General features: G+C 65.0%; 111 protein-coding genes, 1 tRNA gene and 1 pseudogene (1 of these 113 only partly in view). 72 read left to right on the forward strand and 41 right to left on the reverse strand.

Annotated elements, in window-relative coordinates; all coding sequences use genetic code 11:
• Window positions 1-58 precede the first annotated feature (58 nt).
• Both VHN57_RS03075 and VHN57_RS03080 read right to left on the reverse strand, forming a co-directional pair.
• A complete protein-coding gene (locus VHN57_RS03075; protein WP_004211201.1) occupies window positions 59-220 on the reverse strand; it encodes a Flp family type IVb pilin in 162 nt (53 codons plus the stop codon).
• 133 nt (window positions 221-353) lie between these two features.
• Entirely contained in the window at window positions 354-539 is a 186-nt protein-coding gene (locus VHN57_RS03080; protein ID WP_004211202.1) for a Flp family type IVb pilin, read from the reverse strand.
• Between the two features lie 80 nt (window positions 540-619).
• Between VHN57_RS03080 and VHN57_RS03085 the strand changes: the two genes are divergently transcribed.
• A complete protein-coding gene (locus VHN57_RS03085) occupies window positions 620-1,027 on the forward strand; it encodes a (deoxy)nucleoside triphosphate pyrophosphohydrolase (protein WP_069336784.1) in 408 nt (135 codons plus the stop codon).
• A 130-nt stretch (window positions 1,028-1,157) separates the two neighbouring features.
• On the opposite strand, the gene bfr is transcribed toward VHN57_RS03085, so the two are convergent.
• The 3 genes from bfr to VHN57_RS03100 form a co-directional block, all read right to left on the reverse strand.
• Window positions 1,158-1,637, reverse strand: coding sequence for a bacterioferritin (gene bfr, locus VHN57_RS03090; protein WP_004211204.1), 480 nt, complete (start codon window positions 1,635-1,637; stop codon window positions 1,158-1,160).
• 160 nt (window positions 1,638-1,797) lie between these two features.
• Complete coding sequence (locus VHN57_RS03095; RefSeq protein WP_004211205.1) at window positions 1,798-1,968, reverse strand: (2Fe-2S)-binding protein; 171 nt, start codon at window positions 1,966-1,968, stop codon at window positions 1,798-1,800.
• A gap of 54 nt (window positions 1,969-2,022) precedes the next feature.
• Window positions 2,023-3,267 carry a DUF418 domain-containing protein gene (locus VHN57_RS03100; protein WP_278986484.1) on the reverse strand — a complete coding sequence of 415 codons (1,245 nt, stop codon included), beginning with the start codon at window positions 3,265-3,267 and terminating at the stop codon, window positions 2,023-2,025.
• A 57-nt stretch (window positions 3,268-3,324) separates the two neighbouring features.
• Here VHN57_RS03100 and VHN57_RS03105 point away from each other — a divergent pair, with 57 nt between their 5' ends.
• On the forward strand, window positions 3,325-4,098 hold the full coding sequence (locus tag VHN57_RS03105) for a methyltransferase domain-containing protein (RefSeq protein WP_278986486.1): 774 nt from the start codon (window positions 3,325-3,327) through the stop codon (window positions 4,096-4,098).
• Here VHN57_RS03105 and VHN57_RS03110 read toward each other — a convergent pair.
• From VHN57_RS03110 to VHN57_RS03130, 5 genes are all read right to left on the reverse strand, one after another.
• The gene (locus tag VHN57_RS03110) at window positions 4,056-5,726 is read right to left on the reverse strand and encodes a glycoside hydrolase family 43 protein (protein ID WP_423282743.1); all 1,671 of its coding nucleotides are present in this window, start codon (window positions 5,724-5,726) and stop codon (window positions 4,056-4,058) included. The genes VHN57_RS03105 and VHN57_RS03110 overlap by 43 nt on opposite strands.
• 111 nt (window positions 5,727-5,837) lie before the next feature.
• Window positions 5,838-6,311 carry a hypothetical protein gene (locus VHN57_RS03115; protein ID WP_278986489.1) on the reverse strand — a complete coding sequence of 158 codons (474 nt, stop codon included), beginning with the start codon at window positions 6,309-6,311 and terminating at the stop codon, window positions 5,838-5,840.
• A gap of 90 nt (window positions 6,312-6,401) precedes the next feature.
• On the reverse strand, window positions 6,402-8,579 hold the full coding sequence (purL, locus tag VHN57_RS03120) for a phosphoribosylformylglycinamidine synthase subunit PurL (protein ID WP_278986492.1): 2,178 nt from the start codon (window positions 8,577-8,579) through the stop codon (window positions 6,402-6,404).
• Window positions 8,580-8,658: 79 nt separating this feature from the next.
• A complete protein-coding gene (locus VHN57_RS03125) occupies window positions 8,659-8,994 on the reverse strand; it encodes a glycine zipper 2TM domain-containing protein (protein WP_004211212.1) in 336 nt (111 codons plus the stop codon).
• Window positions 8,995-9,172: 178 nt separating this feature from the next.
• Window positions 9,173-9,556 (reverse strand): hypothetical protein, encoded by a 384-nt coding sequence (locus VHN57_RS03130; protein WP_004211213.1) that lies wholly within the window; start codon window positions 9,554-9,556, stop codon window positions 9,173-9,175.
• Window positions 9,557-9,746: 190 nt separating this feature from the next.
• Between VHN57_RS03130 and VHN57_RS03135 the strand changes: the two genes are divergently transcribed.
• The 7 genes from VHN57_RS03135 (at window position 9,747) to VHN57_RS03165 (ending at window position 16,104) form a co-directional block, all read left to right on the forward strand.
• The gene (locus VHN57_RS03135; RefSeq protein ID WP_004211214.1) at window positions 9,747-10,004 is read left to right on the forward strand and encodes an exodeoxyribonuclease VII small subunit; all 258 of its coding nucleotides are present in this window, start codon (window positions 9,747-9,749) and stop codon (window positions 10,002-10,004) included.
• An 8-nt stretch (window positions 10,005-10,012) separates the two neighbouring features.
• The gene (locus VHN57_RS03140; RefSeq protein WP_278986494.1) at window positions 10,013-10,918 is read left to right on the forward strand and encodes a polyprenyl synthetase family protein; all 906 of its coding nucleotides are present in this window, start codon (window positions 10,013-10,015) and stop codon (window positions 10,916-10,918) included.
• A gap of 3 nt (window positions 10,919-10,921) precedes the next feature.
• The gene (gene coaD / locus VHN57_RS03145; RefSeq protein ID WP_010337450.1) at window positions 10,922-11,434 is read left to right on the forward strand and encodes a pantetheine-phosphate adenylyltransferase; all 513 of its coding nucleotides are present in this window, start codon (window positions 10,922-10,924) and stop codon (window positions 11,432-11,434) included.
• A 120-nt stretch (window positions 11,435-11,554) separates the two neighbouring features.
• A complete protein-coding gene (locus tag VHN57_RS03150; RefSeq protein WP_004211219.1) occupies window positions 11,555-12,328 on the forward strand; it encodes a peptidylprolyl isomerase in 774 nt (257 codons plus the stop codon).
• Between the two features lie 25 nt (window positions 12,329-12,353).
• The gene (gene queA / locus VHN57_RS03155) at window positions 12,354-13,388 is read left to right on the forward strand and encodes a tRNA preQ1(34) S-adenosylmethionine ribosyltransferase-isomerase QueA (protein WP_423282752.1); all 1,035 of its coding nucleotides are present in this window, start codon (window positions 12,354-12,356) and stop codon (window positions 13,386-13,388) included.
• Window positions 13,389-13,686: 298 nt separating this feature from the next.
• Window positions 13,687-14,517 carry a 23S rRNA (adenine(2030)-N(6))-methyltransferase RlmJ gene (locus tag VHN57_RS03160; RefSeq protein WP_423282755.1) on the forward strand — a complete coding sequence of 277 codons (831 nt, stop codon included), beginning with the start codon at window positions 13,687-13,689 and terminating at the stop codon, window positions 14,515-14,517.
• Between the two features lie 741 nt (window positions 14,518-15,258).
• A complete protein-coding gene (locus VHN57_RS03165) occupies window positions 15,259-16,104 on the forward strand; it encodes a bestrophin-like domain (protein WP_278988413.1) in 846 nt (281 codons plus the stop codon).
• A 254-nt stretch (window positions 16,105-16,358) separates the two neighbouring features.
• Here VHN57_RS03165 and VHN57_RS03170 read toward each other — a convergent pair whose 3' ends face one another.
• Window positions 16,359-17,396: an IS110 family RNA-guided transposase gene (locus VHN57_RS03170; protein ID WP_161730774.1), complete on the reverse strand. Its 1,038-nt coding sequence runs from the start codon at window positions 17,394-17,396 to the stop codon at window positions 16,359-16,361.
• Between the two features lie 253 nt (window positions 17,397-17,649).
• Window positions 17,650-18,522 carry a LysR family transcriptional regulator gene (locus VHN57_RS03175; RefSeq protein ID WP_278988691.1) on the reverse strand — a complete coding sequence of 291 codons (873 nt, stop codon included), beginning with the start codon at window positions 18,520-18,522 and terminating at the stop codon, window positions 17,650-17,652.
• Between the two features lie 85 nt (window positions 18,523-18,607).
• Here VHN57_RS03175 and VHN57_RS03180 point away from each other — a divergent pair, with 85 nt between their 5' ends.
• Entirely contained in the window at window positions 18,608-19,753 is a 1,146-nt protein-coding gene (locus VHN57_RS03180; protein WP_423282760.1) for an isovaleryl-CoA dehydrogenase, read from the forward strand.
• A 1-nt stretch (window position 19,754) separates the two neighbouring features.
• On the opposite strand, the gene VHN57_RS03185 is transcribed toward VHN57_RS03180, so the two are convergent.
• Complete coding sequence (locus tag VHN57_RS03185) at window positions 19,755-20,093, reverse strand: DMT family protein (RefSeq protein ID WP_004211232.1); 339 nt, start codon at window positions 20,091-20,093, stop codon at window positions 19,755-19,757.
• 39 nt (window positions 20,094-20,132) lie between these two features.
• On the opposite strand from VHN57_RS03185, the gene VHN57_RS03190 reads away from it, so the two are divergent.
• The 4 genes from VHN57_RS03190 to VHN57_RS03205 all read left to right on the forward strand — a co-directional run bounded on the left by VHN57_RS03190 (window position 20,133) and on the right by VHN57_RS03205 (window position 25,001).
• Window positions 20,133-21,734, forward strand: a complete 1,602-nt coding sequence (locus VHN57_RS03190; protein WP_278986995.1) for a carboxyl transferase domain-containing protein — start codon at window positions 20,133-20,135, stop codon at window positions 21,732-21,734.
• 80 nt (window positions 21,735-21,814) lie between these two features.
• On the forward strand, window positions 21,815-23,656 hold the full coding sequence (locus tag VHN57_RS03195) for an acetyl/propionyl/methylcrotonyl-CoA carboxylase subunit alpha (protein WP_278986993.1): 1,842 nt from the start codon (window positions 21,815-21,817) through the stop codon (window positions 23,654-23,656).
• Between the two features lie 62 nt (window positions 23,657-23,718).
• A complete protein-coding gene (locus VHN57_RS03200) occupies window positions 23,719-24,171 on the forward strand; it encodes a MaoC family dehydratase (protein ID WP_278986992.1) in 453 nt (150 codons plus the stop codon).
• On the forward strand, window positions 24,168-25,001 hold the full coding sequence (locus VHN57_RS03205) for an HpcH/HpaI aldolase/citrate lyase family protein (RefSeq protein WP_278986991.1): 834 nt from the start codon (window positions 24,168-24,170) through the stop codon (window positions 24,999-25,001). Before VHN57_RS03200 ends, VHN57_RS03205 begins: the two co-directional genes overlap by 4 nt.
• Before the next feature lie 46 nt (window positions 25,002-25,047).
• On the opposite strand, the gene VHN57_RS03210 is transcribed toward VHN57_RS03205, so the two are convergent.
• On the reverse strand, window positions 25,048-25,971 hold the full coding sequence (locus VHN57_RS03210) for a DUF2171 domain-containing protein (protein ID WP_278986988.1): 924 nt from the start codon (window positions 25,969-25,971) through the stop codon (window positions 25,048-25,050).
• A 257-nt stretch (window positions 25,972-26,228) separates the two neighbouring features.
• Here VHN57_RS03210 and VHN57_RS03215 point away from each other — a divergent pair.
• Window positions 26,229-26,304, forward strand: a tRNA-Ala gene (locus tag VHN57_RS03215).
• A 121-nt stretch (window positions 26,305-26,425) separates the two neighbouring features.
• On the opposite strand, the gene VHN57_RS03220 is transcribed toward VHN57_RS03215, so the two are convergent.
• From VHN57_RS03220 to VHN57_RS03245, 6 genes and pseudogenes are all read right to left on the reverse strand, one after another.
• Window positions 26,426-27,322 (reverse strand): aldo/keto reductase, encoded by an 897-nt coding sequence (locus tag VHN57_RS03220; protein ID WP_278986984.1) that lies wholly within the window; start codon window positions 27,320-27,322, stop codon window positions 26,426-26,428.
• Between the two features lie 93 nt (window positions 27,323-27,415).
• Complete coding sequence (locus tag VHN57_RS03225; RefSeq protein ID WP_037491139.1) at window positions 27,416-27,976, reverse strand: YkgJ family cysteine cluster protein; 561 nt, start codon at window positions 27,974-27,976, stop codon at window positions 27,416-27,418.
• Window positions 27,977-28,054: 78 nt separating this feature from the next.
• On the reverse strand, window positions 28,055-28,807 hold the full coding sequence (gene yaaA, locus VHN57_RS03230; RefSeq protein ID WP_278986997.1) for a peroxide stress protein YaaA: 753 nt from the start codon (window positions 28,805-28,807) through the stop codon (window positions 28,055-28,057).
• A 79-nt stretch (window positions 28,808-28,886) separates the two neighbouring features.
• A pseudogene (locus VHN57_RS03235) lies at window positions 28,887-30,475 on the reverse strand (alpha/beta hydrolase).
• Entirely contained in the window at window positions 30,475-30,960 is a 486-nt protein-coding gene (locus VHN57_RS03240; protein WP_278985438.1) for a hypothetical protein, read from the reverse strand. The pseudogene VHN57_RS03235 and the gene VHN57_RS03240 overlap by 1 nt, the downstream one beginning before the upstream one ends.
• A gap of 36 nt (window positions 30,961-30,996) precedes the next feature.
• The gene (locus VHN57_RS03245; RefSeq protein ID WP_278985437.1) at window positions 30,997-31,842 is read right to left on the reverse strand and encodes an oxidoreductase; all 846 of its coding nucleotides are present in this window, start codon (window positions 31,840-31,842) and stop codon (window positions 30,997-30,999) included.
• A 50-nt stretch (window positions 31,843-31,892) separates the two neighbouring features.
• On the opposite strand from VHN57_RS03245, the gene VHN57_RS03250 reads away from it, so the two are divergent.
• Window positions 31,893-32,486 carry a TetR/AcrR family transcriptional regulator gene (locus VHN57_RS03250; protein ID WP_099230899.1) on the forward strand — a complete coding sequence of 198 codons (594 nt, stop codon included), beginning with the start codon at window positions 31,893-31,895 and terminating at the stop codon, window positions 32,484-32,486.
• 33 nt (window positions 32,487-32,519) lie between these two features.
• Here VHN57_RS03250 and VHN57_RS03255 read toward each other — a convergent pair whose 3' ends face one another.
• The gene (locus VHN57_RS03255; RefSeq protein WP_278985434.1) at window positions 32,520-33,401 is read right to left on the reverse strand and encodes a helix-turn-helix domain-containing protein; all 882 of its coding nucleotides are present in this window, start codon (window positions 33,399-33,401) and stop codon (window positions 32,520-32,522) included.
• 151 nt (window positions 33,402-33,552) lie between these two features.
• Here VHN57_RS03255 and pobA point away from each other — a divergent pair, with 151 nt between their 5' ends.
• Genes pobA through VHN57_RS03270 form a run of 3 tightly spaced genes read left to right on the forward strand, consistent with a single transcriptional unit; the run spans window position 33,553 to window position 36,293 of the window.
• Entirely contained in the window at window positions 33,553-34,734 is a 1,182-nt protein-coding gene (gene pobA / locus VHN57_RS03260) for a 4-hydroxybenzoate 3-monooxygenase (RefSeq protein WP_278985432.1), read from the forward strand.
• A gap of 56 nt (window positions 34,735-34,790) precedes the next feature.
• Window positions 34,791-35,561, forward strand: coding sequence for an NUDIX domain-containing protein (locus VHN57_RS03265; RefSeq protein WP_423282769.1), 771 nt, complete (start codon window positions 34,791-34,793; stop codon window positions 35,559-35,561).
• 3 nt (window positions 35,562-35,564) lie between these two features.
• Entirely contained in the window at window positions 35,565-36,293 is a 729-nt protein-coding gene (locus tag VHN57_RS03270) for an extensin-like domain-containing protein (RefSeq protein WP_278985428.1), read from the forward strand.
• Between the two features lie 112 nt (window positions 36,294-36,405).
• Here the strand turns inward: VHN57_RS03270 and trpE are convergent, their stop codons facing one another.
• Entirely contained in the window at window positions 36,406-37,929 is a 1,524-nt protein-coding gene (trpE, locus tag VHN57_RS03275) for an anthranilate synthase component I (protein ID WP_080727118.1), read from the reverse strand.
• 1 nt (window position 37,930) lies between these two features.
• A complete protein-coding gene (locus tag VHN57_RS03280; RefSeq protein ID WP_037517726.1) occupies window positions 37,931-39,880 on the reverse strand; it encodes a peptidylprolyl isomerase in 1,950 nt (649 codons plus the stop codon).
• 211 nt (window positions 39,881-40,091) lie between these two features.
• On the opposite strand from VHN57_RS03280, the gene tpiA reads away from it, so the two are divergent.
• From tpiA to VHN57_RS03295, 3 genes are all read left to right on the forward strand, one after another.
• Complete coding sequence (gene tpiA, locus VHN57_RS03285; RefSeq protein ID WP_161731247.1) at window positions 40,092-40,835, forward strand: triose-phosphate isomerase; 744 nt, start codon at window positions 40,092-40,094, stop codon at window positions 40,833-40,835.
• Between the two features lie 376 nt (window positions 40,836-41,211).
• Window positions 41,212-41,589, forward strand: a complete 378-nt coding sequence (gene secG, locus VHN57_RS03290; RefSeq protein ID WP_004211256.1) for a preprotein translocase subunit SecG — start codon at window positions 41,212-41,214, stop codon at window positions 41,587-41,589.
• A gap of 90 nt (window positions 41,590-41,679) precedes the next feature.
• Window positions 41,680-43,311: a CTP synthase gene (locus tag VHN57_RS03295; protein WP_010337427.1), complete on the forward strand. Its 1,632-nt coding sequence runs from the start codon at window positions 41,680-41,682 to the stop codon at window positions 43,309-43,311.
• Between the two features lie 88 nt (window positions 43,312-43,399).
• Here the strand turns inward: VHN57_RS03295 and VHN57_RS03300 are convergent, their stop codons facing one another.
• Window positions 43,400-44,512, reverse strand: a complete 1,113-nt coding sequence (locus VHN57_RS03300) for an NADH:flavin oxidoreductase/NADH oxidase (protein WP_278985423.1) — start codon at window positions 44,510-44,512, stop codon at window positions 43,400-43,402.
• Window positions 44,513-44,714: 202 nt separating this feature from the next.
• On the opposite strand from VHN57_RS03300, the gene VHN57_RS03305 reads away from it, so the two are divergent.
• Complete coding sequence (locus VHN57_RS03305; RefSeq protein ID WP_278985421.1) at window positions 44,715-47,255, forward strand: TonB-dependent receptor; 2,541 nt, start codon at window positions 44,715-44,717, stop codon at window positions 47,253-47,255.
• Window positions 47,249-48,073 carry a hypothetical protein gene (locus VHN57_RS03310; RefSeq protein WP_278985419.1) on the forward strand — a complete coding sequence of 275 codons (825 nt, stop codon included), beginning with the start codon at window positions 47,249-47,251 and terminating at the stop codon, window positions 48,071-48,073. The genes VHN57_RS03305 and VHN57_RS03310 overlap by 7 nt, the downstream gene beginning before the upstream one ends.
• 6 nt (window positions 48,074-48,079) lie before the next feature.
• On the opposite strand, the gene VHN57_RS03315 is transcribed toward VHN57_RS03310, so the two are convergent.
• The gene (locus VHN57_RS03315) at window positions 48,080-48,766 is read right to left on the reverse strand and encodes a pentapeptide repeat-containing protein (protein ID WP_278985417.1); all 687 of its coding nucleotides are present in this window, start codon (window positions 48,764-48,766) and stop codon (window positions 48,080-48,082) included.
• 8 nt (window positions 48,767-48,774) lie between these two features.
• Window positions 48,775-49,923, reverse strand: a complete 1,149-nt coding sequence (locus VHN57_RS03320; protein ID WP_278985415.1) for a PQQ-dependent sugar dehydrogenase — start codon at window positions 49,921-49,923, stop codon at window positions 48,775-48,777.
• A gap of 161 nt (window positions 49,924-50,084) precedes the next feature.
• On the opposite strand from VHN57_RS03320, the gene VHN57_RS03325 reads away from it, so the two are divergent.
• The 10 genes from VHN57_RS03325 to rbfA all read left to right on the forward strand — a co-directional run bounded on the left by VHN57_RS03325 (window position 50,085) and on the right by rbfA (window position 59,061).
• Window positions 50,085-51,200 carry a GNAT family N-acetyltransferase gene (locus tag VHN57_RS03325; RefSeq protein ID WP_278985414.1) on the forward strand — a complete coding sequence of 372 codons (1,116 nt, stop codon included), beginning with the start codon at window positions 50,085-50,087 and terminating at the stop codon, window positions 51,198-51,200.
• On the forward strand, window positions 51,188-52,042 hold the full coding sequence (locus tag VHN57_RS03330; protein WP_423282775.1) for a proline dehydrogenase family protein: 855 nt from the start codon (window positions 51,188-51,190) through the stop codon (window positions 52,040-52,042). Before VHN57_RS03325 ends, VHN57_RS03330 begins: the two co-directional genes overlap by 13 nt.
• 145 nt (window positions 52,043-52,187) lie before the next feature.
• Window positions 52,188-52,712: a ribosome maturation protein RimP gene (gene rimP / locus VHN57_RS03335; RefSeq protein ID WP_017499896.1), complete on the forward strand. Its 525-nt coding sequence runs from the start codon at window positions 52,188-52,190 to the stop codon at window positions 52,710-52,712.
• Window positions 52,713-52,725: 13 nt separating this feature from the next.
• Complete coding sequence (gene nusA, locus VHN57_RS03340; RefSeq protein ID WP_004211271.1) at window positions 52,726-54,300, forward strand: transcription termination factor NusA; 1,575 nt, start codon at window positions 52,726-52,728, stop codon at window positions 54,298-54,300.
• A 6-nt stretch (window positions 54,301-54,306) separates the two neighbouring features.
• A complete protein-coding gene (locus tag VHN57_RS03345; protein ID WP_017499897.1) occupies window positions 54,307-54,540 on the forward strand; it encodes a tautomerase family protein in 234 nt (77 codons plus the stop codon).
• 63 nt (window positions 54,541-54,603) lie between these two features.
• Window positions 54,604-55,317: a DUF448 domain-containing protein gene (locus VHN57_RS03350; protein ID WP_010337417.1), complete on the forward strand. Its 714-nt coding sequence runs from the start codon at window positions 54,604-54,606 to the stop codon at window positions 55,315-55,317.
• A gap of 9 nt (window positions 55,318-55,326) precedes the next feature.
• The gene (infB, locus tag VHN57_RS03355) at window positions 55,327-57,954 is read left to right on the forward strand and encodes a translation initiation factor IF-2 (RefSeq protein WP_333701489.1); all 2,628 of its coding nucleotides are present in this window, start codon (window positions 55,327-55,329) and stop codon (window positions 57,952-57,954) included.
• Between the two features lie 106 nt (window positions 57,955-58,060).
• The gene (locus tag VHN57_RS03360; protein WP_423282779.1) at window positions 58,061-58,285 is read left to right on the forward strand and encodes a type II toxin-antitoxin system RelE family toxin; all 225 of its coding nucleotides are present in this window, start codon (window positions 58,061-58,063) and stop codon (window positions 58,283-58,285) included.
• The gene (locus tag VHN57_RS03365; protein WP_017499900.1) at window positions 58,282-58,656 is read left to right on the forward strand and encodes a helix-turn-helix domain-containing protein; all 375 of its coding nucleotides are present in this window, start codon (window positions 58,282-58,284) and stop codon (window positions 58,654-58,656) included. The genes VHN57_RS03360 and VHN57_RS03365 overlap by 4 nt, the downstream gene beginning before the upstream one ends.
• 3 nt (window positions 58,657-58,659) lie before the next feature.
• Complete coding sequence (gene rbfA, locus VHN57_RS03370) at window positions 58,660-59,061, forward strand: 30S ribosome-binding factor RbfA (protein WP_026108905.1); 402 nt, start codon at window positions 58,660-58,662, stop codon at window positions 59,059-59,061.
• 36 nt (window positions 59,062-59,097) lie between these two features.
• Here the strand turns inward: rbfA and VHN57_RS03375 are convergent, their stop codons facing one another.
• Complete coding sequence (locus tag VHN57_RS03375; protein ID WP_038292451.1) at window positions 59,098-59,385, reverse strand: hypothetical protein; 288 nt, start codon at window positions 59,383-59,385, stop codon at window positions 59,098-59,100.
• Between the two features lie 135 nt (window positions 59,386-59,520).
• Between VHN57_RS03375 and VHN57_RS03380 the strand changes: the two genes are divergently transcribed.
• The 3 genes from VHN57_RS03380 to VHN57_RS03390 are packed head-to-tail and all read left to right on the forward strand — an operon-like array spanning window position 59,521 to window position 61,553.
• Window positions 59,521-60,417, forward strand: coding sequence for an alpha/beta hydrolase family protein (locus VHN57_RS03380; protein ID WP_278987015.1), 897 nt, complete (start codon window positions 59,521-59,523; stop codon window positions 60,415-60,417).
• Window positions 60,418-60,426: 9 nt separating this feature from the next.
• Window positions 60,427-61,005: a thymidine kinase gene (locus tag VHN57_RS03385; protein WP_136187807.1), complete on the forward strand. Its 579-nt coding sequence runs from the start codon at window positions 60,427-60,429 to the stop codon at window positions 61,003-61,005.
• A complete protein-coding gene (locus VHN57_RS03390) occupies window positions 61,002-61,553 on the forward strand; it encodes a GNAT family N-acetyltransferase (protein WP_341462723.1) in 552 nt (183 codons plus the stop codon). The genes VHN57_RS03385 and VHN57_RS03390 overlap by 4 nt, the downstream gene beginning before the upstream one ends.
• Window positions 61,554-61,556: 3 nt before the next feature.
• Here VHN57_RS03390 and VHN57_RS03395 read toward each other — a convergent pair whose 3' ends face one another.
• Window positions 61,557-62,252: an HAD family hydrolase gene (locus VHN57_RS03395; protein WP_278987013.1), complete on the reverse strand. Its 696-nt coding sequence runs from the start codon at window positions 62,250-62,252 to the stop codon at window positions 61,557-61,559.
• Window positions 62,253-62,415: 163 nt separating this feature from the next.
• Between VHN57_RS03395 and truB the strand changes: the two genes are divergently transcribed.
• The 10 genes from truB to VHN57_RS03445 all read left to right on the forward strand — a co-directional run bounded on the left by truB (window position 62,416) and on the right by VHN57_RS03445 (window position 74,053).
• The gene (gene truB / locus VHN57_RS03400) at window positions 62,416-63,324 is read left to right on the forward strand and encodes a tRNA pseudouridine(55) synthase TruB (protein ID WP_278987011.1); all 909 of its coding nucleotides are present in this window, start codon (window positions 62,416-62,418) and stop codon (window positions 63,322-63,324) included.
• 17 nt (window positions 63,325-63,341) lie between these two features.
• A complete protein-coding gene (gene rpsO / locus VHN57_RS03405) occupies window positions 63,342-63,611 on the forward strand; it encodes a 30S ribosomal protein S15 (RefSeq protein WP_010337408.1) in 270 nt (89 codons plus the stop codon).
• Between the two features lie 202 nt (window positions 63,612-63,813).
• The gene (pnp, locus tag VHN57_RS03410) at window positions 63,814-66,129 is read left to right on the forward strand and encodes a polyribonucleotide nucleotidyltransferase (protein ID WP_097382524.1); all 2,316 of its coding nucleotides are present in this window, start codon (window positions 63,814-63,816) and stop codon (window positions 66,127-66,129) included.
• 147 nt (window positions 66,130-66,276) lie between these two features.
• The gene (locus VHN57_RS03415; RefSeq protein WP_278988266.1) at window positions 66,277-67,296 is read left to right on the forward strand and encodes a sensor histidine kinase; all 1,020 of its coding nucleotides are present in this window, start codon (window positions 66,277-66,279) and stop codon (window positions 67,294-67,296) included.
• Window positions 67,297-67,363: 67 nt separating this feature from the next.
• The gene (locus VHN57_RS03420; protein ID WP_037492082.1) at window positions 67,364-68,152 is read left to right on the forward strand and encodes an outer membrane protein assembly factor BamD; all 789 of its coding nucleotides are present in this window, start codon (window positions 67,364-67,366) and stop codon (window positions 68,150-68,152) included.
• Window positions 68,153-68,204: 52 nt separating this feature from the next.
• Window positions 68,205-69,866 (forward strand): DNA repair protein RecN, encoded by a 1,662-nt coding sequence (gene recN, locus VHN57_RS03425; RefSeq protein WP_278988265.1) that lies wholly within the window; start codon window positions 68,205-68,207, stop codon window positions 69,864-69,866.
• Between the two features lie 141 nt (window positions 69,867-70,007).
• Window positions 70,008-70,382, forward strand: a complete 375-nt coding sequence (locus VHN57_RS03430) for a putative quinol monooxygenase (protein ID WP_037511323.1) — start codon at window positions 70,008-70,010, stop codon at window positions 70,380-70,382.
• A gap of 21 nt (window positions 70,383-70,403) precedes the next feature.
• Complete coding sequence (gene ligA / locus VHN57_RS03435) at window positions 70,404-72,515, forward strand: NAD-dependent DNA ligase LigA (RefSeq protein ID WP_423282785.1); 2,112 nt, start codon at window positions 70,404-70,406, stop codon at window positions 72,513-72,515.
• Between the two features lie 114 nt (window positions 72,516-72,629).
• Window positions 72,630-72,947, forward strand: coding sequence for a hypothetical protein (locus VHN57_RS03440; RefSeq protein WP_423282787.1), 318 nt, complete (start codon window positions 72,630-72,632; stop codon window positions 72,945-72,947).
• Between the two features lie 77 nt (window positions 72,948-73,024).
• Complete coding sequence (locus VHN57_RS03445) at window positions 73,025-74,053, forward strand: acyltransferase family protein (protein WP_423282789.1); 1,029 nt, start codon at window positions 73,025-73,027, stop codon at window positions 74,051-74,053.
• Here the strand turns inward: VHN57_RS03445 and VHN57_RS03450 are convergent.
• Window positions 74,050-74,442: a winged helix-turn-helix transcriptional regulator gene (locus tag VHN57_RS03450; protein WP_278984478.1), complete on the reverse strand. Its 393-nt coding sequence runs from the start codon at window positions 74,440-74,442 to the stop codon at window positions 74,050-74,052. The two genes, VHN57_RS03445 and VHN57_RS03450, sit on opposite strands and share 4 nt — an antisense overlap.
• 110 nt (window positions 74,443-74,552) lie before the next feature.
• Between VHN57_RS03450 and VHN57_RS03455 the strand changes: the two genes are divergently transcribed.
• A complete protein-coding gene (locus VHN57_RS03455) occupies window positions 74,553-75,164 on the forward strand; it encodes an NAD(P)-dependent oxidoreductase (protein ID WP_278984477.1) in 612 nt (203 codons plus the stop codon).
• Between the two features lie 97 nt (window positions 75,165-75,261).
• Here the strand turns inward: VHN57_RS03455 and yghU are convergent, their stop codons facing one another.
• From yghU to VHN57_RS03475, 4 genes are all read right to left on the reverse strand, one after another.
• Window positions 75,262-76,131, reverse strand: a complete 870-nt coding sequence (yghU, locus tag VHN57_RS03460) for a glutathione-dependent disulfide-bond oxidoreductase (RefSeq protein WP_278984475.1) — start codon at window positions 76,129-76,131, stop codon at window positions 75,262-75,264.
• 97 nt (window positions 76,132-76,228) lie between these two features.
• On the reverse strand, window positions 76,229-76,666 hold the full coding sequence (locus tag VHN57_RS03465) for a universal stress protein (protein ID WP_278984473.1): 438 nt from the start codon (window positions 76,664-76,666) through the stop codon (window positions 76,229-76,231).
• Between the two features lie 279 nt (window positions 76,667-76,945).
• The gene (locus tag VHN57_RS03470) at window positions 76,946-77,173 is read right to left on the reverse strand and encodes a hypothetical protein (protein ID WP_278984472.1); all 228 of its coding nucleotides are present in this window, start codon (window positions 77,171-77,173) and stop codon (window positions 76,946-76,948) included.
• 42 nt (window positions 77,174-77,215) lie between these two features.
• Window positions 77,216-77,725 (reverse strand): hypothetical protein, encoded by a 510-nt coding sequence (locus tag VHN57_RS03475; protein WP_278984470.1) that lies wholly within the window; start codon window positions 77,723-77,725, stop codon window positions 77,216-77,218.
• A 932-nt stretch (window positions 77,726-78,657) separates the two neighbouring features.
• Between VHN57_RS03475 and groES the strand changes: the two genes are divergently transcribed.
• The 3 genes from groES (at window position 78,658) to VHN57_RS03490 (ending at window position 82,878) form a co-directional block, all read left to right on the forward strand.
• A complete protein-coding gene (groES, locus tag VHN57_RS03480) occupies window positions 78,658-78,945 on the forward strand; it encodes a co-chaperone GroES (RefSeq protein WP_004211301.1) in 288 nt (95 codons plus the stop codon).
• Between the two features lie 56 nt (window positions 78,946-79,001).
• The gene (gene groL, locus VHN57_RS03485) at window positions 79,002-80,645 is read left to right on the forward strand and encodes a chaperonin GroEL (RefSeq protein WP_004211302.1); all 1,644 of its coding nucleotides are present in this window, start codon (window positions 79,002-79,004) and stop codon (window positions 80,643-80,645) included.
• Between the two features lie 241 nt (window positions 80,646-80,886).
• Window positions 80,887-82,878, forward strand: a complete 1,992-nt coding sequence (locus VHN57_RS03490; RefSeq protein ID WP_278984468.1) for a putative bifunctional diguanylate cyclase/phosphodiesterase — start codon at window positions 80,887-80,889, stop codon at window positions 82,876-82,878.
• A 3-nt stretch (window positions 82,879-82,881) separates the two neighbouring features.
• On the opposite strand, the gene VHN57_RS03495 is transcribed toward VHN57_RS03490, so the two are convergent.
• Window positions 82,882-83,817 carry a crotonase/enoyl-CoA hydratase family protein gene (locus VHN57_RS03495; RefSeq protein ID WP_004211306.1) on the reverse strand — a complete coding sequence of 312 codons (936 nt, stop codon included), beginning with the start codon at window positions 83,815-83,817 and terminating at the stop codon, window positions 82,882-82,884.
• 235 nt (window positions 83,818-84,052) lie between these two features.
• Between VHN57_RS03495 and VHN57_RS03500 the strand changes: the two genes are divergently transcribed.
• Window positions 84,053-84,235 (forward strand): hypothetical protein, encoded by a 183-nt coding sequence (locus tag VHN57_RS03500; RefSeq protein ID WP_004211308.1) that lies wholly within the window; start codon window positions 84,053-84,055, stop codon window positions 84,233-84,235.
• Between the two features lie 59 nt (window positions 84,236-84,294).
• On the forward strand, window positions 84,295-85,425 hold the full coding sequence (tgt, locus tag VHN57_RS03505) for a tRNA guanosine(34) transglycosylase Tgt (protein WP_278984465.1): 1,131 nt from the start codon (window positions 84,295-84,297) through the stop codon (window positions 85,423-85,425).
• A gap of 7 nt (window positions 85,426-85,432) precedes the next feature.
• On the opposite strand, the gene VHN57_RS03510 is transcribed toward tgt, so the two are convergent.
• Window positions 85,433-86,986 (reverse strand): sensor histidine kinase, encoded by a 1,554-nt coding sequence (locus tag VHN57_RS03510; RefSeq protein ID WP_278984463.1) that lies wholly within the window; start codon window positions 86,984-86,986, stop codon window positions 85,433-85,435.
• Window positions 86,987-87,045: 59 nt separating this feature from the next.
• A complete protein-coding gene (locus VHN57_RS03515) occupies window positions 87,046-87,240 on the reverse strand; it encodes a NepR family anti-sigma factor (protein ID WP_278984461.1) in 195 nt (64 codons plus the stop codon).
• 332 nt (window positions 87,241-87,572) lie between these two features.
• On the opposite strand from VHN57_RS03515, the gene VHN57_RS03520 reads away from it, so the two are divergent.
• The 8 genes from VHN57_RS03520 (at window position 87,573) to VHN57_RS03555 (ending at window position 96,833) form a co-directional block, all read left to right on the forward strand.
• Window positions 87,573-88,367, forward strand: coding sequence for a response regulator (locus tag VHN57_RS03520; RefSeq protein ID WP_004211315.1), 795 nt, complete (start codon window positions 87,573-87,575; stop codon window positions 88,365-88,367).
• 92 nt (window positions 88,368-88,459) lie between these two features.
• On the forward strand, window positions 88,460-88,591 hold the full coding sequence (locus VHN57_RS03525) for a hypothetical protein (RefSeq protein WP_004211316.1): 132 nt from the start codon (window positions 88,460-88,462) through the stop codon (window positions 88,589-88,591).
• A gap of 83 nt (window positions 88,592-88,674) precedes the next feature.
• The gene (locus tag VHN57_RS03530; protein ID WP_004211318.1) at window positions 88,675-89,424 is read left to right on the forward strand and encodes a sigma-70 family RNA polymerase sigma factor; all 750 of its coding nucleotides are present in this window, start codon (window positions 88,675-88,677) and stop codon (window positions 89,422-89,424) included.
• Between the two features lie 82 nt (window positions 89,425-89,506).
• Window positions 89,507-89,764: a hypothetical protein gene (locus tag VHN57_RS03535; RefSeq protein ID WP_278984458.1), complete on the forward strand. Its 258-nt coding sequence runs from the start codon at window positions 89,507-89,509 to the stop codon at window positions 89,762-89,764.
• A 205-nt stretch (window positions 89,765-89,969) separates the two neighbouring features.
• Window positions 89,970-91,358 (forward strand): TIGR03013 family XrtA/PEP-CTERM system glycosyltransferase, encoded by a 1,389-nt coding sequence (locus VHN57_RS03540; protein ID WP_004211321.1) that lies wholly within the window; start codon window positions 89,970-89,972, stop codon window positions 91,356-91,358.
• A 10-nt stretch (window positions 91,359-91,368) separates the two neighbouring features.
• The gene (gene prsK, locus VHN57_RS03545; protein WP_278984456.1) at window positions 91,369-93,450 is read left to right on the forward strand and encodes an XrtA/PEP-CTERM system histidine kinase PrsK; all 2,082 of its coding nucleotides are present in this window, start codon (window positions 91,369-91,371) and stop codon (window positions 93,448-93,450) included.
• Entirely contained in the window at window positions 93,450-94,814 is a 1,365-nt protein-coding gene (prsR, locus tag VHN57_RS03550) for a PEP-CTERM-box response regulator transcription factor (protein WP_277788118.1), read from the forward strand. Before prsK ends, prsR begins: the two co-directional genes overlap by 1 nt.
• A gap of 3 nt (window positions 94,815-94,817) precedes the next feature.
• The gene (locus VHN57_RS03555; RefSeq protein WP_423282797.1) at window positions 94,818-96,833 is read left to right on the forward strand and encodes a tetratricopeptide repeat protein; all 2,016 of its coding nucleotides are present in this window, start codon (window positions 94,818-94,820) and stop codon (window positions 96,831-96,833) included.
• A 29-nt stretch (window positions 96,834-96,862) separates the two neighbouring features.
• Here the strand turns inward: VHN57_RS03555 and VHN57_RS03560 are convergent, their stop codons facing one another.
• Together VHN57_RS03560 and VHN57_RS03565 are read right to left on the reverse strand one after the other, a co-directional pair.
• Window positions 96,863-97,207, reverse strand: a complete 345-nt coding sequence (locus VHN57_RS03560; RefSeq protein WP_004211328.1) for a GntR family transcriptional regulator — start codon at window positions 97,205-97,207, stop codon at window positions 96,863-96,865.
• A 73-nt stretch (window positions 97,208-97,280) separates the two neighbouring features.
• Window positions 97,281-97,859, reverse strand: a complete 579-nt coding sequence (locus VHN57_RS03565) for a nitroreductase family protein (protein WP_278984450.1) — start codon at window positions 97,857-97,859, stop codon at window positions 97,281-97,283.
• A 164-nt stretch (window positions 97,860-98,023) separates the two neighbouring features.
• On the opposite strand from VHN57_RS03565, the gene VHN57_RS03570 reads away from it, so the two are divergent.
• The 4 genes from VHN57_RS03570 to VHN57_RS03585 all read left to right on the forward strand — a co-directional run bounded on the left by VHN57_RS03570 (window position 98,024) and on the right by VHN57_RS03585 (window position 102,590).
• Window positions 98,024-99,553, forward strand: coding sequence for a peptide MFS transporter (locus VHN57_RS03570; protein ID WP_278984449.1), 1,530 nt, complete (start codon window positions 98,024-98,026; stop codon window positions 99,551-99,553).
• On the forward strand, window positions 99,550-100,953 hold the full coding sequence (locus VHN57_RS03575) for an amidohydrolase (RefSeq protein WP_278984448.1): 1,404 nt from the start codon (window positions 99,550-99,552) through the stop codon (window positions 100,951-100,953). Before VHN57_RS03570 ends, VHN57_RS03575 begins: the two co-directional genes overlap by 4 nt.
• Window positions 100,950-102,263 carry an amidohydrolase family protein gene (locus tag VHN57_RS03580; protein WP_037511268.1) on the forward strand — a complete coding sequence of 438 codons (1,314 nt, stop codon included), beginning with the start codon at window positions 100,950-100,952 and terminating at the stop codon, window positions 102,261-102,263. The genes VHN57_RS03575 and VHN57_RS03580 overlap by 4 nt, the downstream gene beginning before the upstream one ends.
• 129 nt (window positions 102,264-102,392) lie before the next feature.
• A complete protein-coding gene (locus VHN57_RS03585) occupies window positions 102,393-102,590 on the forward strand; it encodes a hypothetical protein (protein WP_004211334.1) in 198 nt (65 codons plus the stop codon).
• Between the two features lie 250 nt (window positions 102,591-102,840).
• Here the strand turns inward: VHN57_RS03585 and VHN57_RS03590 are convergent, their stop codons facing one another.
• Entirely contained in the window at window positions 102,841-103,377 is a 537-nt protein-coding gene (locus tag VHN57_RS03590; RefSeq protein ID WP_214865510.1) for a CAP domain-containing protein, read from the reverse strand.
• Window positions 103,378-103,417: 40 nt separating this feature from the next.
• On the reverse strand, window positions 103,418-104,422 hold the full coding sequence (locus VHN57_RS03595; protein WP_278984446.1) for a hypothetical protein: 1,005 nt from the start codon (window positions 104,420-104,422) through the stop codon (window positions 103,418-103,420).
• 97 nt (window positions 104,423-104,519) lie between these two features.
• On the opposite strand from VHN57_RS03595, the gene VHN57_RS03600 reads away from it, so the two are divergent.
• The gene (locus VHN57_RS03600) at window positions 104,520-104,858 is read left to right on the forward strand and encodes a hypothetical protein (protein WP_278984444.1); all 339 of its coding nucleotides are present in this window, start codon (window positions 104,520-104,522) and stop codon (window positions 104,856-104,858) included.
• A 32-nt stretch (window positions 104,859-104,890) separates the two neighbouring features.
• On the opposite strand, the gene VHN57_RS03605 is transcribed toward VHN57_RS03600, so the two are convergent.
• The gene (locus VHN57_RS03605) at window positions 104,891-105,388 is read right to left on the reverse strand and encodes an SH3 domain-containing protein (protein WP_278984443.1); all 498 of its coding nucleotides are present in this window, start codon (window positions 105,386-105,388) and stop codon (window positions 104,891-104,893) included.
• 102 nt (window positions 105,389-105,490) lie between these two features.
• On the opposite strand from VHN57_RS03605, the gene VHN57_RS03610 reads away from it, so the two are divergent.
• The 6 genes from VHN57_RS03610 to acnA all read left to right on the forward strand — a co-directional run.
• Window positions 105,491-106,489: a 2-hydroxyacid dehydrogenase gene (locus tag VHN57_RS03610; protein ID WP_278984442.1), complete on the forward strand. Its 999-nt coding sequence runs from the start codon at window positions 105,491-105,493 to the stop codon at window positions 106,487-106,489.
• A 71-nt stretch (window positions 106,490-106,560) separates the two neighbouring features.
• On the forward strand, window positions 106,561-106,746 hold the full coding sequence (locus VHN57_RS03615; RefSeq protein WP_017502243.1) for a DUF1328 domain-containing protein: 186 nt from the start codon (window positions 106,561-106,563) through the stop codon (window positions 106,744-106,746).
• Window positions 106,747-106,972: 226 nt separating this feature from the next.
• Window positions 106,973-108,235 carry a hypothetical protein gene (locus tag VHN57_RS03620; protein WP_278984441.1) on the forward strand — a complete coding sequence of 421 codons (1,263 nt, stop codon included), beginning with the start codon at window positions 106,973-106,975 and terminating at the stop codon, window positions 108,233-108,235.
• 96 nt (window positions 108,236-108,331) lie between these two features.
• The gene (locus tag VHN57_RS03625; RefSeq protein ID WP_004211342.1) at window positions 108,332-108,535 is read left to right on the forward strand and encodes a DUF5818 domain-containing protein; all 204 of its coding nucleotides are present in this window, start codon (window positions 108,332-108,334) and stop codon (window positions 108,533-108,535) included.
• 66 nt (window positions 108,536-108,601) lie between these two features.
• Window positions 108,602-110,356, forward strand: coding sequence for a DUF885 domain-containing protein (locus VHN57_RS03630; RefSeq protein ID WP_278984439.1), 1,755 nt, complete (start codon window positions 108,602-108,604; stop codon window positions 110,354-110,356).
• A 317-nt stretch (window positions 110,357-110,673) separates the two neighbouring features.
• Window positions 110,674-111,694, forward strand: the beginning of a protein-coding gene (gene acnA / locus VHN57_RS03635) for an aconitate hydratase AcnA (RefSeq protein ID WP_004211346.1). 1,649 nt of this gene lie beyond the right edge of the window; the window shows 1,021 of its 2,670 coding nt (coding positions 1-1,021); it begins with the start codon at window positions 110,674-110,676; the stop codon falls past the right edge of the window.

Genomic DNA, 111,694 nt, shown 5'->3' on the forward strand with positions numbered 1-111,694 from the left:
CAAAGAAAAAGGGCGGCGGAATTGCTTCCGCCGCCCTTTTCTAACATCGGTTTCGAGCTTACTTCAGGTTGCCCGAAACGTTGTTGAAGGTGCTGCCCAGCTTCGAGCCCAGGCTGGTCATGGCGCCGATGGCGGCCACGGCGATCAGAGCGGCGATCAGGCCGTATTCGATGGCGGTCGCGCCCTTTTCGTTCTTCAGCATCTTGCGAATGAACTGCATGTGATGTCTCCTTGACAAACGTTACGTTAAACTACCCGGCCGCCCCGCTATGAATTAGGTCAGCGAAGACCTCTCTAGATTGGCTCGGTTGAGAAAAGTTTAATGCGAAACCGGGGGTGTCAGAATTTCGTGGTTAATATTTGGTCACTTCACCGGCGACATTGTTCCACATGCCGGTCGTGCGCGTCGCGACGTTGTTCAGCGCCGCGATCATGGCCAGCACGACCATCGCGATGATCAGGCCATATTCGACCGCGGTTGCCCCCCGCTCACATCGCGAAAGCGCGGATTTCGTGACGAATTCGATGATCGCGCGCATATGACCCCGCTTGGCTACAGACACTCCACGATCTGGGTGTAAAGCAGCCACGGTTAACAAAGCCCTTGCAAGGGAGCGTTATGCAGAGTTTTACCCCGTTTCTGGTCGTCGCCGTCGCCCTGATCGATGCCGATGGGCGCGTTTTGGTGCAGCAACGGCCGCCTGGAAAGCCGATGGCGGACCTGTGGGAGTTTCCCGGTGGCAAGGTGGAGCCGGGTGAAACGCCCGAGGCGGCACTGGTGCGCGAACTGGAGGAGGAACTGGGGATCCGCACCCATGAAAGCTGCCTCGCGCCCGCGACCTTCGCCAGTGCACCGCTGGAGAGCAAGCATCTGCTGCTGCTGCTTTATGTCTGCCGCAAATGGGAAGGGATGCCCGAAGCGCGCCATGCCACCGCGCTGCAATGGGTGCGGCCCGCGCAAATGTATGCGCTCGACATGCCACCAGCCGACCTGCCGCTGATCGGCATTCTCGACGCGCTGATCTGACGGGAAATCCGGCTCTGCACCGATGGCGCAAGGTTAGGCCATAAAGGGCAGGGGAAGGGCGATGCGCACCTTCCCCCACAGCCTGTAAAGACGGGGCCGACCGCCGGACAGCCGGTCCCGCGCGTTCGTGTCAGTCTTCCTTGGCCTTGCTCTGCAGCTGGACATAATTCTGGATGCCCATGCGCTCGATCATCTCGAACTGGGTTTCCAGCGTGTCGACATGCTCTTCCTCGCTTTCGAGGATATACTGGAACAGGTCGCGGCTGACGAAGTCCTTGATCGACTCGCAATAGGCGATCGCGTCGCGCAGTACCGGCAGCGCCTCATATTCCAGCTCCAGATCCGCCTTCAGGATTTCCTCGACGGTCTCGCCGATCTTCAGGCGGCCGAGCAGCTGGAAATTGGGCAGGCCGTCGAGGAACAAGATGCGCTCCGCCACCTTGTCGGCGTGCTTCATCTCGTCGATCGATTCCTCATATTCGAACTTGGCGAGCTTCTCGATGCCCCAGTGATTGAGGATGCGATAATGCAGGAAATATTGATTGATCGCGGTCAGCTCGTTCTTGAGGACCTCGTTCAGATAATCGATAACCTTCTGGTCGCCCTTCATGGCGCTATGCTCCGGCTGTTATTGGGAATGCCGGACATATAAAGGTTTCGCATCCGGTTGTTAAGCCGGAAAGGCGCAGAAAACCGCCATTTTTCAGACAGCTATTGCGTGATGTTCGCGATTGTCAGGGGCCTTTTACTGCGCCTGCTTCGCAATCTATTCAGGCCGTCGCGCGCTCTGCTGCGATGATCGTGCGGGCATAGCCGACACATTGGCCGCACTTGGGCCGACGGCCGAAACGGGCATAGGCGCTACAGGGGGTATCGGCACCATCGCGCGCCGCTTCCCGCAGATCCTTTTCGCGAATGGCATTGCAAACACAGACGACCATTGGATTCTCCTGACCCGTGAAATAGGTCAGATGCTAATGGATCGCAATAGAAGATCATGCGCTCCTGCGAATCTTTTGCACTTTTCCCCGTTGCAGACTGCGCCAGACCCATTCGGCCGGCCCCATCGCGAATCGGTCGAGCCAGGCTTGGGACCAGAGCAGCATCACCGCCCAGGCGCCCAGGATGAACAGCGGGAAGAGTGCCGGGCGAACCTGTCCGAACAGCCCCAGGCCCCAGCCATAGAAGATCGCCGTCATGACGAGGCTTGTGCCCAGATAATTGCTCAGCGCCATGCGCCCGGTCGCGGCGAGGCGGCCGACCAGCCAGTGATCGCGATGCCGCGCCAGCAGCCACAGGATCAGTGCCGCCCAGCCGACCGCCAGCGGGATGCGGAAGGGGAAGGACCAGAGCAGCGCGGTCGAAAAGGCGGTCAGCGGCGCAAAGCCGCTCGCCACCACCCAGATGGTCAGGCCGATCATCGGCACCAGTCCGATCAGAAAACAGTGGCGCGCGGTCTGCCTATATTGCTCCGCGGGCCAGCGGCCGATCAGGAAGCCGCCCTTCAGCATCGCCATGCCCAGCAGCATGAAGCCCAGTGTGTCGAGCCCGGTGAAGAGGAAGGTCCACAGCCAGTCGCCGACAAAGCCGGTCAGATGATGGCGCACGATCCCGCCGAAGCTGCCGGTGTAGATGGCGACATCCTGCTGGATGATCGGGCTGTTGGGGGCGGACAGGCCGGCGAGGAAGCTGTCGAGCCCCTCGCGCGTCGCGGCGGCGGCACCGGGCGCGGCGGCGGCATGAGCCCAGCCATAGAGGCTGGCGATGAAGGCGCCACAGATCAGGAAGTGGATCAGGAAGGCGAGAAACGCCCATTTGACCAGCGCCAGCGGCTCCTTCTGGGCAAAGAGCAGGACGATGGTGCCGACCACTGCATAGGTCACCAATATGTCGCCCCACCACAGCAATATGTGATGCAGCAGGCCGATCGCCAGCAGCCAGCCGCCGCGCACCAGTTGCGTCCGCGTGCCGTCGCGCCCGGCCATTTCCTCCCGGTCGATCAGTAGCAGCATCGACGCCCCGAACAGCAGCGAGAACAGCCCCCGCATCTTGCCGTCGACCAGGATCAGGCTGCTCGCCCAGAAGGCGATGTCGCCGCCCGACATCGGCCCGGCCGCGACCGGATTGAAATAGGCGTTCTGCGGCAGCGCGAAGGCGGTGATGTTCATCCACAATATGCCCATCACCGCGCAGCCGCGCAGCACGTCCATGGCGGGGATACGGGGCGATGCGGCGGTCATGCGGGCAATCCTTGAAGATGCTGGCCATCGGGGCATTGGTCTGCCATGCGCCTACCCATGAATCAGGTCCGCAAGCAACGGATAAGCGACTCCTTCGGCGCGGCGGCCGACCGGTATGACGAACATGCCGGGCCGCAGCGGACGGCCGCCGGGCTGGTCGCCGACATCGCCCAGCGGCAGAGCCCGGACGGCGTCGCGCGCATCCTGGAAATCGGTTGCGGCACCGGCCTGCTCACGCGCGACATCCAGACCCGCTGGCCCGGCGCGGAACTGGTCGCCACGGACATTTCGCCAAAGATGCTGGACCGGGCTGCATCGGCCGGGCTGGTCGCCGGCACCTTCCTCGCGATGGATGGGGAGGCGCCCTCGTTCGAAGGCGAATGGTTCGACCTCATCCTCTCCAGCCTTGCCTTCCAATGGTTTGACGACCTGCCCGCCGCGATCGCGCGGCTGGTGGCGCTGCTCCGCCCCGGCGGCAGCCTCATCTTCTCGACCATGGGGCAGGGCAGCTTTGCCAATTGGCGCGCTGCTCATGCGACCTGCGATCTGACGCCCGGCGTCCCCGCCTATCCCTCGCTCGACGCGCTGCGCGCGATGCTGGCGGCCTATGGCGACGCCTTCGCCTTTGACGAGACCGTACTGCTGGAAGGACAGGGCGCCCGCGCGCTGATCGGCCATCTCAAGGGCATCGGCGCGGTGGTGCCGGACGAGGGGCGCCGGCCGCTCTCCCCCGCCGCGCTGCGCCGGGTCATGGCCGCCTATGACGAGGCGGGCGGCCGTGACGTCTATCAGTTGCTGATCGGCCGGGTGACGCGCGCGGACCAGGCATAGGGGCCGACCACCGTGCCGACGAAGCCGCCGGCCTCATGGGTGCTGAGGAAGCGGATATCGACATCGCGCACCAGCACTGTCTCCCGCCCGTCGACGCCATAGGCGAAGCGCGCCGTGCCGCCATTAAGGGCGATGGTCAGGCGGACGGGCTTGGTTGGGTCGATCGGCGCGGCCGCGACCAGCCTGTCACGATCGCTGTCCTCGCGCACCATCAGGGCGATCTGCGGCTTATCGTCCTTCTGCGTCACGCCGAAGAACAGGAAGGAGCGGTCGGACTGTACGGCTTCCAGCCCCGCAAGATCCCCCTCCGTCTCCGGCCGATAGGTCAGGTCCGTGCTGATGGTCGCTACATGATGCTGTTGGCGCCGCCCGACAAAGGCCGGGGCGCCGCTCAGGTCGCCCAGCGCCGTCGCGCCGTCCAGCACCAGTCCGCCTGCTTCCAGCCGGTAAAGCGGCGCCTTGGGTGTCCGCAGCCCGATCCAGTCCAAGCCCAGCTCCGGCCCGTCGAACCGGTCGCGATAGGCGAAATCGCCGCTGGTCGGCGGCGCATCGGCATCGCGCACCGGCAGGGCCGGGCGTTTCGCCGCATAGGGAATGGCCTTGCCGGCCTCCAATATATGCGGCCAGCCATCGCGCCATGCGACCGGCAGCAGGAAGGTTTCGCGCCCGATATTGTAGAGGTCCGGCCCATAGGGGCGGGTGGCGAGGAAAGTCGCCCACCAGTCCCCGGCCTGCGTCTGCACCAGCTTGGCATGGCCGGCCGATGTCACCGGATGGGGACGGGCCGGGTCCAGGCTGCGCTGGCTCAGGATCGGATTGCCGGCATAGGGGGTGAAGGGGCCGCGCAGCTCGCGGGCGCGGAACACCACTTCGCTATGCTGGTCGCCGGTGCCACCCTCGGCCGCGATCAGATAATAATATCCCTCGCGCTTCAGCAGATGCGGTCCCTCGATCCAGGACGGCTTCTGGCGGATGTCGACGCCGCCATTGACGATCTGCGTCGCCGTGCCGGTCATCTTGAGCGCGTGCCAGTCAAATTCCTGCACCCAGATCGCCCGATGCCCGTCGTAACGGGGCGGTTCGGCCGGCGCGCGATTATTGACGATGAAGGCGCGCTCGCCTTCCCAGTAGATCGACGGATCGATCCCCTCGAACGGCAGCCAGTGGGGCTTGGACCATGGCCCGGCCGCGTCCTTTGCGGTCATCACGAAATTGCCGCCGCAATCGACGCAGGTGCCGACCAGGTAGAAAAGCCCGTCATGGAAGGAGATGTCGGGCGCGAACATGCCGCGCGAACTGCGCAGGCTGCTGAAATCAAACTGGTCGGGCCGGTCGATCGCATTGCCGATCTGGCGCCAGTGGACCATGTCGGTCGACCGGAAGACCGGCAGCCCCGGATAATGGGCGAAGGAGGAGTTGACGAGATAATAGGTCTCGCCGACCCGCGTGATCGATGGATCGGGATAATAGCCCGACAGGATCGGGTTGCGATAGTCGTCCGGGCCGGGCGTCACCTGCTCCTGGGCGCGGCCGTCATAGCGGAAATCGCTGAAGCGGGCGGGGCCTGCCAGGGCCGGGCCGGCAATGGCGGCCAGCAACAGCAAGGCGGCACGACGGGTCTTGCGCATATCCTCTCCTCCCATTTTTGCCGAACATAGGAGAGAGTTTATGATAGCGCTATCAAAAATCCGGCCCTGCGCGCGCAAACGGCCTGGATATGTCAACTTCGCTGTCACTATCTATCGTCGGCGCCCGGCCGCGATGAAGGCGATCGGCAGGCCGACCAGAATGCAGTGGGAGAAGAGCTGGTTGCCGATATTCCAGGCGATCCGCCCGATCGGCAGCGCGGCATAGGCGGCGGGCAACCACATGGCAGGCCAGCGCCACGGCCGCACGATCCAGTACATGATCGCCCAGAGCAGCAGGCCATAGAGCAGGCCGGCGACGACCGGATGGCGGCGCAGGGCAGGGCGCCGCTGCGCGATCAGCATATAGGCGCCCGCCATGCAGGCCATGATCGCGAAATGGACGGCCAGGCCGATGATTGCCCAGAGCCAGACGGGATCGCCCCGCGCGCGATCGCCCAGCGGGCCGCTCGCGACAAATTGCAGCACCGCATGCGGCGGCGTGCCTGCCATGCCGGCAAAGACGAAGGCGGAAAATATGTCGAGTGTGCCGGCAACCAAGGTGGCCCGGATGATCCTCTCGCGCATGGTGCGCTCCCCATTTTCTCGGGGTGGATCATGACAGATTGCGATGAACTTGTCCCGCCGGATGCGCTGCACCCGGCGGGACGGAAAGATTTAGAGTTCGCTGTCCATCAGCGCGGGGAAGAAGCCTTCATGCGCGGTGCGCAGCGCGTCGATCGACACGTCCGCCACGCTGTCGCCGCCAACGGTGCCGATCTTGACCGCGCCGGCAATCTCGACGCCGGCTGGGGCCGTGACGACATAGCGGCTCTGGTCTTCGCCGAACGCCGAAGCGGTGGTCAGCGCCACGTCCAGCGTCGCGCCGATCTTGCCGGCCAGCGCCATTTCCGCGATCGTGACGATCAGGCCGCCGTCGGAAATGTCATGCACGGCATTGACCGTGCCCGCCACCACCAGCGCGCGGACGGCGTCGCCATTGGCGCGCTCAACCGCCAGGTCGACCTTGGGCGCATCCCCCGCTTCGCGGCCGGCAATCTCGCGCAGCCAGATCGACTGGCCCAGATGCGTGCCTTCGCCGCCGACCAGCCAGATCGCGTCGCCTTCATTCTTGAACGCCACGGTCGCCATCGCATCGATATCGGTCAGCAGGCCGATGCCGCCGATCGCCGGGGTCGGCAGGATCGCCGAGCCACCGCCGGTTGCCTTGGATTCATTGTAGAGGCTGACATTGCCCGACACGATCGGGAAGTCGAACGCGCGGCAGGCGTCGCCCATGCCCTCCAGGCAGCCGGTCAGTTGCGCCATGATCTCGGGGCGCTGCGGATTGGCGAAGTTGAGGCAGTTGGTGACCGCCAGCGGGGTCGATCCGACCGCGCTCAGGTTGCGATAGCATTCCGCGATTGCCTGCTTGCCACCTTCATAGGGGTCGGCATAGCAATAGCGCGGGGTGCAGTCGGTGCTGATGGCAATGCCCTTGCTGCTGCCATGGACACGCACCACGGCCGCGTCGCCGCCGGGGCGCTGCACCGTGTCGGCGCCGACCATATGGTCATATTGTTCCCAGATCCAGCGACGGCTGGCGATGTCGGGGCTGCCCATCAGCGTGACGAGGTCCGCGCCGATGTCGGCGCTCTCGGCGATCTCGCCCAGCGGCTCGACCTTCGACCAGATCTTATATTCGTCCTTCGGCATCGAGGGACGGTCGTAGAGCGGCGCATCGTCGGCCAGGGGGGCAAGCGGAATGTCGCAGACGATCTCGCCCTTATGCTCCAGCACCATGCGGCCGGTGTCGGTGACATGGCCGATGACGGCGAAGTCGAGTTCCCACTTCTTGAAGATCGCCTCGGCAAAGGCTTCACGGCCGGGCTTGAGCACCATGAGCATGCGCTCCTGGCTTTCCGACAGCATCATCTCATAGGTGGTCATGCCGGTTTCGCGCTGCGGCACGTCATCCATCTTGAGGTGCAGGCCGACGCCGCCCTTCGACGCCATTTCGACGCTGGAGGAGGTGAGGCCGGCGGCACCCATGTCCTGAATGGCGACGATCGCGTCCGACGCCATCAGTTCCAGGCACGCCTCGATCAGCAGCTTTTCGGTGAAGGGGTCGCCGACCTGGACGGTGGGGCGCTTCTCTTCGCTGTCCTCACCGAAATCGGCCGACGCCATGGTCGCGCCATGGATGCCGTCGCGGCCGGTCTTGGACCCGACATAGACGATCGGGTTGCCGACGCCGCTGGCGGCCGAATAGAAGATCTTGTCGGTGTCGGCGATGCCGACGGTCATCGCATTGACCAGGATATTGCCGTCATAGGCCGGGTGGAAGTTCACCTCGCCGCCCACGGTCGGCACGCCGACGCAATTGCCATAGCCGCCAATGCCATGGACCACGCCGCTGATGAGGTGCTTCATCTTGGGGTGGTCGGGGCGGCCGAAGCGCAGCGCGTTCATGTTGGCCACCGGGCGGGCACCCATGGTGAACACGTCGCGCAGGATGCCGCCGACGCCGGTCGCGGCGCCCTGATAGGGTTCGATGTAGCTGGGGTGGTTGTGGCTCTCCATCTTGAAGATGGCGGCCTGGCCATCGCCGATGTCGACCACGCCGGCATTTTCGCCGGGGCCACAGATCACCTGCGGACCCTTGGTGGGCAGCTTCATCAGGTGGATCTTGGAGGATTTATACGAGCAGTGCTCCGACCACATGACCGAAAAGATCCCGAGTTCCGTCAGGTTCGGCTCGCGGCCGATCGCCTTCAGGACGCGATCATATTCTTCGGGGGACAGACCGTGCTCGGCAACGATCTGCGGGGTGATCTGGGGGGCGCTGCTGGACATGAGCGCGCCTTTAGACGCGTGGCGCGGGATTCACAATGGGGAGGCGGCGGCCAAGTCATGGCCGCCGCCCTTAAGTCGCTTAGCAGCTGCTGTTGCGGTCGATCGCGCGGCCAGCCAGGGCACCGGCGCCAGCGCCGACGACGGTGCCGGTGGTGCGATCGCCGCGGGTGTCGACCGCGCGGCCCAGCAGGGCACCGGCAACGCCGCCCAGCAGCAGGCCGGTGGTGCCGCCCGACTTGCGGCAGCGATAATCACCGCGATAGCCGCGACGGTCGGAATAGCGACCATGGTCATAATGGCGGTCGCCACGGTGCCAGCCACGATCATGGCCGCGGGCGAAGGAGGTCGCCGGAACAGCGGTGGCGACGGTTGCGGTCGCCAGGGCCATGGCGATCAGGCTCTTCTTGAAGTTCATGGGTCATCTCCTCGACCTGTTTATCTCTGGTACGAGGCTGTTCTGCCACCGGCTGGCTGGCAACATCCTGAACCGGCACGTTATCTGTTGTTCAGGAAAGGCACTGGGCATGAAAAAAGGGCCGGTTCCTAGGGAAGAACCGGCCCCTGTCAGAAAAAAGACTCAGGCAATGCTGCGATCAGACGTGGCAGGCCTGCGCCGACTTGCCGGGGACGGTGATCGTCACGTCGTTGCCCGAACCCTTGACCTCATAACCACCTTCGGCGGTGAAGGGCTGGCCAGCTTCGGCAGCCTTCAGCATGGTGGGCGCGCCATTCTTTTCGGTGCGCAGGATCGCGCTCTTGTCGTCGCTCATATAGTCGACGAAGAACAGGCTGTTGTCCTTGCAGCGGAACTGCTTGTTGGCCTTGACCGACGGCGGCAGCTCGACCGGCGCGGCGTTGGCAAGCTGGGCAGCCATCGGATCGGCGGGGCCGCCGACGACTTCGGGTTCGTCACTCTTGTTGCAGGCCGACAGCATGGTCAGGCCGGCAACGGCGATGAGGGGGAGATAATATTTCATAGCGATCCTTTTATGTGCGCTTGCAACATTGTGCGTCAACGCAAAACTGCCCGAATTCCGCCACGCCTGTGCAGCGACGTCATGACGTTTGCGTGACAGCGGCGCTATTGACCCACTATTGGGCGGCCTTGGGTCTGCTGCCATGTCATCCGCGCTTGACCCCGTGGACAGGGGCGGTCAATGCAGGCGCATGGCTGAGGAAAATACCCCGCAAAAGGATCTGTCCCAATTGTCGTTCGAGGATGCGCTGCGCGCACTCGAATCGATCGTCCGCCGGCTGGAAAGCGGCGATGTCCCGCTCGATGAGTCGATCTCGCTCTATGCCCAGGGTGAAGAACTGCGCAAGCGCTGCACCGAGCGGCTGCAGGCGGCCGAGGCGCGCATCAGCAAGCTGACCGTCGATGCCGGCGGCGCCATCACCGGCGCCCAGCCGTTCGGCGCGGATTGACCCACTGCATGGAACGGAGCGCGGCAGGAGCGCTGGTCGCCGCCCGTGCGGCAACGGTCGCGGCCGATATCGACCGGGCGTTCGACGCGCTGCTGGCGATCCCGGACGATCCGCGCCATCGCCTCTATGAAGCGATGCGCCATGCCGCGATCGGGGGGGGCAAGCGGCTGCGGCCGCTGCTGGTGCAGGCGACCTGCGACCTGTTCAACATTTCCCGCGAATCCGCGCTGCGCGTCGGCCTCGCGATCGAATGCATCCATGTCTATTCGCTGGTTCATGACGATCTGCCGGCGATGGACGATGACGATATGCGGCGCGGCAAGCCGACCGTCCACAAGGCGTTCGACGAAGCGACCGCGATCCTGGCCGGCGATTGCCTCCATGATCTCGCCTTCGAAATCCTGGCCGACGAACAGACCCATCCCGATGCCTTCGTTCGCATCGACCTCGTAAAGGCGCTCGCCGTCGCCAGCGGCCCGGCCGGCATGGCGGGCGGGCAGATGATGGACCTGGAGGCGGAAAAGACCCGCTTCGATCTCGCCACCGTCACCCGGCTGCAAAATCTCAAGACCGGTGCGCTGATCGGCTTCTGCGTCGATGCCGCCGCCATCATGGCGCGCATTCCGGTCGAGGCGCGCACGGGCCTGCATGGCTATGCCCGCGACATCGGCCTCGCTTTCCAGATCGCCGACGACCTGCTCGATGTGGAGGGCGACGCGGCCCTCGCCGGCAAGGCGCTGGGCAAGGATGCCGCCGCCGGTAAGGAAACCTTCGTCTCGCTCCTGGGGGTAGACCGGGCGCGGGAACAGGGGCGCCTGCTCGTTGAACAGGCCAAGGCGCACCTGCACGGCTATGGCGCGGAGGCGGATCTGCTGCGCGCCATTGCCGACTATATTGTGGAGAGGGACCGCTAGATCATGAGCAAGTCGCGTATCGGTGTCTATCCCGGCACCTTCGATCCCATCACCCTTGGCCATATGGACATCATTCGGCGTGGCGCGAAGCTGGTCGACAAGCTGGTGATCGGCGTCACCACCAACATCAGCAAGTCGCCGATGTTTTCCGACGAGGAACGGCTGGACATGGTTCGCCGCGAATGTGCGGACATCGACACCGAAATCGTCGTCACCGGCTTCAACTCGCTGTTGATGGACTTTGCCGAATCGCAGGGGGCCAGCGTCATCATCCGGGGCCTGCGCGCCGTCGCCGACTTCGAATATGAATATCAGATGGCGGGCATGAACCAGCAGATCAACAGCCGGGTCGAAACCGTTTTCCTGATGGCCGACGTATCGTTGCAGCCGATCGCGTCGCGTCTGGTCAAGGAAATCGCCCTCTATGGCGGGCCGATCCACAAGTTCGTCAGCCCCGCCGTGCGCGAGGAGGTGGAGGCGCGGGTTGCCGCGCTCGGCCTCAAGGGGCAGGGCTAGGAACGGGTTGTCGCCAATGTTGCCGTCTCGTTTCAGCCCGCGTTCAGTTGCCAATCCCGATCAGGGCGCTATCAGGACGGCTTGACCTTCCCGGGCAAGATCTAAGGAAAGCTTATTCGCATGCGTTTCACTTCCGCGCTCAAGACCGTGGCGATCGGTTTCGCCCTCACCGCGTCCAGCGTGGCCTTCGCCCAGGGTGGCGGCGGTGGCGGCGGCGGTGCCGAGGAAATGAAGAAGGCGGAGACCGCTGCGAAGGCGGAGCAGAATGCCAAGTCGCTGGGCGCACAGCTGACGCCGCAGCTGCCGCCGGCGACCATTCCGGCCGACCCACAGAATATCTGGGATCTTGACCTGTCGAGCGGCGGCCGCGTGCGCATTCAGCTGCGCCCGGACATCGCCCCCAACCATGTCGAGCGGATCAAGGAACTGACCCGCCAGGGCTTCTACAATGGCCTGAAGTTCCACCGCGTCATCCCCGGCTTCATGGCCCAGGGCGGCGATCCCAAGGGGGACGGCACCGGCGGTTCGACGCTGCCCGACCTCAAGGCCGAGTTCAACCCGATGCCGCATCTGCGCGGCACCCTGTCGATGGCCCGCGCCCAGAGCGAGGACAGCGCCAACAGCCAGTTCTTCATCGTGCTGCTGCCGCGCATGCAGCTCGACAAGAAATATACCGTTTTCGGCCGCGTGATCGAAGGCATGCAATATGTCGACGCGATCCATGAGGGCGAGCCGCCGGCCGACCCGACCGTGATCCTGCAGGCCTCGATCGAGAGCGACGGCAAGCCGCCGGTGCTGGCGCCGCCGCCCCCGCCGCCGGCGCCCGAACCTGCGGCCCTGCCGTCGAAGAAGCCGGCTGCCCCGGCCAAGAAGCCGGCCCCCAAGAAGAAGTGAGTTTGCGCCCGAAAGGGCCATCGTCATGCGTGTAGACCTGTTCGATTTCGATCTGCCGGCGGAGAATATCGCGCTCCGTCCGGCCAGTCCGCGCGATTCGGCGCGCCTTCTGCTCGTGCCCGGCGACAGCGCGATGGAGGATCGCATCGTGCGCGACCTGCCATCGCTGCTGCGCGCGGGCGATGTGCTGGTCTTCAACGACACCCGCGTCATTCCCGCCCAACTCGAAGGGATGCGGGGCGAGGCGCGGATCGGCGCGACCCTGCACAAGCGGCTGGGCCTGCGCCAGTGGCAGGCCTTCCTGCGCAATGCCAAGCGGGTGCGGGATGGCGACCGGATCGATTTCGGCGCCGGCGTGACCGCGATCGCCGGCCCGCGCGACGACGATGGTGGGGTTACCCTCGATTTCGAGGGCGAGGAGCCGGTCGAGCTCCTGCTGGAGCGGGCCGGCCGCATGCCGCTGCCGCCCTATATCGCCAGCAAGCGCGCCACCGACGAGCGTGACCGCAGCGATTACCAGACCATGTTCGCGCGCGAGGATGGCGCGGTCGCCGCCCCCACCGCCGCGCTGCACTTCACGCCCGCCCTCACCGCCGCACTGGCGCAGGCCGGCGTGCTGACCGAAACGCTGACCCTGCATGTCGGTGCGGGCACCTTCCTGCCGGTCAAGGCGGACGATACCGACGACCATCGCATGCATGCCGAATGGGGGCGGATCGATCAGGACACGGCCGATCGCCTGAATGCCGCGCGCGCGGCCGGCGGCCGGATCATCGCGGTCGGCACCACCTCGCTGCGCCTGCTCGAAAGCGCGACCGGCGAGGATGGCGTGATCCGTCCCTTCGCTGACGAAACCCGCATCTTCATCACGCCCGGCTACCGCTTCCGCGCGATCGACGGGCTGATGACCAATTTCCACCTGCCTAAATCGACCCTGTTCATGCTGGTAAGCGCCTTGATGGGCACGGAAAAAATGCAATCCGTGTACAGCCACGCAATCGAGGAAGGCTATCGCTTCTACAGCTATGGGGACTCCAGCCTGCTGCTGCCGGAGCGATAAGGCGGTAGGGCCTTTGAAGGATGATGCCCGGCAATCCGGCCTTATTTACCCGTCTGGCTTCTAAATTGCCTTCGATCAAAAAAACGGCTCGTTCGACGTCTGGCTGAAACCTGTTGAGATCGTTTTTCCATCGGCTTATTCGCCTGAAGCGGGAACTACTCAATCTAAGTGCATATGCGAGCACCGGATCGGTTGCTTCGTTTGGCGCGCGCCTTTCGCGCCCGGCGCTGCCATAGCATCGCTTTGCAGATGGTCCAGCAGATCGTGTAAAGGCCGATCGTCAGGATTTTGAACCACAATGAATTATCGCCATTCCTTCCATGCCGGCAACAGCGCCGATGTCGTGAAGCACAGTCTACTGATCGCCTTGGTGCGGGCCTTGCAGCAAAAACCAGGCGCGCTCACCCTGATCGACACCCATTCCGGCTGCGGCCTGTACGACCTTGGCGGCAACGATGCCCAGCGCACCGGCGAGGCCACGGGGGGCGTGCTGCGGGCCTTTGCCGACCCGACCCCCTTGCTGGACGACTACCGCGCCGCCGTACAGGCGGTGAATGTGGGGGACGAACCGCAGCTTTACCCTGGATCGCCGCAGTTTCTGGCGCAGCTTTTGCGTCCGCAGGATTGTCTGATCCTCAATGAAAAGCACCCGGAAGACGCTTACACCCTGCGCGGCGTGATGCGCGGGACAAGCGCGGCCGTACATGAACGCGATGCCTACGAGCTTTGGCTCGCTATGGTGCCGCCTCGCACCGCGCGCGGCGTGGTGGTAGTCGACCCGCCCTATGAGCAGACCGACGAACGCGCGCGCATCGCCGCCACCCTCGCTGCCGCTCATCGCAAATGGGCGCATGGCGTGACAGTGATTTGGTTTCCGCTGAAAGATCACGCCACGCATTGGAAGTGGAAGGAGCGCTTGCGTAAGCTCGGCATCCCGAAATTTCTGTGTGTGGAGCATTGGCTATACGATAGCGAGCAACCCGGCATCTATAATGGGGCGGGCCTTTTCATCGTCAATCCACCCTACGCCTTCACGCAGGCACTGCCGCCATTGCTGGAAGCCTTGCGCGCGGCGTTAGCGCCCGAAGGGCATAGGGGCGAGATTATATCCGGTTGGTTGGGCGATTAGGATGGTTCTGGAACATGAGGGCGATTATCCTTCTCGCAGGGCTGATCCTAGCGGTTGGAAGGCCTCCGCGATCCCGGCATAGATGGCCTGATCGTCCTTTCAGGCCGGAAGGTCGAGGTGCAGCAGTAGGCCATTGCTGCCGCAGGGGCGACGGCGCAGGCTTATGCCGCCCAAGTTCACAAAGGGCGTCGAGCCCCGGCGCTCGCTGGCATGCTGCCGGCATTAGACGGCGATCGCCCAACTGGCCTTGTCGCGATAGTGGCCGGTGACATAGCCGCGCGGGAAAGTCCGTACCAACGCCTGCGGATCGATGTTCAACTGATTTTGCTATCGGCGCCGTGATGTTCGGATGGTAGGTGCAGGATCGCGATCAAGGCTGCTCGTTACAGGTGGACCGCGCGCATTCGCTACCCACCCCGCCTCGCCGGGCGCAGGATCATCGGGACAAACACTGAAGCATGGCCGGCGATCCTGCGCGGCTTCATGTTAAAGCCGTCGAATTACGCCGTGACGTTCGGGGGAATGCGAGCGGACGGATGCAGGGTAAGGCATGCGCAAGCGACTGAAATGGCAATGCCCCCACATGTCGATCGCTTTGCGCTCTCTCCTGACTATCGTCATGGAAACCCGGCGTCGACCCGTCACCACTAGGGATAATCCCTGAGCCATGCCGGTGTTTCGCCCGATGGTTCCCGGCCCCTGAAACGGCACATGCTGCCCCCGATAGACTGAGGGGGTCATATGGCCAATCTGGCGGAATTTCTGGACAAGCTGCCCATCCTGCTGGTCGGGTTTCTGATGCTGGCGACCATGACGCTGACGGCGACGGCCGGCTATGTCCTGCGGCAGCGGGTGCGTCGGCTGCTGACGCACAAGGGCGCCACGGAAGAAAATGGGGCGGAAGGCTATATCGTCTCCGCCGTGATCGGTCTGGTTGCGCTGCTGCTGGGCTTCACCTTCGCGCTGGCGGTCGGCCGGTTCGAAACGCGCCGGGCGCTGGTGCTGCAGGAAGCCAATGCCATCGGCACCAGCTATCTGCGCGTTCAGGGCCTGCCCGAACCGCATCGCACGCGGATGTCGCAGATATTGGTCAACTACACCAATAATCGTGTCGAACTGGGCATGGCCAGACCCGACAAGATGGCGCCCTTGATCGTCGCCAGCGATCGGCTGTTGGTCGAGCTATGGGCCGGCACGCTGGCGGCGACCGATGCGATCGGCAATTCGGCGCTGGCCTCCTCGCTCCATTCGACCGTCAACGAAGTGATCGACATGGACAGCGCGCGCAAGGCGGCGCGCAAGGTGCGGGTGCCGGGCGAGGTGTTCCTGGCGCTGTGGGTCTATATCGCGGTGACTGCGGGGATGCTGGGCTATGCCCGGTCGGAAACGCAGGGGCGGATGCTGGCGGGCATATTATTCCTGCTCTTCACCATGTCCTACATGCTGATCATCGATATCGACCGGCCGGCGGGCGGCAATATCGTCGAAAGCCAGGGGCCGATGATCGAACTGCGCGAGACGCTGAAGCAGCAGCCGCCCGGCACCTTCGACATCTGGCGCAAGCCGGTCGTGGAGCCAGCGCCTTAGAGTCTTCTCTGATTGGGGCCTTTTGGGTCAAGCTGCTTCCTCGATTACGTGATCGTTCCCATGGATCACTCGCTTCTCTCCGCGGTCGGCGCAAGGCCGCCGCATAATGGGGTCATGGAGAGCAAGGCGTCTCAATCTGTTTCGCGACCTTCAGCTGGGCTGAGGTTCCGGACTCTAAGCGAGATCGTCTTGCCCTTCGTCCCCATGGGAACGACGCTACCCGTCTTCTCAGACGGGATCTTGTTCGGGCCTCCTCATGCGATCTGGCCTGCTGGAACCTTCCCCCAGCGAAACTCAGTCTGATCGCTCCACATGCGATGCAAAATCACCGCGAGCTTGCGGGCGACAGCGACGCGGGCCTTTGCCATCCCCCGCCGCTTGGCAATGCCCATGCCCCAGGCTTTGAGCGCCGACCATTTCTTGCATCGGGTCAGTAACGTATGGGCCGCCTCGTAAAGCAATGTGCGCGCGAGTTCGTCTCCGCACCGGCTGACGCGTCCCTGCACATCTGTTTCACCCGATTGATATCGCCTTGGAGTCAGGCCCAGATGGGCGCCGACATCGCGAGATCGTCGGAAGCGTTCAGGTCGATCCACGGTCGCGCGAAAGGCGAGCGCCGTCAGCGGCCCCACGCCAGGCACAGACATCAACTGCCGGCAGATGGGTTCAACTCGAACGGTCTCAAGAACACGGCGTGTCAGCCGTTCAAGTTGGCAGTGCATGGCGGCGACGATGGCCAGCAAGGGTTCTGTAATATCCGCCAGCGAAGGGTCGGTTTCAGCGAGTTCGCGCACCCGCGTGGCGAACAGCTTGCGGCCTGGAGCTCCAACTTTGAGCCCACTTTCGCGTAGTACGGCGCGCACCGCATTCTCCATGTCCCGCACTTTACAGAGCACCGTCCGGCGCGCCACAAGTAATGAGCGCGACATCCGTGACGGGGCACTCTTGACGTGAACCTGCCGATACCAGCCCGTTCGGATGATTTGCGCTAATCCCCGCGCGTCATTGCGGTCAGTCTTGTTCGGCATTGCTCCCATGGCCGCTTTTGCCTGTCGTGTTTCAATGCACAACACCGGCAAGCCGGACCGAGCCATACCCTGGTGAAGCCACGCCGATTGCGAACAGGCCTCCAGTCCGATCCGCACCATCGGCAAAGCAACCCCGTTGAACGCCGATATCAAGCTTTCAGGATCGCTGGGCGCGCGTAGCTCGCGTACGATCGCGCCCGTCTCATCGACAATACAGATGGCCGTCTCTTCCAACGAAACATCCAATCCGGCATAGTAGTTCACGGTTGCTTCTCCTCATGGTTGTGGCCGCTCGATACGGACCACGTTCTACCATTTGCGAGGAGCAGCCACCTCTCCGACTCGGTGGCGAGCCCCAATCACCCCATCTGTTTGAGAATGCGCCATCCGGCGCATTCCGGCACCAGCCCGCTCCCCCACCCGGCCACCCATAGAATACTGCCGTTGGGTGGCCGGGAGGGGGAGCGGGCTGGCACCGTATCGGAAATCGCGCTTTCGCGATGTCTCAACCACTCTCTTAGATGTTGCCAAACGCCATTGCCAACGCGCGCAGCATCGGCGGTGGCGTCTCGCGCAGGTGAATGGCGCGCGGGCCATGGAGCAGGCCGATCGTCCGGCGCTCGCCAAAGTCGCGCAGCGCCGCGCGCGCCATGCCGGGCCATTGATAGCCCAGCGGCATCACCGTGACGCCCAAACCGGCTGCCACCATCTGCATCACCCGCTCGTCATTCGTCGACCGATAGGCGAAATGCGGGCGGATGCCGCGATCGACAAAATAGCGGCTGGTCGCCGACAGCGCCTCGCAATGACGGCGCACGATCATCGTCTCGCCCGCCAGTTCCTCCGCCGCGATCGTCTCGCGCCCGGCGAGGCGATGGCCGGCGGGCAGGGCCAGGCCATAGCCTTCCTCGGCCAATATCTGCGCCGCATAGCGCTCCTCCGCACCAGGTCGCACCAGGGTCAGCGCCACGTCGATCCGTTCGGCATCCAGCCGTCCCAGCAATTCGCGCTCCGACCCCGGAATAAACTCCACCCGGCCGCGCGCCTCGGCCGGGCAGGCGGCGACCGCTGCCGCCACCGGCGCGCCGGCGATGCTGGTCAGCAGGCCGATGCGCAGCGTCTGGATTTCGGCCGTCTGCGCGCCGGCCTGTTCGGCCAGGTTGAACTCGCGCTCGATCCGCCGGGCGTGGCTGAGCAGACGACTGCCGGCCTCGGTCAGTTCCACACGCTGGTTGCTGCGCAGGAACAAGGGCGCGCTGACCGCCTGTTCCAGCTTGGCGATGCCGACCGACAGGGTCGGTTGCGACACCAGGCAATGCGCCGCCGCACGGGAGAAATTGCCCTGGTCCACGACCGCCAGGAAATAGCGAAGCAGATAGCGTTCGATCATAGATGGAAACTATACACTCCTGCCCGTGGTTTCAATTTTTCCCTTGCCGCGTTCAGGACTAGGGTGCGGCGCAGGAGAGATGCCAATGACCGATTTCGATTTCGCTCTGGGCGAGCATGCGGACATGATCCGCGAAAGCACCGCCCGTTTCGCCGCCGATCATATCGCCCCGCTGGCGGCGCAGATCGACGCCAAGGACTGGTTCCCGCGTGATCTGTGGCCCGCCATGGGCGCGCTTGGCCTGCACGGCATCACCGTGGACGAGGCGGATGGCGGCCTGGGCCTGGGCTATCTGGAGCATGTGGTGGCGCAGGAGGAAGTGGCGCGGGCCTCCGCCTCCATAGGTCTCAGCTATGGCGCGCACTCCAATCTCTGCGTCAACCAGATCCGCCGCTGGGGCAATGACGCGCAGAAGGCGCGCTATCTGCCCAAGCTGATTTCCGGCGAGCATGTGGGCAGCCTTGCCATGTCGGAGGCCGGCGCCGGGTCCGATGTCGTGTCGATGAAGCTGAAGGCCGAAAAGAAGGGCGATCGCTACGTCCTCAATGGCACGAAATTCTGGATCACCAATGCGACCGAGGCGGACACGCTGGTCGTCTATGCCAAGACCGGCGAGGGCTCCAAGGGCATCACGACCTTCCTGATCGAGAAGGGCTTTGCCGGCTTCTCGATCGGCCAGAAGATCGACAAGGTCGGCATGCGCGGCAGCCCGACCGCCGAACTGGTGTTCGAGGATTGCGAAGTGCCGGAAGAAAATATCATGGGGCCGCTGAACGGCGGCGCCGGCGTGCTGATGTCGGGTCTCGACTATGAGCGCACCGTGCTTGCCGGCATCCAGCTCGGCATCATGCAGGCCTGTCTCGACACGGTGCTGCCCTATGTTCGCGAGCGCAAGCAGTTCGGCAAGCCCATCGGCGCGTTCCAGCTGATGCAGGCCAAGGTCGCCGACATGTATGTCGCGCTCAACAGCGCGCGCGCCTATGTCTATGCCGTGGCGAAAGCCTGCGACGCGGGAAAGACCACCCGCTTCGACGCGGCCGGCGCCATCCTGCTCGCCAGCGAGAATGCGATGAAGGTCGCGCTGGAAGCGGTGCAGGCGCTGGGGGGCGCGGGCTATACCAGGGACTGGCCGGTCGAACGCTATATGCGCGACGCCAAGCTGCTCGATATCGGCGCCGGCACCAACGAGATCCGCCGGATGCTGATTGGCCGGGAATTAATTGGGGCGTGATTCAGCTCCGCCCCACGAACAGGAAGCCGACCGCCGCCATGATGCAGGCAAAGGCCGCCGCGTGGCGCCAGTGGAGCGGTTCGCCCAGCACCGTCACCATGAAGATGCCGAAGATCACGAGGGCGATGGCTTCCTGCGCGATCTTGAGTTGTCCGGCGGACCAGCCATGGGCAAAGCCGATGCGGTTGGCGGGCACCGCCAGGCAATATTCGACGAAGGCGATCGCCCAGCTGATCAGGATGACCAGCATCAGCGGTTTGTTCATGCCGCCCTTGAGGTGCCAGTACCAGGCGGTGGTCATGAACAGGTTGGAGAGGATGAGGAGGATGATGGTGGGCATATCTGCTCTGTGGCACGCGGACGCCGGGAAGGCGAGGGCATGAGCGCACCGGTTCTGGACAGCAAGCTGTCACCCGATGGCGAGGGCTTCCGCGCCAATGCTGTGCATAATCGCGCGCTGGCGGAAGAATTGCGCACCAGGGTTGCCGACGCGGCGCTGGGCGGATCGCCGGCCGCGCGCGACAAGCATACCGGTCGTGGCAAGCTGCTTCCGCGTGATCGCGTCGAGCGGCTGCTCGATCCCGGTTCGCCTTTCCTGGAGATTGGCCAACTCGCCGCCAATGGCCAATATGGCGACGAGGTGCCGGGCGCCGGCATGATCGCCGGCATCGGCCGGGTGTCGGGGCGCCAGGTGATGATCGCCTGCAACGACGCCACGGTGAAGGGCGGCACTTACTATCCCGTCACGGTGAAGAAGCATCTGCGCGCGCAGGAAATCGCGCTCGAAAACCGGCTGCCCTGCGTCTATCTGGTCGACAGCGGCGGCGCGAACCTGCCCAACCAGGCGGAGGTCTTTCCCGACCGCGACCATTTCGGCCGCATCTTCTACAATCAGGCGAACCTGTCGGCGCGCGGCATCCCGCAGATCGCCTGCGTCATGGGCAGTTGCACTGCCGGCGGCGCCTATGTCCCGGCGATGTCGGACGAGACGGTGATCGTCCGCAACCAGGGCACCATCTTCCTCGCCGGCCCGCCGCTGGTGCAGGCGGCGACGGGCGAGGTCATCAGCGCCGAGGATCTGGGCGGCGGCGACCTGCATGGCCGCAAGTCCGGCGTGGTCGATCATGTCGCGGACAATGACGAGCATGCGCTGTCGATCGTGCGCGACATCGTCTCGACCCTGCAGCCCGACCGCCAGAGCGACCTCAACCTGCGCGACCCGCGTCCGCCCAAGTTCGATCCGGCCGATCTCTATGGCATCATCCCCCAGGATGTGCGCGCGCCCTATGATGTGCGCGAAGTGATTGCGCGGATCGTCGATGGTAGCGAATTTCACGAGTTCAAGCCGCTCTACGGCACCACGCTCGTCTGCGGCTTCGCCCATATCTGGGGCATGCCGGTGGCGATCCTGGCGAACAACGGCGTGCTGTTCAGCGAAAGCGCGCAGAAGGGCGCCCATTTCATCGAACTGGCCTGCCAGCGGCGCGTACCCTTGCTCTTCCTCCAGAATATTTCCGGCTTCATGGTCGGTGGCAAATATGAGGCGGAAGGGATCGCAAAGCATGGCGCCAAGCTGGTGACGGCGGTGGCCACGGCGCAGGTGCCCAAGGTCACCGTGCTGATCGGCGGCAGCTTCGGAGCGGGCAATTATGGCATGTGTGGCCGCGCCTATCAGCCGCGCTTCCTCTTCACCTGGCCCAATGCCCGCATCAGCGTGATGGGTGGCGAGCAGGCGGCGAGCGTGCTGGCGACCGTCCACCGCGACGCCGCCAAATGGACGCCGGAAGAGGCCGAAGCCTTCAAGGCGCCGGTGCGCCAGAAATATGAGGATGAAGGTAATCCCTATTTCGCGACCTCGCGCCTGTGGGACGATGGCGTGATCGACCCGGCCCAGACACGGGATGTGCTGGGGCTGGCCTTCGCCGCAGCCTTGAACGCGCCGGTGGAGGAACGCGCGCAATTTGGCGTGTTCCGGATGTGATCGGGCTTGCTGCTCAGAATTTGGGCGCCGGGCTGTGATATCCGGTCTGTGGCGCCAGCATGACGAATTGGGAGACTGTGGTGCTTGAATCCCTCCTCATCGCCAATCGGGGCGAGATTGCCTGTCGCATCATCCGCACCGCGCGGCGGCTGGGTATCCGCACGATCGCGGTCTATTCCGATGCCGACGCCGACGCGCTGCATGTGCGCGAGGCGGACGAGGCGGTGCATATCGGCCCGTCGCCGGTGCGCGAATCCTATCTGGTCGGCGATCGCATTATCGCGACAGCGAAAGCGACAGGGGCACAGGCGATCCACCCCGGTTATGGCTTCCTGTCGGAAAATGCCGAGTTCGCCCAGGCGGTGATCGACGCCGGCCTGATCTGGGTCGGTCCCAACCCGTCCTCCATCACCGCCATGGGCCTGAAGGACGCGGCCAAGACACTGATGCAGGATGCGGGCGTCCCCACCACGCCGGGCTATCTGGGTGAAGACCAGTCGCCTGAACGGCTGGCGGCGGAGGCCGACGCGATCGGCTATCCTGTCCTCATCAAGGCGGTCGCCGGCGGCGGCGGCAAGGGCATGCGCATGGTCGATGCCGCGGCCGACTTCGCCGACGCCTTGCTGTCCTGCCGGCGCGAGGCGGCGTCCAGCTTCGGCAACGATCAGGTGCTGCTGGAAAAATGGATCACCAATCCGCGCCATATCGAGGTGCAGGTGTTTGGCGACAAGCATGGCCATGTCGTCCATCTGTTCGAGCGCGACTGTTCGCTCCAGCGCCGCCACCAGAAGGTGATCGAGGAAGCACCCGCGCCGGGCATGGATGAAGCGACCCGCGCGGCCGTGTGCCAGGCGGCGGTCAATGCGGCCAAGGCGGTCGACTATGTCGGTGCTGGCACGATCGAGTTCATTGCCGACGGATCGGATGGGCTGCGCGCCGACCGCATCTGGTTCATGGAAATGAACACCCGGCTTCAGGTCGAACATCCCGTGACCGAGGAGATTACCGGCCAGGATCTGGTCGAATGGCAGCTGCGGGTCGCGTCGGGCGAACCGCTGCCCCGGACGCAGGAGCAGCTGTCGATCAATGGCTGGGCGATGGAAGCGCGCCTCTATGCCGAGGATCCGGTCAAGGGCTTCCTGCCCTCGATCGGCACGCTCGACACGTTCGAACTGGGCGGCGGTGCGCGCATCGATACCGGCGTCGAGGAAGGGGCGGCCATTTCGCCTTATTATGATCCGATGATCGCCAAGGTCATCGCCCATGGCGACACGCGCGACGCGGCGCGGCTGCGGCTGGCGGCGGCGCTTGATGATACGGTGATCTGGCCGCTGCGCACCAATGCGGGCTTTCTGGTCAAGGCGCTGGAGAATGCGGATTTCGCGGCGGCCCGGCTCGACACCGGCCTGATCGCGCGGGAGGGCGATGCGCTGCTGCCGCCGGCCGATCCGTCCGACGCGGCACTGGCCGATGCGGCCGCGGCGCTGACGCCGGGCGGAGCGCTGGCCGGCTTCCGCCTCAATGCGCCGGTCCGGGCGGAGGCGAATTTCCTGCTGAACGGCCATGCCCATGCCGTGCGCTATGATCCGCGTCTGGGTGACGCCCGGCCGCTGGAGGATGTGTTGATTGCCGAGGGCGGGCAGGTCTGGGAAATGACGCCCTGGCGCGTTGCCGGTGGCGCGGGCGGTGCCGCATCCGACGGCGCGATCCTGTCGCCCATGCCTGGCCGCATCATTGCGGTGGCGGTGACGGCCGGGCAGGCGGTGACCAAGGGGCAGAAGCTGCTGACGCTCGAAGCGATGAAGATGGAGCATAGCCTGGTCGCGCCGTTCGACGGCGTGGTCGCGGAGTTGAACGCGGCCGAGGGCGGGCAGGTGAGCGAGGGCGTATTGCTGGCCCGGATCGATCATAGCGAAGGTTGAGCCGATCCGGCTTCATGAGATGATAATTGCACTATTGTGCATATTTATATAAAGGGCGAACGATGGCGGGCAGGCATTTCGACGAATGGCAGGTGGGGGACCGGATCGCGCATGAACTGCGCCGCACGGTGACCGAGACCGACAATCTGCTGTTCACCACCATGACCCATAATCCCCAGCCGCTGCATCTGGATGCCGAGGCGGCCAAGGCGTCGGAATTCGGCCAGATCCTGGTCAACGGCACTTTCAGCTTCGCGCTGATGATCGGCCTGTCGGTGGGGGATACCACCATGGGCACGCTGGTCGCGAACCTGGGCTATGACAAACTCGTCATGCCCAAGCCGGTGTTCATCGGCGACACGCTGCGCTGCGAGACCGAGGTCACAGAGCTCAAGGAAAGCCGCTCGCGCCCCGAAGCCGGCATCGTCACCTTCACCCATCGCCTGCTCAACCAGCGGGACGAGATTGTTTGCCAGTGCCTGCGCATGGCGTTGCTCAAGAAGAGGTCTGCATGAAACTCCGCTCGCTGCTCTTTGTGCCGGGCGATCGCCCCGAACGGTTCGACAAGGCGGCGGCGAGCGGCGCGGATGCAATCATCCTCGACCTGGAGGATTCGGTCGCGCCCGAGCGCAAGGGCTATGCCCGTGATGCGATCGCCGGCTGGCTGGGGGGCGCGCGCGATTGCACCGCCTTCGTCCGGGTCAATCCGCTGGAGGGCGGGCAGACGGCCGATGATCTGGCCATCATCCTGCCGGCGGCGCCCGACGGCATCATGCTGCCCAAGGCGGAAGGGGCGGCCAGCATCCTGGCGCTGGAGGAACTGGCCGGGGCAGGGCGGCTGCCGCCGATCCTGCCGATCGCCACGGAAACGCCCGCGGCCCTGTTCGAGCTTGGCAGCTATCGCAGCGTTCGTGATCGGCTGGCCGGCCTCACCTGGGGCGCGGAGGATCTGCCCGCCTCGATCGGCGCTACCTGCGCGCGGGAGGCCGATGGCCGTTATACCGCGCCGATCGAGATGGCGCGCAGCCTGACCCTGTTCGCGGCCCATGCCGCCGGTGTCGCGGCGATCGACACGGTCTTCCCGCGGATCGACGCGATGGATGATCTGGCCGCCTATGTCGGCCGGGCGCGGCGCGACGGCTTTACCGGCATGATGGCGATCCATCCGGTTCAGGTCGCGGCGATCAATGCCGGCTTTACTCCGACCCCGGCGGAGGTCGATCATGCCCGCGCGGTGGTCGATGCCTTTGCCGCCAATCCGGGTGCCGGGGTGCTGAAGCTGGACGGCAAGATGATCGATCGCCCGCATCTGGTGCAGGCCCAGCGCGTGCTGGCCGCCATATGAAAAAGGCCCGGCATCGCGGCCGGGCCTCTCATTTCACCGTCCCGATTTAGCGGTAACGGCTCTTTTCATAATTGGTCGACGATCCGGCGCCATAGGTGCCGCGGGTGTCGTCGCGATCGCCGAACAGCGCCTGCTGTTCGCGCTCGATGCGCCAGGCGTGCTGCGCTTCGTCCGCGCTCTTTTCCAGCGTCACCTTGGTCGCATCGACCGACTTGATCCAGGAGGAGGGGATGGAGTGGTGGACACCGCCGGCATCGCTGTCGCTCTTGGTCAGGATGATGCGGTCGCCGCGCAGCTTGTCGACGGTGCCGACATGTTCGCCATCGCTGCCGACCACTTCCATATGCTCGCGCACCTGCGTCACCGCCTGGCGCTGCTCGCCGCGACGGGTGCGCCATGTGCCGAATTCGCTGTTGAAGCGATCGCGATGTTCGCGCTGATACTCGGCATAGTCGCGGTCCAATTCGTCGATCCGCTGCTGGCGCCAGCTATAATAATTGCTGTCATGATGGGCGCCATAGTCCTGCTGCGGGCCGAAGGCGCGGTTGCGATAGCCATGGTCCTCGCTGCCATAGCCGCTGCGCTCCCCGGTATAGGGCGCAAAGCCACGGCCGGGCAGATAGTCGCTGCGCGCAGCCGAGGCATAGCCAAGCCGGCTCGACTGGTCGCGCGGGTCGCCATAGGGGCGATTATAATATTCGTCATATTCGCGGCGGCGTTCCGCCTCGTCATCGCCGAACCAGCTGCGAATCTCGTCGCCCGCCCGGTCGAAGAAGCCGCGCTCGTCGGGATCATAGCCCTGGGGATAGGGGCGGGCACCCGGCCCGCTGAACTGGCCGCGCATGCCGTATCGATAGGCGCGCTCGTCGCGCGTTGCCCTGTACCGATCATTGTAACGGTCGTTGCCGCGATCCCAGTCGGTCGAGTAGCGATCATCGCCGCCATAGCGGCGTCCGCCTTGATAACCCATGGTCCGTCTCCTTGTGCTTGTCGGAGGATCGCGCCCTCCGGTGGTGCGTGCGTGTTGCACCGACAGGCCATCAATGGGTGGGGCGAGGCATCGTTCCGGGCGTTACGGGCGGGAAACGTCGCGCCTTTCAACCGCCCTGTCGAAGGCGGAAAGGGCCGATTTCCGGGGCGCTTGATCGAGATCAGGAAAGGCGGCGATTTTTTGCGCAAAAGACCGTTGCAAGGCGAAAATCCCTCGCCTATAGGCAGCCCACCTTTGGGGCCTTAGCTCAGCTGGGAGAGCGCGTCGTTCGCAATGACGAGGTCAGGGGTTCGATCCCCCTAGGCTCCACCATTTTCCTTCGAAATGAACGAACTGTTCCGTGTGGCATTGGCTGCGCGGACCGGACGCCACCGATCGGCGCACCCCATGATCATCGGACAGCATGGCAAGATCGCGATCTCGCACGGGCGGATCAGGGTAGCCTTTCTCCCATCGACGCTTCGAGCACCGCATACCATTCGCCGCGGGTCCATTCGACCTTGAAGGCATCGATGCTGCGGGCAATGCGGGCAGCGGACTGGCTGCCGACAATGGGAATCGGGCGCGCGGGATGCGCAATGATCCAGGACAGGGCGGCGGCGGTGATATCGACGCCATAGCGCTCGCCCTGATCTGCAAGCGTCACAGCGGCCGGGTGCAGCGCCTTGGCGAGGCGACCACCACCCAGCGGCGACCAGGCCAGAACCGCCATGTCGCGCGCCATCGCCTGATCGAGCGTGCCGTCATGGAGCGGCGCCGTGCGCAGCGCGGAAAATTCAGGCTGGGTGCTGACGATCGGCAGGTCGAGAAAGGTCTGGAGCGCGTCGAGTTCATGAATCGCATAGTTGGACACGCCGATCGCGCGCACCTTGCCGGCTTCGACCATGCGGGTCAGGCTGGCGGCGACTTCCTGCGGATGGGTCAGGAAATCGCGGCGATGGATCTGGTAGAGATCGACCCGGTCGATGCCCATTCGCGTCAAGGACGCATCGATGGCCTCGGCCAGATAGTCTGCGCCGCTATTATAGGGGATGCTCGGTCGGATGCCGCCCTTGGTGGCGATGATCATGCGGTGCCGCAGTTCAGGGGCATCCGCCAATATCTGGCCGAACAGCGTTTCGGCCGATCCGAAACCGGCGGGTGTGTCGCAGCCATAGATGTCCGCCGTGTCGAGCAGGGTGATGCCGGCGTCCAGCGCCGCCTCCACCCTGGCGCGGGCCTCGGCGATATCCTCGCCGGCCAGGCGCCACATGCCCCAGGCGATCGGAAAGACGGAAATGCCGCTCTTGCCGAGCGGACGTGGTTCGGCGGAGAGGCGCAGCGTCGTCATGGATCGATCAATGGCACAAGCAATGTGCCGGCGGTAGGGGCCATCCGCGTCCCACATGACCGGCCGGGCGACCGGCGCTTGCCGGGGCCGGTGTCACGCCCTGGATGAAAAGCTCATGTAACGCGCGCGCCAGGCGGCGACTTCGGCGCGCAGGTGGGCGGGGGCGGCATCCCCCGACAGGACGAGGGCGGCGACCTCATTGTCGGGGTGCATCAACATCTTCCGCGATCCGTCGCTGAACCAGACGGGCACCAGCTGATCGCAAAGACTGTCGAGGATCGCGCCGGCCATGCCATTCTCGATCGCCGCGCTGCCGGGCAGCATGCGAACCATGATCGATACGCCTTCGAAGCAGTTGCGCGGTTCGCGGACGAAATCGATCGACGCCAGGATGCCGGACCGGTCCGGACGGGCTTCATCGGGCATGGCCTGGACCCGGCGCCATGCGCAAAACCATGTCCGGCAGATATGCGGGCGCACCGCATGGATGCTGCATCCCTGCTCGCCCAGATGCGCGCAGGGCGCGCCCGCCGCTTTCTTGAAATCGGGTGTGTCGACGGTCAGAATGGTGCAGCACATGGTGCAATCGCCGCAGGACCGGTCAGGGATGACAGGGCCCAGCAGAGCGGTTTCCAGATCTGTATCCATGTGCATTCGGGCGGGGTGCCTTGGCCTTGTCGGGAATGCAAGCGGCATCATGCGCGCCGCCTCGCGGCAGACGCCCTGCGTCGGTCAGGCGCGCATGAAGCGCCAATGGTCAGCGTCGCTCTCGGCCGGATCGAAGCGATATCCGTCACTGTCGAAGCCCTGCATGGCCTCGACATCGGCGACATGATGTTCGCACATCCAGCGCGCCATCATGCCGCGTGCCCGCTTCGCGTTGAAGCTCACGAAGCGCGGGCCGTTCGGCCCCGGCTCGCGAAAATCGACATGGATCACGCGCAGGCCATCGAGCCTGTTCTCGACCGCCGCGAAATATTCCTGGCTAGCCAGGTTGAGGACGACGCCCGACCCCTCTTCCGCGGCCTGTGCGCGCAGCAGCGCGGCGATGCGATCGCCCCACCAGTCGGTCAGCTTCTTGTGTCGCGGCGCCCAGCGCGTGCCCATTTCCAGCCGATAGGGACGGATCGCATCCAGCGGACGCAGCAGCCCGTAAAGGCCCGACAGCATCCGCACATGATCCTGCGCAAAGGCCACCGCCGCCTCGTCCAGCGTGTCCACTTCGAAACCGGAATAGACGTCGCCGGCAAAGGCATAGAGCGCCTGCCGTTCGGGCAGGTCGGCAAAGTCCCGGAACCGGTCGGCATTGAGCTTGGCCAGGCGCGGCGAGATATGCATCAGTTCCGCCAGCCGTTTCTGCGAAAGATTGGCGGCCGACTTGGCGAGCCCGCGCGCTTCCTCGGCGAAATGCGGCGTGGTGACGGCAAGGGGCGGCAGCGCGCGCTCGAAGTCGAGCGTCTTGGCGGGAGAGAGCAGAACGATCATGCCCCGCGCGGTAGCCGCGCCTCGTCCGGGCGTCAAACCGGACCGCGCCTCCCCCTCCCGCCCGCCAGCGGATTTCGCTTCAGCGCCCGCCTGTGCCCGCTGATGGCCGCGCCACCGCATACATGGCCTGCGCCATTTCCCGGTAATAGGCGTTGCGATCGCCGTCCCGTGCATAGACTTCGTTGATGCTGTGCGACGCGCCGGGGACATAGATGAATTCCGCACGCCCCCCACCTTGCGGAACGCGGCCTCCAGATCATGGACGGCACCGTCGAGATAGTAGGAATCGGCAGTCCCGACCACGACATGGACCTTGCCGTCCAGGTCATGGCGCAGGCGCGGCCATTGAGTCTCGATCCGGTGGCCGATATCATAATTGTCCCGCCAATAGGCCGCGACCTGCGCATCGACTGCGCCCGTCACCCGGTCGAAGAGCGGCGCCGGCGTCCCGTCCGCACGGCGCGGCGAGAAGGCCCAGTCGAAGGATCGCAACTGGCCGCCGTCCCGGCCCAGCACCGTCTCGATCCCCGCCGCCTGCGCGATCGTCGTCTTCACCTCGCCATGGGCGCGCTCCAGCGGACGGGCCGCGCCATTGGTATCGCGATACATGTTCGCCCCCGGCTGATAGAGGTCGACGCCGATGAAGTGCCGGAAATCCACCGGATCGGGTGACGAGGCCCAGCTTCCGCCGAAGACAGCGGGATAGCGCACCATCGCCCAGAGCGCGAACCAGCCGCCCGAACTATGGCCGGTCAGGAACCGGCCCGAGGGCCTGGCGTCCATCCGATAGCGGCTTTCGAGCGCCGGGATGATCTCGCGCGTCAGCGCTTCGCCCCAGGGACCATTATTGACGCTGTCGGCAAATTCGGTCGTGCCCGTGGGCGAGGCGAAGTCCAGCGTCACCCAGATCATCGGCGGAATGGCCTTTGTCTCCATCAGGTGCCAGATGCGCGACAATTGCTGCCCGTCCACCCGGTGATTGGTGCCGAACGCACCGGCCGTATAGACCGTGGGATAGGTGACGCGGCCGTTGGGATCATAGCCCGGCGGGGTCAGCACCCAGGCGGCGACACTCTGCGGCGTGCCGCGAAAGCGGGTCAGCACTTTCGATACGACCTGTTCGTCGTGCAGATGCGGGCGCGACGCGGTGATCTGCTCGGCGGCGCGCGGCGGCAGGCCGGTGACGTCGAACTGCGCGGGCGCCGGCGGCAATTTGTGATCCAGCGCAATCGATGGCCTGGCGCCTAGCGGCAGGCGCAACGTCACCACCTTCGAGACCAGGTCGCCCGGCCCCCGCCCGCCATAATTATAGTCGCCATCGCGATCGAGCACGACCTGCACCCGATAGTCTCCGGGCGCCAGTCCCGCCAATCCCTTGGGAAACGCGCCTTCCTCGGCATCGATGCTCACGGTGCGATCAGGCCCGAAACTGGCGACATCGCGGCCCGCCACGAAGATGCGGGCGTCGTCGGGGCCATAGATGTCGATATCCTCGCTCTTGCCATTGTCGGTGCTCAGCGGTGCCGCAAAGAGCAGCAACCGTCCCGATGCGTCGTCGCCCAGCGCAGCCGGCAGGCTGATATCGAAGCGCGTTTCGGGTGCCGCAGCGCCGATCAGCGCCAGCCCAGACAGGGGAAGTGCAAGCAAGCGGGCCATTGCAGTCATCATCAGGAGATCCTGCCATTTTGCCGGCGCAGGGCAATCAACTGGGCGGCAAGGCCCAGGATCAGCATTGCCAGAAGCGCCGCCTGCGATCCCAGTAGCAAGGGTGACTTGAGGTCGGTGACGAACGGGTGACCGTCCGGCACGCGGCGCAGGATTTCAGTCACGGTCGGCACCATCAGCAGGAACGCCGTGAGGCTGAGGAAGACGGTTTCCAGATAGCGCCGCGCCCGCCCGAGAAAGCGGATATTGTTCACGCCATAGCCGGCGATCAGCAGCAGGATCGTCACCGTGCCGATGCCGTAGCTGACGGGCTGATGCGCCACCAGGAACACGGTGCCGGCACCGATCAGCATGAAGATGAGATAGGCGATGCCCGGTGCCGATCGCGGCATGATCCGGCCATGGCGCGCGAACATATAGGCGGCCAGCGGAATGGCGGGCAGGCTGCCGAGCGTATGGAGCCAGCCCAGAGGCGTTATTCCAAACATGGTCTATGTCTTTCTGTTGGCGCGGGATCGCCGCGCTTATGCGGCAAAGCTGGTGGAGCGGGACAATGCGCGCCATTGCGCGATCTCTGCTTCCATGGCGGCCATCTTGCCTTCGACGAGGCCCAGCGCATCGTCGCCCAGGAACAGGCGGGTCGGCGGTGCCGGCGCATCGACCAAAACCAGCAAGGCCTGCGCCGCGCGCGCGGGATCACCCGGCTGTTGCCCGCTCTTGGCCTGACGCGCCGCCCTGATCGGGTCCATGACTGCGTCATAATCAGCGATGCTGCGCGGCGTGCGGTCCATCGACCGCCCGGCCCAATCGGTGCGGAACTGGCCGGGCGCCAGCGCCGTCACATGAATGCCGAACGGCGCCACTTCCTTGCCCAGCGCTTCGGAAATCCCTTCCAACGCGAACTTGCTGCCACAATAGAAGCTGATGCCGGGCATGGTGATGAACCCGCCCATGGAGGTGATGTTGACGATATGACCGCGCCGCCTTTCGCGCATGCCGGGCAGCACTGCCTTCATCATCGCCACCGGGCCGAACACATTGGCGGCGAACTGGCGCTGCAGATCGTCGATAGACGATTCCTCCAGCACGCCCTCATGACCATAGCCCGCATTGTTCACTAGCACGTCGATCGACCCGGCGCGCCGCTCGGCGTCCGCCACGGCCGCCGGAATCGCGTCCAGATGCGTCACGTCCAGCAGCAGCGGATGCGCGCGTCCGGGCGCCAGCGCCGCAAAGGCTTCGGCATCCTTGGGGTTACGCACGGTCCCGACGACGGCATGGCCGGCGTCCAGCGCGCCCTCGGCAAAGGCCCGGCCCAGGCCGGAACTGACGCCGGTAATCAGGAAAGTCTTGGGGATCAGCGCCGACATGGCCTACTCCATGATTTGAACATCAACTATATCATGATATAGATAGCAATATGACGTCCATCAAGCCCCCCTCGACCGGTTCGCGTGGTGAACCTGTGCGCAATCGTGTGATCGACGCGGCCGAACGCCTGCTGCGCGACGGCAAGGCGGAATTTTCGATGCGCGATCTGGCGACCGAAGCGGGCGTCAGTTTCGCCACGCCGTTCAACCAGTTCGGCAGCAAGGCCGCGATCATGCACGCCCTGTCGGCGCGGCGGATCGCCACCGCGACCCAACGCTTCGCGGACAAGCCGCGGCGCGATGATGCCGGCCAGCGCGTGCTGTTGGCGGTCGCCACGGTGGTCGAGCTGATGCTGGAAGAACCGCGCGTGAACCGGGCGGTGATGGGGTGGCTCGGCACGCCGGGGCCGACCCATGGCGAAGTGCTGGCGCAGTCCACCGCGCTGTGGACCCTGGCGATCGGTGCTGGCGAAGGCCTGGTTGAAGGACACCCGGCGCTGCCCGCCCTGGCACGGCATCTGGCCTTCGGCTTTCGCGGTGTGCTGTCCTTCTGGACGGCCGGTGAATTGCCTGATGACGAACTTGCTGCCAATGCCCGCGACGTGGCGAACGCCTTGCTGGGCGGCGCAGCCAGCCAGTCCTGATCGTCATGCCTAGGGCGGACGGCTTCGTGCGTCTTAACCGGTCGCGCCCTGCTGTGCCTCGCGATAGGCGCGGGCGGACAGGCCCATGTTGCGCTGGAAGAAGCGGCTGAAATAGGCCGGGTCGGCAAAGCCGATCGAAAAGCCGATCTCGGCAATCGACAGGTTGGAATAGAGCAGGGCCCGCTGCGCTTCGAGCAGGGCGCGCTGGTCGAGCATCTGGGCCGGTGATCGGCCGGCCATCCGGGCGCAGGCGACGCGCAGCGCGGTCTGGCTGACGCCCAGCGCGGCGGCATGGACCGACACCGGTTCGCGCAGGCGGAAGCGCTGCTCGATCCGTTCGCGCAGCCGCGCCACGATCGACGCATGTGGTCCGGCGCGCGGGGCGGCGTGGACGGCGGCGCTGCGATGGCGCAGTGCCGTCACCAGCAGCGACAGCATCGCCGCATCGACCGCCGCCCGGTGGCCCGGCGCTGACCAACTGAGTTCGCGCATCAGATCGGCGACCAGCCGTTCGACCGGGGGCAATTGCGCCGCGCTCATCTCGATCGCGTCGGGCCGCTCGAACAGGCCGGTCAGTTCCGGGCCATGGCGGCCAAGATCCTGCAGATAGGCGTCCGCCATGGTGATGACGAAGCCAGCGGTTTCCTCCAGCCATTTGAAGCCATGCACGGCGGTGGCCGGCACCAGCAGGAAGCTGGGCGCGACGAAGCGCAGTTCCGCGCCATCCGCCTCCATCGCGCCGCCGCCCGAAGTAATGAGGAAGATATGGCTCAGCTCGCTATGGGCATGCGGTTTGATCGTCCATTCGCTGGGACGTGAGCGATCGTCCAGGGTTTCGACATGGACGAAGCCCTCCGCCACCAGCCTGTGGGGCTCCCCATAGAGATAGAAGGTCGGGAAGGACTGTTTTGACATCGGGCATGGTCCCGTCGGGATGCGCTGGGGCTGATGAATTGTCCAATTAATAGGCTGGTGCGCCCATGTCCATCGCCGGCCGTGCGGATACGATGGGCGCATCGGACAAACAGGGGCGCCGTCAGCGCACCCGGATCATGAGAGGATGCGAATGCGCACCAGCATAGCCATTATCGGCGCCGGCCCGGCCGGCATGTTCCTGGCCCATCTGCTCGCGGCGGAGGGCATTGCCGCGGTCGTGCTGGAACGGCGCGACCGGGCCTATGTCGAGGGGCGGGTGCGTGCCGGCGTGCTGGAACAGGTGACGACGGACCTGATGCATCGGCTGGGCCTCGGCAGCCGGCTCGATCGCGAGGGGCTGGTGCATGGCGGCACCCAGATTTCGCTCGACGGTTCGCTGTTCCGCATCGACATGGCGGCGCTGACCGGTGGCAGCGCGGTCACCGTCTATGGCCAGCAGGAGGTGATGCACGACCTGTTCGAGGCGGCGCCGGAGCGCGGCGTCGAGATTGTCTGGAATGCGCAGGATGTGACGCTGGAGGGGCTGGACGGCGATCATCCCGTGGTCCGCTGGCGCCAGGATGGCGTCGCGCAGGAATTGCAGTGCGACTATGTCGTCGGCTGCGACGGCTATCATGGCGTCAGCCGCAACAGCATCCCCGCCCATGTGCTGCGCACGTTCGAGCGCGTCTATCCGTTCGGCTGGCTCGGCATATTGGCCGATGTGCCGCCCGCCGACCATGAACTCATCTACGCCAATCATGAGCGCGGCTTCGCGCTCGCCTCGATGCGTTCGCCCACGCGCAGCCGCTATTATATCCAGTGCGGCCTCGACGAGCAGGTCGATGACTGGTCCGACGACCGTTTCTGGGACGAGCTTTGCCTGCGCCTTGGCCCCGACGCCGCATCGCGCGTCACCCGCGGGCCGAGTTTCGAGAAGTCGATCGCGCCGCTGCGTTCCTTCGTATCGGAACCGATGCGCTGGGGCCGGCTGTTCCTGGCCGGCGACGCTGCCCATATCGTGCCGCCGACCGGCGCCAAGGGGCTCAACCTCGCCGCGTCGGACGTCATCATGCTGAGCGAGGCGCTGGTCGACCATTATCGCGGTGGATCGGATGCCGGGCTGGACGGCTATTCCGCCCGCGCTCTGGCGCGCGTGTGGAAGGCGGAGCGCTTTTCCTGGTGGTTCACCTCGATCACCCACCGCTTCCCCGACATGGACGGTTTCGCGCGCCGCATCCAGGCGGCCGAGATCGACTATATTCGCGGGTCGCAGGCGGCACAGCGCACGCTGGCGGAAAATTATGTCGGCCTTCCGCTGATGGCTGCCTGACGCCTCTGGCCGGGGCGGGGCTTTACCGCCCTGCCGGATGCGGCCTAGACCGGGGCATGAGCGAAGAGAATGACGCGGGGCGCCCCGCAGCGACGATCGTGATCGTGCGCGACCGGCCGGGCGGAGCGCCCGACCTGCTGATGATGGAACGGGCCGCGACCATGGCCTTTGCCGCGGGTGCGCTGGTCTTTCCGGGCGGTGGCGTGGACGATAGCGACCGGGCGCTGGCCGCCAGTATGTCCAGCGATCTGGCCAGTGACGAGGTCGCTGCACGGATCGCCGCCATTCGCGAGACGATCGAGGAAAGCGGCATGGGCGTCGGTCTGGCGGGGTCTGTCGATACCGCCACCGTGTCGGCGATTCGCGCGGGCCTGCTCGACGGGGCGCCGCTCGGCGATCTTCTGGTGCCGCGCGGCATCGCCCTGGCGCTGGATGCGCTGGTGCCGTTCGCCCGCTGGCACCCGTCTGCACGGGAAAAGGCGATCCGCGTCTATGACACCCGCTTCTATCTCGCCCGTGCGCCACTGGGGCAGGAGGCAAGCGTCGACGCGACCGAGAATGTCCGTTTGTTCTGGAGCAGCGCCGCCGCGACCATCGCCCGTGCCGATGGCGGCCACGGGCATGTCATCTTCCCCACCCGCCGCAATCTGGAACGGTTGGCGCAATATGACAGTTTCGACGCGCTCGCCGCCCATGCGCGCAGCATCCCGGTGGAAAAGGTGCGCCCCTGGTTCGAGGAGCGCGACGGCGAGCCGCATCTCTGCATCCCGACGCATCTGGGCTATCCAGTGACGTCGGAACCAATGCGGCAGGTCCGGCGTGGTTAGGGGATGCGCCGCCTTCATCTGACCCTTCGTGCCCTTGTCATCATCGCTGTCATCCTTGGCCTGCTCTGGGTCGGATACGCGCTGCTGCGCCAGCGGCCGCAGGATCTGCCGTGGACCAGGCTGGACCTGTCGCAGCCGGTCGGCCTGTTCACCGGTCGCAAGCTCGCCACCCTGACCGGCGATCGGGCGCAATGCCTGGCGCTGCTCGACCGGGCCGGCATTGCCTATACGCCGATGAAGCCAGGCGGGGGCGAGGGGCAGTGCGGCTATGCCGACGCGGTCCGGCTGAAGGCGGAAAAGGGCATGATCGCCTTGTCACCCGCCGGGGTGGCGCCGTCCTGCCCGGTGGTTGCCGCCCTGCGCGTCTGGGAATGGCAGGTGGTGCAGCCCGCCGCCCAGCGCCTGTTCGGCCAGCCGGTGCGCTCCATCACTCATTTCGGTTCCTATAGCTGCCGGCGCATGTACGGTCGCAGCCAGAGCGACTTCAGCGAACATGCCACGGCCGATGCGATCGATGTCGCGGGCTTCGTGCTGGCCGATGGCCACCGGATCAGCGTGGTCGGCGACTGGAAGGGGCAGGGCAAGGACGCCGCCTTCCTGCGTGACGTGCGCGATGGCGCCTGCGACCTTTTCTCGACCGTACTCTCGCCGGACTATAATGCCGCCCATCGCGACCATTTCCACCTCGACCAGGCGGAACGCGGCGCGACGGGCTGGCGGGCCTGTCGTTAGGGATTAAGGCGTTCGGGCTGAGCGAAGTCGAAGCCTTCTCCTGAGCGCAGCGAAGGGCTTCGGCTTCGCCTCAGCAGGGCCCTTCGACTTCGCTCAGGGCGAACGGTTGTAATTACTGTCCGTAGCCGGCCTGCTTGGCCAGGCTGACGGCTTCGCGCGCGGCGGCGAGCAGGGCGCCGCTCTTGGCCTCGCATTCGCGCTGCTCATATTCGGCGGTCGAATCGGCGACGATGCCGGCGCCAGCCTGGACGTGCATCACGCCATCCTTCAGCACGGCGGTGCGCAGCACGATGCAACTGTCCATATTGCCGTCCGGCCCGAAATAACCGACGCCGCCGGCATAGGCACCGCGCGTTTCCGGCTCCAGTTCGGCGATGATCTCGCAGGCGCGGACCTTGGGCGCGCCCGACACGGTGCCGGCCGGGAAGCCCGCGAACAGCGCGTCGATAGCATCTTTTTCGGGCGCCAGACGGCCGACCACGTTCGACACGATGTGCATCACATGGCTGTAGAATTCGACCGTATAGCTTTCCGTCACGGTAACGCTGCCGGCGCTGGCGACGCGGCCGACATCGTTGCGGCCCAGGTCCAGCAGCATCAGATGCTCGGCCCGTTCCTTGGGATCGTCGAGCAGGCTGGCGCGGTTGGCGGCGTCCTCCACCGCATTCTTGCCGCGCGGGCGGGTGCCGGCGATCGGCCGGATCGTCACTTCGCCATCGCGGGCGCGGACCAGGATTTCCGGGCTGGACCCGATCAGCGCAAAGCCGGGCAGGTCGAGATAATAGAGGAAGGGCGACGGGTTGATCCGGCGCAGCGCGCGATAGAGCGCGATCGGCGGCAAGGTGAAGGGGCTGGTGAAGCGCTGCGCCAGCACCACCTGGAAGATGTCGCCTGCGACGATATAGTCCTTGGCGCGGTCGACCATCTGGGCGTAGCGGCCCGGTTCCAGCACCGGCGTCACGTCGATCTCGGCAATGTCGGCCGGGGCGGGCACGGCCGGCAGCGGCGCAGCCAGGCGCGCGGCGGTCGCGTCGATCCGCTCCAGCGCCTGCGCGATCGCCTTTTCGGCGTCGGCGGCCTGATCCTTCCATACCGGGGCGACCAGGAACAGGGCGTCGGCCAGCCGATCGAACACCAGGATGACGGTCGGCCGCACGAACAGCATGTCGGGCAGGGCGATGTCGTTGGCGGCGGGGCGGGGCAGCTTTTCGACTAGGCCTACCGTCTCATAGCCGAAATAGCCGACTAGACAGGCGAGCGCGGCCGGCAGGGCGGGGTCCAGATCGGCGCGGCATTCGGCGACCAGTGCGCGCAGCGCCTGCAACGCATCCTGTTCGGCGGGGACGAAGGCGTCGCGATCGGTCGCCCATTGGCGGTTGATCTCGCCCTTTGCGCCCTCGGCGCGATAGACGAGGTCGGGGGCGAGGCCGATCAGGCTGTAGCGGCCGCGCACCGCGCCACCCTCGACCGATTCCAGCAGGAAGTCGCCGCGGTCCGGCTCGAACAGCTTGAGCGCAGCGGAGATCGGCGTGTCGGTGTCGGCAATCTGCCGCCGCCACACCAGACCCGAACGGCCCTGTGCCAGTGCCGCGCGCGCGACGGCCGTGCCGTCCACCATTCCCCCCTGCGCCGCCATCTTACTGCTCGCCGCTGTTGGTGGCGGACAGCGCCTTCTGGGCTTCGGCCACGGCGTTCGCCTTGCGGGTCACACCCATGTCCTTTTCGATCGCGCGCTCGAACTGGGCGCCATATTCCTCGCCCACGACGTCGCCCAGCTGGGTGCGGACCTGGTTCAGCAATTCGGGCTGACCGGCGGCGTCACCACGCTTGATGGCGTTCAATTGCACTACGAAGGTGCCGCGATCCTGGCCGATCGGCAGGGTCTTCACACTGTTGGCCGCCATCGAGAAGAGGATGGCGATTTCCGCCGGCGGGCGCTGCTGGCCGCGCATCAGGTCGGCGCGACGGCCACCCACGACCTGCGGGGCGGGCAGCTTGACGCCGGCCTGGGCCAGCGCATCGGCCAGCTTGGTGCCCTTGGCGACCTTGGCGCGGATGTCCTCGGCAACCTTCTGCGCCTTCTCATAGCCCTGGCTCAGCTTGTACTGGGCCACGACCAGCGGCTTGATCTTGGCGAGCGGCGGCGGGGCGGGGGCGACGATGTCGCCCGGCGCGGCCAGCGCATAGCGCTTGTCGGCGGTGATCGGCACCAGCTGGGCATCATCGTCGGCGCTCATCGCGAAGACGGGGGCCAGCAGCGGCTGCAGGTCGCTGTTGGGCTGATAGGTTTCGTCCTCGACCTGCTTGCCGCTCGACACCAGCAGCGGCGAGGTTTCCAGCTTCAGGCCATTATCCTTCGCGACTTCCTCGAAGGTGCCGCCATTGGCGATCTGATCCTCGATCTTGCCGGTGAAGTCGGTCAGCAGCTGCTTTTCCTTCTGGGTGCGCAGCGTCGCAATGATTTCATCGCGCACCGAAGCCAGCGCACGGGCCGGGACATTGTTGAGCGCGGTGACGCGCAGCACGATCCAGCCGAGCGAACCACGGACCGGGCCGACCAGTTCGCCCTGCTTGGCGGCAAAGGCGGCGTCGGCGACCGGCTTGGACGCGGTGGCGGCCAGCGCCTCGCGGCTCTGGTCGGTCAGGGTCGACACGGCAAGGCCTGCGCCCTGCGCCGCGGCGGCCAGTGTCTTGCCGGCCTTCACCTGGTCGGCGATTGCCTTGGCGCCCGCCTGGGTCGGCAGCACCAGTTGCTCGACGCTGCGATTTTCCTTGGCGGCATAGGCCGCCTTGTTCTGGTTGTAGGCGGCGGTGATTTCCGCCTCGGTCGGCTGGGCCGCCTGGGCGAAACGCTCGCTGTCGATCACGGCATAGCGGATGCGGCGCTGTTCCGGGATGGTGTAGCGCGCGGCATTCTTCTTGTAGAAATCGGCGACCTGCGCGTCGGTCGGCTCCTTGGCGTCCAGGAAGGCGGCCGCCGGGATCGCGGCGATCGTGCCCTGGCGTTCCTCCAGCAGCAGCGACGCATAGGGCAGCGCCACGCTGTCGGGCAGCTTCACGCCCAGGCCGACCGGGGCCAGCAGCTGGCGCTGCAGGATTTCACGGCTGATATCGTCGCGCAGCGACTGTTCGCTGATCCGCTCGCGCTGCAGCAGGGCGCGGAAATTATCCTGGCTGAAATTGCCCGCCGCGTCCTGGAAGGCGGGGATCTGCGCGATCTGGGCATCGACCAGTCGCTTGCTGATATGGACGCCCTGATCGCTGGCGAACTGCTTGAGCGTCAGCGCCGCGACCAGCTGGTCGAACACCTGCTTGCCACCACCCTGGGCAAAGAAATCGCCGATCTGCATGCCGGGATTTTCGCGGCGCGCATTTTCGAACACGCGCTGGATGCGGTCCTGCAACTCGCTCATGCGCAGCTTGGAACCGCCGGCCTTTGCGACGGTGTCGCCGCCGCCCAGGCCGGTCCCGAACTTGCCGCTGGAAATGTCGCCCAGGATGAACGCCGCCGCGATCAACCCCAGAAAGAGGATCGCGAAAAAGGCGCCGAATTTGGAACGGATGAAACTGCGGAAGACAGAGAGCATGAGAATGTCCGGTTTTTATGCGGCGATATGGCGGCCCGCTTTAGGGGCGGATCGACCCGGCGGCAAGTGCGGCCGTGGCGGACGGTCTGGACAAATGCTGCATCGCCGTCCATCGGCTTGATTGCCTGAAAGCGGAACCAGGAGACGCGGTGCATGCCGTGGGGACCCGCTGCGGGCACGTGCAGCAATAATCACAAGGGGACTTGGACCGATGAGCAGGCGCAAGCTGGTGGTCGGCAACTGGAAGATGAACGGGATGCGCGCGCATCTCGACGAGGTGGAGGCGATCGGCAAGCTCGCCGCGCAGCATCCGGCGGTGGAAGTCGGGCTTTGCCTGCCGGCCACGCTGATCATGGCCGGGTCGCAGCTGAGGGGCGCGGCCTTCATCGGCGCCCAGAACTGCCATATGGAATTGAGCGGCGCCTATACCGGCTCGCTGTCGGCCGAGATGCTGATCGAGGCGGGGGCGACCTGGGTCATCACCGGCCATAGCGAACGGCGCGAGACGCGCGGCGAGACCAACGCCGATGTCGCCGCCAAGTCGGTCGCTGCCCATGCCGCGGGCATGAAGGTGATCCTGTGCGTGGGCGAAACGCTCGCCGTGCGCGATGCGGGTGATGCCGACGAAGTGGTCACCGCCCAGTTGCTCGCCTCGCTGCCCGAAGGCGCCAGCGCCGACTGGCTGGCCGTCGCCTATGAACCCATCTGGGCGATCGGCACCGGCCGCATCCCGACGCTGGAGGCGATCCAGTCGATGCACGCCACCTTGCGGGCTGCGCTTGCCAGTCGGATCGGCCAGGACCAGGCCGACGCCATGCGCATCCTCTATGGTGGATCGATGAACGGCGACAATGCCGCCGAGATCATCGCCCTGCCGGACGTCGACGGCGGTCTGGTCGGCGGCGCCAGCCTGTCGGCCGCCAAGTTCGAACCGGTGATCGCCGCCGCGGATTGATGCCGAACGCCCTCTCTTCGTGCGGAAGAGGGGGCATTCTGGCCTGATGCGAGTCGGGCTCGTTGCTGGCTGTGCGTTGAAGGGGCTGGCTATCTTCACTCCGTTCGCCCTGAGCGAAGTCGAAGGGCGCTGCTGAGCGAAGGCGAAGCTATTGCCTCGCTCCGCTCGGCCGAGGGCTTCGACTTCGCTCAGCCCGAACGGTTCTTTCACTGTCCAGGCTTGATTATATGGGCCATTGCAAGCCATCCGCAGAACCCTCTGCACGCGCCCTCGTCCATGCCTTCGTTCATATCGACAGGCTCGCCGGTTGCCCCGGCGGCCCATCATCGCTATGTGCGCGCCAACGCATTCCTTCATTGGACAGAAAAGAACCCGCATGTTCACCTTCCTTCTCGTCGTGCAGGCGATCGTCGCTGCCCTGCTGGTCACCGTCATTCTGATGCAGAAGTCGGAAGGTGGCGGTCTGGGCGTCGGTGGCAGCCCGGCCGGGCTGATGTCGGCGCGCGGCGCGGCGGATTTCCTGACGCGTTCGACCACGATCCTGGCGACCATCTTCGTCCTGCTGTCGATCACCCTGGCGGTCATCGCCTCGGTCCGTCATGCCGGCGGCGACATCGACACCTCGCTGGTCAAGTCGGCCCCCGCCACGCAGGCCCCGGCGCCCGCGACCGGCAACGCCGACCCGCTGGCCGGTGCGGCCAGTGCCGCCGGCAATGGTTCGGCAGCGAACGGCGCAGTTCCGCTCGCTAACTGACCTTTTCGTCGTTCATCGCCATATTTTTTGCGAGCGTGCGGATTCGCGCGCTTGCTCAACTCGTTTGTATAAGGCTAAGCCTCTTCTCCCATGACGCGGTATATTTTCATCACCGGCGGCGTGGTCTCCTCGCTTGGTAAGGGCCTCATGGCCGCATCCTTGGCAGCGCTGTTGCAGGCGCGGGGCTATCGCGTGCGAATCCGGAAATTCGACCCCTATCTCAACGTCGATCCGGGCACGATGTCGCCCTATCAGCATGGCGAAGTCTATGTGACCGACGACGGGGCGGAAACCGACCTCGATCTTGGCCATTATGAACGCTTTACCGGCGTGTCGGCGCGCCAGTCGGACAATGTCACGCAGGGCCGGGTCTATCAGACCATCATCCAGCGCGAACGGCGCGGCGACTATCTGGGCGCGACCGTCCAGGTCATCCCGCACGTCACCGACGAGATCAAGGCGTTCGCCACGGCAGAGACCGACGATCTGGACTTCGTGCTGTGCGAAATCGGCGGCACCGTCGGCGACATCGAATCGCTGCCCTTCATGGAAGCGATTCGCCAGCTCCATAATGATCTGGATCGCGGCCAGTCGATCTTCGTCCACGTGACCCTGGTGCCCTATCTCGCGGCGGCGGGCGAACTGAAGACCAAGCCGACCCAGCACAGCGTGCGCGAACTGACCTCGCTCGGCATCCAGCCCGACATCCTGCTGTGCCGCGCCGAGCATCCGCTGCCCGAAAGCGAGCGCAAGAAGATCGCCCTCTTCTGCAATGTCCGTCCCGAGGCGGTCATTCCGGCGCTCGACGCCAAGAGCATCTATGCCGTGCCCGAGCAATATCATGCCGAGGGTCTCGACAATGAAGTGCTGCGCGCCTTTGGCATCACCGATGCGCCCGCGCCGTCGATGGACCGCTGGACCGACATCATGGATCGCCAGCTGAACCCCGAAGGCGAAGTGACGATCGGCGTGGTCGGCAAATATGTCGGCCTGCTCGACGCCTACAAGTCGCTGCACGAAGCGCTGCACCATGGCGGCCTTGCCAACCGGGTGAAGGTCAACATCAAGTGGATCGACGCCGAACTGTTCGAGAAGGGCGACGATCTCGCCGCCAGCCTCGAACCGATGCACGGCATCCTCGTCCCCGGCGGCTTCGGCGTGCGCGGGTCGGAAGGCAAGATCGCATCGGTCAAGTTCGCGCGCGAACGCGACGTGCCCTTCTTTGGTATCTGTCTTGGCATGCAGATGGCCTGCATCGAAGGCGCGCGGAACACGGCGGGGATCGAGAATGCCTCGACCACCGAGTTCGGCGAAACCAGCGAGCCGGTCGTCGGCCTCATCACCGAATGGATGAGCAAGGAAGGCCTGCAGAAGCGCACCGCCGAGACCGATCTGGGCGGCACCATGCGTCTGGGCGCCTATCCGGCCAAGCTTGCGGGCAACAGCGTCGTCGCCGGCATCTATGGCAGCAACGACATCAGCGAGCGTCACCGCCACCGCTATGAAGTCAATGCCGGCTATCGCGAACCGCTGGAAAAGGGCGGCCTGATCTTCTCGGGCATGTCGCCGGACGGCACGCTGCCCGAAATCGTCGAGCGGCCCGACCATCCCTGGTTCGTGGGCGTGCAGTTCCACCCGGAACTCAAGTCCAAGCCGTTCGACCCGCACCCGCTGTTCGCCAGCTTCATCGAAGCGGCGGTCAAGCAGAGCCGGTTGGTATAAAGCGTTTTCGAAGCAGGCGGGATCGCCTGCTGACTCGGAAAACGCGCAAAATAAGGAAAAACGGGGCCGAAAGGCCCCGTTCTTCGTTTCAGCCTTTGGGGGTGTCGAACAGGTGTCGATATTGCCGCGGCTGGCAGCGCAAATATTGCGGCGCCGCCTTCACGCTCGCGCCCAGATGCGCCGCGGCATGCCAGGGCCAGCGCGGATCATAGAGGATGGTGCGCGCGATCGCGATCAGGTCGGCGTCGCCGGTGCCGATGATCGCTTCGGCCTGCTCGAAATCGGTGATCAGGCCGACGGCGATCACCGGCATGTCGACCGCCTGCTTGACCGCGCGGGCCAGCGGCACCTGATAGCTCGGCCCCACCGGAATATCCTGGCGCGGGTCCAGGCCGCCGCTCGACACATGGATGGCGCTGCACCCGCGCGCCTCCAGCGCCTTGGCGAAGGCGATCGTCTGTTCGATATCCCAGCCACCCTCGACCCAGTCGGTGCCCGACACCCGCATCGTCACCGGCTTGTGCGCGGGCAGGGCGGTGCGCACCGCGTCGAAAATCTCCAGCGGCAGGCGCATCCGCTTTTCCAGGCTGCCGCCATAATCATCATCGCGCTGGTTGGAGAGGGGGGAGAGGAACTGATGCAGCAGATAGCCATGCGCGCCATGCAGTTGCACGGCGTCGATGCCGATAGCGTCGGCCCGCTTCGCCGCCGCGACGAAGGCGTCGCGCAGCCGGTCGATCCCGGCCTTGTCCAGCGCCATCGGCGCGTTGGTGCCCGGCGTGAAGGGCAGGGCGGAGGGGGCGACCGTCTGCCAGCCATTGACCGCGTCGGGCGCGATCTGCGCGCCGCCTTTCCATGGCACTTCGGTAGATGCCTTGCGCCCGGCATGGCCAAGCTGGATCGCGATGGGCATGTCGCTATGGCGCCGCACGCCGTCCAGTACGCGCTGCATCGCCGCCTGCGTGGCGTCATCCCACAGGCCGACATCGGCATGGCTGATCCGCCCCTCGGGCAGCACGGCGGTCGCCTCGATCGTCAGCAACGCCGCGCCCGACAGGGCAAGCTGGCCGAGATGGATGAGGTGCCAGTCGTTCATCTCGCCGTCGACGGCGGAATATTGGCACATCGGCGCGATCACGATGCGGTTGTCGAGGGCAAGGCCGCCGACATCGAAGGGCTGGAACAGCTTGGGAGCGCTCATGCAGGTCTCCAGATGAGGGAGAGGGAGGAGAAGGCCCGCAAGATAGGAAGCCGGACGGGCGGCCGAAAGGGGGCGTCTCTCGCGGTCGCAAGATGGCCAAGTCTTCAAAACGTCATCAATCGGTCATCGTGGTGCAGTGCTTCGGAAACGCCGCTGTCGCGCAGCTTTCCTAATCGCGACCCCGACCAGAGGGGACTCGATCATGACCAGGATTTTTGCGGCATCCATCAGCCTGTTCGCACTCGCGATCGCCGGCACTGCCCATGCGCAGCAGCCGCTGCCCGAGGAGGAAGGCGGCATCGTCGTCACCGGCCAGCGCGCGCAGTTGCAGCGTTCCATCGACCAGAAGCGGGCCGCGCTGGGCATCGTCGATGTGACCGCGTCCGACGAGATGGGCCAGCTGCCCGACAAGAATGTGGCCGAGGCGGTCGAGCGCCTGCCCGGCGTCGGCGTCCAATATGACCAGGGCGAGGGACGCTATGTCGCGGTGCGCGGCGTGCCCTCCAGCCTCAACGGCTATACCATCAACGGCTTCGAGATCGGCAATCCCGACGGGCTCGACCGGCGCCTGCCGCTCGACATCCTGTCGGGTCAGCTCTTGAAGCAGGTGGAGGTCGCCAAGGTGAAAACCGCCGACCTGACCGGCCAGGGCATCGGCGCGACCATCAACCTCGTCACCCAGACCGCCTTCGACTTCGACGATCGCTTCATCTTCCAGGCGAACGGACAGGTCGGCTATCAGGAACTGCGCAAGGGCGACCAGCCGATCAAGGGCGATGTTACCATCGGCACCCGCTTCGGCGCGGACGAACAGTTCGGCATCCTGCTGGGCGCCAGCTATTCCGACCGCACCTATACCAGCTATGGCATCTATCCCGATGACTGGACGCCCGACGCCGATGCCGCGCGCGGGGCCGTGCCGGTCAACATCAAATATAACGACTATCGCCTCAAGCGCGAGCGGATCGGCGCGGCCGGCTCGTTCGACTGGCGCGGCGAGAGCGTCCAGCTCTATGTCCGCGGCATCTATTCCAAATTCTCCGAGGATGAATATCGCCAGCGCTTCCGGCTCGATTTCTCCGATATCGACTGGGACGCCAATGGCCTGACCGGCATTGCCTCCACCAGCGAGCAGCGTTCCGACCTGCGGCTGGAATATAAGGAAAAGTCGGTCCTGTCCTTCATGGCCGGCGGCACGGCGGACCTGACCGACAACTGGTCGCTCGATTTCGGAGCGGCACGCACCCGCAACGAAGTGATCGAACCCAATCAGCTCTGGCAGTTCCGGGGCAATCCCGGCGCGGTCGCGGTCGATTTTTCGGACAAGCTGTTCAGCGCCGTGCCGGTCGACGGCTATCTCGATCCGTCGGACCTGGGCTTCCGCCAATATTCGGCGCAGGATGAATATGGCTTGGAAAAGACCTGGCAGGGCCGGCTCGACCTGACCGGCAAGCTGCCGACGATCGGCCAGAACAGCTTCGTCAAGTTCGGCGCCAATGGCCGCTGGACCGACAAGCGCTTCGATTCCTCCAATGACGTCTATGGGCGCGGCAGCAGCGCCAACCGCTTCACCCTGGATGGCCTGTCGGGCGCCCCTGTCATCGTGAAGCTGGGCGATGGCCGCAATTATTTCCTCGGCCCGGTGATCGATGCCGACCTTGTCGATGCCTATACCCAGGGCAAGCTGGGCGGCGCGCAGTTCGTGCTCAACGAAGCGACCAGCCTGGCCAATGAAACGCTGAGCGATTTCGACCTCAGCGAGAATGTCTATGCCGGCTATGCCATGGCCAATCTGGACTTTGGCGCGCTGTCGGTCACGGGCGGCCTGCGGGTCGAGCGGACCGAACTGGACATTGACGGCTATCTGCTGGAAGGCGACGTCGTCCGCCCGACGTCGGGCCGCACCCGCTATACCAACTGGCTGCCGAGCCTGGTGGTGCGCGTGACCCCGTCGCACGACACCGTCTTCCGCCTTGCCTATTCGCGCAGCATCGGCCGGCCCAGCTATGCCGACCTGTCGCCGGGCGGCACCGTCACGGTGGAGGGCGCGGACGAGATCAGCGTGTCGAGCGGCAATCCGGCGCTCAAGCCCTATGTCGCGGACAATCTCGACATGTCGGCCGAATGGTATTTCGCGCCCGGCGGCCTGATCAGCGTCGGCGCCTTCGCCAAGTTCATCCGCAACCCGATCTTCACGCAAAGCTATACCATCAATGACGGCAGCTTTGGCGGCGTTGCCTATGACCGGATCAATTTCAGCCAGACGCTCAACGCCGACAAGGGCGATATCATTGGCCTGGAAGCCGCCTGGCAGCAGCAGTTCACCTTCCTGCCGGGCCTGCTCTCGGGTCTTGGCATGAACCTCAACCTCACCCTGATCGACTCCAGCCTGCGCATGCCGGACCGTGGCACCGTTGCCTTCCCCGAACAGTCCAAGCTGCTCTGGGGCGCGCAGCTCTTCTATCAGAAGGGTATCGTCGAAGCGTCGGTCGCCTATCATCATACCGGCCGCGCCTTGCTGTCGGCGGGTGATATCCGCCTCAATGACCAGTATAATGACGATCTGCGTCGTCTGGACGCGAAGATCGGGGTGGATGTGACGAAGAATGTGCGTCTCTTTGCCGAAGGGCAGAATCTGACCGACGAGCCGACCCGCCAATATCAGGGCGGCGTGCGCGACTGGGTGATCCAGAATGAACGCTATGGTCGCACCTTCTACGTCGGGGCCTCGGTCAAATGGTAAGGGCGCTGCTTGTCGGAACCGCGCTGCTGGGACTGGCCGGCGCGGCGGTCGCGCAGCAGGCGTCGGCGGATGCGCCGTCGCCGCCGCCATCCCCGGTCAGCCTGCGGATCAAGGCGCCGGAAGCGCATCAGGGCGCGGCGTCGGACGGCACCTATGTCTATGCGATCGATAATGACCGGATCGGCAAATATCGCATCGCCGACGGACAGCGCGTGGCGCAGTGGCAAGGGGAGCGTCGCCTCTATCCGCACATGAACAGTTGCACCGTGGTCGGCGTCGAACTGGTCTGTGCCGCGTCCAACTATCCTGCCGTGCCGCAGACCAGCGCGGTCGAGATTTTCGACACGAAGACGCTGAAACATGTCCGCAGCGTCAGTCTGGGCTTTGGCCCCGGATCGCTAACCGTCATGGATCGCCATGACGGCAAATGGTGGGCGGTCTTCGCCAATTATGAGGGCAAAGGCGGCGAGCCGGGGCGCGATTATCGCTATACGCTGCTGGTGCGGATGGACGACGCTTTCCGGGCGGAGGCAAGCTGGGCCTTCCCGGCCGACGTGCTGGCCCGCTTCGCCCCCAAAAGCTGTTCCGGCCTTAGCTGGGGCGCAGACGGCCTGATCTACGCCACCGGGCATGACCGGCCCGAAGTCTATGCGCTGAAACTGCCGGAGGCCGGATCGGTGCTGGAGCATGTCGGCACGATTGGCATTGCCACGCCGGGCCAGGCGATCGACTGGGACCCCAAGGCGCCCCGGCGCCTCTGGTCGATCGGCCGGGGTGCTGGCGAGATGGTGGCGAGCGAGATGCCGCCGGTTCGATAGAACGGATCAGCGCACCTTCAGCCCCAGTTCGGCGAGCAGTTCGCCGGCTTGGTCGCGTGAGATGGTGGCGCCGCGAAAGCGGCTGGCATCGCCCAGATGGACGCCACCTATGTCCGCGCCGCGCAGGTCGGCGCCCTCGAAACGGGCACCGTCCAGCATCGCCTCGCGCAGGCTGCAGCCCTCGAAACTGGTCATGCGGAAATCGCATTTGCGCAGGTCTGCCTGCGAAAAATCGATGCGGCTCAGCCGTTGCTTGCGGAAGGACAGGCCGGGCAGCCGTGCGTCGATCAGCAGGCATTCCGCCATGTCGATCTCCAGCGCGCGCAGGTCCGACAGGTCGGCGCCGGTCAGCTTGCACTGGGCCAGTCGCGCGCCCTCCAGCCGCGCCCGCCGCAACACGACATTGTTGAAATCGCATCCGGTCAGCACCGCGTCGGAGAGATCGCAGCCGGTGAAATTCGCGCCGCCGCCCCGGCAACCCTGCCAGCGCGTGCGCTCCAGCATGGCGCCGGCCAGATCTGCATTGCGCAGGTTGCAGCGCTCGAACTGCCAGCCGGTGAGGTCGAGCTGCGCCAGCTCCGCCGCCTCCAGGTCGCAGTCGATCAGGGCGTGGGGCGTGCCCGCCAGGGCAATGATGTCGGCGCGCGCCAGTTGCTGCCCGTTGCGCGCGGGCAGGGCATCCATGTCGGTCATGCCGCTATCTATGCCTTAGGCGTCAGCTTGAGCAAGCGGCCCTGCGACTTGCCGCCATCCTCCAGCAGCCACAGCGCGCCGTCCGGCCCCTGTTCGACTTCGCGGATGCGGGCGCCCATGTCCCACTGATCGGCCTTTTCCGCATTCTCGCCGTCCAGCTTCACCCGCACCAGCGACTGGCTCGACAGGCCGCCGATGAACAGCGATCCCTTCCATTGCGGGAACAGGTCGCCCGAATAATAGATCAGGCCGCCCGGCGAGATCACCGGATTCCACCAGACCTTCGGCGCCTCATAGCCGTCGCCGGGCTTGTGATCGGGAATGTCGCGGCCGTCATAATGGCTGCCGTTCGACACGCGCGGATAGCCATAGTTGAGGCCCGGCTTGATCAAATTGACCTCGTCGCCTCCCTTGGGGCCCATTTCCTGTTCCCACAGACGTCCGTCCTTGTCGAAGGCGATGCCCAGCAGGTTGCGATGGCCATAGGACCAGACCGCCGGGTTGAAGCCCTTGGCGCTGAGCGGATTGCCCGCCGCCGGCGTGCCGTCCAGATTGAGGCGCAGCACCTTGCCCAGGGTCGATTTGGGATCCTGCGCCGGTTCGAACTTCTGTCGCTCGCCATTGGTGAAGAAGAGATATTTGCCGTCCGGCGAGAAGGCGATGCGGCCGGAATAATGGCCATTGCCCTCGACATAATCGCTGGCGCGGAAAATGACCTTCACGTCCGCCAATTTCGTCGTGCCGTCGCTCGCCTGGTCGAAGATGCCGGTGGCCAGCGCCACGCCCTTGCCGCCGGCGCGGTTCCCCTGGCCGACTTCGGAAAAGCTGAAATAGACCTTCTTGTCCTGCGCGAATGTGGGGGAGGGGACGATGTCCATCAGCGCGCCCTGGCCCTCGCTGTCGACCTTGGGGATGCCGGCGACCGGGATCTTGGTGCCGTTCTTCGGATCGAACAGGATCATCTCACCGGCCTTTTCGGTGATCAGCATCCGCCCGTCGGGCAGGAAGGTCATCGCCCAGGGCGATTCGAAATCGGCGATCACCGATGTCTTGAACGGCTTTTCCCCCGCGGTCGCACCGGCATTCTGGCCGGTCGCATCGTCGGCTGAACAGGCCAGCAGGGCGAGGGGGAGAGTGACGGCCATCACGCGCAGCATGGGAAACTCCTGTTATAATATTCGCGGGGGAAAGCCGATTTTCGGCGGGGGTTCCATGCCCGCATCCTCCACCGGATGCGGGCATGGATGCAAGCCTCATCGGCGATCGGCCGATTTCTTAAGCTTCTGCCGCTAGAGGACTGGGCGGCAAGAGGGGGAATATGGTGCTGCACGGCGTATCGGATTTCGATGCTGCGTGCGCGCAGGCAGGCGCCTTGCGCGTCGAGCCGCTATGCCTTGCCGACGCGCTGGATTCGACCGCGCTTGCCCGCGCCTGGGAAAGGCTGGAGGCGCGCGCCGACTGGCCGACCCAGACCCGCCTGTTCGCCGCCACGCTGAACGACCTGATTGCTGCCGGGCCGAGCCGCATCATGACGGTCTGGGCGGGCGCCGATCTGGTCGCGCTGCTGCCGCTGTGCCGCGATGGTGGCGCACTGGCCCGCTGGCGGATGATCGGCGCGCGCGAAACCTATGAGCCGGGCGACATGCTGTGCAACGGGACGGCGGCGGCCGATGCGCTGGCCGGCGCGATCGCGCGCCTGCCCCATCCGCTGCTGCTCGATCGCATCTCCGCCGGGTCGACCCTGATCCCCGCATTGGCGCGGGCGGTGCGGCGGCGTGGGCGGCTAGTCGTGCGGCCGGCCATGGCCTGTCCCCATATCGCGCTGGACGAGGGCTGGCGCGACCCGGAAAGCCGCTTCAACGCCGGTCGTCGCTCCGACTTCCGCCGCGCCCGGCGCAAGGCGGAAGGGTGCGGCCTGCTCCAGTATGAGACGCTGGCGCCGGACGCGGACAATTTCGACGCCCTGTTCGACGAGGCCGTCGCGGTCGAGGCGCTGGGCTGGAAGAGCGAGGCGGGCACCGCCATCGCCACCGACCCACGCCAGGCGGCAATCTTCCGCGCTTTCTTCCGTGCGGTGGCGCAGCGCGGCGACCTGCGCATCTCCTTCCTGCGGATTGATGGCCGCGCCATCGCGATGCAGATGGCGGTGCTGTGGAACGGCCGCTACTGGCTGTTCAAGATCGGCCATGACGCGGCCTTCAACGCCTGTTCGCCGGGCGGGCTGCTGATGCTCCATGCCATCGGCTGGGCGGCGCAGGCGCGGCTGCACAGTTTCGAATTTCTCGGCGTTGCCGAACCCTGGATTCGCAAGCTCTGGACCCAGACGGAGCATGACTGCGTCCAGTTGCGCACCTATCCCTATAATCTGCGCGGCGCGGCGGCCTTTGCGGTGGACGCTATTGTCTGGTCGCGGCAACGGCTGTGGTGGCGGTGAGGGGCGGGGCGGCCTGGCGCCTGCTGCGGGACACGCGCTATGCCCTGCCCGGTGCGCTGGGGCGGGTCATTCCGGCACCTGACGCCCCCCATGCCGTGGCGATCGCCCGGCAACAGGCGCGCGCCGGCGCTGCCACCACGATCGGCTATTTCGAAGGGGCGGGGGGTGATCCCTCGTCGATCATGGCCGCCTATGCGCGGGTGGCACAGCGGGCGCGCGGCCTTGACCTCAGCCTGTCGGTGAAGGCGCCGCCGCTGCGTTTCGATCCGGTCAGCCTGCGCGAACTGGCGCAGATTGCGCGCCAGTCCGGCCTGTCGCTGGTGTTCGACGCTCATGGCCCGCAGGATGCGGACGAGACGCTGGCGGCGGTCGAACGGCTGCTGCCCGATTTTCCCGATACCGGCATCGTCCTGCCCGCCCGCTGGCAGCGCAGCGTGGCCGATGCGGCCCGGCTGCGCGACAGCAGCGCGCCGGTCCGGCTCGTGCGCGGTGAATGGCCCGACCCGGCGGGCGATGCCGTCGATCCCGATGCCGCCTATCTGACGCTGGTCGAAGCGCTGGCCGGCCGCGCGGCACCGGTCGCGATCGCCACCCATCGCCCCGCGCTGGCTGACCGGGCGCTGGCCCTGCTGCGCAACGCCGGCACGCCGTGCAGCCTGGAGCAGTTGCGGGGCCTGCCGGGCCGCCGCTGCCGGGCGGTGGCGCGGGGGCAGGGGGTGCCGGTGCGCCTCTATGTGCCCTTCGGCCCCGGCTGGATTCCCTATGCGCTGGACCGGGCATTGGCCCGGCCCTATCTGCTGGCGTGGATGTGGCGCGACTGGACAGGCCGCGCAGACCCCTGAAATAGCGCATTTTACGAAAGATGTTGCAGGTCATTGGCAACCTGCCTATATGGATATTGCTTCCTTACATCGTCACACATGTCAGGGTCGCAGGCACCAAGCCTGCGGCGGCAACAAGCAGACTTATCTGTTTTCCGGAGTATCCATGGCGGACATCGCCGAACTGACCGCATTGATCGAGCCCGAGGTGAAGGCCCTGGGGTTCGACCTCGTGCGCATCAAGCTGTTCGGATCGGGCGACGAATATACGCTGCAGATCATGGCCGAAGACCCGAAGACCAAGCAGTTGGTCATCGAGGATTGCGCCGCGATCTCGCGCCGCCTGTCCGACGTGATGGATGAAGTCGACCCGATCGAGGAAGCCTATCGTCTGGAAGTCAGCTCGCCCGGTATCGACCGGCCGCTGACCCGCCTGCACGATTTTCTCGAATGGGCGGGCCATGAGGCGAAGATCGCCGCGACCGAAGTGGTCGAGGGGCGCAAGAGTTTCCGTGGCATCCTCAAGGGCGTCGAGGGTGAGGATATCCTGTTCCAGGATGCCAAGGCCGGTGATGTCACCATCCCGTTCGCGCTGGTCGGCGATGCCAAGCTGATGCTGACCGATGCACTGATTTCTGCTACCATGCCGCTCTCCTCCGATGGGGCGGACGAGTTCGAAACCGAGGAATAAGGGTTTTATCGTCATGGCCAACGCCATTTCCGCCAATAAGGCCGAGCTGATCGCGATCGCCAACAGCGTCGCCAGCGAGAAGATGATCGACAAGGCGATCGTCATCGAGGCGATGGAAGATGCGATCCAGCGCGCCGCCCGCGCCCGTTACGGCGCCGAGAATGACATCCGTGCCAAGCTGGACCCGGACAGCGGTGACCTGCGCCTGTGGCGCGTCGTCGAAGTCGTCGAGGTGGTCGAGGATTATTTCAAGCAGGTCGACCTCAAGCAGGCCGCCAAGCTGAAGAAGGATGCCGTGGTCGGCGACTTCATCGTCGATCCGCTGCCCGCGATCGACCTGGGCCGTATCGACGCCCAGTCGGCCAAGCAGGTGATCTTCCAGAAGGTCCGTGACGCCGAGCGCGAGCGCCAGTTCGACGAATTCAAGGACCGCGTGGGTGAAATCATCACCGGCGTCGTCAAGTCGGTCGAATTCGGCCATGTCGTCGTCAATCTGGGCCGCGCCGAAGGCGTGATCCGCCGCGACCAGCAGATCCCGCGCGAAGTCGTCCGCGTCGGTGACCGCATCCGTTCGGTCGTGCTGAACGTGCGCCGCGAAAATCGCGGTCCGCAGATCTTCCTCAGCCGCGCGCACCCCGAATTCATGAAGAAGCTGTTCGCGCAGGAAGTGCCCGAAATCTATGATGGCGTCATCACCATCATGGCCGCCGCCCGCGATCCGGGTTCGCGCGCCAAGATCGGCGTCATCAGCCGTGACAGCAGCATTGATCCGGTCGGCGCCTGCGTCGGTATGAAGGGCAGCCGCGTCCAGGCCGTCGTGCAGGAAATGCAGGGCGAAAAGATCGACATCATCCCCTGGTCGGAAGATACCGCGACTTTCGTCGTCAACGCGCTGCAGCCGGCCCAGGTCGCCCGCGTCGTCATCGACGAGGAAGAAGAGCGCATCGAAGTCGTCGTCCCCGACGATCAGCTGTCGCTCGCCATCGGCCGCCGCGGCCAGAATGTCCGCCTCGCCAGCCAGCTGACCGGCAAGGCGATCGACATCATGACCGAGGCCGACGCCAGCGAGAAGCGCCAGAAGGAATTCGTCAGCCGTTCGGAAATGTTCCAGAACGAACTGGACGTCGACGAGACGCTGTCGCAGCTGCTGGTCGCCGAAGGCTTTGGCGAGCTGGAAGAAGTCGCCTATGTCAGCGTCGAGGAACTGGCCGGGATCGAAGGTTTCGACGAGGATCTGGCTGCCGAGCTGCAGAGCCGCGCGCAGGAAGCGCTCGACCGTCGCGAACAGGCCGCCCGTGAAGAGCGTCAGGCGCTGGGCGTCGAGGACGCACTGGCCGACATGCCGCACCTCACCGAAGCAATGCTGGTCACGCTCGGCAAGGCCGGCGTCAAGACGCTCGACGACCTCGCCGATCTGGCCACCGACGAACTGGTGCAGAAGAAGCGCGTCGATCAGCGTCGTCGCAAGTCGGACAGCGGCAATGAGGACAAGGGCGGCATCCTGGCCGCCTATGGCCTGAGCGACGAGCAGGGCAATGAGATCATCATGGCCGCCCGTGCCCACTGGTTCGAAGGCGAGGAAGCGTAAGCCAACATGCCTTTCGTCGACATCCGCCTGGCCGGTAGCGCGACTCGCGAGCAGAAAGCCGCGATCGTTGCTGACGTCACCCAGTCGCTCGTGGAGCGGCTGGGAAAGCCGGCGGCTGCCGTCCAGATCGTGATCTCGGAAGTCTCGACCGAAAATTATGCGGCCGGCGGTCAGTTGATCGCCGACCGCGCAATTTCTCCAAACAGGGAGGACGCCAATGCTGCGGACACTCCCCGATGAGAGAATAAGCCTACTCGACAGCGTTGGTCTTGCCCTTTTGTCCGTTTTGGCGGAGGGGCGCGCATGACCGAACGCAAATGCATATTGAGCGGCGACCGCGCCGATCCTGAAACGCTGATCCGCCTGGCCATCGGCCCTGAAGGACAGGTGATGCCCGACGTCCGCGCCAAGGCGCCGGGCCGGGGCGCCTGGATAGGCGTGTCGCGGGCCGAACTGGAAACGGCGCTGGCCAAGGGCAAGCTCAAGGGCGCACTCGCCCGCGCCTTCAAGGAAGGCGCTCTTGAAATTCCCGACAATCTTCCCGATCTGGTAGAGGCCGGGCTGCGGCAGGATCTGCTCAGCCGCCTGGGGCTGGAGGCTCGCGCCTCCATGCTGCTGACCGGATCGGAAAAGATCGACGTCGCATGCCGCAAGGGCATGGTGAAAATGCTGCTCCATGCCGCCGATGCGGGCACGGACGGCAATCGAAAACTGGACCAGGCCTTGCGTGTGGGACAGGAAGCGGAAGGCACGGATCTTGCGGGCATCGTCTTGCCTGTGGACCGGCACGCCCTATCTATGGCAATGGGGCGCGACAATGTCGTCCATATCGCGGTGACCGACTCGCGGGCGACAGTGCGCCTGCGTGCGGCTCTGGGCCGCTTGGAAAGCTATCTGGGATGCGCTACCGGGGCGCCGGTGCATGGGGAGCAGGACTCCGCCGATGCGCAGGCGCATGAGGCTGCATGGAATGATGCGTCGGCGGCTGCGCCGGCTGATGATGATGTGAAGGGTTAAACATAGTCGATGAGTGACAGCAACGAAGACAAGCCGGTTCTGGGCCGCAAGCCGCTGGGGATCAAGCGCACGGTCGAGTCCGGTCAGGTGCAGCAGCAGTTCAGCCATGGCCGCAAGAACACGGTCGTGGTTGAGGTGAAGCGGCGCCGCGTCCCCATGGGCAAGCCGGGTGAAAGCACCGGCGCTGCGCCCGCTGCTGCGCCCCAGGCTGATCCGACGCCGGCCGCGCCCGCAGCGCCGGCCGCACCTCGTCCCGCCGCGCCTGCGCCGCAGCAGCGCGCGCCGCAGCCCGCCCCCGTGCGCCAGGCGCCGCCGCAGAGCCTGATGTCGCGTCAGGAACTGCAGGCCAAGCTGCTGCGCGAGGCCGAGGAAGCCCGCATGGCCGCGCTGGAAGATGCGCGCCGCCGTGAGGATGCCGCACGCCTTGCCGCCAGCGAGGAAGAAAAGCGCCGCGCCGAGGAAAATCGCCAGGCTGCCGAAAATGCCGAGGTCGAGGCCGCCAAGGCTGCCGAAGCCGCCGAGCAGGCCAAGGCTGCCGAAGCCGCCAAGCCGGCTGCGCCGGTCGAGGCACCGGCCGCGCCGGCTGCTGCAGCCGAGCCTGCCGCTGCCGCTCCGGCTGCGCCCGCCGCACCGGCGACCACCAGCTCGACCATGCCGCCGCCGCGCCGCTTCACCCCGGTCGCGCCGGTCAAGCGCCCCGAGCCGGCGAAGCCCGATCGTGCCAAGCGCAACGATGACAATCGCCGCCAGTCCGGCAAGCTGACCGTCACCCGCGCGCTTGCGGACGACGACAGCGCCCGTGCCCGCAGCCTCGCCGCGCTCAAGCGCGCTCGCGAGAAGGAACGTCGTGCCCATTATTCGGGCGGCAGCCAGCCGCGCGAGAAGCAGAGCCGCGACGTCGTGGTGCCCGAAAGCATCACCGTGCAGGAACTGGCCAACCGTATGGCCGAAAAGGGCGCGGACCTGGTCAAGGCCCTGTTCAAGATGGGCACCGCCGTCACGCTCAACCAGCCGATCGATCAGGATACGGCGGAGCTGCTGGTCGAGGAATTCGGCCACCGCATCCAGCGCGTGTCGGATGCCGACGTTGAAATCGGCATGGAAGGCGAGGCTGACGCACCCGAAACGCTCAAGCCCCGTGCGCCCGTCGTCACGATCATGGGCCATGTCGATCATGGCAAGACCTCGCTGCTCGACGCGCTGCGCGGCACCGACGTGGTGGCCGGCGAAAGCGGCGGCATCACCCAGCATATCGGCGCCTATCAGGTGAAGACGAAGAGCGGTGATCTCATCACCTTCCTCGACACGCCGGGTCACGAAGCCTTCTCGGAAATGCGTGCCCGTGGCGCGAACGTCACCGACATCGTCATCCTCGTGGTGGCGGCCGATGACGGCCTGATGCCGCAGACGATCGAAGCCATCAACCACACCAAGGCTGCTGGCGTGCCGATGATCGTCGCGATCAACAAGTGCGACAAGCCCGACGCCAACCCGCAGAAGGTGCGTGAGCGCCTGCTGAGCGAGGAAATCGTGGTCGAGGACATGGGCGGTGACGTTCAGGACGTGGAAGTGTCGGCGCTCAAGAAGACCGGCCTTGACGAACTGATCACCAAGATCTTGCTCCAGGCCGAGGTCATGGAACTGACCGCCAACCCTGATCGCGACGCCGAAGGCAATGTGATCGAGGCACAGCTCGACAAGGGTCGTGGTGCGGTTGCGACCGTGCTGGTCCGCAAGGGCACGCTCAAGATCGGCGACACCTTCGTCATCGGTTCGGAAAGCGGCAAGGTCCGCGCGATGATCAACGACAAGGGCCAGCAGGTGAAGACCGCCGGCCCCTCGACCCCGGTCGAGGTTCTGGGTCTGTCGGGCGTGCCGATGGCCGGTGACCAGCTCACCGTCGTCGAGAATGAAGCCCGCGCCCGCGAAGTCGCTGCCTATCGTCAGGAACAGGCGACCAAGAAGCGCACCACGGCTGCCCCGACCAGCTTCGAGCATATGTTCTCGGCGCTGAACACCAAGGTCATCGAATATCCGGTGGTGGTGAAGGGCGACGTGCAGGGGTCGGTCGAAGCGATCGTGTCCTCGCTCAACCGCATCTCGACCGACGAGATCAAGGTCCGCATCCTGCATTCGGGTGTCGGCGCGATCACCGAAAGCGACGTCACGCTGGCCGCTGCCAGCCGCGCGCCGCTGATCGGCTTCAACGTCCGTCCCAATGCCAAGGCCCGTCAGCTGGCCGAGCGCGAGAAGATCAGCCTGCGTTACTATGACGTGATCTACGACCTGCTTGAGGAAGTTCGCGGCGAAATGGCTGGCCAGCTCGCCCCCGAACGGATCGAGACGATCGTCGGCCGCGCCGAGGTGCTGCAGGTCTTCCCGGCCGGCAAGAAGGACAAGGCCGCTGGTCTGCTCGTCCTCGACGGCATCATCCGCAAGGGTCTGGCCGCGCGCCTTACCCGCGACGATGTCATCGTGTCGCGCACCAACATCGCGTCGCTGCGTCGCTTCAAGGACGATGTCTCCGAAGTCCGCGCCGGCATGGAGTGCGGTGCGGTCCTGCAGGACACCAACGACATCAAGCCGGGCGACACGCTCGAACTGTTCGAAGTCGAAGAGCGCGCACGCACGCTGTGAGTTACAGAAGGCCGGTCGAGGAATTTAGCTGTGAGCTAAATTTCTTGACCGGCCTTTGCCGTGCCTATAATTTGCGGATGTGGATATCCGCTTCTCGAAGACGGCGATGAGAGCGCTGCTGCGATCGAACAAGCGAACGCTTATTCGGCAGAAGATCGACGAGTTGGCGAACGATCCCGCATCGCTGGAAGCCAATGTGAAGCGTCTTCAGGGGCGCCCGGAATATCGCTTGCGGGTTCAGGACTGGCGCGTGATTTTTCGTCTCGAACAGGATATCCTTTGGATTGATGATATTGCGCCGCGCGGATCGGCTTATGAGGTGAACCCGTGACCGTCCAGATTGTCGAGATTGCGGGTCAGAAGATCGCTATGCTGCCGGTCGAGGATTATCAGCGACTTGTCGATGTTGCTGAGGATAAGGCCGATATGGTCGCGGCCGCTGAGGCTGCGCGTCGCCGTGACGAGGGAGAGGAATATGTTCCCGCTGTCGTGGTTGACCGGATCATGGCGGGGGATAGCCCCTTGCGCGCATGGCGGAAATATCGGGGCCTTACCTTGGAGCAACTCGCTCTGCGGGTGCCGATGACAGCAGCTTATCTGAGTGATCTGGAGCGCGTAAAGCGTGAAGGATCGGTCGGCACCTGGATGAAGCTGGCACGCGCTTTGGGCGTGGCAATTGATGATATTACGATAGAAAGCTGATCCATGTCTGCCCAACAATCCGAAGGCCCCTCTGTCCGCCTGCTGCGCGTCGGCGAACAGGTGCGCCATGTCCTTTCCGACATTCTCCAGCGCGGTGACGTGCATGACGATGTGCTGAGCCAGCATGTGGTCAGCGTCACCGAAGTGCGCATGTCGCCCGACCTGCGCCACGCCACCGTCTTCATCAAGTCGCTGCTCGGCAAGGATGAGGAAGCGGTGCTCAAGGCGCTGCGCACCAACACCGCCTATCTCCAGCGCGAAGTCGCGCACCGCATCCGCCTCAAATATGCGGCGAAGCTCAAATTCCTGTCGGACGAGAGCTTCGACGAGGGCAGCCATATCGACAAGCTGCTCCGCGATCCCAAGGTTGCCCGCGACCTGGAGCAGGATGACGGCGAAGATTGAAAGGCTTGGCCCCCGGAGCGCTGTTCCGGGGGAGGACTAGGCCATGGCTGCGATGGAATTTTGAGCGCGTAAACGTGCGATCGCCTCGTCGGGCGTTTTACCTGTAGCAATCCAGGCCGGATGTGCCTGCCAGAACGCAGCTGCCTCCAGGTCATTACCGCTGGGGCCGTGGCTCATGATCCAGCCTATCCGCGAAGCCTGCTCGCAGGAGTGATCGCCCTCCGCCAGTGCAAGCCATGCCCCGCCACTATAGGCACCGCTATACCGGTCCTGCACGAGGACGATAGGATAGAGACAGGCTTCACTGGCTTGCGCGTTCGCCATGTGTTTGCTCCAGAAAAGGTGCGAAGCATCTTGCCACATTTCGTTCGGTCGCGGAATGTTTCCAGCGTCGACGCGACGGTGCGGCAGCGCTAACAGCGTCTTTCCCGGAACCGGAAGATCAAGAGGGGCAGACGCATGAAGATGAGCGGGATAATCAGTATGGCCGCCTTGGCATTGGCTACGCCCGCCATCGCCCGCGAACCCGCCACCCATCCTGCCGTCACCACCGATCCCGCGCCCGACGCCGCCAACCCGGCGCGGATGGACGCGTTCGTTATTCCCTCGGGCGAGGGGGCGATGAATGCGGTCATGTATGTCGCTTCGGGCAGCGGCGTGCATCCGACCCTGCTCCTGCTCCACGGTTTTCCCGGCAATGAGCAGAATCTGGACCTGGCCCAGGCCGCGCGCCGGGCCGGCTGGAATGTCCTGACCCTCCATTATCGCGGATCATGGGGCAGCCCCGGCATCTTCTCCTTCACCAACGCGGCGGAGGATGCGTTCAACGCTCTGCTCTTTCTGGAGGAAGCCTCGACCGTCGCCAAATATCGCATCGACACCAGCGCGATCGTGGTCGCCGGGCACAGCATGGGCGGTTTCATGGCGGCGGAGGCGGCGGCCGCAGAACCGCGCGTCGCCGGCCTGTTCCTGATCGATCCCTGGGATCCGGCCCAGACCGTCGCCTCGCTGGCGACGCCACAGGGCGAGGCGGGCTGGAAGGCGGAGGTGGCGGGCGACCTGCCGCCGCTGTCGGGCGCCAGCTATGAAAGCCTGACCGCCGAGATCAAGGGCGATGCGCAGAAGTTCGACCTCGGCCGCAAGCTGGTCGGCTATGGCCGTCGGCCGCTGACCATCATCGGCGCGGATCGCGGCATCGGTGCGATGGCGCGCAAGGTCGGGGCGGACGCCCAATCGGCCAATCCCGCCACCCGCCTGATGGTCTGGCCGACCGATCACAGCTTCTCCGACAAGCGGATCGCGCTCGCCGACGCGCTGGTGCGTTTCCTGGCTGGCGTTGCGCCCACGCTGCGCTAAAGCGCGGCCATGGCGAAGCTCTATTTCTACTACAGCTCGATGAATGCGGGCAAATCGACGACCCTGCTGCAGTCGAGCTTCAACTATCAGGAACGCGGCATGGCGACGATGCTGTGGACCGCGGCGGTCGACGATCGCTTCGGTCATGGTCGGATCGCGTCGCGCATAGGGCTGGAGGCGCAGGCGCATCTGTTCGAGCCGGGCGTCGACATGCTCGCCGCCATTGCCGCCCAGCATGATGCGACGCCACTCTCCTGCGTGCTGGTGGACGAGGCGCAGTTCCTGACCCGCGATCAGGTCTGGCAACTGGCCGCGGTCAGCGACAGCCTGAACATCCCCGTCCTCTGCTACGGCCTGCGCACTGATTTCCAGGGGGAATTGTTCGAGGGCAGCGCCCATCTGCTCGGCCTCGCCGATGCGCTGACCGAGATCAAGACGGTGTGCGATTGCGGCCGCAAGGCGACGATGAACCTGCGCGTCGATGCGTCGGGCCGGGCGATCCGCCAGGGCGCCCAGACCGAGATTGGCGGCAATGACCGTTATGTGGCGCTGTGCCGTCGCCATTTTGTCGAGCAGATGCGCGGATGAGCCGGATGGACGATCTGCTGGCGCCGATCGAAGCGCCCGGCCTCTATCTGGAGCAACTGGCCGAGCATCATCGCGAAGCCTTGCGCGCCATCTGCCCGGTCGACGATCCGGTGTGGGAGATTTATCCCAACCATCTCGCCGGCGCAGATTTCGATCCGACCTTCGACGCGATCCTGGCGACGCCCAATCGCTACACGTTTCTCATTCTGGCCGATGGCGAGCCGGTCGGCATGTCGGGCTATCTCAATGTCGATGCCGCGCATAATGGGCTGGAACTGGGCGGCACCTATATGACGCCGTCGGTGCGCGGCACCGGGCTTAATGGCCGGATCAAGCCGCTGCTGCTTGGCCGCGCCTTTGCCTGCGGCTTCACCCGCGTCCAGTTCTGCATCGATGCGCGCAACATCCGCTCGCAAAAGGCGGTGGAGAAGCTGGGCGCCGTGCGCGAGGGCGTGCTGCGCAAGCAGCGCATCACCTGGACCGGCCATGTCCGCGACACGGTGATCTATTCGATCCTCGCTGACGAATGGGCTGCCCGCGCCGCCTGAGCTTCAGTTGATGCCGGCAATCCAGTCGGGCAGTTCGCCCAGCCGTTCCAGCTGGGTATAGCGGGCCGCGCCGATCGGCGGCTGCGCCCGCTCGTGCGACCAGGCGCCCTCCTGCGGGATGAACGCGGCCCAGGCCCCGGCCTCCAGCGCCGGCAATATGTCCGACCGCATCGAATCGCCGGCCATCACCGCCTGTTCGGGCGCGATGCCATAACGGGCGAACAGGGTGCGGAAGGTTTCGACCTTCTTGTCGCTGACGATCTCGATCCCGGAAAACAGGTCGCCCAGGCCCGACGCCGCCAGCTTGCTTTCCTGATGCAGCAGGTCGCCCTTCGTCACCAGCACCAGCGGGCCGATGTCCGCCAGCCGCTCCAGCGTCTCCTCCACCCCGTCGAACAGCTCGACCGGATGGGCCAGCAGCGCGCGGCCCGCCGCCAATATGTCCTGGATCATCGTGGTCGACAGTTGCTCGCCCGCCAGTTCCACTGCCGCCTCGATCATCGAGAGGGTGAAGCCCTTGGCGCCATAGCCATAGAGCGGCAGGTTGCGGATCTCGCAGGCGATCAGCCGTTCGCGCGTCACATCGACATCGGCAAAGGGCTGCAACATGTCGGTCAGCGCGTCTTGGGTCGCGTTGAAATGGCGCATATTGTGCCACAGCGTATCGTCGGCATCGAGGCAGATGAGCTTGATCGTCATGGCGCCGGAATAGCCGAGCGCGGGGCAGGGGGAAATGGCTGATCGGCGAGGCGTTTTATCCTTCCTTCCATTGGCCTCCGTTTCTCGACAGGCTCGAAACGAACGGACGTAAGGATGCGATAAGGGCTGACAGGGCATGGCGGGCGCTATAGAGCGCGCCGCCATGCACGGTTGGCTTATCCTCGACAAACCCCATGGCCTTGGCTCGACCCAGGCGGTCAGCGCAGTGAAGCGCGCGCTGCGGACCCAGCGCGAGGTGCTGGGCGGGACGGAGAAATGGAAGGTCGGCCATGGCGGCACGCTCGATCCGCTGGCGACCGGGGTGCTTCCGATCGCGATCGGCGAGGCGACCAAGCTCGCTGGCCGGATGCTCGACAGCGACAAGATCTACGATTTCACCGTCACTTTCGGTGTTCAGACCGACACGCTCGACCTGGAGGGCAAGGTCATCGCGCAAAGCGATGTGCGCCCGACGCTGGCGCAGGTGGAAGCCATTCTGCCGCGCTTCACCGGTCCGATCGAACAGGCGCCGCCGGCCTATAGCGCGATCCTGATCGACGGCCAGCGCGCCTATGACCTCGCCCGCAAGGGGGAGCAGGTGGAGATGAAGACGCGATCGGTGACGATTCATGAACTGACGATCGCGGGGCAGGAACAGGAAGAGGGCGCACTTGCCGCCGTCACCTTGCGTGCCCATGTCTCCAAGGGCACCTATATCCGCTCCCTCGCCCGCGACATCGCGCTGGCGCTCGGCACGGTCGGCCATGTCACCATGTTGCGGCGGATCAAGGCCGGGCCCTTCACCCTGGAAACCGCGATTTCGCTGGACAAACTGGACGAAGCTGCTAGGGGCGGCGACATCGGCGAGCTTATGCTCCCGTTGACGGCAGGGCTGGACGATATCCCGGCTCTTGCAGTCTCTCCCGATGAAGCATTGGCACTCCGACAGGGGAAGATGCTCATGGGGAAACCGCACACCGGTCTCCTGCTGGCGATGTTGGGCGATACGCCCGTCGCGCTGGTGGAGTCCAGTGGCCCGGAGATCCGGGTGGTGCGCGGCTTCAATCTCTAGATACGAAAGGAAGCCCGATGTCGATCACTGCAGAGCGCAAGGAAGCGCTGATCAAGGAACATGCCCGCGTCGAAGGCGACACCGGTTCGCCGGAAGTCCAGGTTGCGATCCTGTCGGAGCGCATCTCGAACCTGACCGAGCATTTCAAGGGTCACCACAAGGATAACCACAGCCGTCGCGGCCTGCTGATGCTGGTCAACAAGCGTCGTTCGCTGCTGGACTATCTGAAGAAGAAGGATGCGGCTCGCTACACCGACCTCATCACCAAGCTGGGCCTGCGTAAGTAAGCCTGCTAATAAGGGACGGCCCCATTCGGGGCCGTTTCCGATTCTAACGGACGTCCTTTTGGGGATGTCATTCGGGACGGGCGCAATCCGGCGCCCCGTTTCGTTTCAGGGGCCACACGATGCTCCACAACCGCCGCGGACCGGTTTCGTCCGCATATGAGGCCCCGCCCGGCAATAGGGCCAGGTGGGCAAAGGAACATATATGTTCGATGTAAAGAAAGTTTCGATCGAGCTGGCCGGCAAGACGCTGACCCTCGAAACCGGCCGGATCGCGCGTCAGGCCGACGCCGCCGTGCTGGCAACCTATGGCGAAACCGTGGTGCTGTGCGCCGTGACCGCCGCCAAGTCGGTGAAGGAAGGCCAGGACTTCTTCCCGCTGACCGTCCACTATCAGGAAAAATATTCGGCCGCCGGCCGCATTCCGGGTGGTTTCTTCAAGCGTGAGCGTGGCGCCACCGAGAAGGAAACCCTGGTTTCGCGCCTGATCGACCGTCCGATCCGCCCGCTCTTCCCCGAAGGCTTCTACAACGAAATCAACGTCATCGCCCAGGTGATGTCGTTCGATGGCGAGAGCGAGCCCGACATCGTCGCGATGATCGCTGCTTCCGCTGCCCTGACCCTGTCGGGAGTGCCCTTCATGGGCCCGATCGGCGCTGCCCGCGTCGGTTACAAGGATGGCGAATATCAGCTGAACCCGTCGCTGGACGAAGTGAAGACCGGCGAACTCGACCTGGTCGTCGCTGCCACCAGCAACGCCGTGATGATGGTCGAATCCGAAGCCAAGGAACTGTCGGAAGACGTCATGCTCGGCGCCGTCCTGTTCGCCCATGAAGCGAGCAAGAAGGTCGTCGACGCGATCATCCAGCTGGCCGAAAAGGCCGCCAAGGATCCGTGGGAAATGGCCAAGGGCGATGATCTTGGCGCGCTCAAGGGCAAGCTCAAGGATCTGATCGGTGGCGACATCGCCGCTGCCTACAAGCTGACCGACAAGTCGGCCCGCTCGAACGCCCTGAACGAAGCCCGCGCCAAGGCGAAGGCGATGTTCACGGAAGACGGCCTCGACGCCCAGACCGTGATGGCCGGCATCAAGCTGACCAAGAAGCTGGAAGCCGAAATTGTCCGTGGCGCCATCCTGAAGGACGGCCAGCGCATCGACGGCCGCACCACCACCCAGATCCGTCCGATCGAGGCGATGGTCGGCTTCCTGCCGCGCACCCATGGCTCGGCCCTGTTCACCCGTGGCGAGACGCAGGCGATCTGCACCACCACGCTGGGCACCAAGGACGCCGAGCAGATGATCGACGGCCTGACCGGCCTGCACTATGAAAACTTCATGCTGCACTATAACTTCCCGCCCTATTCGGTCGGTGAAGTGGGCCGCTTCGGTGCGCCGGGTCGTCGTGAAGTCGGCCATGGCAAGCTCGCCTGGCGCGCGCTGCACCCGGTGCTGCCGACCAAGGACGAGTTCCCCTACACCATCCGCGTTCTCTCGGACATCACCGAGTCGAACGGTTCCTCGTCGATGGCCACCGTCTGCGGTGGTTCGCTCTCGATGATGGACGCGGGCGTTCCGCTCAAGCGTCCGGTGTCGGGCATCGCCATGGGCCTGATCCTGGAAGGCAGCGACTTCGCGGTCATCTCGGACATCCTGGGCGACGAGGATCATCTCGGCGACATGGACTTCAAGGTCGCAGGCACCGAAGCCGGCATCACCACCATGCAGATGGACATCAAGGTTGCCGGCATCACGCAGGAAATCTTCGAGACCGCGCTGCGTCAGGCCAAGGAAGGTCGCGCCCACATCCTGGGTGAGATGAACAAGGCCCTGTCCTCGACCCGCACCGAACTGTCGGCGCACGCCCCGCGCATCGAGACGATCCAGATCGACAAGTCGAAGATCCGTGACGTCATCGGCACCGGCGGCAAGGTCATCCGCGAGATCGTCGCCGAAACCGGCGCCAAGGTCGACATCGACGACGAAGGCATCATCAAGATTTCGTCGTCCGACACCGCCCAGATCGAAGCCGCCAAGAAGTGGATTCTGGGCATCGTCGAGGAAGCGGAAGTCGGCAAGATCTACACCGGCAAGGTCGTCAACATCGTCGACTTCGGTGCGTTCGTGAACTTCATGGGTGGCAAGGACGGCCTCGTCCACGTCAGCGAAATGAAGAATGAGCGCGTCGAAAAGCCGACCGACGTCGTGTCGGAAGGCCAGGAAGTGAAGGTCAAGGTTCTCGAGATCGATCCGCGCGGCAAGGTTCGCCTGTCGATGCGCGTCGTCGACCAGGAAACCGGCGAGGAACTGGAAGACACCCGTCCGGCCCGCGAACCGCGTGAACCGCGCGGCGACCGTGGTGATCGCGGTGATCGTGGTCGCGGCCCGCGCCGTGACGGCGGCGACCGTGGCGGTCGTGGTGGCGATCGTGGCCCGCGCCGCGACCGTGGCCCGCGCAGCGAAGGCAAGGGCGACGATGACGGCTCCAACGCCGGCCTGCCCGACTTCCTGACCCAGGACTGATCGGCAGCATCATCGCTGACAGGAAAATGGGGCGTCCGGTTCGACCGGGCGCCCTTTTTCGTGACGAATCCCGTCAGGGCTGATTTCGATCAAGGCGCGGGGGGCGACATCTGATACGGTCGCGTCACGGTTCTTGGGGGAATGTCCATGCAACGCAGCAATGAGCGGTTTGTCGAGCGCCTGCCGCTCGTGCTTCCAAGACCGGTCTATGGCTATGCCCTGAGCCTGCTGCTCTGCATGCTCGCCTGGCTGGCGCGTGTCGCAGCGGAAACGCTGCTGCCGGTCGGCTATCCCTTCGTCACCTTCTTCCCGGCAGTGATCCTCTCTTCCTTCCTGTTCGGGGTGCGGCCGGGCATCTTCGCCGCCGTCATCGGCGGGCTGCTGTCCTGGTATTGCTTCATCCCGCCCTTCTATGCGCTGGCCTTCAACCCCGGCGTCGCGATGGCGCTGATCTTCTACACGATGGTCGTGGCCGTCGACATATTGATCATCCACTTCATGCAGCGCGCCAATTTCAACCTGGCGGTGGAGCGGGAGCGCAGCCGCGCCCTGGCTGAGAATCGCGAATTATTGTTCCGCGAACTCCAGCACCGCGTGTCGAACAATCTTCAGGTGGTGGCCGCCATGCTCTCGCTCCAGCGGCGCCAGATCGACAATGATGTCGCCCGCCGCGCGCTGGACGATGCCGCCGCGCGCCTCGCCCTGATCGGCAAGATCAGCCGCGCCCTCTATGATCCCTCGGGGCAGGGGCAGGAACTGCGCGCCTTCATGGTCATGCTCTGCGCCGATATCGTCGATGCGTCGGGCCGCACCGATATCGATTGCACCATCTGCGCGCCCGATGGCCTGTCGCTCGAGCCCGATGTCATCGTGCCGCTGGCGCTGATCGTGGCGGAATCGGTCAGCAACGCGATCGAACATGGCCTGCCCGATCGCGCCGGGCGGGTGGCGGTGACGCTGGAACAGCAGGCGGACGGCGCGCTTCACCTGCGCATCGTCGACGATGGGCGCGGCCTGCCGGACGGGACCATGCCCGACGGGCCGACCAGCATCGGCCTGCGCATCGCCGTCGCGCTGGCGCAGCAGCTTGGCGGCCGCTTCCGGCTGGAACCCGCGCCGGATGGCGGCGCCATGGCCTGCCTCGACCTGCCGAAACAGACGCGCTGACACGGCTTAACGTTCTGCAACATTCTGGCGCTTGGCGACGGCGATCCGCTCGGCTATGACCCGGCGCATGCTGACGAAAACCCTGACGCGCATCGGCGCGGCCACCACTCTGGTCCTGATCGCCTCGCCTGTGCTGACCGGCTGCTCCACATCGAAGAACAAGGCCGACACCCTCTACGTCGCCCGCGACGTGTCGACCCTCTACAACAGCGGCAAGGCCCGCCTCGATCGCGGCCAGTACAAGCTCGCCGCCGCACTGTTCGATGAGGTCGAGCGCCAGCATCCCTATTCGCCCTGGGCGCGCCGCGCGCAGCTCATGTCGGCGTTCAGCTATTATATGAACCGCGACTATCCGGAATCGATCGCGGCCTCGCAGCGCTTTCTGTCGATCCACACCGGCAACAAGGACGCGCCCTACGCTTATTATCTGATCGCGCTGTGCTATTATGAGCAGATTGCCGACGTCACCCGCGACCAGAAGATCACGCAGCAGGCGATGGATGCGCTGGGCGAACTGATCCGCCGCTATCCCGACACCCGCTATGCCGCCGACGCCCGTCTGAAGGTCGACCTGGTGAATGACCACCTCGCCGGCAAGGAAATGGAGCTGGGCCGCTTCTACCAGCGCCGGGGCCAGTGGCTCGCCGCCACGCTGCGTTTCCGCACCGTGATCGACAAGTTCCAGACCACCACCCACACGCCCGAAGCGCTGGAGCGTCTGGTCGAATCCTATCTCTCGCTCGGCATCCCGGCCGAAGCGCAGAAGGCCGCCGCCGTGCTGGGCCGCAACTATCCCGGCACCAAATGGTATGAGCGCAGCTACAAGCTGATGCAGCAGCATCCGGTCAAGAGCTGAGGCGCACGCTTTATTTGTTCCCCTTTTGTGCGATGGCAGTTAGACAGGCGCCATGCTGACCTCGCTTGCCATCCGCAATGTCGTGCTGATCGAGGCGCTGGACCTGGAGTTCGGCGCCGGCCTGTCCGTCCTCACCGGTGAAACCGGCGCGGGCAAGTCGATCCTGCTCGATTCGCTGGGGCTGGCGCTCGGTGCCCGCGCCGATAGCGGCCTTGTCCGGGCAGGGGAGGCACAGGCCAGTGTCACCGCCAGCTTCGATCCGCCGCCCGCCGGACATCGCGCCGCGCTGCTGCTGGCCGACAATGGCATCGAGATCGATCCGGGCGAACCGCTGCTGATCCGTCGTACGGTCAAGGCCGATGGCGGCAGCCGTGCCTTCATCAACGACCAGGCCTGTTCTGCCGCGCTGCTGCGCGATCTGGGCGGCGCGCTGGTCGAAATCCACGGCCAGCATGACGATCGCGGCCTGCTCAACGCCCGCGGCCATCGCTCGCTGCTCGACACCTATGGCCGTTGCGAGGCGGAGGCGGTCGCCACCGCTCATGCCGCCTGGCGTGCCGCCGCCGCCGATCTGGCGCAGGCGCGCGAGACGGTCGCCAATGCCGCGCGCGACCGCGACTATCTCGACCATGCCGTCGCCGAACTGTCGAAATTCGCGCCCGAAGCCGGCGAGGAAGCGACCCTGGCGGAGGAGCGCGCGACCATGCAGAAGGGCGCGCGCCTGTCCGATGATCTGTCCGCCGTCACCGATTGCCTGACCGGCTCGGACGGCGGCCTTGCCCAGTTGCGCCAGGCCGCGCGTCGGCTCGACCGGATCGCGGGCGAATATGAACCGCTCTCCGCTGTGCTGGAAGCGCTGGACCGCGCCGTGATCGAAGCGGGCGAGGCGGAGGACAAGCTGGCCGAGGCGGCCGAGGCGCTGAGCTTCGATCCCGCCCGGCTGGACGCGATCGAGACCCGCTTGTTCGACCTGCGTGGCCTGGCCCGCAAGCATCAGGTCGCGCCGGACGATCTGGCCGCACTCCGCGATGAGATGGCCGCCCGCCTCGCCGCGATCGAGGGCGGGGAGGAGCATATCGCTGCGCTCGACGCCGATGTCGCGCGCAAGGCGGCAACCTATCGCGCTGCTGCCCAGGCGCTGTCGGCCGAGCGCCAGCTCGCCGCCGGCCGGCTCGACGCGGCGGTCGCGGGCGAACTGGCGCCGCTGAAGCTCGACGCCGCCCGCTTCCGCACCGTCGTCGCGCCGCTCGATGAGGGACAATGGAGCGGCGCTGGCATGGACCGGGTCGAGTTCGAGATTTCGACCAATCCCGGCGCCCCCTTCGCGCCGCTCGCCAAGATCGCCTCGGGCGGTGAACTCTCCCGCTTCATCCTCGCGCTCAAGGTCGCACTGGCGGAGCAGGGCGGGGCCGACACGTTGATCTTCGACGAGATCGACCGGGGCGTCGGCGGCGCGGTGGCCGATGCGATCGGCGAGCGCTTGTCGCGCCTGGCGCAGAGCAACCAGATCCTCGTCGTCACCCACAGCCCCCAGGTCGCGGCGCGCGGTGCCGGCCATATGCTGATCGCCAAGTCGAGCGACGGTACCGTCACCCGCACCGGCGTCCACGCGCTCAGCGATGGCGAACGCCGTGAGGAAATCGCCCGCATGCTCTCCGGCGCGGAAATCACCGCCGAAGCGCGGGCACAGGCGGAACGGCTGCTGGAAGCTTGAGGCTTGCCAATTCGCGCGTTTCACATACCGTTCGGGCTGAGCGAAGTCGAAGCCTTCACCTGAGCGAAGCGAAGGCGCCTCGCTCCGCTCGGCGCGTCCTTCGACTTCGCTCAGGACGAACGGAGGGGATAGGATAGCCGCATGACCCATAATCGCAGAGACATGCTCGGCCTTACAGCCGCGACGCTGGCCGCAACTGCCATCCCCGCCGCCGCGCAGGAGGCAAAGCCGCGCTACGGCCTGATTGGCCAGATGCTCAGCACGCCGGGCAAGCGCGACGAACTGGTCGGTTATCTCAAGGATGCGATCGGCGCGATGCCCGGCTGCCTCTCCTATGTCGTGGCGCTCGACACCGCCAATCCCGACGCGCTCTGGATCACCGAAGTCTGGGACAGCCGCGAAAGTCACGCCGCCTCGCTGAAACTCCCCGCCGTCCGCGCCGCCATCGCCAAGGCGCGCCCGATCATCGCCGGCTTTCCCCAGCATTTCGAAACCGTGCCGGTGGCGGGAATCTGAAGTGGGCGTTAAGGCATCCCCATGACCGATCCCGCCAGCCTTCCCGAAGCCGAAGCCGCCAACCGCCTGATGCGCCTTGCCAGGGAGGTGGCGAAGCATAACCGCCTCTATCATGACCAGGACGCGCCGGAGATCAGCGACGCGGACTATGACGCGCTGATCCGCGAGAATAACGCGCTCGAAGCGGCCTTCCCACATCTGATCCGCGCCGACTCGCCCAATGCGCAGGTCGGCGCTGCCGCCACCTCGGCGCTGAAGAAAGTGCCGCACGCGGTCCGCATGATGAGCCTCGATAATGGCTTTGCCGACGAGGATATCGCCGAGTTCGCCGCGCGCGTCCGCCGCTTCCTGGCGCTGGCCGAAGACGCGCCGGTGGCGATGACTGCCGAACCGAAGATCGATGGCCTGTCCTGTTCGCTGCGCTATGAGCAGGGCGAATTGGTGCTGGCCGCGACCCGCGGCGACGGCACCACGGGTGAGGATGTGACCGCCAATGTCCGCACCATCGCCGACATCCCCCAGCGCCTGACCGGCGAAGCCATCCCCGACCTGTTCGAGGTGCGGGGCGAGGTCTATATGGCCAAGGCGGATTTCGTCGCCCTCAACCAGCGGCTGCTGGACGAGGCGGAGGATGCCGACAAGGCGCGCCAGTTCGCCAATCCGCGCAACGCCGCCGCCGGATCGCTGCGCCAGAAGGACGCCAGCGTCACCGCCAGCCGCCCGCTGCGTTTCCTCGCCCATGGCTGGGGCGCCCATAGCGCGCTGCCCGCCGACACCCAGTTGGGCGTGATGCAGGCGATCGCCAGCTGGGGCCTGCCCGTGTCCGACATGCTGGTCTGCGTCGATAGCATCGACGCCATTCTTGCCCATTATCGCGCGATCGAGCGCGCGCGCGCCGATCTGCCCTTCGACATTGACGGCGTGGTCTACAAGGTCGACCGGCTCGACTGGCAGCAGCGGCTCGGCTTCGTGGCCAAGGCGCCGCGCTGGGCGATCGCCCATAAATTCCCGGCCGAACGCGCCCAGACCACGCTGGAGGCGATCGACATCCAGGTCGGCCGCACCGGCAAGCTGACTCCGGTCGGGCGTCTGACGCCCGTGACGGTCGGCGGCGTCGTCGTCTCCAACGTCACGCTCCACAATGCCGACGAGATCGAGCGGCTGGGCGTGCGGCCGGGCGACCGCATCGTCGTCCAGCGCGCCGGCGACGTCATCCCGCAGGTGGTCGACAATCTGACCCGCGACGACGTGCGCGCGCCCTTTCCCTTCCCCACCCATTGCCCGGTCTGCGGATCGGAAGCGGTGCGCGAGGAGGAGGAAGTCGATTATCGCTGCACCGGGGGCTTGATCTGCGCCGCCCAGCGGTTCGAGCGGCTGCGCCATTTCGTCAGCCGCGCCGCGCTCGATATCGAGGGACTGGGCGAAAAGACGATCGAGGAATTTCTCGACCTTGGCTGGATCAAGGAGCCGGCCGACATCTTCCGCCTGCGCACCCATGCCGGCGAACTGCTGGGGCGTGAGGGCTGGAAGGAAAAGTCGGTCGACAATCTGCTCGCCGCGATCGAGGCGAAGCGCGCGCCTGATGCCGCCAAGCTGCTGTTCGGCCTCGGCATCCGTCATGTCGGCGCCGTCACCGCGCGCGATCTGCTGAAGCGCTACACCACGCTTCCTGCGCTCCGCACCCTGGCCGACGAGATCATCGCCCTGCGCGATCAGGCCTATGAGACGCAGGCGAAGAAGGACAAGACGATCGCCGAGCATATCGGGGTCGAGAATGTCGGCGCCGCCGTGGGCCATGCGCTGGCCGATTTCTTCCACGAACCCCATAATGTCGAGGCGTGGGACGATCTGCTGAGCGAAGTGTCGCCGCCCGATTATGTCGTCGAGACCACCGCCAGCGCCGTTACCGGCAAGATCGTCGTCTTCACCGGCAAGCTGGAAACCATGAGCCGCGACGAGGCCAAGGCGCAAGCAGAGCGCCTGGGTGCCAAGGCGGCGGGATCGGTCAGCGCCAAGACCGACCTGGTTGTCGCCGGTCCCGGCGCGGGATCGAAGCTCAAGCAGGCGACCGCGCTCGGCATCGAGGTGATTAGCGAACAAGCCTGGGCTGACATCGTCAGGGCGGCAGGCTAGAGCATTTTCGAAGCAGATGGTATCATCTGCTGGCTCCGAAAATGCGGAAAATAAAAGGAAAGTAGAGCATAATCCATTCAGAATGAATGGATTATGCTCTATAGGGCGATCATCATGTCAAACAACAACAACAGTGGCACCGTCCTGGTCGACGGCGCGCATTATGATTGGGAAGTGCGGCGCGAACCGCAATGGAGCGATGCGGATGGCTGGCGCGGCATGACCGTCGCCCTGCAGCAGCAGGGGACGCAGCGCGGTGCCGTGCTGGAATTTCCGCCGCCCAAGCGCCTGCTCAAAGGACTGGCGCGCGGCCGGCTCCAGATCAACGACGCCATCGTCGCGCGTGGCGTACGCGCGGCGCTGGCGGCCGGCTGGGAACCGGAATCGCGCGGCAAGCCGATGCAGTTCATGGTCGACGCCGACGGCAATTGATGCCGGCGCCCCAGGGCGGGCGCTATCGTTCACGCAAATTTACCCAATCTTATCGCGTGGGGGCGTAGGGCAGGGGGATGATGGGGCAGGGTCGGACGCGATTGCAGGAACTGGACGCGTTGCGCGGCATCGCGGCCTTTTCCGTGCTGCTCTTCCATTATTTCAACATCTATCCCAAGCTCTTCCCGCAAGGGCATCGCCTGCCGCCCTTGTTCGAACATGGCGGCTATGGCGTGCTGCTCTTCTTCGCCATTTCCGGCTTCGTCATCGCCTTCTCGCTGGAAGGAACGCGCAGTGCCGCCGATTTCGCGGTCAAGCGCTTCGCCCGGCTTTTCCCGGTCTATTGGGCGGCGATGGCGCTCTCGATCGGCATCGTCCTGCTGCTCGGCGCCGGCCGCTTGCTGCCGCCCGCCTGGGTGATCCCGGTCAACATGACGATGCTGCAGGGCTATTTCTATCTGCCCGCGGTCGATGGCGTCTACTGGACGCTGGGCGTGGAACTCGCCTTCTATTGCTGCATGCTGGCGATCTGGATGGGGGGCGGCTTCGCCCGGCTCGAATGGCTGCTGCTCGGCTGGCTCGCGATCAAGGCCGCGATTGCCGGCTGGCACGCGATGCCCAGCCGCCTCGTCATGCTGCTGGTGCTCGACTATATCCCCTTCTTCATCATCGGCATGCTCTTCTACCGCATCTGGTCGGGCCATCGTCGCTGGGGGCAACAGGCGCTCTTCATCGTGGCGGCGCTGGCGACGATCGCCTGGGCCGACCCGCGCGAATATCTGGTCGCGGCGCTGCTGGTGATGGCGATCTTCGCCGCGATGCTGCGCGGCTGGCTGCCCTTCCTGCGCCATCGGCTGCTGCTCTGGCTGGGTGCGATCAGCTATGCCCTCTACCTCATCCACCATAATGCCGGGCTGGCGATCATGAACTTGGTCGACCGCGCCGGCCTGTCGACCTGGATCGGCTTCGTGCTGGCAACCGCTGCCTCGCTGCTGCTGGCAAGCGCGCTCACCTATGGCGTGGAGCGCCCGGCCGCCCGCCGCATCAACCGCTGGTGGCGCGATCGCACTGCGTCACAGGGCCAGCGCGTCACCCAGGCCGGTTAGGCGGCCTCGACCTCCCGCGCGTCATGCGCCCGGCGGGCATCCATGATCGCGCCGACATGGCCCTCGGCCCAGCGGGTGATCTGGTCCAATATGCCGATCAGCCCCTGCGCCATCTCCGTCAGCCGATATTCCACCGTCACCGGCACCGTGGCATAGGCGGCGCGGCTCACCAGCCCGTCCCGCTCCAGGCTCTTCAATGTCTGCGACAGCATCTTCTGCGAGATCGCGCCGATCCGCCGGCGCAGATCGTTGAACCGCACCGGCCCGTCCTTCAACGTCAGTATCACCAGCACCGCCCATTTATCGCCGATCCGGTCCAGCACATGGCGGGTCGGGCAATCGGGATCATAGGCGTCGCCGATCCGGGGCAGGGGCGTGGGCGCAGTCATGGCAGGCGGTTTCCTCGGCGTAACCAGGTGATGGCAAAGTGCCTTCTTGCGATCATGATATCCTAATCGCTATCTGGTTTCCATTGGTAACTACCCATGGAGAATGGAACATGAAGATCGCGATCATCGGCGGCAGCGGCCGGGCAGGGCGGGAAATCAGCGCGGAACTGGCCCGCCGCGGCCATCAGGTGACGGCGATCTCGCGCCATCCCGAAAATGCGGTGCAGGACGCCGGCGTCACCGCCGTTGCCGGCGACGTCAAGGATGCCGCCGCGCTCAGCGCGCTGCTTGCCGGCCATGATGTGGTGGTGAGCGCCGTGATGTTCGCCGACACCGATCCGGCCTCGCTGGTCGGCGCGGTCCGTGCGTCGGGCGTGGCCCGCTATCTGGTGGTCGGCGGCGCCGGCAGCCTGGAGGTCGCGCCGGGCGTCAAGCTGATCGACACGCCGGACTTTCCCGAAGCCTATAAGGCCGAAGCCGGCCGGGGCGGCGATTTCCTCGCCTATCTGCGCGGCGTGGCGGATCTCGACTGGACCTTCCTCTCGCCCTCGGCCCTGTTCTTCGTCGGCGACCGCAAGGGGCATTTCCGCCTCGGCACCGACCAGTTGCTGGTCGATGGCGAGGGCAATAGCAGCATCTCCTATGCCGACTATGCCATCGCGCTCGCCGACGAGATCGAAGCGCCCAAGCACATCCGCCAGCGCTTCACTGTAGGCTATTGATCCTTCGTCATTGCGAGCGGAGCGGGCCGAAGGCGGGCAGCGCCCAACCAATCCATGGATCGCCGCGCTTCGCTCGCGATGACGAGCGGGTGGCCGTTTAAGCCACCCCCTCCAGCTTGTCCTGCGTCCTGGTCGCAAAGTCGCCGGCGTCATGCCGCTCGTGCAGCTGATCCTCCAGCGGCCCGTTGGTCTTGTTGACGATCCGCCCGCGCTTCACCGCCGGGCGCGCATCGATCTGGTTTGCCCAGCGCAGCACATGGGTATAGCTGCCCGCGTCCAGAAATTCCGCCGCGCCATAGACCCGGTTCAGCAGCACGCCCGCATACCAGGGCCACACCGCAATATCGGCGATCGAATATTCGTCGCCCGCCAGATAGTCATTCTCCGCCAGATGCTGGTCCAGCACGTCCAGCTGCCGCTTCACTTCCATCGTGTAGCGGTTGATCGGATATTCGTATTTTTCCGGCGCATAGGCGAAGAAATGGCCAAAGCCGCCGCCCAGGATCGGCGCGCTGCCCATCTGCCAGAACAACCAGCTCAGCGCCGCGGTGCGCTTGGCCGGGTCGGTCGGCAGGAATTTGCCGAACTTTTCGGCCAGGTAGAGCAGGATCGCGCCGGATTCGAACACGCGCTGCGGCGGCGACACGCTATGGTCCATCAGCGCGGGAATCTTGCTGTTGGGATTGACCTCGACAAAGCCGCTGCCGAACTGGTCGCCATCGCCGATGCGGATCAGCCAGGCATCATATTCGGCCTGCGTGACGCCCGCCTCCAGCAACTCCTCCAGCAGGATCGTCACCTTCTGCCCATTGGGCGTGCCCAGCGAATAGAGCTGGAGCGGATGCGGGCCGACCGGCAATGGCTTGTCATGGGTCGCACCGGCGATCGGCCGGTTGATATTGGCAAAGGCGCCGCCCTTGTCCTTGTCCCAAATCCAGACGGCGGGCGGGGTATAGCTGTCGGTCATGCGGGCATCGCTCCGATAAATCTCTGATGCCCGGCAGGTAGGAACGGCGTTCGCCCGCCGCAACCGAGCGCCGCTCAACCCCTGTTGATTATTTCTGCTATTCCGCTGCCTGCGTCCGCACCACCAGCACGCTGACCGGCGACTGGTGGATGATCGCCGACGCATTGGACCCCAGCAACTTGGATGTGAGCGAGGGCTGGTGCGATCCGATCACCACCAGGTCGGCCTTCAGCCGCGCCGCTTCGCTCAGCACCTCGTCGCGCACCCGCCCGCGTCGGGTCAGGAAATGGGTGCGATCGGGCGCCAGCCCGGCCTCGCTCGCCCATGTCTTCATCGCCGCCAGCGCATGGCGCTCCTCATTCTCGTCGAAACCGCCGTCCAGCAGTTCGGAATAGCGGGTCGGCAGATAATAGCGGACATAGAGAAGATGGACGACGCCCTGGTTCCCCGCCACATCGGCCGCGCCGGCAATGGCGGCACGGGCGAGGTCAGGGGCGTTGACATCGACGGCGGCGACGATCGTGGCATAGGACATGGCGCTCTCCTCTTATCGCTTATGCGCCGTCCAACCCGTGACGCGCGCGCGGGATGCCCCAGCCATCAAAGATTCCCGACGCGACATGAATAAGGACATGCCGCAATCGCCGGGCAATGGGGGAGGGGGCAGGCGCGGTCATTCCCTCATCGTCATGCCAGCGAAGGCTGGGGTGACGGATTTGGGTGGGGAGCGGACAGTCCGATCATGGTCGTTTGCAGACCGACCGAATTTATTCACGCGACCTAGCGAACGTCGGTGCATGTGATCGCTTAACGACTATGACCCTGTCAGATACCCGGCGATGAAGCCGCCGCTTCCAGTCGCCCCGACTTTCATCGCGACGTGGAAAAATGAAAGTGCCCAGTCTGCGGTTTCCGTGGCTTCCTTCGTGCCCGTCGCAAAACCATATACCTTTTTGAGCGCGACGCCGATTTTCTGAAGCATCGCCCCCGCATCAGGATTGGAAATAGGATCTAATCCACGTTCAAGGGCAAAATATGCCATGATAACATCTTTAAGAGACTCAACTGAATAACCCCAACCAAGCTACTCTAATCGTTCAAGTCGGAAGAGAAATTCTCGCAGTCCATCAATAAGGCATTCACGAATGAAGTCTCTTTCCGAGAGTTGATGCTCATCCAGCCAGTCCAGTAATTCATTAACAATGCCCGCGATCTCTGTCCGCTCATCACTACTAAGTGCGGGATAAGAATGATCTCGGCTAATCACAGCGGATAGCATCCTGATCGGACTGCTATGTGCAGTGCTCACCCTTGCGAACCCCTGATCCTTCCACGGATGACCAAGGGCCGTTCTGTCAAAGGCGGAACGGATGGTTGAAAGATGACTCTTTGCGCCCGCTAGAACGGGCTCGCTAATCTTCTCGTTGACCAGCAGGCGCTCCAACTGCGCCGTTCGATTTGTGATGCTGAACACGAGTTGGAAAAATTCTGCGGACCATTTTTCGACGCCAAAGTTCTGCGCAAGGAATTCATCGCCGCGTGTCGTTACTTGGGAATACAGGCGATCACAAAGGTCAGCCAGTTCCAACGCCATGTCTGTCTTTTGATTCACGTTCGCCCCGCTTCGTTCTTGCCCTCAACATGTTGGCGCTTTGTTCCTATCGGGGCAAGCCGTTTAGCCATTTCGAGCGAACCACGCCTGATCCAGCGGTATGGATCGCCCCAACGCTGGAAAGCTCTTCCTCGCGCCGATCTAGGTTTGTCGGCACAATGCCCCGTACGGCAAGTCCGTATATGGTCGTTAGCCGCCAAAACCCAACATCGTCATTGCGAGCGTAGCGAAGCAATCCATCTCGCGCCGGTGAATTGCTTCGCTACGCTCGCAATGACGGGAGATGCTCGCTTCGCGCCACCCTGTCCTACATGCCCGATTTCTGATCTACCCTGCGCGATGGACCAGCGCCTTTCTTCGCATCGCCGCCTCTGCCTCGCCTGTAGCCTCATCGATGCGCGGCAGGCGCCTATGTGCCGCGTCGCCGCCGCCCCGCCGCTGCATGACGGGCGCGTGCCACCGACCCGCGCCCCCATACCCCCGACGCGCGACAGGCGCGTAGCCGACGCGTTCCCGGCGCGTTGGCGGTGCAAAGACCCCGGAAACCCCGTTTACACTGTGAACTTCGACAGGCGCGTGGCCCTGTGCTGTTACCCGTCCTGCCACCTGTCGCGTCGCAATCCCCGTGCGGTCCGTCGCGCCCGGCATGACGGGGCAGGGGGATTGCGCTATGGCCCGCACGCCGGTCCGATCGATCCCCGATCCATCGTGACGGCGAAAATTTTTATCCCGTCCCGCCCTTGACCGGCGAAACGACTTTTCCATATGCATGCCGCTAGCACTCTCCATCCGCGAGTGCTAACAATGAGAGAGTTCATCGGGAGAAGGACAAGGCGGGGCACAATATCGCACGGGGATATTCCTCTTGCGGGCCGCGCCGGACCCATCCCAGCACAAAGGGAAAGGCAATCATCATGGCATTCCGTCCGTTGCATGACCGCGTTCTCGTTCGCCGCATTGAAGCGGAAGCGAAGACGGCCGGTGGCATCATCATCCCCGACACCGCCAAGGAAAAGCCGCAGGAAGGCGAAATCGTCTCCGTCGGTTCGGGTTCGAAGGCCGAAGACGGCAAGGTCACTCCGCTGGACGTCAAGGCCGGCGATCGCGTGCTGTTCGGCAAGTGGTCGGGCACCGAAGTCAAGGTCGACGGTGAAGACCTGCTCATCATGAAGGAATCGGATATTCTGGGTATTGTCGCCTAAGCGACCCGCAGAATTTCGGTTTTCCATTTTTCCCTATTTTTCAAAGGAATTAGATCATGGCAGCGAAGGACGTAAAGTTTTCGCGTGACGCTCGTGAGCGCATCCTGCGCGGCGTCGACATCCTGGCCGACGCGGTCAAGGTGACCCTGGGCCCGAAGGGCCGCAACGTCGTCATCGACAAGAGCTTCGGCGCCCCCCGCATCACCAAGGACGGCGTCAGCGTCGCCAAGGAAATCGAACTGAAGGACAAGTTCGAGAATATGGGTGCCCAGATGGTCCGCGAAGTCGCTTCGAAGACCAACGACATCGCCGGTGACGGCACCACCACCGCGACCGTCCTGGCCCAGGCCATCGTGCGCGAAGGCATGAAGTCGGTTGCCGCCGGCATGAACCCGATGGACCTGAAGCGCGGCATCGATCTCGCCGTCGCCAAGGTTGTCGAGGACATCCAGTCGCGTTCGAAGCCGGTTGCCGGTTCGGCCGAAGTGGCCCAGGTCGGCATCATCTCGGCCAATGGCGACAAGGAAGTCGGCGAGAAGATCGCCGAAGCCATGGAAAAGGTCGGCAAGGAAGGCGTCATCACCGTGGAAGAGGCCAAGGGTCTCGACTTCGAGCTGGACGTTGTCGAAGGCATGCAGTTCGACCGCGGCTACCTGTCGCCCTACTTCATCACCAACCCGGAAAAGATGGCTGTCGAGCTGGCTGATCCGTACATCCTGATCCACGAGAAGAAGCTCTCGAATCTGCAGTCGATCCTGCCGATCCTGGAAGCCGTGGTTCAGTCGGGCCGTCCGCTCCTCATCATCGCCGAGGACATCGAAGGCGAAGCGCTGGCGACCCTGGTCGTCAACAAGCTGCGCGGCGGCCTGAAGGTTGCTGCGGTCAAGGCACCGGGCTTCGGCGACCGCCGCAAGGCCATGCTGGAAGACATCGCCGTCCTGACCAAGGGCGAAGTGATCTCGGAAGACCTGGGCATCAAGCTCGAAAACGTCACCCTGGGCATGCTGGGCACCGCCAAGCGCGTCACCATCGACAAGGACAACACCACCATCGTCGATGGCGCCGGTGATGCCGACTCGATCAAGGGCCGTACCGAGCAGATCCGTGCGCAGATCGAAGTCACCACTTCGGACTATGACCGTGAAAAGCTGCAGGAACGCCTGGCCAAGCTGGCTGGCGGCGTTGCCGTCATCAAGGTTGGCGGTGCGACCGAAGTCGAAGTCAAGGAGCGCAAGGATCGCGTCGACGACGCCCTGCACGCGACCCGCGCTGCCGTCGAAGAAGGCATCGTCCCCGGTGGCGGCACCGCGCTGCTCTACGCGACCAAGGTTCTCGAAGGCGTCGCTGGCGCCAATGACGACCAGACCCGCGGTATCGACATCGTTCGCAAGTCGCTGACGGCGCTGGTTCGCCAGATCGCCGCCAACGCCGGCCATGACGGTGCCGTCGTCTCGGGCAAGCTGCTCGACCAGACCGACACCTCGTTCGGCTTCAACGCGTCGACCGACACCTATGAAAACCTGGTTGCCGCCGGCGTCATCGACCCGACCAAGGTCGTGCGCACCGCGCTCCAGAACGCTGCCTCGGTCGCTGGTCTGCTGATCACCACCGAAGCCGCGGTTTCGGAACTGCCCGAAGACAAGCCCGCCATGCCCGCAATGCCGGGTGGCATGGGCGGCATGGGCGGCATGGACTTCTAATTCGGTCGCGACCGAAACGAAGTTCTCGCTCACGCGACAAGAAAGGGGCCGGTGGAGCAATCCACCGGCCTTTTTCGTGCCTGTCGTTTCTGCTGTCCTACAGCCTGCTTCCGGCCCCATATGACGGTGCCTTGGCCGGGGAGGAGTAGGGGGATATTGTTGATCGGGCAGCGGAATTGATCTGCTTTGGTGGGCATCTGGTTTACCAAATCTCAAGGCTGATCCGCCACTATGCTGGCACGTGTCACGCCTCGTCCGCCATCTGTGCGCAGTCCTGCGCGCGCGCTTTGCGCCCCGTACCCAGCAGAATGCTGAGGTGCAGGATAGCCTCGTCAAGGCGCTTTATGCCTCCCCGGCATCGCTGCTTTCTGGCGCGATTTCAGGAGGTTCGCTTAGTATCGTGATCGCCTGGCAGGCCCATGTCCTGACCATGCACATCATCGCTGCGCTGGTCCTGATCGTGGGAATCAGTCGCTCCATTTCGGCCGTCTATTTCCAGCGCGCGCTGGCGCATCAGGATGGTCCGGCGCGTCCGATCTGGGGAATCGCCTATGAAATGGGCGCCTGGATCTATGCCGCGCTGCTCGGGCTTCAGTCGCTTGCGACCCTGACGATCAGCCAGAATGCGACCCTGCATGTGCTGGCCGTCGGCATGGTCGCCTCCTATGCGGGCGGCATTTCCGGCCGCAATGCCGGCCGGGTCCATGTCGCGGTCGGCCAGACCTGCTTCACCATGCTGCCGACCTCCATCGGCCTGCTGATCGCCGGTGGCGTCGGCTATGTCGTCCTTGGCGTGCTCTGCTTCCTGATGATCTTCGCCATGGCGGAAATCACCAAGACCACGCACCGCATCGTGCTGGAAGCGATGCAAGGCAAGCAGGAGAAGAGCAACCTCGCGATCAAGTTCGAGCGGCTGGCCCGCTATGACAGCCTGACCGGCGTGGAAAACCGCATGGCGATGCAGATGCGGCTGCGCGACCTGTTCGACAATCGCATTTCCGATGCGGATCAGACCGCCGTCCTGTGGATGGACCTCGACCGGTTCAAGGAAATCAACGACACGCTGGGCCATATCGTCGGCGACCAGCTACTGTGCCAGGTGGCCGAACGGCTGACCCGTGCGCTCGACCGGCGCGGCCATGTCGCGCGTTTCGGCGGCGACGAGTTCGTGCTGATCTGTCCTGGCGTCAGCCGCATCCAGGCCGAAGTGATCGCGGGCGACATCACCCGCATTCTTGCCGGCGATTTCGAAGTTGGCGGTCATCACCTGACCATTTCCGCCTCGATGGGCATTGCCGTCGCACCGGAAGATGGCGCAGATGGCGACGAACTGCTGCAGCATGCCGATCTGGCGCTCTACAAGGCCAAACATGCCGGCCGAAACCGCCATGCCCAGTTCGACTGGACCATGAAGGAGCGGCAGAACCGCACCTATGAGCTGGAGACCGGGCTGCGCAGCGCGCTCGCCAATGGCGAGCTGCAACTTCATTATCAGCCGATCTTCGATACCGAGACTGGCCGGATCACCATCTGCGAGGCGCTGATGCGCTGGCAGCATCCCGAACTGGGCTGGATTTCCCCGGCCGAGTTCATCCCGATCGCCGAAAGCTCGGCACTGATCGAGCCGATGACCAACTGGGCGCTGGCCCAGGCGTGCCGCGACGCGATGGGCTGGGACGAGGATATCCGGGTCGCGGTCAATATCTCTCCCGCGCTCATCAAGACCGACGGCCTGCCGCGCGCGGTCATTTCCGCTTTGCTCCAGTCGGGGCTCAAGGCGCGCCGGCTGGAACTGGAAGTCACCGAATCCATCTTCCTGGAAGATGATCGCCGCACCCATCTGATCCTCAGCGAATTGCGCCGCATCGGCCTGCGCCTGGCGCTCGACGATTTCGGCACCGGCTATTCCTCGCTGGGCGCGCTGCGCACCCATGAGTTCGACACGATCAAGGTCGATCAGAGCTTCATGCGCGGCGTCGGCGAAAATCCCCGCGACCGCGCCATCGCCCAGTCCGTCGCCTATCTGGCCCGCGCGCTGGAGGTGGAGACGGTGGCCGAGGGGATCGAGACCGAGGAACAGTTGCGCTACGCCCGCGAAACCGGCTTCACCAACGTCCAGGGCTTCGTCCTCAGCCGTCCGGTCCCGATCGGCGAGTTGCAGGCCCTGCTCAACCGCAACAGGGCCGATATCCATGACATGGCGGCGCTGATCCGCCAGCGCCGCCTGGCCTGATCCTTATTTGGTCAGCCGCGTCTGGGCCGACGCCAGCCGGCGCATCATGCGGATATCCTTGAGGTCGGTCTTGAGCGCCGAAGCGGCCCAATTCTCGACAATATCCTTCAGTTCGTCATGGTGCAGCGGATCGACCCGGCGCCCGGCTTCATAGACGCCGACATGGCCGGCATGATGCGGGCGATTGCGGGCGACGAAATCGCGCACCGCCGCTTCCCCCTCGCCATCCTCCACCAGCGTATGGACGATGCCCATGTCGAACATCTCTTCCGCGGTGAAGACCTTGCCCGACAGGATCATGCGCTCGGCCGCCAGCCGGCCCAGCTTGCGCGACAGGATCGAATAGGCGCCCATGCCGGGGAACAGGCCGAACAGCATTTCGGGCAGGCCGAAACGGGCGCTGCGCTCGGCGATCACCACGTCGAAACAGAGCAGCGCCTCGAACCCGCCACCCAACGCATCGCCCTGCGCCAGCGCGATCGATACCACCGGCATGTCGCCATTGCGCCAGGTGCGATGGACCACGTCGATGCAGGCATGGCCATATTGGACCAGACCGGGCAGGTCGCCGCGCTCGATGCAGCCGGCGAACAGTTCCAGGTCGCCGCCCAGATTGAACACGCCGGGGAAGCGGGAGCCGGCGACCATATATTTGACCGGCAATTGGCCGGCATCGAACAGCCGCTTGGTCTCGGCATACCAGTAGCGGACGTCGCGCAGCATGGTCATGCTGAAATTGGGTCGATTGGCCGGCGTCATGAACGCCCAGAGTGTTTCGGATTCGGCCTCCCACTGCACGTCGATCTGGCCCAGGTCGAACAGTTGGGAAGGGGCGGGGGATGACGTTACGGCATCCTCGCCAAAGCTTTCGATCTCGAATGCCGCTTCGACCTCGGTCGCGCGCTCGTCAGCTGCACTAAAGCGTCCTGAATCAATCATGTGCGCCCCATTTTTCTCTTGAATCTGAACCTTCGACGGTCGGCGCTTATGATGCAGTGCGGGACAAATAGTTGACAGATCATTAACCATTTTTATCCGCAACTGTTGCCCGGAAAGCGCGGTAAATGCGCCGAAATGGAGATTGTTGTTGCGATATCGCAACAGAAATTTTCGTTTCGCCTTTTCAGCCCGTCTGCTCAGCCCTTTGTTAACCATTGTTAATTAGAGCGGTCGCATGGACATGCATCGCCTTCCGGCCCGCAAGAATGTGACACTCACGCTACAGGATGCGCAGGGCCAGCCCTGGACCTTGCGCCTGTCCACCGATTGTCTGCGCTTCATCGGCCGCTATCGCCGGGTCGAGGGGTTCGACATTGACGCGATGACCCTGTTCGACGGCGTCCGCCGGGCGGGCTGAAACGGCGGTCAGGCCGCGCTGCTCTTGTGCGCGCGGGCGTTCGCTCCTAGAGCGCGGCGATGACCAAGTCCCGCTTTTCCTTCTCGATCGCCGCCACCGACGGCAAGGCCCGCACCGGCACGATCCAGATGCGTCGCGGCGAGATCCGCACGCCCGCCTTCATGCCGGTCGGCACCGCCGCCACCGTCAAGGCGATGCGCCCGGCCGAAGTGCGCGCCACCGGTGCCGACATCATCCTGGGCAACACCTATCATCTGATGCTGCGCCCCGGCGCCGAACGCATGGCACGGCTGGGCGGCCTGCACGGCTTCATGGGCTGGGACCGGCCGATCTTGACCGACAGCGGCGGCTATCAGGTGATGAGCCTCAGCGCCCTTACCAAGATGAGCGAGGAGGGGGTCGCCTTCTCCAGCCATCTCGACGGCTCCAAGCATATGCTCAGCCCCGAGCGCTCGATGGAGATCCAGCGGCTGCTCGACAGCGACATCGTCATGGCCTTTGACGAATGCACCAAGAATGGCTGCACCCATGACGAGGCCGCCAAGTCGATGGAGCGATCGATGCGCTGGGCCAAGCGCTCGCGCGACGGTTTCGATGCGGGCGGCGACCATGCCGATCGCGCGGCCCTGTTCGGCATCCAGCAGGGCTCGCTCGACGAAGGGCTGCGCAAGATTTCGGCGGAAAAGCTGATCGAGATCGGCTTTGACGGCTATGCCGTGGGCGGCCTTGCGGTGGGCGAGGGGCAGGAGGCGATGTTCGCCACGCTCGACTTCGCGCCCGACATGCTGCCGCAGGACAAGCCGCGCTACCTGATGGGCGTGGGCAAGCCCGACGACATCGTCGGCGCCGTGGAGCGCGGCATCGACATGTTCGATTGCGTGCTGCCGACCCGGTCGGGCCGCAATGGCCAGGCCTTCACCTGGGCCGGCCCGCTCAACATCCGCAACGCCAAGTTCAACGAGGATCTGGGCCCGCTCGATCCGCGTTGCGGCTGCCCGGTCTGCGCGACCTGGAGCCGCGCCTATCTCCATCATCTGGTGAAGTCGGGCGAGATGCTGGGCGCGATGCTGATGACCCAGCATAACATCCACTTCTATCAGGAACTGATGCAGGGCCTGCGCGACAATATCGCGGCCGGCACATTGTCGACCTTCACGGCCGATTTCCGCCGCGACTATCAGCGGGTCTGACGCCTGTTCAGGGAATGACGCTGATCGCGATGCTGTAGCAGCCCGCTTCGGCATCATGATCGAGCGGGGAGCGGAGCTGGCGCGACAGGCCGGTCAGCACCCGGCCATAACGTTCGTTCAGCAATAAAGTCATTTCCGGCCCGGCGCGCAGCGCGGGCGACGCCATCTGCAACAGGGCGCGGTCGTTACGATCGGCCTCCAGATGCACCGAGATTCGCATCGTCGCACGCGGATCGGACAGCATCGCCAGTTCGACAAGTTCGGTCACCAGGAAGGCGACCGGAACGGCGACATCCTGGCTGATGTGCAGATCATCGTCGCTGTCGATCTGGATGCCGAAACGACGCGCCTCATGCGGGGCAGTGCCGCGCAGGCTGGCGGACAATTCGCTAATCAGCGGGCGCACGCCGACGCCGCGATTGTCCTCCAGTTCGGCAAAATGGTTGCGATGGACGACCGACAGGGCATCGACCCGGCGCTGGATCGATCCATAGGCCGAAACCGCTTCGGGCTCATGCGCCGACCGGGCGTGCAGGCTGATCAGGCTGGCGATGATCTGCAGGTTGTTCTTGACCCGATGATGCACCTCGCGCGTCAGCTTGCGCTGGGTGTCGAGCGCCGCGGCCATTTCCGCCTCATGGGTGGCGACATCCTCACTGATCTCGCGAAAGGTATCGCCCAGGTCGCTGATCTCGTGCGCGGGGGTGCGGATGCGCCGCAACGGCTCCAGCACTTCGCCGGGCTGATAGGCGGCGACCTGCCGCCGCAGCAGCACCAGCGGGCGGATCAGCAGCCGATTGACCACGAACCAGCCGATCGCGGCGGCCGCGAACCACATCACCAGCGGCAGGAACAGCGACAGCAGCCGGGCGATCGTCGCGGGCGGCTCGCGCACCGTCATGGTCAGCAATATGTCGGGCGGATCGAGCCGGGCGGACAGGCTGCTGCTATGGCCGTCGATCCGGCTGCCGGGGCGGCTGACGATCATCTGCCGCTCGCCCTGGCGCAGGCTCAGTTGCCGGTTCTGCAGCGCGGTGGCCGGATCGGCGACGCTTTCGAGATGCGGCCGCGAATAATAGGCCAGCGCCGCGACGCGATTATCATGGCTGTGGGTGCGCGACAGCAGGAAGTCGCCGGACGACAGCAGTTCGACGCGCGGACCGATGAAGCGGCGCGTGGGCGGAATGCCGACCGGCTCCGGCGTGGCCGATCCGCACAGCTTCTTGCCCGATCGGTCATAAATATAGAATCGGATGCCGCTGCGGTCCTGCGCGGTAAGGAAGAAGGAGAGGCGATTGCAGATTTCGCCGTCCGCCTTGCCATCGGCCAGCGCGTTGACGGTCAGGCCCAGCGCGGTGCGATCGGCGTTGAGATCGGCGGTCATCTTGCGCGCGCTCTGCGTCACGGCGACGCGCAGCAGCGCTTCCTTCTCCAGATCGGCGGTGCGAATCGCCTGCAGCGACGCCACCAGCGCGATCAGCCCCAGCGGTAGCAGCGCGAGCGTCAGGATGAGGAACATCTTGACGCCGGTGGACCGGAGATAGACGCCGAACATGGTCATGGGGGATCGAGAGGGTCCTTGTATGGGCGGCAGGGAAATGCCGCCCCGACCAGCGTTGATCAGTCCAGTTTGCTGAGCAGGTCCAGCATTTCGACGGGAATATCTTCGTCGACCGTGCGCTGATAGACGGACTTGAGCACCTGGGACACTTGGGCCTCGTCCTTTTTCGCGGCCGTGCGGCGCTTGCGTGGTTCGGGCGCAGTCTTCATGTCGCGGTCGCGGATGGTCGTGCCGACGTCAATATCCCCTCCCATCCTGTCCCGTTCCGTTGTTGAAGAAACCAAAATCAGCCCCTTTGAAGCTAAATCCGTGACGCCAGCCTGTCCGCTATTTCGCCGCAACGCATAGCGGCGTCAATTCACCAAGCTGGGCAAATTTCACCAAAAAGCCGTTACCGTCGAAAAAACCGAACGAGAGTGAAACAAATCTTGGTGTCGATGGTTCCGGCATTCGAAGCATTTTTTGCACCGTCGGTCATTCGGCGGCAGGGGGAGAGGGGCTTGCCAGCGCGGCATCGTCATCCCATCCTCCGGCGGAGCCGATGTTTCGGACAACAGGCCCGACAGGGCAGGGAGAAGACTTACCGATGTCGCTTGGACAGCAACTGCACCCCCATCTTCCTTTCTTGCGGCGCTACGCGCGCGCGCTGACGGGCAGCCAGACTCATGGCGACGCCTATGTCCGCGCCACGCTCGAAGCGATCGTCGCTGCGCCAGAAGAATTTCCCAGCGGTGTCGATCCTCGCCTCGGCCTCTACAAGACCTTCCATGCGATCTGGTCGTCCTCGCATCTGGATGACGAGCCCGGCTTCTCGGGTTCGATCGGGCAGGAGGCGATCGCCCATGCCCGCCTGGCCCGGCTGACCCCGCTGCCGCGCCAGGCGCTGCTGCTGACCGCGCTCGAAGGCTTCACCACGGAAGATGCCGGCTATCTGATCGGCCTCGACACCGCCGATGTCGAAGCCCTGGTCGAGGAAGCGCTGGAGGAGATCGAGGCGCAGACCCGTGCCAAGGTTCTCATCATCGAAGATGAGCCGATCATCGCCATGGATATCGAGACGATCGTGCGCGACCTTGGCCATGACGTGACCGCCATTGCCGTTACCCGCGAGGATGCGGTGCGCGAGGCGCTGGCGGAGCGGCCCGGCCTGGTGCTGGCCGATATCCAACTGGCCGACGATTCGAGCGGCATCGACGCGGTGAAGGATATTCTCGCCGAATTCTCGGTGCCGGTGATCTTCATCACCGCCTTCCCCGAACGGCTGCTGACCGGCGAACGGCCCGAGCCGACCTTCCTCATCACCAAGCCGTTCCAGCGCTCGACGGTCAAGGCCGCGATCTCGCAGGCGCTCTTCTTCGACGAAGCGACCGCCCCGGCCTGACCTGTCTTCCCGCCGGCCGATCCTTTGTGACGGTCGGCGGAACCCTCCCGGCTTTAACGCGTTAAATATGCGTAACGATTCGGAGAGGGCCGATGGCCGACGAGGAGCAGCATATCTCGACGCAGGACGCACGGGGCGGCGCCACGCCGCACGTCGTTCGCTATGTGCTGGGCATTTCGCTCGCACTGGCCGTGATCGTGATGCTGCTGGTTCTCTGGCGGTAAGGCAGTGGAAAAAAATGGGCGTTTCTAGGGGTATCTTGGGAATTGGCCTTTGGCGGTAATCGAACTAGGGTGCGGATGCATATATGGCTTTGACGACTTCGGTTCATGCAGCGAGGGCGACAGTCGAAACGGGGGTTGCTGCCGTGGATGAAGGGCTGAACCAGGCGCCGCGCGAGGCACTGTCGGACGGTGAGTTCAAGCGGGAACTGGCCGCGGTCATTCCGCATCTGCGCGCCTTCGGGCGATCCCTGTCGGGCAATCGCGACACCGCCGACGATCTTGTCCAGGAAACCCTGCTCAAGGCCTGGGCCGCCCGTGCCCGCTTCCAGGCCGGCACCAACATGCGCGCCTGGACCTTCATCATCCTGCGCAACCATTATCTCTCGCAGATGCGCCGCTCGCGCTTCCGTGGCGATTGGGACGACCTGACCGCCGACCGGCTGCTTGCCGCGCCCGCGGGCCAGGACAAGCATGTCGAACTCAGCGACATGCAGCGCGCCCTGCTGCAATTGCCCCAGCCCCAGCGCGAGGCGCTGATCCTCGTCGGCGCGGGGGGCTTTGCCTATGAGGAAGCGGCGGAGATCTGCGGCGTTGCGGTCGGTACGATCAAGAGCCGCGTGGCCCGCGGTCGCGCCGCGCTCGAGCAGATTTTGGAGGAGGGCGCGCTGCCCTCGCGCCGGACGCAGGAAACGACCGACACGGCGGTGCTGGACGAGATTATGGACGATGTCGATCGCCTGAGCCGTGGCCGCATTTCCGACAATCTGGTCGACCATGGTGCCGCCGACGACGATGGCGATGACGACATGGGTGGCAAGACCGCCGAGGATTGAGGGCGGGATGCCATTGCCCTGGCGTGATCGGGAACGATCCGCCCGGCTTGTCGGTTGAAATGCCATGGGAAGGATGGAAGCCATGGGCAGCGACCCGCAACATCGACAGGATCGGACCGGGCGACGCTCGGATCGTCCGCAAGGCAGCGGAGGTATCGTCTTCGCGCTGGTGGCGCTGGCCCTGATCCTGGCGATCGGCTTCTTCTACCTCACCGACGAAAGCCGAGAGGATCGGCGCGCCGACGCCATTACCCAGGCGGCGGATTCGGTCGACAATGGTGCCCGGATCGTGGGTGAAGCCGCGCGCAATGCCGCGGACAAGCTGCGCAACAACAACTGAACCTCCTTGCGATCGGGCGGGACAAGGCGATCCGGTGTCGCCTTGATTTACAATCATTGGCGCTATCTTCAGATTTTCTTTGCCATTTTCAGGCAGGGTCTGAGCCCTGTCGGATTTCCTTACAGCTTGTTGTAAGGCTGGGCCGACTCCAGTTGGCGGCCCTTCCCGACCGGAGGGGCGGTGCTGCGGGAAGAAGCGCGATACGATGATCAGGCTGTTCAAACATTATGTCCCTCATGCGGTGCTGCTGCTCGGCCTGCTCGATTTCCTGCTGCTGATCGGCGCGGCGGAAGCGGGCTGGATCCTGCGCGCGCATCAGATCGGCATGGATGTCGAGCCGATCGCGACCCGCATCGGCCCGCTGCTGAGCTTCGCCTTCGCCATCCAGACCGGCATGATCGCGGTCGGCGTCTACAGCCCCGAAGCGCTGCAATCGATCCGCTTCGCCTTCGCCCGCCTGCTCGTCGCCATCTCGCTCGGCGTCATCTTCCTCTCGGTCATGTATTTCCTGCTGCCCGGCATCACCCTGTGGCGCTCCAATTCGCTCTACGCGATGGGGCTGGCGATGGGGCTGCTGCTGCTGGCCCGCATGCTGCTGGGGTCGCTGCTCGGCGGTGAGGCGTTCAAGCGCCGCCTTGTCGTGCTGGGGGCTGGCCGGCGCGCCAACCGCATCCGCGACCTGGAACAGAAGCGCGGCGCCGGTTTCCTGGTGGTCGGCTATATCGCCATGAACGACGGCGACCAGGTGGTGGAGGAAGCGATCAACCGCACCGCCATCTACAACATGTCCGATTATGTGGTGCGGCTGAACGCCAGCGAGGTCGTGCTGGCGCTGGAGGAACGGCGCAACGCCATCCCCATGTCCGACCTGCTGCGGATCAAGACCACCGGCGTCCATGTCAACGATCTCTCGACCTTCCTGGAGCGCGAGACCGGGCGCGTCGATCTCGACAGCGTCAATCCCAGCTGGCTGATCTTTTCCGACGGTTTTTCCGCCGGTCGTCGCCTGTCGAGCATCGCCAAGCGCATCTTCGACATCATCGCCAGTTCGATCCTGCTGCTGCTGACCGGCCCGATCATCCTGTTCGCCGCCTTGCTGGTGAAGCTCGACAGCCGTGGCCCGGCTTTCTACCGGCAGCAGCGCGTCGGCCTCTATGGCCAGGAATTCTGGATCGTGAAGCTGCGCACCATGCGCCAGGATGCGGAGGTCAAGGGCCAGGCAGTCTGGGCGGAGAAGGATGATCCGCGGATCACGCGCCTGGGCTATTGGCTGCGCAAGCTGCGCATCGACGAACTGCCGCAGAGCTGGACTGTCCTCAAGGGCGAGATGAGTTTCGTCGGTCCGCGCCCGGAACGGCGCCAGTTCGTCGAGGATCTGGAACAGCATCTGCGCTATTATGCCGAACGGCATATGGTGAAGCCGGGCATCACCGGCTGGGCGCAGATCAACTATCCCTATGGCGCGTCGATCGAGGATGCCCGCCACAAGCTCGAATATGATCTTTATTATGCCAAGAATTACACGCCCTTCCTGGACCTGCTGATCCTGATCCAGACGGTGCGGGTGATCCTCTGGCCTGACGGCGCACGCTGAGCGGCAGGCGATGAGCGCGCTGCTGCAATTCATCGGCGACTGGGGCCATGCACTGGCCGCGGTCCTGTTCGCCGCGCTTGGCATCTTCATCCTGCGGCGCCGGGACGATGCGGCCGAACCGCGCATGCTCGCCAGCGCGCTGCTGCTGACCTCCTGCTGGGCGCTCTATGTCTCGTTCGGCGGCGTCGACAAGCCGCTGTCGGGCATCGGGGAAAGCGTCCGCAACGCGGCCTGGCTGATGCTGCTGTTCGTCATGCTGCGGCGCGGCCCGGCCTCGCGCAGCGGCGCGCTGGTCGCTGTCGGTCTCGTCTATCTCGCCGTTGCCGGCCTCATCTTCCTCCAGACCTCGACCGATCTCACCTGGCGGCAATTGCCGGTCCGCAGCGATCTGCATCAGATGCTGGTGGCAGTGTCGCTGGTGCTGCGGATGATGACGGCGATCGGCTGCCTGCTGCTGGTCCATCATCTTTACACCGCCTGGCCCTCGCGCGATCGCGGTCGGGTATCGCTGCTGCTCGGCGCGCTGGCGGCGATGTGGACTTATGACCTCAATCTCTATGTCATCGGCTATTTCGCGATGGATCGGGTCAACGAGCTATACGCGCTGCGCGGGCCGCTGATGGCGCTTCTGGCGCCGGTCATCGCGATCGGCATGCGCAAGGAAATGGCCGGGCGGCTGCAATTGTCGCGCACCATCGCCTTCCAGTCGCTCTCGCTGGTCGCGGTCGGCCTCTATGTCGTGGTGCTGACCGCGGCGGCGGTGCTGATCGAAATGATCGCCGGCCCCTATGCGCGGGTGGTGGAGATTGGCGCAGTCTTCTTTGTCGCGGTGACCGCGCTCGTCCTGCTGCCCTCGCCACAGATGCGCGCGCTGTGGAAGGTGCAGGTCGCCAAGCATTTCTTCCAGCATCGCTACGACTATCGCACCGAATGGATGCGCTTTGGCGAAACCATCGGCCGTCCGGGCGAAAATGCCCCGCCGCTGGGCGAGCGGGTGGCCAAGGCGGTCGCCGACATCACCGATTCCCCCGCCGCCCTGCTGCTGCTGCGCGCCGATGACGGTCGGCTGGCGTTCGAGGCGCAATGGAACTGGCCGCAGGAGCCGATTGCCGGCCTGTCCCTGCCGCTCGACCAGCTGGAAAGCTGGGAAGGGAGCGGCTGGATCGTCGATGTCGGTCGCATCCGCGATGGCGACGCCACCTTCGACCTGCCGCCTTGGCTGATCGAGGATGCCCATGTCTGGGCGCTGGTGCCGTTGCTCCATTATGGCCGGCTGATCGGCGCGATCCTGCTTGCGCCGCCGCCAATCGACCGTCGCCTCGACTGGGAGGATTTCGACATGCTGCGCGCCGCCGGGCGCCAGGCGGCGACCCATATCAGCGAGGCGCAGGGGCAGCAGGCGCTCGACGACGCCCAGCGCTTCGACGAGTTCAACCGCCGCTTCGCCTTCATCGCGCATGACATCAAGAATCTGGTCAGCCAATTGTCCCTGCTCTCGCGCAATGCAGAGCGGCACGCCGACAATCCCGATTTCCGCGCCGACATGCTGCTGACGCTCAAGGAGTCGGTGGGCAAGATGAACGACATGCTGGCCCGCTTGTCGCAGCATAACAAGGGCCGGCCCGAAGAGCCGCGCCCGGTGGCGCTGGGGCCGCTGGTCGATCAGGTCGTGCGCAGCCGCGCCCGCCTGCGCGCCATCACCGTCAGCGGTGACGTGCCGGTCGCGCTCGCCGATCCGGCGCGGGTCGAGCAGATATTGGTCCATCTGCTGCAGAATGCGATCGACGCCAGCGATGCCGATCGTCCGGTCGAACTGCATCTGGGCAGCGCGCATGGCCAGGCGACGCTGGCCGTGGTCGATCAGGGCTGCGGCATGACCGCCGAATTCATTCGCCGCGATCTGTTCAAGCCCTTTTCGTCCAGCAAGGCTGGCGGCTTTGGCCTCGGCGCTTTCGAGGCGCGCAGCCTTGCCGAGGCGATGGGCGGGCGGATCGACGTGGAAAGCAAACCCGGCGTGGGGAGCCGTTTCACCCTGCGCCTGCCGCTGGCGCCCGCGCCGGCGCGCGATGATGTTCAAGGAAAGGCCGCCTGATGAGCGACACCCGCCCCAAATTGCTGATCGTCGAGGATGATCCCGGCCTGCAGCGGCAATTGCGCTGGGCCTATGAGGATTATCAGCTGTTCATCGCCGGCGACCGGCTGGAAGCGATCGAGATGCTGCGGATGGAGGCGCCCGATGTGGTGACGCTCGACCTGGGCCTGCCGCCGGACCCGGACGGCACCAGCGAGGGCTTCGCCACGCTGGAGGAGATATTGCGCATCAAGCCCGATACCAAGGTGATCGTGGCGTCGGGCCATGGCGCACGGGAAAGCGCGCTCAATGCCATTTCCGGCGGTGCCTATGATTTCTACCAGAAGCCGGTCGATATCGACGAACTGGGCCTGATCGTGCGCCGCGCCTTCCACGTCCACGCGCTGGAGCAGGAAAATGCCCGCCTCGCCGAAGCCGCGCCGGAGGGGTGCAGGGTGCTCGGCCGGATGATTACCGGCGCGCCGGAGATGATGCGGGTCGCCCGCACGATCGAGCGGGTCGCCAGCGCCGATGTCTCGGTCATGCTGCTGGGCGCCAGCGGCACCGGCAAGGAATTGCTGGCGCAGGGTCTGCATGATGCCAGCCCGCGTCGCGGCGGTGCCTTCGTCGCAATCAATTGCGCGGCCATCCCCGAAACCCTGCTGGAATCAGAACTGTTCGGGCATGAAAAGGGCGCCTTCACCGGCGCGGTCAAGACCACCCCCGGCAAGATCGAGCAGGCGCAGGGCGGCACCCTGTTCCTGGACGAGGTCGGCGACATTCCGCTGCCCTTGCAGGTGAAACTGCTGCGCTTCCTGCAGGAAAGGGTGATTGAACGGATCGGCGGGCGCCAGCCGATCGCGGTGGACACGCGCATCGTGTGCGCCACCCATCAGGATCTCGACGCGATGATCGCCGCCGCCAGCTTCCGTGAGGATCTCTATTATCGCCTGGCCGAGATCGTCATCCGCATCCCCGCGCTGCGCGACCGGCCGGGCGATCCGGCGCTGCTCGCGCGCCATTTCCTCACCCGCTTCGCGCAGGACATGAACCCGCAGGTCAAGGGCTTCGCCCCCGATGCGCTCGCCGCACTCGATGCCTGGGGCTGGCCGGGCAATGTCCGCGAGCTGGAAAATCGCGTGAAGCGCGCGGTCATCATGGCCGATGGCAAGCATGTGACGGCGGCCGATCTCGATCTCGACGGTGATCGGGCCGAAGGCAGCGAGGTCGTCAATCTCAAGGCCGCGCGCGAAATGGCCGATCGACGCGCCATTCGCCGGGCGATCGCGCGCACCGACGGCAATATTTCCAGTGCCGCCAAGATATTGGGGATCAGCCGGCCGACCCTCTATGATCTGCTCAAACAATATAAGATGCAGGGCTGATCGATGCGGCGCTCACGCCTGATCCTGCTGGCGGGCCTTGCCCTGCTGCTGCTGGCGCTGGCCGGCCTGTGGCAATGGCGCGTGCATGAGGCGGACGGCAGTGCGGCGCTCGCGCGTGGGCTGGCCGCGCTGGATGCCGGCGATGCACGCACCGCCCGGATCGAGTTGATGAACGCCATTCGTGGCAATCCGGCATCGTTCACGGCGCGGCTGGGCCATGCCCGCGCGCTGGTGCAATTGGGCGATGGCGCCGCGGCGCAGGCCGATCTGCTGCGCGCGCGCAGGCTGGGCGCCAGCGTCGCGGACACGAATGGACTGCTGGCGCAGGCGCTGCTGTTGCAGGGCGATGCCGATGGCGCCCTGCGCGCGGTGCAGGCGGGAGAAGGCAAGTCGGCCGAGGCCGCCCGTGTCGCAGCCCGCGCCTGGCAGGCCAAGGGCGACAATGACGCCGCCCAGCGCGCCTTTGACGATGCGCTGCATCTCGCCCCGCGCGCAGCCCGGACCTGGATCGATCTCGGCCGGTTCCGCCTGATGCTGGGCGACCAGGCCGGGGCGATTGCGGCGGCGAACAGGGCTCTGACGCTGGCACCGGGCGATCCGGATGCGCTGACCCTGCGCGGCATGCTGATCCGCGATCAATATGGGCTGGTGGCGGCGTTGCCCTGGTTCGAACGGGCGCTCGACGATCATCCCAATGCGCTTGCCCCGCTCACCGAATATGCCGCGACGCTGGCCGATGCCGGCCGCGCGAGCCGCGCGCTCAGCGTCAGCCGGCGCATCCTGGCGCTCGATCCCGGTAATCCGCGCGCCTGGTTCCTTCAGGCGGTGATCGCTGCCCGCGCCGGCCAGATCGATCTTGCCCGCACGCTGCTGGCCCGCACCGATGGCCGGCTGGATGGCGAGCCGGCGACCCGGTTGCTGCGCGGCGTGCTGCATCTATCGGACGGCAATGCCGTGCTGGCGGCCGATGCGCTGGGGCCGCTGGTGGCGATGCAGCCCGACAATCGCGTGGCGCGCACGCTGCTCGCCCGCGCTTCCTATCTGACCGGCGACTATGCCGGCACGGCGGCGACGCTCGCCCCCCTTGTCGATCGCCATGATGCCGATCCCTATGTGCTGACGCTGGCCGCCCGCGCGCAGGAGCAACTGGGCGATCGCGTGCAGGCCGATGCGCTGCTGGCCCGTGCCTCCTGGCCGGTGCGTCCCTCGTCGGATCTGCTGGGTGGGGCGAATGCCGTGATGACGCCGCCGGCCGATGTCGCCACCGCGGCCGACAATATCCCCTATATCCGCGCGCTGCTGATGCAGGGGCGCACGGCCGAGGCGATTGACCGCGCCGGGCTGCTGGCGCGCGCCAATCCCGGCGCGCCGGCCGCCCATGTGGTGCTGGGCGATGCTCTGGTCGCTGCCGGCCGGCCGGCCGATGCCGCCCGCAGTTTCGAGGCGGCGGCCAATATCCGGTTCGATCGCAATGCCGCGCTGCGGCTGGTCGCGGCCTGGAGCGCGGCGGGCGATCCCGCCCGCGCGCTGCAACTCGTCCGCCTGTTCCTGGCGCAGAATCCGATGGACGTGGAGATGCAGCGGCTGGCGGCCGGGGCGGCGATGCAGGCGCATGACTGGCGCGGCGCGCTACGCCTGTTGCAGGCTGTGGAAGCCCAGACCGGCGGCCATGATGCGTTGCTGATGGCCGATCTGGCCCGCGCGAGCCTGGAAACGGGATCGCCCGGCAAGGCGCGCCTCTATGCCGCCCAGGCCTATCGCCTGATGCCGGCCAATCCGGTCACCGCCGATATCTACGGCCTGGTGCTGCTGCGCACCGATGCGCAGGGGCCGGCGGCGATCGATCTGCTGGAAAAGGCGGTCGCCCTCGCGCCGCAAAACCCGCCTTTCCAGTTCCATCTGGGGCAGGCCTATGCCGCTGCCGGGCGCAAGGCGGAGGCGAAGCGCGCTTTGTCGCGCGCGGCAAGCGCCAATTTCCCCGATCGCCAGTTGGCGGTGAAGGCGCTCGCTGCCTTGTAAAAAAAAAGCGCCCCGTGGGGCGCTCTTCTTCAGACCTTCTGGCTATCCAGTTCGTCGAGCCGAATGCCCAGCCGCCTGATCTGCGCTGCGACCGGCGGCCACACGCTTTCCAGGAAGCGGCTGCGTTCCGCCTCGCGCAGCTTGCGGGTCGCGCCATCGGCGACGAACATGCCCACGCCGCGCTTCACGACGACCAGACCGTCATCCTGAAAGCTCTGATAGGCCTTGGCCACGGTCAGCGGATTGGCGCCCTGCTGCGCGGCAAAGGCGCGGACCGAGGGGAGGAGGTCGCCATCGCGATAGTCCCCATCCAGGATGGAGGCGGCAATGATCTCGCGAAGGCGGAGATAGACGGGTTTGGATTCGTCGCTCATAAGTGCATCAGTGCCATAATACAGCCGTGCAGGTCAATGGACCTTGTTACGTGAAAGCCCGTATTTTCGGTAATTATCTGTCCCATGTCGATACGATATCGTTATAATCTGGCCGGGGCCGTTCTTCCAGCGCGCGTGAAGGCGTGCCGATGAAGACGAATCCGGCCAGCCGCTCGTCCGCGCTGCCAAAGGCGTCGCGCACATCGTCATTGAAGCTCGGCCATCCGGTCAACCAGCCGCCGGCAAAGCCCAGCGCATGGGTGGCGTGCAGCAGGTTCATGATCGCGGCGCCGGCCGACAATTCCTGCTCCCAGACCGGGATCTTGCTGCCCGCGACCGGCTTGGACAGCGCCACGACCAGCGTCGGCGCCTGATGCGCGAACTGGTGCATCGCCTCGATCTCCAGCCGTCCGGCCTCCGGCTTCTCGGCGCGATAGGCGGCCTCCAGCACCTCTGCGAGCTTTTCCCTTTTGTCCTGCGGCACGATCACGAAGCGCCAGGGCGCCAGCTTGCCATGATCGGGCGTGCGCAGCGCGACTTCGAGGATCTGGCGCAGCTGCGCATCGTCCGGGCCGGGCGCGATCAGGTCGCGCGGCTTGCCGGAACGGCGGGTCTGCAGCAGGGCGAGGGGGCTGGAAAGGTCGTTGAACATCGGTTGCCAAATGGGACGCTTTGCCGCCGGGCGCAAGGGCGAAGGGCGCACTTCCTATCGCTTCAACCCTGCTTTGACTCTGCCCACCTTTCCCCTCTAGGGTCCGCGCCATAACGCCGCCGCTCTTGCCGGCCGGCACAAAAAGACAATTTCAAGGGGGTCCGATGGCGACCGCAATCACCGTACCGGCGGAGGCAGGCAAGACCTGGCTCGGCCATCCGCGCGGCCTGTTCCTGCTGTTCTTCGCGGAAATGTGGGAACGTTTTTCCTATTATGGCATGCGTGCCATCCTGATTTTCTACCTCACCAAACATTTCCTGTTCGGCGAGGACAAGGCCTATATCCTCTACGGCGCCTATACCTCGCTGGTCTATATCACGCCGGTGATAGGCGGCTATCTGTCCGATCGGTTCCTGGGGCCGCGCAAGGCGGTGCTGGTGGGGGGCGTGTTCATTGCCATCGGCCATTTCCTGATCGCCATCACCGAAGGGCCGGGGGGGCAGGATGCCTTCTATCTCAACGGCTTCTATCTGGCGCTGGCCAGCATCATCGTCGGCACCGGCTTCCTGAAGGCCAATATCTCGGTGCTGGTGGGCGAACTTTATGCCCGTGACGATCATCGCCGCGACCCGGCCTTCTCCATCTTCTACATGGGCATCAACCTGGGCGGCGCCAGCGGACCGATTGTCTGCGGCCTGCTGGGCGAGCTGTGGGGCTGGAGCTGGGGCTTCGGCGCCGCCGGCGTCGGCATGCTGCTCGGCCTCGTCATGTTCGTCTGGCTGCGGCCCTGGCTGCTGGGCAAGGGCGAGCCGCCCGCGCCGGAAAAGCTGCGCGCGCCGGCGATCGGCACGATCTCGCAGGAATGGACCATCTATGCCAGCGCCGCGCTGGGCGTGGCGGCGATCTGGATGGTCATCCGCTATGCCGAACTGCTGGGCTATACGCTGCTGATCTTCTCGGCCCTGACGGTCGCCTACATCCTTTGGCGCTCGGTCACGGTGCTGACCAAGGTGGAGCGCGACCGGATGTTCGCCGCGCTCTTCCTGATCGCGCTCAATCCGCTCTTCTGGGGCCTGTTCGAACAGACCGGTTCCTCGCTCAACATCTTCACCGACCGCAATGTCGATCGCGTTATCCTGGGCTGGGACGTGCCGGCCTCGCTGTTCCAGTCGGTCAATTCCATCTACATCATCCTGCTCGCGCCGCTGTTCGCGGTGCTGTGGACCTTCCTCGACAAGCGCCGGCTGGAACCATCCTCGCCCGCCAAGTTCGGCATCGGTCTCATCCTGTGCGGCGCCGGCTTCCTGGTGCTGGTCGCGGGCGCGGCGATGGCCGGCCAGTCGCTGACGCCGGTGATCTTCGTCTTCCTCATCTATCTGCTCCACACCATGGCGGAACTCTGCTTCTCGCCGGTCGGCCTGTCGGCGATGACGCGCCTGTCGGTGTCGAACATGGTCGGGCTGGTAATGGGCACCTGGTTCCTGGCGATGGCCGCAGGCAATTTCATCGCCGGCCTGATCGCGCGCACCACCGGCAGCGGCGAGACGGGCGACGTGACCCAGGTGCTGGATGTCTACAGCCGCATCGGCTGGTTTTCCGTTGTGGTCGGCGGCCTGGTGCTGCTGGTCTCGCCCTATGTGAAACGCATGATGCATCTCGATCTCATTGCCGCTGAAAAGGGGAAACAGGTATGAACGCACGCAGCAAGCTGCTGCTGGGGCTGGCGCTGGTCGCGACCGGCATGACCGCGCCGGCGGTCGCCAAGAAGGAAAAGGATCAGCCCGCACCGGCGTCTCAGGGCAGTTCGGCCGAGCCGGACAATCCCTATCCTTCGACCTACAAGCCCTATCCGGGCGTCGCCACGGCGATCCGCGGCGCGACCATCTTCGATGGTGAGGGCGGGCGGATCGACAAGGGCGTCGTCTTCCTGTCGGGTGGCAAGATCACCTCGATCGGCGGCCCTGACACGCCGATCCCGGCCGACATCGCGGTGTTCGACGGCACCGGCAAATATGTGACGCCCGGCGTCATCGACATTCACAGCCATCTCGGCGTCTATCCCTCGCCTGCTGTGGATGCGCATTCGGACGGCAATGAAATGACCTCGCCGGTCACGCCCCATGTCTGGGCCGAACATTCGGTCTGGCCGCAGGATCCCGGTTTCGGTCGCGCGCTCGCCAATGGCGGCGTCACCACGCTTCAGATCCTGCCGGGGTCGGGCAATCTGTTCGGCGGCCGCAGCGTGATCCTGAAGAATGTCCAGGCGCGCACCATGCAGGGGATGAAATTCCCCGGCGCGCCCTATGGCCTGAAGATGGCCTGTGGCGAAAATCCCAAGCGTGTCTATGGCGCCAAGGGGCGCGAGCCGAGCACCCGCATGGGCAATATGGCGGTCGATCGCCAGACCTGGATCAAGGCGCGCGAATATCAGAAGAAGCGCGCCGCCGGTAAGGACCAGACCCGTGACCTGGGCATGGAGACGCTGGCCGACGCGCTGGAAGGCAAGATCCTGGTCCAGAACCATTGCTACCGCGCCGACGAGATGGCCAATGTGATCGATATGTCGAAGGAGTTCGGCTACAAGGTCACTGCCTTCCACCACGCGGTCGAGGCCTACAAGATCGCCGATTTGCTGCGCGAGAACGGCATCTGCGCCGCCATGTGGGGCGACTGGTATGGCTTCAAGATGGAAGCCTATGACGGGATCAAGGAAAATGTCCCGCTCGTCCACCAGGCGGGCGCCTGCGCCATCGTCCATTCCGATGACGAGAATGGCATTCAGCGGCTGAACCAGGAAGCGGCCAAGACATTGGGCGCGGGCCGTCGCATGGGCATCAATATCCCTGACGAGATCGCCTGGACCTGGCTTGCCATCAACCCGGCCAAGGCGATGGGCATCGCCGACCAGACCGGCAGCCTGAAGGTCGGCAAGATGGCCGATGTCGTGCTGTGGAACGGCAACCCGTTCAGCACCTATACCCGGCCGGAAAAGGTCTGGGTCGACGGCGCCTTGCTCTATGACGCCAATGATCCCAAGCGGCGCCCGGTAACCGACTTCGAACTCGGCCAGATCGGCGCGGGAGACGTGAAATGACGATGAAGACCGCAATTCGCGCGGCCGCCGCGCTGCTGGCCGTTGCCGCCTCGCCCATGGCCCTGGCCCAGACCATCGCGATTACCGGCGCCACCCTGGCGATCGGGGACGGGTCGGAACCGATCCAGAATGGCACCGTGGTCATTTCCGCGGGCAAGGTGGTGGCCGCCGGGGCCGGCGTCGCCGTGCCGGCCGGCGCCAAGACCATCGACGCCAGCGGCAAATGGGTGACGCCCGGCATCGTCTCGGGCTTCTCGCGCGTTGGCCTGGCCGAAGTGCCCGGCGTCAAGGAAACCAACGACATCAACGCCCGCACGCCCTTCTCGGCCGCGATCGATGTTGCGCCGGCGATCAACCCGCTGGCCAATCCGATCGCGATCAGCCGCACCGCCGGCGTGACCCGCGCGGTGGTCGTGCCCGCGACCGGCAACGGCATCTTTGCCGGGCAGGGCGCGGTGGTCGATCTTGGTGCCGATATGGACCCGATCACCAAGGCGCGCGCCTTCCAATATGTCGAGATGGGCGAAGAGGGGGCGGAGGATGCCGGCGGCAGCCGACCGGCCGCCTATCTGACTTTCAAGATGATGCTGCGCGAGGCGCAGGATTATGCCAGGGCCCCGGCCAGCTATGATGGCCGGTCGAAGGACGCGCTGCTCAACCGCGTCGATGCCGAGGCGCTGGTCCCCGTCGTCACCGGCGCGATGCCGCTGATGATCCATGTTGAAAGCGCGCGCGACATTCTCGGCGTGCTGGCGCTCCGGAAGGACTTCCCGGCGCTGAAGCTGATCCTCGCCGGTGCGACCGAGGGCTGGATGGTCGCCAGCCAGATCGCCGCCGCCAAGGTGCCGGTGATCGCCGGCGGGCTCGACGACCTGCCTTCCAGCTTCGAGAAGCTGGCGGCGACCCAGAGCAATGTCGGCCGCATGGTGAAGGCGGGCGTGCCCGTCGCCATGGGCCTGATGGACCGGGACGAAGCGCTGCAACTGCGCCTCGCCACCCAGCAGGCGGGCAATATGGTCGCCCTCAACAAGGTGCCTGGTGCCACTGGCCTCAGCTGGGGCCAGGCGCTGCGCAGCATCACCTCCGCCCCGGCCGAGGCGATGGGGCTGGGTGACCGGATCGGTTCGCTCAAGGCCGGCAAGGCGGGTGACGTGGTGATCTGGGACGGCGATCCGCTGGAAATGGAATCGGCGCCGGTCGCGGTGTGGATCGACGGCATCCAGCAGCCGATCGACAATCGCCAGACCAAGCTGCGCGACCGCTACGCCACCCCGGCCGAGGGCAGCCTGCCCAAGGCCTATGAATGGTAAGATGGGGAAGGGGGCCACGGCCCCCTTTTTCATGCCGCGCACATCTGCCGGCAAAATGCGGGGGGGGCATGGCACCAAAGGCGACCCCGCCTCGTTGGGGCAGGACGCAACCGCGATAGGAGAGGCCCCATGCCCGATGAACTGAATGAAGCCCTCGAGCGGTTCCAGATGTTTGCCGCCCGCTTCAAACTGGATGATCTGATCGATGCCGAAAGCGGCTTCACCGGCAACGACGCCGCGCTGCTGGCCGGCGAAGTCGAAATGGCCATCCAGACCAGAGGCATGCAGGACAGCCCCGAGCCGGATATAGACGGCAGCCTGTTCTAGGGGCCGTGAATCCAGCTGGGCGACGATAGAAGCACACTATCTGGGAAAACTGCCCCCGGACGTAGCGGCAAGAACAATCAGCTATTCATGGAAGTCGTGCTGTAGACTGTTCGAACGGGCAGTCCATGGCGCGAACTGCCGACCCATTCGATTAACCGGGAAAGGCGCCGCCTCTGGCTCTCGGTCATGGTCGACTTCTGACAGGAATGCTGCCCTCCCTGCGCGACAGGCGCCGCATGATCACGCGCGATTAGTAGGTCATCTGGCCGGTGACATTGCCGCCGTCCAGATAGCGACAGACCAGTATCTCATCCTCGCCGCTGGCCACGGTGACGAGCGCACATCCCACCTGCGTCGTGTCGCGCCAGATCACCTGCGTGTAATGGCCGACATCTTCCCACTGGCCCGATGTGCTCACATCGGTGAACACGCCGTTCTTGAACGCCGCCTTCTCGTCGATCCACATGGTGACCATGTCTTCGGGCGTATAGGCGCCCTTGCTGCCCCGCCACAGATTCTCGCCCTCGGCGACCAGCGAACCATCATGTTCGAGATCGCTCAGCGTCTGGAGATTGGCGCCCCATCGCGCCGCGTCGGCGGCAAGCGCCGGGCTCCAGCTAAGGTTCGGCACGCCAATCTGTCCCCGTTCCGCATTATGGGCAGCCAGGACGCGCTGGTCGAAATTGTCGAGCCGGTTCTGGGCCTGGACCGGCAGTGCGGCGATAAGGCCTAGCAGAATGGCGGCTGACCGCTGTATCGATGGGCGCGTGAGAAGCTCCAGCATCATCAACCTCTCCTTGCTCTGATGGTGGATCGGGCGCGGGGCATCAGCCGAATTTTTCGAGCAGATATTGCGAAACCCAGATCTGGGTGCCGGCCAATTGGGGCAGCGCCAGCCTGGTCCGCTGGTCAAAGCGCAACTGGCGGGCTAGCCCATCGCCGATCGCCGCCCCGGCGGCCATCTCATGCGGGTTGAAACTGTTTCGCACCCGGCGCAGGGCGTCGCGCACGCGGTCGCCTTCCTCGCCGGCCAGGGTCGTGGGCAATGGCCCACCATAAGGGGTGCCGCTTGCGATCAGGCCGAGCAGGTTCGCAAAATCATCGGGTTGCATCTCCACCCAGTGATGAGGGTGGATAATGGCCTTCGGGCGGAAGATCACGGCGGTTGCCGTCACGATCCCTCCCGTCAGATAGAGGTTCGGGCGTTGCCGGAGCGGGGGTTCCGTTGCAATCTGTGGCGCCAGCACTGGCGCCACCGTATCGCCGTAAAATTCCGACGCCCTTTGGCCGACGGTGGCGGTGCGGACGTCTGGCCAGCGAAGCTTGACCGCACCGGCCATCGTCTTGGGTCCATAGGGCGCCGAGAGGGCGACAAACTGGCCATGCTGGTCATAATAGCCGCCCTTGATAGTGCCGCTGGCGATGTTGACGTGCATCACGTTGCGGCGGTCGGCGGGGCGCACGATCCAGTCATAGCCCAGTCGGGCCTGGTCCTTGATCGATATGATTTCGGGCGTGATGCCCGTTCGTGCGGGCAGGGCGGCGATGAATTGCTCCACCCGGCCTGGCGCGAAGTCGATCAGGCCGCCCGAGACCAGCACGGCAATGTCGCTGGTCTGCAATCCATGCTGGGACTTCAGCCGATCGATATGGCCGGCCACGATCTCGACGCTCTGGGCAGCCATGGTGTCATCCGCTGCGGGGCCAAGTGGGCTGGCCAGTTCGGTTTCCACGAAGGCCTTGCCGGTGGGTTCCGGCGCCATGCGCTCGAAGCCCGAAAGCCTGCGTTGGCCCAGCTGGTCACGGTCGAACCGGTAGGCTGCGACGCTCATTCCGCCTCGTCGGATTTCGACGACGCCATAGGTTTTTTGCCGGTTCGCCTGCGCATTCGCCCTGGCTGGTATCAGGCCCGGTATCAGGGACAGGCCCGTGACCGATGCTGCCGTTGCGCCGATGAATGCGCGCCTGCTCCAAGCCATCGCTGTCCCCCATGTCCAGGCAGATGTCGGGGTCAATCCCGGCGCGCTGCGACAAACGGATTGCTATGACGATGTCGGGTGCGAAACAATCGGGCTATTCCGGATGGCCGATGGCGGAAAATCCTTAGGGGCGATGGCGCCGGGGCCGTGGCGTCTGTCCTACAGCGCCCGCTTTCCGCTATACCGTCGCCGGCTCTTTCCCATCGTCCGCGCGCATCCACGGTTTCGCACGATAATTTCCATCATCGGCACGAAAATGTCAGGATGTGCGGGAAATATGCGAAGTTAAGCGCGGCATTTCCTATTTTTGCGGCGCCGGGCTCAACCGCTGGTGGCGCCCCATACGTCGCTGGCCTTCACGAAGCCCTTCTGGCCCTTCACGTCGAATGCGCACCAGCCGCTCGAGCAGGAACCGATCCGGCCGACCACGCCCTTTTCGGCGCGGAACAGGGTGCGGCTGGTTTCGCTCGCGCCCTCGTGCATCGGTGCTTGCGCCGCGGTGACGATCGCCGTGGCGGTATCGCTCAGCAGGCGGACATGCATCCAGCCCTGGGCACCGTCAGGGTCTTCCACCTTGCGCCACAGGCCCAATACCTGCACCACCTTCACCGGCAGGTCGCGGCGCTGATAGACCCAGTTGGACGGGTAATCGAGGCTGGGGCCGACGCGCATCCGCGCCTCGTCATGCGACAGCGACGCCCAATAGGGCACCGGCTTGGCCGGGGCCGCCGCCGCGCCGCTCATATTGGTCAGTGCCGCGATCATGCCCGCGCCCAGCCGCAGGCGCTTCATGCCCGACCCTTTGCCCATATCACCCATGGTCTTTCCATACGCTTGTCCGGCCGGTCGCGACAAGCTTTCAATCGCAGGCAACCGCATATCCGCTTGACCGGCGGAGCAGGCGGGAATAGCGGCCTTGCTATGGCCAGGAAACCGCGCCCCGCAACGCCGCGCGTCATCGTGACGCGTCGCCTGCCCCCCAATGTGGAGGCGCGCATGGCCGAACTGTTCGACGCCAGCTTCAACACCGGCGACATCCCCATGAACCGGGCCGAACTCGCCGCCGCCATGGCTCAGTGCGACGTGCTGGTTCCCTGCATCAGCGACCAGATCGACGCGGAACTGATCGCCGGCGCGCCCGACCGGCTGCAACTGATCGCCAGCTTCGGCAGCGGCGTCGACCATATCGACTTGGCCGCCGCGCGGACCAGGGGCGTGATCGTCACGAACACGCCCGGCGTGCTGACCGAAGATACGGCCGACATGACCATGGCGCTGATCCTCTCCGTGCCCCGCCGCCTGGCCGAGGGAGAGAAACTGGTGCGCTCGGGCCAGTGGCATGGCTGGAGCCCGTCGGGCATGCTCGGCCACCGCATCGGCGGCAAGAAGCTGGGCATCATCGGCATGGGCCGCATCGGCCGCGCCGTCGCCCGCCGGGCCAAGGCGTTCGGCCTCTCCATCGCCTATCATAACCGCCATCGCCTGCCGTTCGAGGTGGAGCAGGAACTGGAGGCAAGCTGGCATGACGATCTCGACGCGCTGCTGCGTGAATGCGACATCGTCTCGATCCATTGCCCGCTCAACGCCGACAGCCGTGGCCTGATCGATGCGCGGCGGATCGGCCTGATGCGGCCCGACGCCTATCTCATCAATACCTCCCGTGCGGAAATCACCGATGAGCCGGCGCTGATCGCGGCGCTCGCCGAAGCACGGATCGCCGGTGCCGGGCTCGACGTCTATGCCCATGAGCCAGCGGTCGATCCGCGGCTGCTGGCGCTCGCCAACGTCACCTTGCTGCCCCATGTCGGCTCGGCGACCTTCGAGGGGCGCGACGCCACCGGCGCCCGCGTCATCGCCAATATCCGCAGCTGGGCCGATGGCCATCGCCCGCCCAATCAGGTGCTCGAAGGCTGGGTCTGATCGCTGCGCGCGCGGAACAATGCGCGCCTTCCTCCGTTTGGAAACATCAGAGAAACGGAAGGAATCCCACCATGATTCGTCTTGCCATCATTGCCCTTGTGATCGCGGCCGTGCTCGCCGTCCTCGGCTTCGGCGGCGCCGCCGGCACCTTTGTCGGCATCGCCAAATTGCTGTTCGGCGTCGCCATCGCCCTGTTCCTGATTTTCCTCGTCCTCGGCTTGCTGGCGGGCAAGGGCATCAAGGATGCGATAGACTGAGGCCGGTCGCCTGATGCTGGAGGGCGTTCCGCCTTCCAGGGGATGATGGCTCGCGCTTTTCGAGCCAGATATCGTGACCGCCAAGGCGTTGATCGACGACCCCGCTCGATAATTCGAGCGGGGTTTTGTCATGTATGGCGCCAAGGTGAGGAACACCTGCTTTCGCCCATAATGAAATATAAAGGTCGATAGGCGATGGTCGCGCGGCAATAATGATTGGCGCTCCATGACCACGCAGAATTCTCTCTCTTTTCCATCGTCCCGAATTTTTGCCAGTCGCCCCCGCGAAAGATGGTTTGGCCTGCCGTCGTCGATGCTGATCATTCTGGCATTCTATGTGGCGCTGACCTTGATTTTGGTCTTCATCGCGCCGTTTCCCTCACAGGTGGATGAATTGCAGCATCTGTCGGTGGTGCGGGCACAGTTCGAGCATCCGACCCTGTTCCCCGACTGGGCCAGCCAGCTTATCCTGCGCCCCGACGATCTCACCCGATGGTCGGCCGACGCCAATTATATCAATCATCCCTCGCTCTATTATCTGCTGCTGGCGCCCATTTACGCCTTCACCAGCAACCCCATAATCTTTCGCCTTTTCAACGTGCTGCTGTCTGCCGCTGCGCTGACGATAGTGCTGGTTGCTGCCAACCGCCGCTTCACGCCGGATATCCTGCCGCCGCAACTGTTCGCGATCCTCGTGATCAGCTTTCCCAAAACGGCCGTGGTGGGCTCCATGGTCAATAACGACAATCTCGCCGCCCTTGCCGCGGCAGCCCTCTTTGGCGGCATTCTCGGGCTGCCGGGCGCAGCCTGGTGGATCATGGCTGCTCTGGCCCTGGCCGGCTGGACGAAGCTGACGGCCTTCATCGGATTGTCGGCGGTGGCTGCTGCCTGGCTCGGCATGGCCTTGCTCTCGGGCCGGATCAGCCTGACCGATCGTCGCTTGTGGCTGGCAGCCATTGGCGTGGCGATCGGCGCATCCCACTATATTTTCACATTCTTGCGCATCGGCGAGGTGCTTTGGGTCAATGAGGATGTCTGGCGGATACCGGTGGCCGAACGGCTGCACCTGGATGTGCCGGGCTTCGCGGCGTGGTTCTTCAAGGGCTATGTCATGAAATGGCCGGCGCTGGAATTCGGCTATCCTTTCGCATTGGCCCTTGCGACCATGCTCGTGCCGCTTTTGCTCGCGGTCGCCAGCCTGCGTTATCGTGTCGTCCGGCCTTGGACCATCGCCTATATGGTGGGCGTGATCGTGCTGCTGACCATCCACTTCACATTTGGCTGGCGCAGCTATGTGACCCTGGGCGATCTCACCACGATGCAGACGCGCTATTACAACATCCTGTGGCCGGGCTTGGCGCTGGCGGCCACGATAACCGCGGCGCGGCTTTCCCGACGCTGGCGGTGGGCCGTGGTCGTGACGGAAATCATCTGCCTGTTGCCCACCGTGCTGGGCGGGGCGCTCTATCTGATATTCTTCGGCGGATAGAGCGCTTTTGGCCCCTTGCAATGCTCGCCGTCGCATACAGCGCAAACATAAAGCGCGGGCTGGCATCATTTGCGTTGAAGCGATAAACGGGCACGCATGATCGAGATTGGCGCTGGAGTGGATGAAACCGGGCGGTTGCTGCGCGATGAGGCCGGCTTTCTGCTCCAGCGCGATCTTGGCGGCACCTGGCGACTGGTGCTGCTGCGCGTGCCGGTCGACCATGTCGAAAAGCGGGTCCGGGTGCGCGGCTATTATGCTGGCGACGACATTGTCGAAGCGGATGGCGTAGCCGCAGCCTGACCTGGCGCGGGAACCGGCACCTGCCCATCTTGCCAGAATCGTTGCGCCGCGCGATCAGTTGCGCCCATGCGCAAGATCATTCCCCTGATGCTCGCCGTTGCGGCGCCCGCTCTGGCTCACGCCCAGACTCCCCATGACCAACTGACCCAGGTGATCGACGATCACTGGAAATGGTATCTGTCGGTCCATCCGGTGGAGGCTACCGCGCGCGGCGTGCGCGACTATGACGATCAGATTTCGGACCTGTCGCTTGGCGCCCGCGATGCCCAGATCAAGGCGGAACAGGGCTTCGTCACGCGGCTGGATGCGGTGCCGGAGGCGGGGCTGGATGCCGCCGACAAGGTGAACCGTGCCGTGCTGTTGTGGATGCTGCGCGACGACATCGCCAGCGACAAGCATCAGGCCGAACGGCTGATGCTCTTCACCACTTACTATAGCTGGCATCAGGGCTTTTCCGGCATGGCCGACGGCCTGCCTTTCTACACTCGCGCCGATTATGAGAGCTATCTGAAGCGCCTGGCCCTGTACCCGAGACAGAATGGCGATGGCATGGCGATCACTCGCCAGGCGATCAGGGGCGGCTATGTGCTGCCCTGTTCGGTGCTGGGCGGCTTTGCCAAGGGGATCAGCGGTATCGTCGCCGGGCCGCCGGAGGGCACACGCTTCTACGAGCCCTTCACGCGGACGAAGCCGCGCGACATCAGCGACGCCGACTGGGCGGCGCTGCAGGCGCGCGCGGTAGCGGTGATCCGCGATGTCATCACGCCCGAATATGGCAAATGGCATGACCTGTTCGTGGCCGACTATCTGCCCAAATGCCGCAAGAGCGACAGTGCATCGACCCTGCCGGGCGGGGCGGCCTGGTATGCCAGCCGGGTGCGGACCCACACCACCACCGACCTGACCCCCGATCAGATCCACCAGATCGGGCTGGATGAGGTCGCGCGCATCGGCAAGCGGATGGACGCGATCGCGGCCAAGGCGGGCTATCCCAGCCGCGCTGCCTTCATCCAGCATCTGCGCACTGATCCGAGCTATTACGCCAAGACGCCCGAGGAACTGCTGCGCGTCGCCGCACGCCAGGCCAAGACGATCGACGGCCTGCTGCCGCGCTATTTCGCCACGCTGCCGCGCCTGCCCTATGGCATCAAGCCGATCCCGGCGGCCGAGGCGGAGGGGACGACCACGGCCTATTATGGCCCCGGCGCGCCCGAAGCGGGAATTTCGGGCACCTATTGGGTCAACACCTCGAAGCTCGACCAGCGGCCCTTCTGGGAATTGCCGGCCTTGACCGCGCATGAGGCGGTGCCGGGCCATCACAACCAGATCGCGTTGCAGCAGGAATTGCCGCTGCCGCCGTTCCGCAAATATCTCGCCGGCTTCACCGCCTATGTCGAGGGCTGGGCGCTCTACACCGAATATCTGGGCGAGGAGATGGGCCTCTACGACACACCCGAGAAGATGATGGGCCGCCTGTCCTACGAGATGTGGCGCGCCTGCCGCCTGGTGGTCGACACCGGCATCCATGCCAAGGGCTGGGACAAGGCGAAGGCCGTCGCCTTCATGAAGGCGAACAGCGCCTTGAGCGACGCCAATATCGATGCGGAGGTCAATCGTTACATCAGCTGGCCGGGGCAGGCGCTGGGCTACAAGCTGGGCGAGATCAAGATCCGCGAACTGCGCGCGCGGGCGGAGCAGCAGCTCGGGCCCAAATTCGATCTGCGCCGTTTCCACGACGCGGTGCTGTCGCAGGGGGCGGTGCCGCTTACCGTGCTGGAAAGCCAGATCGACGGCTGGATCGCCGCGGAAAAGGCGCGCTGACAAGAGCGCTGATAAAGGCAAGATGTGGGGCGGGGCGGGCGTGATTTCCACGCCCCGCGCACAATAAAAGTGCGGCCCTTGTGCGCGTCGCTGCGAATGATTTTCAGTAAGCAAAAATGGCGGAAATAAAGGCGGTTTCGACCATTTTGTCCCTTTGACTTGGCGGTGGCAATCTGTATGCCACCGCTCATCGGGACACACTTGCTTCGACCATAGGTTGGGGCGCCTCCCTCCACCTTGCCGCGTCTTCGTGGCTTCTGGTGGGAACGCGACGCTCCTTCCGCATGGCCGGGCCTATGCGAGGAGACGCATATCTTATGACCGCCACCGGACAGGATACTCTCGGCACGCGCGACACGCTCAATGTCGGCGGCAAGGACATCGCCTATTATTCGTTGGAAAAGGCAGCTGCGAAGCTTGGAGACGTTTCGCGCCTGCCTTTCTCGATGAAGGTGCTGCTGGAAAATCTGCTGCGCTTCGAGGACGGCGTGACCGTCACCACCGACGATATCAAGGCGATCGTCGACTGGCAGAATGACAAGGGCAAGGCTGAGCGCGAGATCCAGTATCGCCCGGCGCGCGTGCTGCTGCAGGACTTTACCGGCGTGCCCTGCGTCGTCGATCTGGCCGCCATGCGCGACGCGATGAATGCGCTGGGCGCCGACGCCAGCAAGATCAACCCGCAGGTGCCCGTCCATCTCGTCATCGACCATTCAGTCATGGTCGACGAGTTCGGCACGCCCCGCGCGTTCCAAGACAATATGGAGATCGAATATCAGCGCAATATGGAGCGCTACGACTTCTTAAAATGGGGCAGCAAGAGCCTCGCCAATTTCTACGCCGTGCCGCCGGGCACCGGCATCTGCCATCAGGTGAATCTGGAAAATATCGCCCAGGGCGTGTGGTCGAGCGAGGGCGCCGACGGCGCGACCATCGCCTATCCCGACACCTGCGTCGGCACGGACAGCCACACCACCATGGTCAATGGCCTGGGCGTGCTGGGCTGGGGCGTCGGCGGGATCGAGGCGGAGGCCGCGATGCTGGGCCAGCCCGTCTCCATGCTGATCCCCGAAGTGGTCGGCTTCAAGTTCACCGGCAATTTGAAGGAAGGCGTGACCGCCACCGACCTGGTGCTGACCTGCACCCAGATGTTGCGCGCGCGCGGCGTGGTCGGCCGCTTCGTCGAATATTTCGGCCCCGGCCTTGCCACCCTGTCGCTCGCCGACCGCGCGACGCTGGCCAATATGGCGCCCGAATATGGCGCGACCTGCGGCTTCTTCGGCATCGACGACAAGACGCTCGACTATATGCGCCTGACCGGCCGCAGCGACGAGAATA

This window comes from Sphingobium salicis subsp. salicis (assembly GCF_049472635.1).
Lineage (GTDB): Bacteria > Pseudomonadota > Alphaproteobacteria > Sphingomonadales > Sphingomonadaceae > Sphingobium > Sphingobium yanoikuyae_A.

Coding starts and splice junctions, on each gene's coding strand:
- VHN57_RS03075 (WP_004211201.1), bottom strand. CDS start 220: ATGCAGTTCATTCGCAAGATGCTGAAGAACGAAAAGGGCGCGACCGCC.
- VHN57_RS03080 (WP_004211202.1), bottom strand. CDS start 539: ATGCGCGCGATCATCGAATTCGTCACGAAATCCGCGCTTTCGCGATGT.
- VHN57_RS03085 (WP_069336784.1), top strand. CDS start 620: ATGCAGAGTTTTACCCCGTTTCTGGTCGTCGCCGTCGCCCTGATCGAT.
- bfr (WP_004211204.1), bottom strand. CDS start 1,637: ATGAAGGGCGACCAGAAGGTTATCGATTATCTGAACGAGGTCCTCAAG.
- VHN57_RS03095 (WP_004211205.1), bottom strand. CDS start 1,968: ATGGTCGTCTGTGTTTGCAATGCCATTCGCGAAAAGGATCTGCGGGAA.
- VHN57_RS03100 (WP_278986484.1), bottom strand. CDS start 3,267: ATGACCGCCGCATCGCCCCGTATCCCCGCCATGGACGTGCTGCGCGGC.
- VHN57_RS03105 (WP_278986486.1), top strand. CDS start 3,325: ATGAATCAGGTCCGCAAGCAACGGATAAGCGACTCCTTCGGCGCGGCG.
- VHN57_RS03110 (WP_423282743.1), bottom strand. CDS start 5,726: ATGCGCAAGACCCGTCGTGCCGCCTTGCTGTTGCTGGCCGCCATTGCC.
- VHN57_RS03115 (WP_278986489.1), bottom strand. CDS start 6,311: ATGCGCGAGAGGATCATCCGGGCCACCTTGGTTGCCGGCACACTCGAC.
- purL (WP_278986492.1), bottom strand. CDS start 8,579: ATGTCCAGCAGCGCCCCCCAGATCACCCCGCAGATCGTTGCCGAGCAC.
- VHN57_RS03125 (WP_004211212.1), bottom strand. CDS start 8,994: ATGAACTTCAAGAAGAGCCTGATCGCCATGGCCCTGGCGACCGCAACC.
- VHN57_RS03130 (WP_004211213.1), bottom strand. CDS start 9,556: ATGAAATATTATCTCCCCCTCATCGCCGTTGCCGGCCTGACCATGCTG.
- VHN57_RS03135 (WP_004211214.1), top strand. CDS start 9,747: ATGGCTGAGGAAAATACCCCGCAAAAGGATCTGTCCCAATTGTCGTTC.
- VHN57_RS03140 (WP_278986494.1), top strand. CDS start 10,013: ATGGAACGGAGCGCGGCAGGAGCGCTGGTCGCCGCCCGTGCGGCAACG.
- coaD (WP_010337450.1), top strand. CDS start 10,922: ATGAGCAAGTCGCGTATCGGTGTCTATCCCGGCACCTTCGATCCCATC.
- VHN57_RS03150 (WP_004211219.1), top strand. CDS start 11,555: ATGCGTTTCACTTCCGCGCTCAAGACCGTGGCGATCGGTTTCGCCCTC.
- queA (WP_423282752.1), top strand. CDS start 12,354: ATGCGTGTAGACCTGTTCGATTTCGATCTGCCGGCGGAGAATATCGCG.
- VHN57_RS03160 (WP_423282755.1), top strand. CDS start 13,687: ATGAATTATCGCCATTCCTTCCATGCCGGCAACAGCGCCGATGTCGTG.
- VHN57_RS03165 (WP_278988413.1), top strand. CDS start 15,259: ATGGCCAATCTGGCGGAATTTCTGGACAAGCTGCCCATCCTGCTGGTC.
- VHN57_RS03175 (WP_278988691.1), bottom strand. CDS start 18,522: ATGATCGAACGCTATCTGCTTCGCTATTTCCTGGCGGTCGTGGACCAG.
- VHN57_RS03180 (WP_423282760.1), top strand. CDS start 18,608: ATGACCGATTTCGATTTCGCTCTGGGCGAGCATGCGGACATGATCCGC.
- VHN57_RS03185 (WP_004211232.1), bottom strand. CDS start 20,093: ATGCCCACCATCATCCTCCTCATCCTCTCCAACCTGTTCATGACCACC.
- VHN57_RS03190 (WP_278986995.1), top strand. CDS start 20,133: ATGAGCGCACCGGTTCTGGACAGCAAGCTGTCACCCGATGGCGAGGGC.
- VHN57_RS03200 (WP_278986992.1), top strand. CDS start 23,719: ATGGCGGGCAGGCATTTCGACGAATGGCAGGTGGGGGACCGGATCGCG.
- VHN57_RS03205 (WP_278986991.1), top strand. CDS start 24,168: ATGAAACTCCGCTCGCTGCTCTTTGTGCCGGGCGATCGCCCCGAACGG.
- VHN57_RS03210 (WP_278986988.1), bottom strand. CDS start 25,971: ATGGGTTATCAAGGCGGACGCCGCTATGGCGGCGATGATCGCTACTCG.
- VHN57_RS03220 (WP_278986984.1), bottom strand. CDS start 27,322: ATGACGACGCTGCGCCTCTCCGCCGAACCACGTCCGCTCGGCAAGAGC.
- VHN57_RS03225 (WP_037491139.1), bottom strand. CDS start 27,976: ATGCACATGGATACAGATCTGGAAACCGCTCTGCTGGGCCCTGTCATC.
- yaaA (WP_278986997.1), bottom strand. CDS start 28,807: ATGATCGTTCTGCTCTCTCCCGCCAAGACGCTCGACTTCGAGCGCGCG.
- VHN57_RS03240 (WP_278985438.1), bottom strand. CDS start 30,960: ATGTTTGGAATAACGCCTCTGGGCTGGCTCCATACGCTCGGCAGCCTG.
- VHN57_RS03245 (WP_278985437.1), bottom strand. CDS start 31,842: ATGTCGGCGCTGATCCCCAAGACTTTCCTGATTACCGGCGTCAGTTCC.
- VHN57_RS03250 (WP_099230899.1), top strand. CDS start 31,893: ATGACGTCCATCAAGCCCCCCTCGACCGGTTCGCGTGGTGAACCTGTG.
- VHN57_RS03255 (WP_278985434.1), bottom strand. CDS start 33,401: ATGTCAAAACAGTCCTTCCCGACCTTCTATCTCTATGGGGAGCCCCAC.
- pobA (WP_278985432.1), top strand. CDS start 33,553: ATGCGCACCAGCATAGCCATTATCGGCGCCGGCCCGGCCGGCATGTTC.
- VHN57_RS03265 (WP_423282769.1), top strand. CDS start 34,791: ATGAGCGAAGAGAATGACGCGGGGCGCCCCGCAGCGACGATCGTGATC.
- VHN57_RS03270 (WP_278985428.1), top strand. CDS start 35,565: ATGCGCCGCCTTCATCTGACCCTTCGTGCCCTTGTCATCATCGCTGTC.
- trpE (WP_080727118.1), bottom strand. CDS start 37,929: ATGGCGGCGCAGGGGGGAATGGTGGACGGCACGGCCGTCGCGCGCGCG.
- VHN57_RS03280 (WP_037517726.1), bottom strand. CDS start 39,880: ATGCTCTCTGTCTTCCGCAGTTTCATCCGTTCCAAATTCGGCGCCTTT.
- tpiA (WP_161731247.1), top strand. CDS start 40,092: ATGAGCAGGCGCAAGCTGGTGGTCGGCAACTGGAAGATGAACGGGATG.
- secG (WP_004211256.1), top strand. CDS start 41,212: ATGTTCACCTTCCTTCTCGTCGTGCAGGCGATCGTCGCTGCCCTGCTG.
- VHN57_RS03295 (WP_010337427.1), top strand. CDS start 41,680: ATGACGCGGTATATTTTCATCACCGGCGGCGTGGTCTCCTCGCTTGGT.
- VHN57_RS03300 (WP_278985423.1), bottom strand. CDS start 44,512: ATGAGCGCTCCCAAGCTGTTCCAGCCCTTCGATGTCGGCGGCCTTGCC.
- VHN57_RS03305 (WP_278985421.1), top strand. CDS start 44,715: ATGACCAGGATTTTTGCGGCATCCATCAGCCTGTTCGCACTCGCGATC.
- VHN57_RS03310 (WP_278985419.1), top strand. CDS start 47,249: ATGGTAAGGGCGCTGCTTGTCGGAACCGCGCTGCTGGGACTGGCCGGC.
- VHN57_RS03315 (WP_278985417.1), bottom strand. CDS start 48,766: ATGACCGACATGGATGCCCTGCCCGCGCGCAACGGGCAGCAACTGGCG.
- VHN57_RS03320 (WP_278985415.1), bottom strand. CDS start 49,923: ATGCTGCGCGTGATGGCCGTCACTCTCCCCCTCGCCCTGCTGGCCTGT.
- VHN57_RS03325 (WP_278985414.1), top strand. CDS start 50,085: ATGGTGCTGCACGGCGTATCGGATTTCGATGCTGCGTGCGCGCAGGCA.
- rimP (WP_017499896.1), top strand. CDS start 52,188: ATGGCGGACATCGCCGAACTGACCGCATTGATCGAGCCCGAGGTGAAG.
- nusA (WP_004211271.1), top strand. CDS start 52,726: ATGGCCAACGCCATTTCCGCCAATAAGGCCGAGCTGATCGCGATCGCC.
- VHN57_RS03345 (WP_017499897.1), top strand. CDS start 54,307: ATGCCTTTCGTCGACATCCGCCTGGCCGGTAGCGCGACTCGCGAGCAG.
- VHN57_RS03350 (WP_010337417.1), top strand. CDS start 54,604: ATGACCGAACGCAAATGCATATTGAGCGGCGACCGCGCCGATCCTGAA.
- infB (WP_333701489.1), top strand. CDS start 55,327: ATGAGTGACAGCAACGAAGACAAGCCGGTTCTGGGCCGCAAGCCGCTG.
- VHN57_RS03360 (WP_423282779.1), top strand. CDS start 58,061: ATGAGAGCGCTGCTGCGATCGAACAAGCGAACGCTTATTCGGCAGAAG.
- rbfA (WP_026108905.1), top strand. CDS start 58,660: ATGTCTGCCCAACAATCCGAAGGCCCCTCTGTCCGCCTGCTGCGCGTC.
- VHN57_RS03375 (WP_038292451.1), bottom strand. CDS start 59,385: ATGGCGAACGCGCAAGCCAGTGAAGCCTGTCTCTATCCTATCGTCCTC.
- VHN57_RS03380 (WP_278987015.1), top strand. CDS start 59,521: ATGAAGATGAGCGGGATAATCAGTATGGCCGCCTTGGCATTGGCTACG.
- VHN57_RS03385 (WP_136187807.1), top strand. CDS start 60,427: ATGGCGAAGCTCTATTTCTACTACAGCTCGATGAATGCGGGCAAATCG.
- VHN57_RS03390 (WP_341462723.1), top strand. CDS start 61,002: ATGAGCCGGATGGACGATCTGCTGGCGCCGATCGAAGCGCCCGGCCTC.
- VHN57_RS03395 (WP_278987013.1), bottom strand. CDS start 62,252: ATGACGATCAAGCTCATCTGCCTCGATGCCGACGATACGCTGTGGCAC.
- truB (WP_278987011.1), top strand. CDS start 62,416: ATGCACGGTTGGCTTATCCTCGACAAACCCCATGGCCTTGGCTCGACC.
- rpsO (WP_010337408.1), top strand. CDS start 63,342: ATGTCGATCACTGCAGAGCGCAAGGAAGCGCTGATCAAGGAACATGCC.
- pnp (WP_097382524.1), top strand. CDS start 63,814: ATGTTCGATGTAAAGAAAGTTTCGATCGAGCTGGCCGGCAAGACGCTG.
- VHN57_RS03415 (WP_278988266.1), top strand. CDS start 66,277: ATGCAACGCAGCAATGAGCGGTTTGTCGAGCGCCTGCCGCTCGTGCTT.
- VHN57_RS03420 (WP_037492082.1), top strand. CDS start 67,364: ATGCTGACGAAAACCCTGACGCGCATCGGCGCGGCCACCACTCTGGTC.
- recN (WP_278988265.1), top strand. CDS start 68,205: ATGCTGACCTCGCTTGCCATCCGCAATGTCGTGCTGATCGAGGCGCTG.
- VHN57_RS03430 (WP_037511323.1), top strand. CDS start 70,008: ATGACCCATAATCGCAGAGACATGCTCGGCCTTACAGCCGCGACGCTG.
- ligA (WP_423282785.1), top strand. CDS start 70,404: ATGACCGATCCCGCCAGCCTTCCCGAAGCCGAAGCCGCCAACCGCCTG.
- VHN57_RS03440 (WP_423282787.1), top strand. CDS start 72,630: ATGTCAAACAACAACAACAGTGGCACCGTCCTGGTCGACGGCGCGCAT.
- VHN57_RS03445 (WP_423282789.1), top strand. CDS start 73,025: ATGATGGGGCAGGGTCGGACGCGATTGCAGGAACTGGACGCGTTGCGC.
- VHN57_RS03450 (WP_278984478.1), bottom strand. CDS start 74,442: ATGACTGCGCCCACGCCCCTGCCCCGGATCGGCGACGCCTATGATCCC.
- VHN57_RS03455 (WP_278984477.1), top strand. CDS start 74,553: ATGAAGATCGCGATCATCGGCGGCAGCGGCCGGGCAGGGCGGGAAATC.
- yghU (WP_278984475.1), bottom strand. CDS start 76,131: ATGACCGACAGCTATACCCCGCCCGCCGTCTGGATTTGGGACAAGGAC.
- VHN57_RS03465 (WP_278984473.1), bottom strand. CDS start 76,666: ATGTCCTATGCCACGATCGTCGCCGCCGTCGATGTCAACGCCCCTGAC.
- VHN57_RS03470 (WP_278984472.1), bottom strand. CDS start 77,173: ATGGCATATTTTGCCCTTGAACGTGGATTAGATCCTATTTCCAATCCT.
- VHN57_RS03475 (WP_278984470.1), bottom strand. CDS start 77,725: ATGGCGTTGGAACTGGCTGACCTTTGTGATCGCCTGTATTCCCAAGTA.
- groES (WP_004211301.1), top strand. CDS start 78,658: ATGGCATTCCGTCCGTTGCATGACCGCGTTCTCGTTCGCCGCATTGAA.
- groL (WP_004211302.1), top strand. CDS start 79,002: ATGGCAGCGAAGGACGTAAAGTTTTCGCGTGACGCTCGTGAGCGCATC.
- VHN57_RS03495 (WP_004211306.1), bottom strand. CDS start 83,817: ATGATTGATTCAGGACGCTTTAGTGCAGCTGACGAGCGCGCGACCGAG.
- VHN57_RS03500 (WP_004211308.1), top strand. CDS start 84,053: ATGGACATGCATCGCCTTCCGGCCCGCAAGAATGTGACACTCACGCTA.
- tgt (WP_278984465.1), top strand. CDS start 84,295: ATGACCAAGTCCCGCTTTTCCTTCTCGATCGCCGCCACCGACGGCAAG.
- VHN57_RS03510 (WP_278984463.1), bottom strand. CDS start 86,986: ATGACCATGTTCGGCGTCTATCTCCGGTCCACCGGCGTCAAGATGTTC.
- VHN57_RS03515 (WP_278984461.1), bottom strand. CDS start 87,240: ATGGGAGGGGATATTGACGTCGGCACGACCATCCGCGACCGCGACATG.
- VHN57_RS03520 (WP_004211315.1), top strand. CDS start 87,573: ATGTCGCTTGGACAGCAACTGCACCCCCATCTTCCTTTCTTGCGGCGC.
- VHN57_RS03525 (WP_004211316.1), top strand. CDS start 88,460: ATGGCCGACGAGGAGCAGCATATCTCGACGCAGGACGCACGGGGCGGC.
- VHN57_RS03530 (WP_004211318.1), top strand. CDS start 88,675: ATGGCTTTGACGACTTCGGTTCATGCAGCGAGGGCGACAGTCGAAACG.
- VHN57_RS03535 (WP_278984458.1), top strand. CDS start 89,507: ATGGGCAGCGACCCGCAACATCGACAGGATCGGACCGGGCGACGCTCG.
- VHN57_RS03540 (WP_004211321.1), top strand. CDS start 89,970: ATGATCAGGCTGTTCAAACATTATGTCCCTCATGCGGTGCTGCTGCTC.
- prsK (WP_278984456.1), top strand. CDS start 91,369: ATGAGCGCGCTGCTGCAATTCATCGGCGACTGGGGCCATGCACTGGCC.
- prsR (WP_277788118.1), top strand. CDS start 93,450: ATGAGCGACACCCGCCCCAAATTGCTGATCGTCGAGGATGATCCCGGC.
- VHN57_RS03555 (WP_423282797.1), top strand. CDS start 94,818: ATGCGGCGCTCACGCCTGATCCTGCTGGCGGGCCTTGCCCTGCTGCTG.
- VHN57_RS03560 (WP_004211328.1), bottom strand. CDS start 97,207: ATGAGCGACGAATCCAAACCCGTCTATCTCCGCCTTCGCGAGATCATT.
- VHN57_RS03565 (WP_278984450.1), bottom strand. CDS start 97,859: ATGTTCAACGACCTTTCCAGCCCCCTCGCCCTGCTGCAGACCCGCCGT.
- VHN57_RS03570 (WP_278984449.1), top strand. CDS start 98,024: ATGGCGACCGCAATCACCGTACCGGCGGAGGCAGGCAAGACCTGGCTC.
- VHN57_RS03575 (WP_278984448.1), top strand. CDS start 99,550: ATGAACGCACGCAGCAAGCTGCTGCTGGGGCTGGCGCTGGTCGCGACC.
- VHN57_RS03580 (WP_037511268.1), top strand. CDS start 100,950: ATGACGATGAAGACCGCAATTCGCGCGGCCGCCGCGCTGCTGGCCGTT.
- VHN57_RS03585 (WP_004211334.1), top strand. CDS start 102,393: ATGCCCGATGAACTGAATGAAGCCCTCGAGCGGTTCCAGATGTTTGCC.
- VHN57_RS03590 (WP_214865510.1), bottom strand. CDS start 103,377: ATGATGCTGGAGCTTCTCACGCGCCCATCGATACAGCGGTCAGCCGCC.
- VHN57_RS03595 (WP_278984446.1), bottom strand. CDS start 104,422: ATGAGCGTCGCAGCCTACCGGTTCGACCGTGACCAGCTGGGCCAACGC.
- VHN57_RS03605 (WP_278984443.1), bottom strand. CDS start 105,388: ATGGGTGATATGGGCAAAGGGTCGGGCATGAAGCGCCTGCGGCTGGGC.
- VHN57_RS03610 (WP_278984442.1), top strand. CDS start 105,491: ATGGCCAGGAAACCGCGCCCCGCAACGCCGCGCGTCATCGTGACGCGT.
- VHN57_RS03615 (WP_017502243.1), top strand. CDS start 106,561: ATGATTCGTCTTGCCATCATTGCCCTTGTGATCGCGGCCGTGCTCGCC.
- VHN57_RS03620 (WP_278984441.1), top strand. CDS start 106,973: ATGACCACGCAGAATTCTCTCTCTTTTCCATCGTCCCGAATTTTTGCC.
- VHN57_RS03625 (WP_004211342.1), top strand. CDS start 108,332: ATGATCGAGATTGGCGCTGGAGTGGATGAAACCGGGCGGTTGCTGCGC.
- VHN57_RS03630 (WP_278984439.1), top strand. CDS start 108,602: ATGCGCAAGATCATTCCCCTGATGCTCGCCGTTGCGGCGCCCGCTCTG.